The sequence below is a fragment of the Alteromonas sp. 4NH20-0104 genome (assembly GCF_057547795.1).
Genome location: NZ_BAAJLP010000001.1, coordinates 230,686 through 346,028 on the forward strand (window position 1 = coordinate 230,686; position 115,343 = coordinate 346,028).

Sequence of the window (115,343 nt, forward strand, 5' to 3'; positions counted from 1 at the left end):
ACAAAGCCGCTAGCAATGTAGGCGATGTATCATACGCGCTGTCCGAATCGTAGATGTATTTCGCAGCCGCTTCGCTTAATGTAAGTTCAGTATCCTTAATGAGATCTTTTACATGCGTTCTCATTGCTTCGATTCGAGCGGTCAACAAACATTCGTCGTCGTCAGACAAACCATATCTTAATTGAGGGAACACAGAGGCAGCCGACTTCGAATTATGTCCTGGGGTCCAAGTGTTACCCTGAAACCATGAACCTGGCGAGCGCCCGCCGTTTGGCATTTCGATCGTGCCACAGGCATCGCCCGTACCACCACCAGTTTGCGACAGGTTGCCGGACATCACTCCAGACACCGAACATGCACCCCATACAGACTTCATAGGAAGTGACGATACCGCCACACCAGCACCGGCTTTTTTCATAAACTGGCGACGTTTTGTCACTGACGATTGATTTTGTTCAATACCCATACTGATAACCTTTGTCTTCCTTTGAAAAGCTGTCTGCTTCAACGTGCAGACCAATTTTAATGCATCATGAATAAATCGTGCCAACTATCCAAGTCGTTGATATTCAATAAAATTTATTATTATAGGGTACTTATTACCGACATTTTGTAAAAATTACCGACAGTAACAATCAGAAGCCCTCTCACCTAGAGCGCTATATTAGACTTTGCCGCTAGCTTTCGCAAATGTATAACCGGTATTGCGTATGAAATACCAGACGGTTTACTCAGCACTGATTCCTTGGTCTCGGCCACAAACACCTTGTTAATCACACCAACCACTACCCCTGAGTCACTCAGATACATTGGGCTGCCGCTATTTCCCGGGTAGGCCGTGGCGTCAAGTTGATAGATAAGGAATACTTTTTGCAACCGATCCAGCATATTAATAGACAGTTGGTTCGAGCTGCGCGCCGGTATTGCATCGGGCGTTATCGCGGCAATCATTCCCCGGTGGGAAGCAGGGTAAAGCCCCAAAACCGCTCCAATGGGAAATCCGGTAAACGCAATGTGAGTACCTTCCGGCACGAATTCATCCGGTGCAATTTTTAATGGCGTCAGTTTGGGGTCAATTTTTAAAATAGCCAGGTCATGGGCGGGGTCAATATCAACCACTTCCGCCCGATAAGTTTTAGTGTTCTTCGCATTTCCGGCGAAGACAGCCCGGTATTGAACAACATCCGGATTTAAAGGTGTTGAGACCACGTGATAGTTGGTAGCAATATAGTGACCGTCACCAATGACAAAGCCAGTCCCCTGCAACTGGTTTGCAGGAGAATTCATCGGCGTAGTGATTCCGATCCCTACCACCGACGGTTTAATTTGTTTAATAACGTCTACCATCGACTGGCTTGCCTGTAGCGGTGCAGACAAAAAGATAAATAATAAAAACAGAGAGATATTCTTCATTGCAACTCGCTTTTAAATCATTGAGTATAAACCCCTATTAATCAGGGAACGATATTGTGGATGCAGAAACACTAAAATTTATTGTTAAGCAATTGATCTCGCCAGTCGTCCTGTTTTTCGTTTTGCTGGCTGCAGGCTTAGCATGCCACTATTTAAAAAAGCTTTGCAAATTCACTTATCCATTAATTGGTGCAGCATGCATTTGGATTTTTCTTGCCAGCCAATACACATTCAGCAACTGGTTACTCGCTCCTTTGGAGTATGCCTACCCTCCCTTACAAAAAGCTGACAAAATCTGGCACGATGCAGAGTACATATTCAGCCCGGGTTGCTACTACTTTGGTAAGGATTTGCCAGAAGCCAGTAACTGGCATCAGTGTTCGTTAACACGTTTAGTCCAGAGCGCCATCATGGCTGGTTATAAAGCTACCCCGGTGATCGTCACGGGCGGTAATTTTTTAAGGGATAAGGAGATTGTTTATGCAGATAAAGCCAAGCAATTTCTATCTACGCTAATTTCTTCGCCTGTGACCGCTTTGCCAGTTGGCCACAATACCGAACAGGAACTCAAGGCATTATTTAATTATACAGGAGATGTCCCTATTGCGGTGGTTACATCAGCAACCCATATGCGAAGGTTAGTATATCAGGCCAAACAAATTGGATTTACTCAACTTATTCCGGTCCCTGTTGAACACCTTAGCCCGCCCACTTATGAAGTAACATTGAATATTCCTTCTATTGCCAGTATTTATCATACAGAGAGAGCGCTTTATGAATATATTGCTTTGCTTTATGAAACCGGTGACTGGCCGATAAGGTAAAATAGTAATTAGTTGAAATAGCATTGAATGTGTATTTTTGATGCTATTATTAAGGAACATTAAATGCAGCGCATTTATATACTACATATAAAGTTGATATCAGGCCCCGACGGAAGAGGTGACGGTGTTTAAAAGTACTAGCGCAAAAATTTCCAAGCTATGGCAGTCTTACCAGCGCTTACGCGAGGCAACTGCAATATCAAAGCATTTCTCTACCTTTTTGACGCCCGTTGTTGCCAACGCCGAAGAATTAAGAAGTGAAGTCTATAAGATCAGGCACAATGTTTATTGCGAAGAGCTTGGCTTCGAACCGCTAAGACCCGACCAAATGGAAACTGACGAATTTGATGCATTTTCACAATACTGCCTTATTCGACACATTGGTTCTGATGCCTACGCTGGCACTGTCAGATTAGTGACTCCTCGTGAAGAAGGGCAGCTGTTGCCTCTGGAGAAATACTGTCTGCATTCAATATCTCACGACGAATTTACGCCAAACCATTTTGACCGCCATGAAATCTGCGAAATATCACGCCTGGCTGTCCCTGCGCACTTTCGTCGCCGGGCAATGGATAGATTTGCCGGCGCCGCTACCGGTGCGATTAACGAGTCCACCTACTCTGAGGCCGAGCTGCGATGTTTTCCGTTTATTGCCATCGGACTTTACCTTTCCGCGGCATCTTTAGCATTAACACAAGGCATACAGCACGCCTTCGTAATGATGGAACCCCGTTTGGCCAGAAGTATGCGTTTTCTTGGCATTAAATATATTAAGATCGGCCCCACTATTGAATATCATGGCCAGCGAGCGCCTTATTATATTAATGCAGAGATCCTGCTTCGTGACCTGGCTCCGAGCTTCAAATATATGCTTCGCGACATCCAGGTTCAGGTCAATAAACAGATGAAAGAGAATACCTAACTGCCTGCGTTCCGGGTTCGCTTTCATATCGGTTGAAAGTGAACCGCAAGTAAACGGCGTTCATTGTCAAAGAATTTTACACAAAGAATATCCCCCCCCTACGAAAACTGACTAAACCACTGAAAAAGAACAAAAATATATTTATGGCACACACCATGCATCATTTTGTTCGTGGTAACTTTCTTAGTACAGAGGACTGTAAAATGAACAAATTTTCTAAACTCACGAAAGCGTTGTCTTTAAGTGCAATTATTGGCTTAGGTTTCGCTGGTGCGTCCAACGCAGCAAACATCAACTTCAATAATGGAGTTGCGGCAACAGACGGCTCTGGTTTAACCAGCCAGTATATCGATCCAAATTCTGGTAGTGTACCAAATTACTTCATCGAGACTTTCGACCAAGCTACTGGTGCCCCGGGTTTCCCTGGCTCAACAGCGTATACTGATGCAGGTTTTGAGCAAGACTGTGCGGTTAACAGTGTTAACGCGAGTCCTATCGGAATCTCAGTATCAGGTAATGCCGGTGAAATCGGTGTTCGTCAAGGCAGTGTGCCAAATACTGCAGCAGCTCCGGCAAATGATTCAACATGTTACGGTTACCTGTCTAACAACGGTTCAGGTACTGCTACAGTTGAGTTTGATTACACTAATCTGCTTAACTACTACACAGCGCTGGCTGGTAATGGTGTTCAAATCGGGATTACTTACTTAGGTTTCTACTGGGGCTCAGTAGATACGTATAACGATTTTGAATTCTATTCAGGTGGTTCATTAGTAACTGAGATTTCTGGTGTTGGTCTGCTTAACCAATTTGGCGGTTCATCAGGTAACCAAACAGCTCCAAGTTCAAACACTTACGTTGAAATCGAGTTTTCAATTGCTGAGCAATTCGACACTCTGGTAATCAATACTTCCGGCGTTGCTGGTGAGTTTGACAACATCGTTATCGGTCTGAGCACTCGTGAAATTCCTGTTCCAGCTCCAACTGGACTTGCACTGTTCGCTTTCGGCCTGGTTGCTCTTGGTCTGAGATCTCGTTTAAAGAAATAAACGAAAAAGAAAGTTACCGCTATAAAAGTCGGCCTGAGTGCCGACTTTTTTTACACTTGTAACTTTAGTCTAAAGTACCATTTCATAAACTGATGAATTTTTACGCGTTTTTTTCTTGGTCTAAAAAATGCATTGCTCCGGTTGTTGGTGACATTAATCAAGGAGCGACTCTATGAAACGTTTTCCCCTGGTCACTAAATCCCTTTTATTCAGTGTCGTACTGGTTTTTAGTGTCTCTAAGCAATCTACCGCAGCATCTATAAGTTTTGGCGGGGCTAACGCCTCAGATGGTTCTGGCCTGACAAGCAGTTTTATGGATCCCATTAACGGCGGTCTGTCAGATTATTTTATAGAAACTTTTGACATCGCAACTGGCGATCCGCTTTATCCTGGCTCTACAAACTATACGGTTTCAGGGTTTGAAAATGAGTGTGCAGTAAACAGCGTCAACAATGGGCCGATTGGTGTAAACATCTCTGCGAACAGTTCAGAGATAGCTGTTCGTAAAGGTTCGGTAACAAATGTTGCTGCGGCACCGGCTAATGATACCACCTGTTATGGCTATGCAACTAACAATGGTCAAGGCACTGCGACCATATCATTTGACTATACTAACCTACTCGATTATTACAGTTCTCTTTACGGCTCTTCAACTCAGTTAGGCATTACTTATCTTGGCTTTTACTGGGGCTCAGTGGATGTTTATAATGACTTCTATTTTTATTCCGGAGGATCGCTGGTCTCGTCGATAACAGGGGCGGCATTACTCTCGCAGCTAGGCGGCAGTTCCGGAAATCAAACCAGCCCGGACTCCAATGCCTACGTTAATATCGCTTTTTCAATTGCAGAACAGTTTGACACACTCGTCATTAATACCAGTGACATTGCCGGGGAATTTGACAATATTGTCATAGGTCTGAGTACCCGGGAGATACCGGTAAGCGCTCCGGGGGCAACACTCATCCTGCTATTTGCCTCTGTTATGATTGCCAGCCGAAGGTTTCGTAAAAAATAAATAATCAAAATAAATTCAATAAGAAAGCCGGCAACATGTCGGCTTTTTTGTTATTTCACGCTATAGTTTACTTATACTATTACTCTTCAAAGCAACCCGTTCGTATATGGATATTCATCACCCACTTTCACTTATTTGCCAGCCAGATATTGCTACGCTGATAGCATCTGAGGACGCCGTAAACCAATACGGAATAAATACTTTCGGTAGACCACAGCAATTTGCCGGTGCAATTAAAGTTTATAAAGAATCGGTTATTCCCCAGCTCCTCAAGTTGGCAAATTCGGCAGGTTTTAAACTGCATCCGGTAAGCACTAACAATAACTGGGGCTATGGCTCGATTCTGGTCGATAAAGAGCCCGTTTATCTGCTTGACCTTTCACCACTCAATACCATCACCCCGACCGATAAAGAGCTGGGCCTTATTACCATAGGCCCTGGTGTCACCCAGCAACAGTTACACGACTACCTGATTGAGCATAACTGGCCTCATATGGTGCCGGTTACTGGCGCAGGACCGTCATGCAGCCTGCTCAGCAACGCTTTGGAAAGGGGCTACGGCATCACGCCTTATACAGATCATTTTTATGCCTGCAATGCATTAAAGGCCTATCTTCCTCATCCGGACTTGTGTGAACAAAAACTCTCTTCTGCAGTGTCAGCTCTGGATCAAAGCGGCCATGACTTTATAGATAAAACCTTTAAGTGGGGCCTCGGTCCATATGTAGACGGTTTATTTACCCAGAGTAACCTGGGAGTAGTTACCGAGATGACGCTTAGACTGGCCAAAAAGCCATCGTCTTTCTGCGCTTTTTATATTCAGATATTCGATGGCGATAATTTTGCTGAGGCTGTGTCTTTCATTCGTGACCTATTGGAGTCTCAAAGTGGCATGGTTGGCTCAATTAATTTAATGGACAAGAGACGCCTCGTATCCATGACATGTGAAAATCCAAATGTCGAACAGAGTCCAATTGAGCCGCTATCAGATGAACAGGTGAACAAGTTAGCTGCAGCCAAGCGACTACCGGAATGGATGATCGTTGGATCAATTTATGGGGAGCAACCGGTAGTCAACTTTGTTAAAAAATACATCAGAAAAAACGGCAAGCAACTGGGCCGGATTCTCTTTTCTGACTCTTTATTGCTGAAATTTGCTCATCAATTCGTCCGTCTACCGCTCAATTTTCTTCCTGCATTCAAAGATGTAAAAGGTCAATTGACCTCGCTCAGTGAAGGTATTGATATCATGCTGGGAGAGCCAAACCAGGTAGCCCTTCCTCTTCCTTATTGGCGAAACCAAGCGATTAAAAGCGATAAATCTCGTCCCCTGGATCCGGCTGCCGAAAACTGTGGTTTACTTTGGTACGCTCCGCTGCTGCCGATGAATCCCAAAGCATTAGAACAGTTTGTTTTATTTGTTCGTACAACCATGCTCAAATATGACCTGGATCCGTTAATCACTTTTACCAATCTAAAACACGACTGCATAGACTCAACGGTTCCTTTGGTGTTCAATAAACAGAGCAGTGACGAGGAAGCCAAAGCGCTAAATTGTCTGCATGAATTAATTACCAAAGGATGTGAACAGGGTTTTGTGCCGTACCGGTTACCCATTCATGAACAGCAGCAACTCGACAAGTCATCTGCTTTTTGGAAAACCATAAAGCTAGTAAAAAATGCTATGGACCCCAACAATATTTTATCGCCTGGTAAATACGATTCACAGTAATCAGCCATAAGGGGTATAGTCAGAGTCAAACCAAACTGGTATCTTTGCCTCCAGTATGAGGTAAATAGCCATAAGGAATGGATGCAAATGAAACGGGCCACGGCACTTCTTTGTGTATTAGTATTAACTGCTTGTTCTCAGAAAACCGCAGAACAACAAATCGCAGATGCAAAACGTCTTGTCCAAGAAGGTGAAGAAATTGCAGCCATTGTCGAGTTAAAAAATGCGGTAGTAACAGAACCTAACAATGCCGAAGCGCGTTTTCAGTTAGGGATACTTGAGTTCCGGCAAGGGTTGTGGGAAGAAGCAGAAAAGGAACTTAGACGCTCACTTGAGTTAGGTTACAACAAGTTACAAGCTTATCCTCTGCTGATTAAAGCAATCTTTTACCAAAATGACTTTTTACGGGTGCTTACTGAATTAGAAGATACTCCCGAGTTAAATGACACCCAAGTCATCAGCACCATGGCGCTTTTTGAGTATCTTGCCAAGTTAAAGGCCGGTCAACAGAACCCGGTTATTCCGACTAAGCGCCTGCAACGTGAATATTTATTAATTGCTCAGGCTTATCAAACACTTGAATCAGGTAAACCGCAGGTAGCTAAAAATATTACCGAACAGTTTATAAGCCCGGAAACAGAGCCGTTTGAAAAGCTACTTCTGCAGGGCATGATTGAGTCGCTCATGGGGAATCATGTAGAGGCTATCATTGCCAACACCAAGGCATTAGAAATTTTCCCTACCTATCATGTAGCGCGGTTTCTGCTCGCCGAACAACTCATTGAAGATAAACAACTCAATCGTGCCGATGAAGAAATCAATAAGCTACTGGCTTTAAATCCGAACAGCGGGCACGCCAATTATTTAAAATCACTTGTTTACTTTTACCAGAATGAATACGAGCAGGCCTATAACCTCGCTAACCTGGCCTTACAGCATAATGCAAAGCCCGCGTTGGCTAGTTTTATAGCCGGGACCAGTGCCTATTACACCGGCCGGCTGGAAAGCGCTTTACGATTGCTGTCCACAGCCGCTACAACCTTGCCTCCCGCCCACCCTGTGCACAGAATGCTTGCTCAGGTAAAGCTGGAATTAGGCTATGTAGATGAAGTTGCAGGTAGCCTCGACGACCTGAATATTGAACCCGGGCAAGGGGCTGAAATATACAGCCTTGCCGCACTTCAAAAGCTACAACAAGGCGAGGCAGCAGAATCAGAATCACTGCTCAACAAAGCAAAATCACTGGACCCAAACAATCCGGTAGGACTATTGAGAGAAGGTTATATCCTGCTTGACGAAGGTAAAGACGGCGCCGCCGACTCTCTGGCCAAAGCACTCGAACTTGCCCCGGATCTTAGCGAGGCCTGGATCCTATTGGCTCAGGCCAAGTACGAAGAAGAAGGGCTGGCGTCAGCCTTAACGGTTGCCGACAAATGGGCTGAACTGAATGAGTTAAATGGTGAGTTGTTAAGAGGGATCATTTACTTAAGAGACGGGGATGAGAAACAGGCCATTTCGCACTTTACTAATTTGGTAAAGCGGGACCCAAACAACGCGGGAGCCCTTCGCTACCTTATGATAGGCGAAGCACGCTGGGATAATTTTGATAAGGCGATTGAATATGGTGAAAAACTACTTGATTTAACGCCCAATAATCTGCAAAACCTTGTTGATGTAGTGAACATCAAACTAGCAATGGGTCAGGAAGGGGAGCTGGAGAGTTTTCTTAAACAACGTATAGCCAAGTTTCCTGAATCAGATGCAGCGAGCTCAGCCCTGGCACTATTATATTCGCGCTCACAGCAGCCCCAAAAGGCTATCAACTTACTAAAAGGCATCGTGGAACCGCAAAGCTTTGGCGTTTACCAGGCGTTAGGCGATGCTTACGTCTCTGTAAAAAATTTCGACAAAGCGATTGAAACCTACCGTGACTGGTCACAAAAATTTCCTACTGATAGCCGTAGTTGGTATCGACTCATTGCGGCTTACCAAATGGTGAATGACTTTGATAGCGCCTTAGATGCCACCCAGAGTGCACGCCGTTATCTGCCCAAAGACGACCGCCTTATTCTTGTAGAAGCACACCTTGCGGCATCAACAGGACGGTTTGCACAGTCCAAGCGAGCCATCGACTTACTGACAGAAGATAGCAGCGAGTTGGTAAATTTAACCCATACCAAAGGTTTGCTGGCACTAAACGAAAAGCGTTTTAGCGATGCCGTTTCATTACTATCTGCTTACTATGAAACCAATCCGGGTTTTGCGGTTGCCCGTTTGCTGGCACAGGCGCATGCTGGTTTAGGAGAGGCAGAAAAAGGCCTTGAATATCTTAAGACAGAAGCTAGCAAGGAACATGACACCCTGGTCTTCAAGCTGATAAGTGCAGACTATGCATCGTCATACGGAATGTTTGATGCCTCCATCGAACTATACACGCAGGTCTTGTCTCAAAAGCCAGACGACTTTGCTGCGCTTAATAATCTGGCGTCAGTTTATACTCAGTCAGGCGACTTAAACAAAGCCGAAGAATTCGCTAAACGAGTTATTGAAATCGCCCCGGACTCGCCTTATGCCCTCGATACTTACGGTTATGTTTTATTGAAACAAGGTAAAATACCAGAAGGCCAGGCGTTTGTTGAACGAGCTTTGGGTAAAGATCCGAATAATAAGGAGATACAACTACACAATGTAGAGGCTCTGCTCCTGAATGGTGAGTTGACCCAGGCAAAATCGATGCTGTCCCGAGTTCGTCCCGCCACGCCTTTACAACAAGCATTATATAAAGAACTAAAAAGACGTCTTGATGAGCAGAAATAGCATCGACTGATTGATACCGTGCTGACTATAGAGGTAAGGGATAACTATACTCTGGATGAGGTAGCGGCAACGCTTACCTCTCTTGAGAGTTCGATGCCCTCGGTTCCATTATTTTTGAGTTTATTCTGGATCAGGCCCTGGCTTGAACTCTGCGAGACCCCGCCTCTCTGGTTAACTTGCCAGCATGATGGCCGCGTGGTGAGCAGTATATTTCTGTCGACCACAGGTTACCGACTACCCAAAGAGCCATTCGCTTCCGGCTGGTTCAATAAAACGGGCGAGCCTAAACAAGACCAAATCTGGATAGAATACAACGACATACTGGCACTTCCGGAGTATCGCCAGGCAGCGATAAGCTGCTTGTTGGATTGGTGCGAAAAACAGCCCCAACAAAAGTGGATCCTGGAAATAACGGATAAAGCAGCAGACTGGCAGCATCATCCTGCTTTTAATATCGAGGTTATGGACATTCCCGCTTTTCGGGTAAAACTCAGTGACGCCTACGAAGACTACAATGCTTTTTTGTCGCAATGCTCCAGCAACAGCCGCAGCCGAATTCGCAGAGCCATGAAATACATGCAGCAGCACTATGGCGAACTTTCTGTAAAGTCCCTTGGAGCACAACCAGATCCAGAATCTCTTACGCGGTTGATGTCATTACATCGGCACCGATGGGGAAATACCAGCGAGGGAAGCGGTTTTGATAACCCTTTGTTTGTGCAGTTTCATCAGGCATTAATGGCTAATAAGCAACAGCACACTTATCATTGTGAGCTACTGGGGTTTTATGCTGGTGAACTTTGCCTCGGCTATACTTATAATCTCCTTAGTGATGACACCGTGTATTTCTATTTATCCGGAATTGAGTACGCTGAGCAGAGCAACCGTTTTCAGCCCGGTCTGATAATGCACACTCTGGCGATAGCCTATTTTGCCCGTAAAGGATTTAAAGCCTATGACTTTATGGGCGGTGACAGTCAGTACAAGCGCTCTTTGTCCAATGAGCAATACACCTTAACGGCGGTCCACTTACTCAAAAGAACCTGGCTTACGCAACTGTTAAGTCTGATAAAAACCGTGACGCGGCGCTTTCGTTAAAAATATTCCCGCAAGAGGTGTAATCCGTGATAAATGTTTGCTCTGTAGCGCTGTTTAACGGTACAGTTACACACAGGTTGATTCCCCATTAACGACAATAACTACAAATACCGACACATGCTGGAACCTAACTATTTTACCCTAGAAACGCCCTCACAAGATATTAGTGCAAGGGTATTGTTCTGTGTCGGAGTGCCTCTTCAGCAAGGCCAGTATTTTGCTCTGCAAAAGTTGGTATGTTGTCGTGACGATAAAGAAGTCGTCAAAGCTACCGTCACACCCACAGGCTTCTGGCCGGATAACTCCATAAAATGGGTGCAGGTGCGCGGGGAAACCACCACTCAGGGGTTGAAAAATGCAAGCTTTGCGATTGCTGAAGCACCAAAGCGCAACACAGGTTTTAAGCAAAAAGCTCCCGAAATCATTACTTCTGAGCACGACGTCTCGATTCTTTGTGCGGAGACCTGTCTGACCGTTGCTACTGACAAGCCATTTTCAGGCACGCTCACCGTTGCCGGAACCGCCTACCGGTTTGGTATTCGATGCCAGTTCAGGGCACCTTTTGAAGTGCTGCAATCACAGTTGACCGACTGGCATTATACACCCGCTTACGATAACAATTCCGCAGGAGAAGCTTCATTCATTGAACTGGTCCTGCATTATCAGTTATCCGGTCAAGCAGCGGCTACCCTGCCTCTGGAGCTTTCGGTAACGCTAAAATACTTTACCCATTTTGGCAGATGTGAATTACACACCACCCTGTTAAACCCCAATCCGGCTGAACATGCCGCCGGCACCTGGGACCTTGGCGAAGAAAAAAGCTTGCTGGTAGAAGACTTTGCCTGGTTTGTTAAATCCGATCAAAGTATCGCATACCTTAGTGATGACAGCTCAACACTCTCCGGTAAAGCGCCGGTTAATACTCATAGTACGTGTTGGCAACGCTCCAGTAATGGCGAGCACTGGGATAGTCCAGTGCATGTTAATCAGGACCGTAAACTCAGTATTTCCAATCCTTTGAGCGTCATCGACATCAATGGGATAAAAACCGAACAACCAGTGCGTCTTACCCCTGCGGGCTATTTAAAACAGGACGAAGCGTGCCTACACTTCAGTCCGCAAAAGTTCTGGCAGAATTTCCCCACCGCATTAACGGCCAGTCCGACAGAAATTTGCTGGCATTTTTTTAAAGCCGAGGCCGACCACCCGGTTGAGTTACAACCGGGTGAACAAAAGTCGCATTGTTGCGAACTCGCCTTTTCTGGCAGTGCTGTAAATTACCTTAAAGCAGACGCCCGTCTTAATCCGCAATGGGTAACAGAATGCGCCGTTATCCCCTGGTTTTCTTCGTCACTGGTTTCTGATCCACTTCAACAACTGATAGATCTTGGCCAGACAGGCGAGCAAAACTTCTTCGCTAAACGGGAAAACATCGACGAATTTGGCTGGCGTCATTTCGGTGATATTTACGCAGATCACGAAACAGCAGAACATCAGGGCGACGCTCTGTTTCCTTCTCACTACAACAACCAGTACGATCCGTTATATGGCTTTTTAAAGCAGTGGCTGCTAAGCGGCGATGAGAAGTGGAAAGAGCTTGCCGACGATTTGGCCAGGCATATTATCGATATTGATATTTATCATTGTGACTATGACAAGCCTGAGTATAACAACGGGTTATTTTGGCACACCGATCATTACCTCCCGGCCGAGACCGCTACGCACCGAACTTACTCGAAACATCATAAAAGTGATGCGTACCAGGATCATGCCGGCGGCGGTGGACCAGGAGGCCAGCACTGCTATACCAGCGGCCTGCAGCTGTATTACTTCCTTACCGGTTGCTTACAGGCGAAAAAAACAGTATTGGGATTAGCCAACTGGATCACCCAGGTTTACGAAAGTGACGGCACCCTATTTGGTTTGCTGCTGCAATTCAAAAACCGCCACCGAAAGGATTTAAAGCAGTTCAGCACAGGTAATTATCCGCTGGACAGAGGCACTGCCAATTACATGGTTGCCCTGCTTGATAGCTACGAGCTCACGGGCAATACCCACTTACTGGACAAAGTCGCTCATATCATCCGCCACACAGTCTCTCCTGATGATAATATCGAAGGAGAGAGAAAACTGACCAACGTTGAGGAGTGTTGGTTTTACACGGTATTCTTCCAAGCCCTGTGCCGGTACCTCACGGTGCAACAATGCGTCGCAGAAAACAGTGATTTTAATTACGCCAAAGCATGTCTGCTGCACTACGCGAAATGGATGGCAGAAAACGAATATCCCTATCTGCAAAAGCCGGACATTTTAGAGTACCCCAACCAAACCTGGAGTGCCCAGGATTTACGTAAGGTGCATGTGTTAGCCGTTGCCGCAGCTTATGCGGAACCGCAATGGGCAGACCGTTTTTTACAAAAGGCAAAGGAATTAAAAGCATACATCGTAGCAGCCCTGACTCACAGTGAAGAGCGGCAGTATACCCGTATCCTGGCGCTGGTGATGCAAAATTACGGCATCGATACCGTGTTAGAAAACACGCAGCCGCTAAAGCCCGCACAGACGAATCCAGTCCAGAGCCAGTCCCAGCGCGAAACAGGCTGGCAAAAGGAATTGTTGCAGGTAATAAAAAAGTTCTCACCACAATATGAGTGGCAGCAATTGCAAAAGCGTATTCCGAGATTACGCAAAAGCCGGTGGAGTTAGGCATGGAAAGCGTTTCGTTTATTATTCCCCATAAGGGGCGTGAAGGCATGTTAATTGAAACCATTCGCTCAATTGCCGCTCTGGATTATCCCCATGAGCAACTGGAGATCGTGCTGGTTTCACAAAATCCGTCTGTCTCAGCAGATATCAGGCGAGCGGCTGGCACCATTAACCTGCAGGTCATCGAAAGCTCCCCCAACAACACCATTTCCACCTCGCGAAATATTGGTGCTAAACGGGCGCAAGGCAGCTACTTTGCCTTTTTGGATGCCGACATAGCTTTATCGGCCAACTGGCTGAACACCTGTCTTAAGCTCCTGCAGAACCGCCCCGCCACAAAGCTGGTGAGTGCCATGCAATTACCCTCTGATATGCCTACGCCACTTGAGCATATCCGGGTGGCTCTGAGTAATGCGGACGTTGATTGCACGGTTAGCTTTTTACCCGGGCGAAACCTGTTGCTCAGCAAGGACACCTTTTATCAGGCAGGCCAATTCCCTGACGATTTGGTTACCTGTGAAGACTACTACTTTACCGATAAGGTTAATCAACTCGGTGAACTTTACTATACAAGCGAGGCACAGTACGTCCATATTGGTGAGGATAAACAACTCGGGGCAATGTTTAGTAAGGAGATCTGGCGAGGTCAGTCAAACCTGGCTTCCACCCGGGATCGCCACATTCCATTAAGAGAATGGCCAAGTTTTATTGTTCCGGTGGCGATTCCCGGCCTGCTTTTATGTGCGCTGTTACTGGCTTTAACCGGTTATTCAGGGCTGAGTCTGTTAGCGCTGGTGCTGTCTGTACTGCCGGTCTTAGCGTACAGTGTGCGCCTGTTCAGACTCGTCGCCGGTAAAACGTCCTTCTGGCAGGTCTTAAAATTCTACAGCGTTTATTTCCCGGCCCGTGCTATTGGCACTGTGGGCGGCATTATAAAAACCATCGGAACTTCCTCACATGGCAAATAAAAAAATAAAAATTCTGCAATTTATCTGTTCAACCGGTTTTTATGGTGCTGAACGGTGGGTGCTGGCGCTGGCCAGTCATTTGCCAGAAGATAAGACGACCTCTGTTCTGGCCACAACGCTGGAAGATAATTCACAGGGTCTGGAACTGGTTCGGCAATTCAAAGCGCGTTGTGGCAACACCTTCGAGCTACCTATGAAGCATAAGTTCGATTTTTCGGTGGTCGATAAGCTGGTCGAACTTATTAAAAGTGAAGATATCGATATCATCCACACCCATGGTTATAAATCAGATATTCTTGGCGTGTGGGCAGCCCGTAAAGCAGGTATACCGTGTGTGGTAACACCTCACGGATTCGAAAATGCCAAGGATATAAAACTACGCATGTTCATCTGGCTTGGCTGTCAGGCAATGAAATACGGCGATGCCATCGTGCCACTTTCGCGCCAACTTCTGACTGACATGCAACGCCTGGGCGTTAAAGCAGAGAAGACTCACTATATTCAAAATGGTGTTGATTTGTCCGAGGTTGAGTCCGTGCGCACCGATGAAACAATTCCTGCCAGTACCGAAAAACGACGGGTTGGGTTTATCGGACAAATGATTAGCCGTAAAAACATCGATGATATTCTGACCATTTTTGATGATTTACACCAGGAAGGAATGGACATTGAATTGCTATTCCTTGGCGATGGCGACGACCGTGCCAGACTGGAGGAAATCGCTGCGACTTTACCCAGTAAAAGCGACATTCATTTTCTCGGCTTCCGTGATGACCGACTGGCGCTGCTCAAAACTTTCGATCTGTTTGTCATGACCTCAACACTGGAGGGAGTGCCACGCTGCCTGATGGAAGCCTGTGCCATGGGGACCCCCGTAGCGGCCTATCAGATCCCGGGGATTGACCAACTCATCACTCACCAGCAAACCGGATTACTCGCCCCTCTTGGCGAGCGGGAAACACTCAAAAGCTATTGGCGTGAGATGTTATCTGATACTATCAAAGCCAATGAATATGGCTTACAGGCAAAAGCCTATGTAGAAGAGCACTTCTCGGCGCAGCGAATGGCCAACGAGTATATGGTGCTTTTTGAGGACTTACTGAGCTAAGGATACGGCATGGTAAAGCACCATTCTCCGGCAACAACACTTTTTGTTCTGACCATCGATACCGAAGAAGAATGGCATTGGGACGGCGCGTTTCCGCAACATAATTGCCAGGTTGAGAACATTCAGCGCATCCCTGAATTTCAGCAGTTCTGTGAATCGCTGGGGATCAGACCGACCTACTTCGTGGATTATGCTGTGGCGGATAATCAGCAGGCGGTGGATGCTATCCAACAAGCCAGGCAACATCATCAATGTGAAATAGGCGCTCACCTTCACCCCTGGTGTAATCCCCCTTATTTTGGCAAAACGGGGGAAGCAGAGTCTCATGTGGTGAATTTACCCCTTGAGCAAATCGAAGCCAAGCTGGACGCCCTGATTGATTTATTGGTTAAGCGCTTTAATACTCATCCACGTTCGTTCCGAACCGGTCGCTGGGGCATCGACAGTAAAGTATTAACGCTGTTAGCAAACCGCGGCTTCCGTGTCGATAGCAGTGTTTATCCTTATTATCGAAATGAATTTTTTACTTGCGAAGGTTCTCCTCTGACTCCGTACTGGCCAGATTTTGACAATCCACTGAACACCGGCAACCAGCGCCAGATTATGGAGCTCCCGGTAACCGCAGGTTTTAATCGACAGAATTATGAGACGGTGGATAAAATCCATCGTCTGGGAGAGACCACACCGCTAAAAGTGCTCCACACGATCGGTTTAATGTGGCACACGCGGTTATTACGTAAACTTTATCTGAGCCCCGAGCTCAACGACACTGAGAACCTGTGTTTACTGGTCGACTCCGCGCTTGGACGGGGCCATAACGTTATTCATATGTATTTACACAGCTCCAGTCTGATTGATGGTGTTACCGGATTATTCGACCAGGAAAACGCTTTGGAAGTGATTTGCCAGCGAATAAAAAGTACCGTGGAACACCTTCAACAGTCAGGTCCGGTGCAGTTTTGTACCATTACAGAAGCCTGTGAAATACTCAATGTGAGAAATCCGGAGGAAGCGGTTCTTATATGATCATCAGACGGGCAACACCCAACGATGCTGCAGCCTGGGACAGCTATGTTGCACAGCATGCCGAAGCAACCCCCTATCATAAATTTGCCTGGGGGATGGCTTGTGAACAGGCCTATCGACAGTCAATGCACTATCTGCTGGCTGAAGACACCGACGGCAAACTCATTGGCATACTACCCGCCATTAATTTTAAGCGCCCTCTTAAGGGGGAACAACTTGTTGCACTGCCTTTTTGCGATACCGGCTTCGCTCTGGCCGATAGCCAGGACATTAAAACGGCGCTGCTGTCACACCTTAGCGCACAAAGCGATTACCGGGATTTACGTCAGGAATCGGCTGATACTGAAGCCCTGAGTCCGGGGCAGAAAGTCATTTTGCGCTTACCACTGCCAGACAGTAGTGAAGCCTTGCTAAGCCAGTTCAAGTCAAAGTTACGCAGTCAGATCCGCAAAGCCGAAAAAAACGGTCTGACCATGAAAATGGCGGCGAATTTTGCTCAACACCAGCAATTACTGGGTGACTTCTATAACGTCTACAAACAAAATATGCGCCAGTTAGCCTCGCCGGTTCACTCAAGAGTCTGGTTCGAGTGCATACTGGCGAATTACGACGATGCCGCCAGGGTGTGTGTGGTTTACACCGGAGAGTTGGCAATAGGTGCGGGTATTGTCCTGATCAATGGCCAGATGGCTGCTATTCCCTGGGCCTCCACATTGAGCGAGCATAATCGCCTGGCACCCAATATGTTACTGTATTGGTCTTTGCTGGCTAACGTTACCGATAACGGTCAGCGTCTGTTTGATTTTGGACGGTCGTCTTTCGGTGAAGGCACTTACAAGTTTAAAACTCAGTGGGGTGCCCTTCCCTACGCCTTACATTGGCATGACGGTACTTCTGCGGATCTGGAAGCGGCTGTTGAAACGGGCCCACCGGGTACGGTAAGGCAACTGGCAGAAACCATCTGGCCCCGACTTCCACTGGGATTAACGGTTTCTATGGGGTCGGCTATACGACGCTATATTAGTTTATAAGGCAGGAAATATATGTGCGGGATTGCCGGCTTTAGCCGCTATCAGTTTGAACCAGGTGATGAGTCTCTTCTGGCAAGCATGGGTCAGGCCATTTATCATCGCGGACCGGATGCCGGCGGTACTTATCTGGATGACGGTGTCGGGCTCTGCCATCGCCGCCTGAGTATTCTGGATTTGTCGGCGGCGGGTAATCAACCTATGTTCAGCCCCGATCGCCGCTACGTCATTGTGTTTAATGGCGAAATATATAACTTCCTCGATATTCGCGCGTCACTGGAAGCTCAGGGTCATCAGTTTTCAACCCATACCGATACCGAAGTTATCCTGACACTCTATGCACTGGAAGGCCCTAAATGCCTCGATAAGCTAAATGGCATGTTTGCCCTTGCTATTTGGGATACTGCCGAACAGTCGATTTTCCTGGCCCGTGATCGCATTGGTAAGAAGCCTCTTTATTACAGTCTTCAGGAAGGTAAGTTTGCTTTTGCCTCCGAAATAAAGGCGTTATTGCCACTGCCCTTTATCAGCAAGTCCATACGTGACGACGCTGTATACGACTTTTTTGCTTACCAGTACGTGCCGGATCCCAAAACCATTTTCAGCGATATTCATAAGTGCCCCCCCGGTCATTATATGATCTTCAAAAGCGGCCAGATGACCATCGAAAGATACTGGGACATTGATTTCAGCCGAACCAGCAATAATTCTGAAGAAGCACTGACAAATCAGCTACGGGAACTTACCGCTCACTGCACTAAACAACGCATGATAGCGGACGTTCCGCTTGGTGCGTTTCTCAGCGGCGGTGTAGACTCTAGTGGCGTGGTTGCGATGATGGCGAATCAGTCTGAATCCGCGGTGAAAACCTGCTCTATCGGCTTCGACGAGAAACGCTTCAATGAAACAGAATTTGCACAGGCAGTGGCTGATCAGTATCACACCGAGCATCACGAGTTTATTGTGCAGGATAATGTCAGCGACAACCTTGAGCATATCGTCAGTTTTTTTGACGAACCTTTTGCCGATCCGTCTTTGGTGCCTACGTATTTTGTTTCCAAGCTGGCCCGCCAGGAAGTCACTGTAGCTATTGCCGGTGATGGTGGCGACGAAGTGTTTGCCGGCTATGAAAAGTACAGTGTCGACGCAGTAGAGAATAATCTGCGGAATAAAGTGCCGGGCTGGATACGCAAGAATGTGTTGCCCGGGCTGGCAAATCTGCTCAGTGCAGGCTCATCTATTACGGTGTTGCGCAAGGCTAAATCCCTGTGTGACAGCTTATCCTGCGATCCGGCGATGGGTTTTTACCTGTCCAATGCACAAATCGACCAACGCCACTGGCAACAACTGGTAACCCCTGACTTTGAAAACCGTCTGGGTAGTTACCACCCCAGTAAAATAACCCTCGACGCCTATGCTAAGGCCAATGGACCGGATCATCTGGCAAAAATTCTGTATACCGATCTGACTACGTTTTTACCTGGCGGTATTCTGGTTAAAGTCGATCGCATGAGCATGGCCAATTCGCTGGAAGTTCGCGCCCCCATTTTAGACCGTGAGGTAATTGAATTTGCCGCCACAGTGCCGTCAGCCTTCAAATTTAAAGGCGGTGAGAAAAAGCATATTCTCAAGGAAGCCTTTAAACCACTGCTACCAGACGATATTTTATACCGTAAGAAAATGGGCTTTTCGGTGCCACTGGACAGCTGGTTCAGAAATGAAATTAAAGCGATAGCAGAGCGCTACATCCTGGCCAGTGACAACGGCTTGTGCCGGTATTTTAAGCCAGAGGCTATCGGTCAGTTTTGGCAGCAGCATCAAAGTGGTAGTTACCAGCACGGCACTTTGCTTTGGAGTATGCTGATGTTTGAAATGTGGTACCAACGCTATATTGTTAGCGAGGCAACCGCTGCGTGAACGGGTTAACCAGGGTAATGCATATTACCTATGATATGCGTATTGGCGGTACTGAAATGGTCATTAAAAACCTTATTGAAGGGTTTAATAACCCGACGGTTGAAATGTCCATATTCTGTATCGAAAGTCCGTTAGGTCCCTGGGGTGAAATGCTTAAGGAGAGTGGTATTCAAATCACCACTCATCCTCGTCAGCCCGGCTTTGACAAAGGGCTGATAAAAGCTATTCGGGCGCATATCCGCCACCATAATATAGCGATTATTCACTGCCATCAGTACACCCCCTGGGTTTATGGGGTTATTGCCGCAGCCGGTCTGAAAACCAACGTTATATTTACTGAGCACGGCCGTTTTTACCCTGATTCTGGTACCTGGAAGCGTAAGCTCGTCAATCCGATATTACAGAGACTGACAGACAGCATGACGGCAATTTCAGCGGCAACCAAACAAGCATTGGTGACTCACGAAAACTTGAGTAATAACAAAATATCAGTAATTTACAATGGTATTCAGGCCCTGACACCGGCAGAAGAATCAACTCTGACGAGTCTTCGCGAACAATTAGCCATTAGTCCAGATTGCATTGTACTGGGCACCATAGCCCGGTTTGACCCCATCAAGAATCATCTGATGATGTTAAATGCGTTCAGAGATTGTCTGAATGCGGGTCTAAAGGCAGTACTGGTCATTGTGGGAGATGGCGAAATGCGGCCCGCTATTGAACAACGCATTGAAGAGCTGAATATCGCATCCTCAGTAAAGCTGACGGGCTATCAGCCACAGCCAGCCGAATACCTTTCTCTCATGGACATTTTTTTACTCTCTTCTTTCAGTGAAGGCACGTCCATGACATTGCTCGAGGCTATGTCTATTGGTAAACCCTGCGTAGTTACCGACGCGGGAGGGAATAAAGAGGTTATTGCAGATAATCAAAACGGCCTGGTTGTAGAGAATGACAATCAGGCAGCCTTTGCTCAGGCAATACAAAAAATTGCCACTGATCCAAAGTTGTACAATGAATTTGCTGATGAGTCGAAAAAACGATTTACGAGATGTTTCAGTGTAAAATCTATGTGTGATGCATTTAATAGCATCTACCAACGGCTAGTAGCGTAAGCAACGAATATAAAGCGGTTAAAATTATGCCAAATCAATCCGACACTTCTGTAACCAAGCCCGCCAGAAAACCCTTCTGGCGCAAGGGACGGATTATAAAATACAGTGTGATGGTTATTCTGTTGGCAGTTGTTTTTTCCTTTTCGCCGTTGGTAATTCCGACCAATAACTTAACTCCCAGCCAGGCTGCCCAGGCGCGTTCCGGGGCGGCAAAAATTTTAAAACCATTAATGTCATCACGGGAAGACGTCAGTATTTCAGTAACTGCCGAACACCTGGAAGCCATTTCAAATGCGGTAAGTTACACAGTTCCAGCGGTACAGTTACGTTTAAACAGCAGTAGCTATGGGATCCTTATCGCCTCTTCACTGACGACTATTCCAGGGGTTATATACGTTAATTTTAGTTGCTGGCTGATGCCTGACTTCAATGGCACCATGACTTTTTCCCAATGTAAGTTGGGTAGCCTCCCTGTGCCTGGTAAGCTTATCGAATATTTCGCCAAAGGCCTGGCCCGGCTGTTTTTTGGCGAAGAAGCACTGATCACTCTGAACAATATTTTATCCAATACGCGATTAGAAAATAATCAGGTAGTGGTTAACTTCAAAAAGCCAGGCAATCTGAAAGCTGCCGTTGAACAACGGCTCACCGACACCTTTAAAATGGTCCAGGATTTACGTCAGATCAATGGTGTAGAGACCGAGACCATTCAAACCTATCTCGACTACATTCAATCCCACTCAGATAAAACGACTACGACCGCCGAGATGGTTGGGAAAACATTCCTACTGGCAAAATCACGGTCAACGTCTGAAGATCCCGCTGATGAAAACTTTGCAGCACTTTGGGCCCTTGCGATGTCCTTTGGCTCCCCGGATTTTGCGCGGATTGTCGCCATGCCGGTTGATTACTCGACAATGTTACCTGACAAGTATGTTTTACGTGGGCGAATGGACTTACGTTTACACTTTTTCTACTCAGTCGCATTACGGCTAGCCAGTGAAAAACAGATGAGTATCAACATTGGTAAACTCAAGGAGGTAATGGACTCAGCCAAAGGCGGCTCAGGCTATAGCTTCCGCGATCTTACTGCCGATAAGGCCGGGGTTGAACTGGCTGATTTCGCTATCGCCAATGATACCAATGCTCGCCGTGTACAAGAGGTTTTAGCCGGCATCGACAGTGAAAATCAGTTTATCCCTCTCCTGCACGATCTTCCCGAAGGACTGAGTGAAGACACTTTCGCCAGTGTTTTTGGTAGTGAATCAGACCCGCGATATCAGGAAATGGAAGGCCGTATTGACGCACGAATTCAGGCCCTGCCTCTTTATTCTGACGCGGGCCTGATAACCAGACAATCACCATCAGCAGCCGTATTTGACAGACCGGTCAATACCGCGCGAATAAACCAAAATGGGAGCTGGTATCAGGTTGATACGCATACCCATACCAAATATTCCGATGGCCGTTTCAGCATTACTCAGGTGGCCGAAAACGCCAGTAAGTTCGGCTGTGATGCCGTTGCCATTACCGACCATGGCGATCACAACCTCAAAGGCGTGTTCTCCTCCGAATACTGGCAGGACTTTGGCAGTGCATCTGCCCGGTTTGCCGACCTCACACTGATAGCCGGCCTGGAATGGAATATACCGCCGTTTGCTGGTCGTGAGCACATGACACTGTTGTTTCCTGAGTCGGTTAATCACGATCGACTTATTGCTTTATTCAGGGACCGTTACGACCATTACGGTAAAACTAAATCCACCACGATTAACGAAACCCTGGCATTCGAATGGCTGAACAATCAGTTTAAAAGCGGCAACACACCACCTGTTGTAATGTATAACCACCCGAGTCGCAAAGATTTAGAGCCTGGTGAGAATGCCCATGATATGCAGAAATGGCGCTCACAGACCCCTTATGTCATTGGCTTTTCCGGCGCTCCAGGCCATCAGAAGAAGCGCGGTGATGACAATGGTTCCTACAATAATCGCTTTAAAACCCGTCATGGCTGGGATCCGGCCATCGCTGTCCCCGGCAGTGACTGGGATAGCCTGCTTCAGGCTGGCTTACAAACTTTTGCAGCCCGCGCGCCATCCGACTTCCACAATACCCGAATGGACTACTGGCCATGTGAATTCTCAACCACTCATGTTTACGCCAGCAGTCGTCGAACCAACGATCTGCTAAATGCGTTTGCCGCCGGTAACTACTGGGCACAACATGGTAAATTCGTAGCGACAGTCAATGCACAGGTAGAAAACGATAAGGGACAGTCCCTTGCTCAGGCAGGCAATGTCATTAACAGCCCGCGATTAGCTCTTACCGCCAGGCTGACTGTGACGCTGAATGACAAGGACTGGCAGGGTTTCAAAACCTCCCTGGATGAAGTCACCGTAGTGATTGTTACCGAGAATGGCACTCAAACAGAAGTATTTATCCCTGACTCACAGCGCAAGGAATACCACTTTGAAGTCCGCTTACCCACTAATGCAGACATTACGGCGGTGCGTTGGTTTGGGCGTAGCATCCAGCCAGAACAACATCATTATCAGTTCTTTACCAATCCAATAATGATCCACTGGCAGTAGCCGGGCTAACCCGGCTCAGTGGCGTGAGGCCTTACGCCATAGAATAGCAGCAATAAAAAACAGGCTGAGGGGTAAAGCCCATTTAACGACATAAGCTATTTTCTCAAAATAATACTTCTTGGTAATAAAGTGTGAAGTGCCATTCCAATATTTAAAGCCATTATTTTTCAGGTTGCCGGCAATCATTAGTTCACCGTCATTCACTCTTCCCAATTGCTGTTGGTAGGCCGAAATTAATGCCTGAGGGTTCTGCTCATAGAACATAATGCCCTGCTCCAACACCACGCCGAAATCAGCATCCAGTAACAAAGGCTCGCCATCAAAGTAAGCTTCAACCATGACGTGACCAGGCACAGTAATAATTTTATTCGCAATCCCCTGCTCATCAAGCAACCCTGAAAGGGTCATCGAAGCATCGCCGCAAATACCAATACCACGCTCAATGCTACGGTACGGGTTGGCATAGTGATAGCGCTGATACTCAGGAATACTGGTTACTACGCCCATCAAGTGGAGAATATAGTTTTCCCAAACCGGTACGCGCTGATGAAACAAATCGGGATCGAAGGCCTCCCACTCCACGTGCGCAATACCGCCGGCTAAGTCAAGTGTCAGACGTTTTGCATACTGTTTATCGGTTTCTCCGGGCAGCCGGAATACTGCCTGCTCTAGCTCCGGCGGTGTAAGGCTGAGATCCTGTTCACCAAACCGAAGGACTTCAGGAGTTAACCCTGGTGGTCTTAGATTCTGTGTAAAACCGTAAAGGTTCAGGACTAACAACGCCACACCTGATAACCCAAGTACAACGCCAAGCCATTTAATTAATTTGTTCTTCGTCGTCATTCTTCTGCTGAGACCTGTGATGAAACCTGACTTCTCAAAATATCAATCATTTTCAGTTATACATTACCCACAATACGCCGGCATTTGTTCCAGGCTGGCAGCATTAATTTCACCGTATAAGCAAAACAATGTACCCTATTTTGCAGGGACAATACCAACATCAGTTGCATAACCGCGAATAAACCAGCCGTTATAAGAGAGTGTCCTGCTAACGTCCAGAAAGAATCCACAGAAGGAATTATCAGAAAAGCCAGGTGCCCGCTTACCACTATGGTCAGGATTGAGGGCACAATAGGCCCTACCAGGGCAATAAACGCATGTTTGCCAACAAAAGCCCAGATAACAACAATGAAAAACAGCCCTACAGAGAGGACATCAAGCGCTACCTTATACTCTGCCAATTGACTCACATTAGCAAAATCAACAGTTGCAAACATTATTGCCTGGGCGATAGTGGAGTAAATAGAATAACCAAACAATAACCTTGTGCGATCCTTTAACATCACAATCTGGCTCAAAATATTATTCAGTGTCATGACAATCGTGAAGAAAGCAAAGATTGCCAGCAAGTCCGAATATTCGACCCACTTCTGCCCCAAAATCAACTCAACAACATAAGCCGCATGGGCGTTCATCAGATAGATGATGGGCGCTGTTATCATCGACATAAAGAATAAGACCACCTGGAGCTGCTTTTCAAAATAGTTGGAATTATTCTTGAATTGAGAAAATTGTGTCAGCAACGGACCACTGGCCGGATTGATAAACATAGTGGTTGGAATATTGGCGTAATAGCGCATGGAGTTATACCCACCGACAATGGCTTTTTCAAACGTGACAGTGACAAACATTGCATCAAGCTGACTTCTAAAAAAGTTAAGTATCGACTGCGGCAAAACCCATTTGGAAAATTCCCACTGCGGGCGAATATTTTTCAGTGAAAACCGCGGCATCTTAGGTGCAATTACATAGCCGGATAATAGTTGACTGACCGTCACCATAAACTGGCCAAGCACTAATGCCCAATAAGTTTCGTAAATGACGGCAATTCCAATTGTAATCCCTGTCGTCACGAATCGAGACATTATTTGCCACTTGGTAATCGCTCCCAACTCTTGCTTTTTAATTTTATAAATCAGTCCAGGGCTGCCCAGTTGCGCTATAAAGGATTGCAGACTGAGCACCAGAATTATAGGCATTAGTCGGGGATCATCATAATATTGAGCGATAGGATAACTTGAGAGCGCCAGCAATACTGCCAGACTGCCTTTTAAAATAAAATTAAGCGTCCAGTTGGTATAAACCAACTCATCGGTCAGTTCTTCCCTGCTTAACAGGTAACTGTTACCGCCGGTACTCGAAATAACGTCTATAAAATTCAGAAACAACAAAGCTATGGCGACCAGGCCATAATCCTCAGGTGTCAGGATCCGCGCCAGGATAATGAGGCTGACAACCCCCACTAAACGCCGGGTTACCTGAGTCAGTACAGATAATGCGCTGGCGATAATTCCAGAACGGGCAGTTAACATAAGGTAATAACTCGATAAGACAATAAAAAACTAACAAGCCATGGATTATTCAGCAGCGTCCGGTTAAGCTGATTTTCTGGCTTTATCTAATAAACGGGTCAAGCGTTTACGCACCATCCGCTTTTTAATCGGTCCCAGATGTTTTGTCAGCTCATCAAAATCGTCGTCTATTTGCTCATTAATTGGAGTCATTTCTCTTGGCCATTCCTCGCAGGGCAGCCGGTCTAGAAATATTTCCTGAATCTTGCCTAAATCATATCGGGCAATTCTGTTTATATACAATCTGATGTCGCTTATTTTGAACACTGACAATTTTTCAAAATCATAGCCCACGCCTTCTAACCAGGTCGTTCTGTCAGGCAGGTTTTTCTTACCAAAAGCTAAATCTGTATTGGCGGCTTTGGTTAAAAACGAATCAATCCAATTTAAACCTACTGGCAGGTAAAAAGGCTTTTCACGAATACGCTGTATGAATGACCATTTCATTCCGTAAAGATTTCCGAAGAAACAAGAGCGCTCAATGACGAGACTACGATAGAAATCCAAGTTCCTGCCGCTAAGAGGCATTCCAGCAATAATCACCGTTTGTTCTGGTGTTTCGTGCAGACTTTCAGCCATTTTCGGGAAACAATTTAATGAAAAACGCACATCAGCATCCACGAAAAAATGCACAGCAACTTCATCAGCCAGGTCGTGGACATAAGTATTCCAGGCATTACATTTATCGCCCAACTCAATTTCATGCACGGTTAATTGATCAAAATGAAGCTTTTGTTTTACTTCGTTTGCTACGCGTACAGTATTGTCAGAGCAGCCATTGGCGATAACGTAGAAGCGATGGAGGTATTCATCAGTGCTATTAAATACACTGGTTATAGAGCTTTCAATATTGTCCTGTTCGTTATAAGCGAACATGACAATATTGTATCTTAATTCATTCATGCCGTGACCTTCTGTGTGTTACTGGCATCATCTTCACTAAGATCCGCCGCCCTTATTCCTTCAATACCGGTATTATTTTCTACCGCATTCTTCACCATATAATAATTGGCAGTGATAAGGATCAATAAGAAGTAAAACGGTTCAAAGATAATTAAATCGAGGAAAAATGCCCCCACGAAGAAACCCACCAAGCCTCCCATACAAGATAGATTTATATAGTCGAAGGTGGAATTATCTACGGCGAACCGTCTGACATACTTGTACTGTTTAAAGGAAACCCAAAAAAATGACAGATAAATAAAGCCGGCAATTAGTCCTGTATTGGCAGAAAAATTGATTAATGTGTTGTGCGCTACATGGGGAGACTTTCCAGGGTATAGCTGCTGAGACGCATACTGAAATCTCTGTGGTCCAGCGCCGAGCAGCGGATATTCAAAGGCTATCCCAACGCCGACAGACCAGGAAACCAGGCGAGGATTTAACGGCTCATCACCACTACTTGACGACTGAGCCTGACTAACAGTACTGGACGTACGCTGAACAAGCATCCCCCCCTGATAGACCAGCATGCCGACAAATCCAATGGCCATAACGAGATTAAGTGATTTAGATTTCACTACCAGAGCAAAAAACAGTGTGACAGATGCTGCACTCAACAATGCCCCACGAGAAGCAAAGAGGATCAAGGCATGCCAGATAAAAGGCAATGTCATAATCAGCGCATACCTAAGCCATTTTTGTTTGAAGTAACGGATGCCGAACATTACAAAGGCCAGGCCACTGGTTAACACGATAGACGTTACGTTGCCATCCTTATAAGGGCTGCGTCGGGGTCCCAACAAACGTCCACCTTCAAATTGCGACCAATTGCCACTCAAATAGTGATCGTTGGCCCAATAGGCGTAATAAACCGTAATGAAGATAAACATGAAGCCGAAAAATTTTATCGTATTTTCCTGATTGATAAGTGGCAATACAAAAAAGTACATGATGGCTATGGTTGTGAATATATCCACCACAAGATCGCCACTTACTAACGAAAAGTAGCTTTCATAAGGCGTTAAAAAATTGGAGAGGTGGAAAATAATGGTAAGTGCAATAACCCCTTTAAATTGTCCTGATTTGTAAACTTCCCAACGAATATTCCCATTAAGAACATGCCATGCCCAGGCAATAATGGTAATACCCGCTGACACTTTAAAAGCAGAGAAGTCTTCAAAAGCCCAGAACCAAATGTATTGAGGTTGCATTACAGAAACGATCGAATAGACCAGCGCCGCAACCCAAGGCGCATTGAATATCATAAAGAAACTGACAATCAATGCTAAATAAAGCGCAATTTTTACCATACCACAACCTGAAAAACGGTGAGGGCTCTGTGTTCACTCAGCTGTGAGGCTTAGTAAATTCCAGTAGTCCATTAAATGCAATGCCAAACAGGATAAGGCAAGTCCTGTTTAAATCCCGGTTACATATTCAACCTCAGACCGAGTCAAGTAGCAACGAATTATTAGGATAGTAAGCTAATTTTAAGTATCAGCTACTAACTGAACGTATTGTGCTGGATATTTATAGATGAAAATCATGGTCTTTACGTTTAATAATAGAGTGTTACACTAGCCGCTTATAATTTGAGTTTTTATAAAATGATCACATCTCCCCCTCACTTTATTGGTATCGGTGCCCAGCGTTCAGGCACCAGTTGGATGTTTGAGTGCTTCCTGGAGCACCCCGAAATATTTATGCCTCAAAAAGAAATGCAGTTTTTTAATAAACAGCCTTTGAGTGAGCTTGACAGCTATCTGGCAAAATTTACCGAACAATCTAAAGTGTGTGGCGAGATAACCCCGGATTACTTATCGTCCAGGCAAGCCATCGACGGCATATCCCAGGCTTGCCCGGATGCTAAATTAATCATCATTTTGCGTAACCCGGTTGAGCGTACGAGAAGCTCGTACTCTTTATATAAAGAACGAGATGTCACGGATAACACTTCTCTTGATGACGTGTTCAACAGTAAATCCGTTATTTTTACCAAGAGTTTGTATGGTGAACAGGTTGAGTACTTATACAGCCAGTTTAATGCAGACAACATCAAAGTCGTGTTTTTCGATCGAATCAAAACAGAACCGTTAAAACTCATTCAGGAGGTTTTCGCCTTTATTGGCGTTGATGCTTCATTTGTACCGCAAAGTGCTACACGAAACTTTAACGCATCTTCTGTTGGGTTTGGCAGTAAAAAAGTAGCCAAAACCCTGACTTTAATTCAGAACTACCTACATAAACGCGCATGGGGAAGAACTATTCTGAATGTAAAGAAAACCTCATGGTTTAAAGCATACAAGCACCGAATGGTCACTAAGAACCAACCCTCTGCCAACGAAAATGCCAAATATTATCCTTACTTTGCGGAGGATATTGCCAAACTCGAGAAGCAAATTGGCAGCAAAGTGCCGAACAGCTGGAAATACGGCAATCTATAACAGTGGAAATGTTGTTACACGGAATGGACGTCATTCATCGTGCACTAGCCTCTAAATCATAGTTTGCTTTTTATCAGTCATTTGCCAGCCAAGGTAAGACTGTAAGCTCTCTAGTAAGGCTTTAATTCTCTGGTTGAGACTAATTGGCTTATCGCTGGCCTGCAGTGAGCTAACCCCAAATTGCTTCAGGAACTCCTGAGATAATGGCAGTCCGTGCTTACCCGGATTCTGCGCAGAATGATTTTCGCCAGTATTCAGAATCCAGGCAACAACAGGAATAGACAGCTCTTGTATGCGTAAGCCTTCAGAACGGAAGGTGTGAAGTTGATGGCGATGATTGCCAAGAATCTGCTTCAGAAAAACAGGGGCGACGACCTGATAAAGAACTTCCTTACTCACGTCCTGACTATATTCCAGCTGAGATAGCCCTGAAAGCGTCATTAAGGTTGAAAACCGGTAAATATAAACCGAACCACAGTAGCGACAAAGACCAAATTTCTTTAAAACAGTCTTCTCAGCCAGATTTACCACGTATCCTGAATTAGCGTAAAACAAGTCACCGGGTTCAGATTTGTAAACATGTTCAATGGTATCAATATTAAACCAGTCATCGCCGTCTATAACAAAGACATAATCGGGTGCAAAGCGTTTTGCATAAAGTAACCCGATTGATATCTTGCACCCTTTATCATCTTTCACCAGATCTAAAGGGACCTGGGTACCTTTGTTCATATCAGGTGGCGGGAAATCGACTTCTACAAATTCAGTATTCTTAAATGATTCCGGCGCAGGCGGCATTTCATTACAAACAACAATGATCTTATAAGGTCGGTCGGTATATTGAGAATTTAAAGACTGAATGGTGTTTTTTAAAAACGTCAACACACTGGCATAATCATTTGAGGAAGCCGGGTGACGAATAGGACACACAAATACAAACATACTTAAACCTTAATTAAAACAAAGCATAGAGACTTTTGGGCGCTTCCGACAAGCCTGTTTTTTTTAAAAGTGTCATTTTAACCATTTGATATTACCCTTTGAGTTTTCTTAGCATTCTTAATGAAAACAGAGGGTGGCTCACCAGTTGAGTTTTAATTAAACGTAATTGCTCAGATAATTTAAAGTTGCGCTGCAAGTTCGAATCAGCTGCCTGTCCGCCATGTTGAATACAGTTAGCAGAGGCTAAGTGCTCACACGCTATGGCAATCACTTTCAGTTGCAGTATCCGTTGCTCAAATTCCTCGAAAGGCCTGGAGCCATACCAACCGCCTGAAAAAAGCCATCGACCTACATGATACACCCCCGATTCATTAAAGAAATGTTTGAGTAAATCAAAGCTATTCCTGGCATTAAAAGCGATATCAGCTTGTTTAAAAACCTCGTGACTGCCCGTAACAAATAAATTACTGGCAGACACATTCAGATAAAACAGCGCCGATCTGACAAAATGTTTATGCGGCACTCCCAAAACAGCTGACTGATAAGGAAGTTTAACCGTTTCGCCTAATTGAACCGGTTTTTCAAGCTGTGAATAATGCTCTATCTGGCCCAAAAAGTTGATGATTTTCCAAAAGAACAATTTAAAGTGGCTAAACACGGTATCATTAAACAATATGAACGACTTCTCGCCGTGCTCTGCTTTAACAGATTCCATGCCTTCTACCCATGCAGAGAATTCAGCATAAGTATTCGAGCCTTTTAGTTGCTGTACTCTCGGAGACAAACCAGCAAAATGTTCGATTTCTGTTTTCAGCGCTCCGTCAGAATTATCGACTAAAAGTACGCCTTCCACGCCACCTCTGAGGAGTATTTCCAGCAGTGCTTCCAGCTTCTTTTGATTTTTCGTCACTCTTTCCTTTGAGTACAAACAAAAAACTACCCAAGTATTACGTAAATTTGAGGGGTTCAAATCAATTTCCTGCAGAATGGGGATATGAAAGTTAAATACCTTTTATATCACTAACCTATTACAGAGCCAATAAATTCACCTTAAATGCAGGTAAATTAACTCGGCAGTTTCTGTATTCAAATAAACTGTTACTTTATTGCAACAAAACTCACAGAGTCGCGCTAAAAAACCGATGCTTATTTTAATATTGTCTGTAACAATAGAGCGCTGTTGGTGGCATGGCTGAAAAACAAATTAGAAGGATATTCTCAATGCGGGTCGGCATATTCGTTGAAGTAGTCAAAGCACAGTTTCATACCGGAATATCCAGATATGTAAAAAGATTAGTCGAAACGCTTGTCAGTCAGCATCACCCTGATGTTACCTTCTATCTGTATTACCAGCGTCAGCCCGGTGAGAAGAAGCTTGACTGGTTAACTGATAATAAACAGGTCAAACACCGCGCTCTTTGGGTCCCGGCAAACCTGCTTAGCGAGCATCCTAGTGTTTGGTGGAAATACTATCTTCCACTAATGATGAAACTCGACAGTATAGACATTTTTCACGGCCCTAATCACTCAGTACCGGTTACCGCTAAAATACCAACCGTGCTGACCATTCATGACATCGCCTATTTTTACATGAAAGTCCATGGCGAAGGCCTGGACAGAATGCTTAAACGGACAACTCTTGAGAATATGGCCAGTGCCACGAAAATTGTCGCTGTGTCTCAATCCACAGCAAACGACGTAATCAGGGAAGGCGCTGCGCCAGATAAAACGACTGTGATTTATCAGGGGTATGAACCAAATCCAGGCGAGTCTACTGAATCCAGCAGTATTATGAACCGCCCCATCACTTCCCTGACACCCTATTTATTGTTTATAGGTACTGTGCAACCGCGCAAAAACGTTGAATATCTGGTTGATGAATTTGCCAAAATCAGTGCCAGTATTCCCCATACGCTAATGATCGCCGGTGCTCCGGGCGACTCCCAACAAGCCGTTGAGAAGAAAATAGCAGAGTACGGTTTGGGCAACAGAGTTTTGTTAACCGGTTTTATTTCAGATGAAGAGCGCCACACCCTGTATAAGTATGCCGATGTTTTTCTTTACCCGAGCCTTTATGAAGGCTTCGGTCTGGTCATCCTCGAAGCAATGTCCTATGGCGTGCCAGTAATTACGGGCAACAACAGCTCCCTGCCGGAGGCTGCAGGCGACGCTGGCATTAAGGTCGATATTGAAACTGCAGGCGCTTTGGGGGAGGCCATTATTACCTTGGTAAATGACCAACAGCTAAAACAAGATCTTATCGAAAAAGGACTCTCCCATAGCCACTCTTTTGGCTGGGAGGAATCCGCAACACAGATGATGGCATTATACCGCCAACTAGCTAAGTGTTAGTTTCGAACAAAGACCGAGCGGGCGTTTATTGCCGCATTTTCCCAGTCAAAAGCCTGCACTGAATGTTTACGACCTGCACTTCCGTATGCTTCACAACGGACAGGATCTTTAATAAATTTAATAATAACGTCTGCCAGAGCGACCGTATCGGTTGCATCTACGATTTCGCCAGTCTCTCCAGGGATAAGGGTCTCTTTGGTTCCCCCTGAATCACCTGCGATGACAGGCTTAGCGCAAGCCTGAGCTTCTACAAGCACCATGCCAAACCCTTCGATGTCCTGACCTTCCGTTCGGTTTGGCAGAATAAACACATCACAGTGCTGATAACACTTTATCATGGTTTCATCGTCACAATCGGTTAGCATTTGTACATGTTCATGGAGCGCCATTGACGCTATCAACTGTTCTAAATGAGCACGACTTTCACCATGACCAATGATCACATAATGCGCCTGCGGACAACGTTTTACTATCTCGGGCATGGCTTGAATCATTTTGTCCTGCCCCTTACGTGCCTGCAACCGTCCGACAGTTAAAATAACCCTTTTTCCCTGCCATCCCATGGAATTGAGAAAGTCTTCATCCTTCTTGTCTATTGGCGAAAACCGGCTCGTATCAGCGCCCGGATGCATGACCGTCACTTTATGATTTACACTATCGTCTACCCGGTTAACGATGTTGGCGCTGTTGTGGCTGTTACAGATAATTTTATCGGCACTGCGCATCACCAGTTTGGTCAGGCTATTTAATTCCCGTGATAGCGCACTGGCTTCCAGGTCTTCACCATGAACATAGCACAAGTATGGAATGCCCAGCGTTTTCTTCAGCATCCACGCCATTAGCCCTTCAGGCAGCACGCGACCACAATGTATGTAATCAACGTTCTGCTCTTTCACCAGTTGCTTTAATGCCTTGAATGACAGCCAGTAATATTTTAATCCGTGCAGATTAGCGATACCCCATTGCGAACTGTAAAGCGGTAAACGGTGGATAGTGATAGGGGCGCTAGCGTCAAACGAATCAGCCTTAGCCATCTCATCAGCAGCAATAATGTAGTCATTACCCAGTCGCGAATATAGCTCCCAGAACCAACGACCACTGCCTCCGGATGCCGGTGGAAAGTTCTGAGTTAGTACCAGAGTCTTCAATTGTTACTCCGAAAATGATTGAAATACCAACACCATGCAGAATAACGTTGGCACGGGAAAGAGTAAATAAGCATTTGCTTTACAAGGCCATTTACCCCCTCTCTAAGGTTAATCGCGCGCTGCCGTAAAAAGCCATACTGAGATAGCCCAAAGAGAAATCATATTGACTTGCGGTTATGGCTTTTTATTCACCAGAAAGCATAATACACTAATCAAAACATATGCCTATAATCACTAAACGAGATCACTCTTGCACTGTTTGTACCTTGCCCAGCGGATACCTTACCCGCCAAATAAAGGAGAGAAATTACGCTCTTTCCATCAGATAAATTTTTTACGCAAAAATGGCATTGAGGTGACCGTTGCCGCCCCCTTTGAACAGACTGAAGAGTTAGGTTATTTTACCAGTTTAGCGCAGGATTATGGTTGCCACACAATCAGCCAACCCCTCGCTCACAAAATGCTGCGTTATCTGTCGGGATTAGCGCAAAACACCTCCCTTAGCGAGGCACATTTTTATAGCGCAGGGCTGCAACAACAAATAGACACTCTATTGCAGCAACAAGACATAGACGCCATTGTCTGCACCGCTTCGAGTATGGCGAACTATGTTTTTCGCTCTCAAGTACTTAAACAAAAGTCAGGACGCCCCAGACTAATAATGGATTTCATGGACATGGACTCTCATAAGTGGCATCAGTATTCGCTCAATGCAAAACTACCGATGCGATGGGTATATCAGCGGGAAGCCAGCCTGGTTAAAAAACTAGAAAATCGCGTTGGAGACCAGTTTGATGCGTGTTTTTTCGTTGCCGAACCAGAAACGACACTATACAAACAACAAGCCGGTCAGCCGGCAGCCAGGGTATTATCGATTGGTAATGGTATCGACCCTGCTGAGTTTTATCCTCTGGCGCACCCCAGTGAGGTACAAACGCCACATTTGTTGTTTGCAGGTGTGATGGATTATACGCCTAACGTGGATGCTATGCTGTGGTTTTACCAACAAGTCTGGCCGAGGATATTAACTATTTGGCCCGACGCAACCCTTACTATTGCAGGTATGAATCCCACCCCTTCAATTGCCAGATTGGATGGCACAGATAATGTCAGGGTTACCGGTTTTGTAGAAGACATTCTTCCTTATTTTCACCAAAGTAATGTTTTCGTGGCGCCCTTTCGCATAGCCAGAGGCATTCAGAATAAAATCCTGCAGGCTTTTGCTTGTGGGTTACCAGTAGTCAGCACCTCAATGGGCGCAGAAGGAATACGCTGTACGCCAGGTGACAATATCGAAGTGGGCGATGAGCCCGATGAGATGTTCGACGCAATCAAAAGACTAATGGATGCGCCCTCTCACTATCAGTCTGTTCGCAACAATGCCCTGGCCACAATCGATGAACATTATTCCTGGGAGGGTATCCTGGCTCCCCTACTGGAACTGCTCACCAAAGAAAAAGTGAAGCCGCTATGAAAGCCCTGATAAAAAGCGCTCTGAGACTGCTGTTTATAGTACTGATTCTGCCATTCTTTTTATGCTACAAACTACAAAGCGTTCTGATGGGCAAAGACCAGGCAACCACCAGTTGGTCACAGTTGATGAGCCTATGGCCAGGCATGCTGGGCGTTTATTTACGCGCGGCTTTCTATTCACTCATTTTTAAACGCACCAGCCAGGAAGTAGTGATTGGTTTTGGTACTTTGTTCTCGCAAAATGACACCCACATTGGCACCGGCACCTATATCGGCCCGCAATGCAACATAGGGAAATGCGCTATCGGTGAGAATTGTTTACTGGGCAGTGGTGTCCATATTATGAGTGGTAAAGGTCAGCATAACTTTACTGACCCGGATACGCCTTTGCGGGAACAAGGCGGAGTGTTTACTCAGGTTACCATTGGCGAAGACAGCTGGCTTGGAAACGGCGCTATGGTCATGGCCGATATTGGCAAGAAATGTGTGATAGGCGCTGGCAGTGTAGTCATTAGCCCGGTTCCCGATTATGCCATAGTGGGAGGAAACCCGGCCAAAGTCCTTGGCAGCAGAAAGCCTGCAGGGGATTAACGTATGCAGCGCATAGGCTTTTTGGTCATTCTGACACTCTATACTTTGGTCATCCAAGCCAGGGAGTTGCCTACACCCTCCCGTTACACACATACCATTGCGGTTGACTCTGCGCAGGCGCTCTATCAAGCAGTCAGGCAAGCTAATCAGCGCGGTGGAGATACCCAAATTATTATCGCTGAAGGCGTTTACCAGCTGAATAATACGCTCAATGTCACCGGTAACCACATAGCATTAACATCCGCCTCTGGCGATCCGTCAACCACCACGTTGAGGGGAGCGGGAATGCGCCCGTCTAAACAGGTAAAAAACCTAATCAGGGTCACCGGTAAATACTTCACATTTTCCGGCTTAACCGGTGAAGCAGCCCCCCACCACATTATACAGATTGTAGGTGAGGCCAATGCCGACTATGCCGTTATCGAACACTGTGTTTTACAGGATGCCTATGAGCAGCTGCTAAAAGTCAGCCACCGGGCCAATAGCCAGGTCGCTGCGGACAATGGCATAATCCGCCACTGTACCTTTGGGTATACTCAGGGCATAGGCCCACAATATTACATCGGCGGCATAGATTTACACCTTGGTAAGGACTGGTTAATCGAGTCAAACCAATTTGTTGGCATAGCCAGCCCGGAAAATCGGATAGCCGAACATGCAATTCATTTATGGAATAACAGTCAAAACAATAGAGTGGTCAATAACGTTATTATAAACAGTGATCGTGGTATTGGTTTCGGCATGGCCGCCAGAGGTAATCAGGGCGGGCTCATTGCCAGTAATATTATTTATCATGCCAACAACAACCACCCTAACGCCGATGCTGGCATTATTCTGGAAACATCCCCAGGCACTGTTGTTAAAGGTAACCGGATTATCCAAAAACACGCTTATCCCAATGCCATTGAATACCGCTACGAGGCTACACGTAATGTATTGATCACCGATAACGGAACTAACCAACTTATTAGAAAACGCAATGGCGGCAACGCTGAAGTAAAAAATAATCACCGGATAAGTGATTTACCGGCTGGCGTCAAAAAGAGAGTTGTAGAGCGCTTTCCGGCCCATTATCAGCAGTTGGTTTTTGATACGCTTTACCCGATAAATCAGCAATGAAGTAAGTGTTGCAGGGTCGGTGTCAATGCGATGACATCGTACTGTTTCACCGGGAACTGGTTGAAAAAGGGCTGCTGCCTGTCGACTATTTGCTGAGAATACATCGGCACAAACCAGGTGACGTCCAGCATCGATTCGATTTGTGCAAACATATCTTCCGGGGTTAGCTTTTGAGACGCCAGTACCTCAGGATGTATTTCCAACAACAACACCGCGCCATAAGCGTGTTGGACTGTTTGCAGTGCTCCTTTTACAGCCTGAATTTCCTGGCCTTCCACATCGATTTTTAACACTAACTTATCTGCCAGCTGAATACTTTGGCCGGCCAGATACTTATCGATTGAAGTGACCCGGGTATTACCAGTTGAGTCCGGTAAAATATGCCCCTCGTGGTCACCGGTTTGCGTATTGCCAGTTGTAAAACTCACCATGCCTTCAAAGTCTGAAACCGCCTGATTGACGGCCACAGCCGGCACATCGAGGCGAGCCAGGTTATACCCAAGCATGGCATAAGAGCCGGGGTTAGGTTCAAAGGCAATCACGTTTTGCAGCCGAGCGCAGTTTCGCGATACCAGTGCACTCACAGTGCCTATATCGGCACCTAAATCAAAAAAAGAAAAATGGCCAAGTTTATTGAGCAGGTCGCAAAAAGGCCCGAATTCATCCAGATAGTAATTAGCAGGCCCGCCCTCAAGCCAAAAACACCATTCATCAACGGGGAGAACAAACGTAGCTTCGTCGAAATGATAACGTACATAGCGGTCGGCAAAGTGCTTACACATAAACCGATAGAAAGCATACTTCCCTTTTGCATCGTGCATCTGAAACCAAACCACTAACCGGTTTAACCAGCCTGGCAGGTTACGTAAACTGCCAACTTGCTCTGACAACGCTATTTCCCCACCAATCGCGATTGCTGCGAAAGTGTTGGATACTCCTGGGCGACCTTTTCAATAAACCATTGTTGCTGCGACGCCAGGAACCTTCTCTCCACTTCCATCGACATGATAACCACTGCGCCATGGGCAGGTTCCCCGCCTAACGTAGTGACTATTTGTTGTAGTTTGGTTTGTTGTTTGCCTGCGAAGGTCTGCTCACCTAAGACATACCAGCTGGCTATAAGCCGCAATTGGCCGGCTGGTGAGGAAAGTAATTCCAAAGCGAAGGGCGTTTCAATGGCAGACGGCAGCGCAATGACCTCTACCCGGGTCCAACTATCCTGGTCGTAGAGCCGGTTTAGAGAACTCACCAATTCACCGTCGCCCGCAGCATAAAAAGCCTGGTAAACCGTGATGGGGGCCGCATAAGGCGTTGTGAATTGTTGATATTGTGCCACAGTTGGAGAACGGAACCCGGCACGCCAGGTCAGCCAGTGAATCTCGTCTTCGCTGAGCGGTTTGGCGTTATGCTTGTTGGCAAACTCAAACTTTTGTACTTGCTTATCCGGGATGGCGGCGGCGATAAACTGATACCAGCCTGCAGCTACCAGCAATAAAATACCAACCGCAATCAGACCGCCCCTGGCCGCTCTGAAAGATGTCTGAGGCTGAATAGCCTGCGCAACCTCCTGACTTTGCTGCGGTGCTTTATCACGCAGCAATTCGCCGATACCAATCAAACATACAATGACAAACGCGAAGAAAAACCAACCATAAATAAGATGATCGGCCCCCACTGCATACTGCATATCGGATAAGTGGGCGATTAAAATAATGCCGTAAACTCTGACGATATTGGCTGCTATAGGAAAGATAACTGACAGTAAAACAAAAACCGTCCGCCGTTGTGGACTATACATATTGAGATAAGCATACAGGCAACCAATCACCAGCGAGGCAATAAAAAAGCTGATACCTGAGCAGGCTTCGGCCACCAGAAAGCGTCCCTTGGGGATCTCGATATAAAGTCCGCTGCGAAACACCGGGATGCCGGAAAGCTCGAGCAGGTCTACAGAGAAAGTGGCCGCTATTTGTTGTAAGTAAGGCACCAACTCCTCCCCCACCGGAATACAGAAGAGGATAAACAACAGCGGAAATAAAATTTGCCAGGTCGCTTTATTACCAAGCACCATCCATATTAGTACCGGTAACAAGCCAAACATTGCTGCATGCATAAACAACTGCACGTCACCGGCCAGGCCTATGGCGTAGAGCGCAATAGCGGGGAGAATGAATAATATCACCCAATAGTTAGGCTTAACGGGCTGAGCCAGTAAAGCTTTGCGCTTCAGGTAAATAAGAAAAAATGAGCCAGGGATAACGAATAAGCAATGATTGAAAATATCTGAGTTGTACCAGATATCCATGGCGGTAAACAATCCCTGATGAAATACCACTGCCCAGGCGACTAATACCAACACCACGGGCACCATCCGGACAGAAAAAGCCTTGTTTACGTCCTTATCGCTATTACCTGCGACTGCTTGCTCCTGCATGATTTACCACCGCGATTCTATTTAAGTTCGTAAGCGTCTTGCATTGTACCCCAGCGATAATCTGCCAGAAGTAGTTTTAACTTACCTTCCATCTTACTCAGGTTGATGTAATGTCGAACCTTGGATTTCAGCGGTGCCTGATTAATTCGAGGCTGCTGAGGATCTATTTCCCAGGGGTGAAAATAAAAACTGTAAGGGGCAGACTCCGTTTGCATAAACCGCTCAATACGCTTTTTGGAGAGCCAGTAAGGATACAGGCGAAAATAACCACCACCGCCAATGCCAACGTTATTACCTTTTTTGACAATGGTCGGAACCGGAATTTCGGTTATCCCCTCAGGCCGCTCATGCTTAAATCGCGGCCAGTCCGGAACACCATACAAATCATGTACAACCGGATAGGTACTGGAAGAATAAGTAAAGCCAAGCTCTACCAGTACTTCATAAATCCACTGATTAGTGTCATTTACAGAAAAGCTTGGCGCCCGGTACCCTTTTATAGCGACACCACCAGCATCTTCCAGAATCGCTTTGCTGGTCTGTACGTCATCAATAAATGCCTGACGATCCATGGTTGTCGCGCGCCTGTGGTTTAGCCCATGACTGGCTAGCTCATGGCCTTCATCCACAATGCGTTTAATTAACCCGGGGCAACGTTTGCCAACCCAGCCCAGTGTAAAAAAGGTCGATTTAACGTTAAATTCAGCAAAGATGTCTAACAAACGGTGGGTATTATCTTCCACCCTCAGCGGAATTTCCGGCCAGTCATCAGGCGTAAAAACCGACTCAAACGCAGAGACCTGGAAATAATCTTCCACATCTACTGTCATGGCATTTAAACGGGAATCCAAAGCACCCACGGTTATCGCCCTTTACCAAATAAGACTATCTCAACGGTTCGGATGAGAATGAGAATATCCAATAACAGGCTTTGATGCTTAACGTAGTATAAATCGAATTTCAGTTTTTCCATCGAATCTTCAACGCTTGCACCATAAGGATAATTTAACTGTGCCCACCCTGCTAATCCCGGTTTAACGTTGTGGCGCTGATTATAATAGGGCACCTCTTTAACGAGTTGTTCCACAAACTCCGGGCGCTCGGGGCGTGGCCCGATAAAAGACATCTCACCTTTAAATACGTTTATTAACTGAGGCAGTTCGTCGATGCGATACTTGCGGATAAACGCGCCGATGCGGGTCACCCGGTTATCGTTTTTGGTTGCCCATTTTGCACCGTCTTTTTCGGCATCAGGACGCATGCTGCGGAATTTTATTATTTTAAACAGCCGACCGTTTTGCCCGACTCGCTCTTGCTTATAGAACACTGAACTTTTGGTTCTGCGTCCATCATCAAGATAAATGATCATGGCGGTTATCAGCATAAACGGCCAGGCAAAGAACAATACAAATGAAGCCAGCACCGCATTCATCGAATAATCAAGTGCATCGCGCAGATAGTTTTGCGAGTGGAAGCCATTGGAATATATGACCCAGCTAGGGTACATCAGGTTAACCGCTATCTGACCGGTCTCACGTTCCATAAAGTCGAGTAGATCGGTGACTTCAATTCCGCGCAAGCGGCAATCAAACAGTATTTCGATGGGCAAGGTGCCCCGTCGCTGGTCACACGCTATGACAATCTCTTCAATATCATTTTCAACCACGAAGTTACGCAGGCTTTCATCGACCTTTACGTGGATGATTTTTTCATTTTTAATGCCATCTTCCCGGTTATCGCCGGGTACTGGTACAAACCCCAGCAATTCGAAGCCAAGACGGTCAACGTCACGGCGCATGCGCTTTTCAATAATTGATGCTCGCTCGCCAGCGCCCAATACCACTAACCGAACCCGGCCTAAACCCAACAAACCCAGGCGGTTGGTAAAATAGCGGAAAAACACCAGCGCGATAATATTCAGGCAAATAGCCGTTGGCAGATAATAAGAATGCATGTCCAGCGACGCGAATAAAGTGCCGGTCAGTATTTCTACAATAAAATAACTCAGGCCCAAACTAACAAATATGCGCCGGATAATTCCCCTGAACGTCTCGCGTAATTTCGCTTCGTAAAGCCCTACTGACAGAGAGCACAGCAGCACTGATAACGTGATCAGAAAAATATTGATGGTGAGATTTTCTATATCAGGTTCAGCTATCAGATTTAATTGAACCAGAATAAAGCTGGTGATGTAACCCACGTACGAAACAAGCAAAGCTTCTGTGATAACTAACGCGTTAGAACGCTTATTTTGTCTGTTTTTTGCAACTGCCATATTGTCTTTTACCAGCCTGTTATTGACGTAATTTCCGCTGTCGGGATTTATGATATGACATTTTTTTTGAATGAGATAGACTAATTGCACACTATCGCATTATATTAGTGGCTAAATTTTAACAACGGACTTAAAAAGTCTGCTAAGTTGAGACGTCACACGTCGATTAATTTGTTAAGTACAGGATAGAAAAGCATGGAAAAGGTAAATACCAGGTTATTACTCGTTGCGGCTGCACTGGGAACTTTACTGACCGGATGTAGTGGAACCAGCAGTCTGCCCCAGGCTACCACCCGTCCCTCACTAACCACGGATGTTAATGACTACAAATATCTGATTGGCCCAGGTGATAACGTTTCAATTTTTGTTTGGCGAAACCCTGAAATTTCAGGCAGCTTTGTAGTTCGTCCGGATGGGAAAGTCACCACAGCGCTGGTTGAAGACCTGGATGTATCAGGCCGTACCCCAACGATGTTAGCGCGTGAAATCGAAGAAAAACTGTCAACTTACATCAATAACCCACGTGTTACCGTTAGCGTAAATGGTTTTTCAGGACCACTTAGCGAACAGGTCCGGGTAATTGGTGAAGCTACTAATCCCCGAGCAATTAACTTCACTGAACATATGACTCTGCTCGACCTGATGATTTCAGTAGGGGGATTAACCGAGTTTGCCGATGGTAATGACGCAAAGTTAATTCGTGTTGTTGATGGCCGTCAGAATACTTACAAAATTGCTATCGATGATTTAATTCGTGATGGTGATATTTCAAAAAATGTGGATATGTTACCTGGTGATATCGTTATTATTCCAGAAGCATGGTTCTAGAAATCAGAATCGTAATCACTGTGTCTAATTTGCGGTAAACGGACGAAATCATGCAGGAATTGCAACAAACTATAGAAATGGTCCTCGATTATATTCGTGGGATCTGGTTGAAAAAGCGCTACATTATGCTGTGCTCATGGCTAATCTGTCCTATTGGGTTTGGCTATGTGGCAATGATGCCCGACGTGTATAAATCAGAGGCAGTTGTATTTGTAGACACGCGCTCCATGCTCCAACCCCTCCTGAGCGGGTTAGCCATACAAACTAATCCTCAGCAAGAAATTGCGATGATGGCTCAGACTCTTTTAAGTCGATCCAACATCGAAATTATCGCTCGGGAGTCTGACCTCGATATTACGGTCAATACCGCAGATGGTTACACCAATCTGATTAACGCACTCAGCAAGAATATCAGGCTGGACAGGACCGGCAGAAATAACATTTACAATATTTCCTACTCTAACCGTAACCCTGAACTTGCCAAACGAGTAGTTCAGGAAACACTGGACTTATTTGTTGAGGGCAGTCTGGGGAATAACCGCCGGGATACCGATACGGCGAGTCGCTTTTTGGATGAGCAAATTTCAGAATATGAAACCCGCCTGATCGAAGCTGAGCAACGACTGGCTGATTTCCAACGCCGCTATAATGATATAATGCCTGTATCCGGCTCGTTCTATTCGACGCTCCAGGGGGCAACCACCAACCTCGAAAATACCCAATTGCAAATCAGAGAGTTACAGCAGCAGGTATCGTCCCTCAAGAGCCAAATGACTGCAGGCCGTGCTACCGATGGATTCGATGTTCGCCAGGGCGATAATACACCAGTGATTACGACCCGCTACGATGATCGAATAAAATCGCTGGAAGAGAAAATTGACCAGTTAAAACTACGATTTACCGATAAGCATCCCGATGTAATTGAGGCCAAGAACTTGCTGGCATCCCTCGAACAATCGCGACAGGATGAACTGAAGGCCTACTTCAGTGAAACCGCCGAAGATGGAGACGACACCAACTTAAGTCCGCTTGCCACTGAGCTGAAACTGGAAATTAGCCGCCTTGAAGGGCAAATTGCCTCACTGCGAGTCAGAGAGGGGGATTTTGAGGCTAAGATTCAGGAGTTAAGGAACAAAATTGACCTGATTCCGCAAATCGAAGCAGAATCGACGGCGCTAAACCGTGACTATGGTATTACCAAACAGAAGTACGAAGAATTATTACGTCGAAAGGAAGCCGCCGAACTTTCTCGTCGAGCGGATGTATCTTCAGAGGAGCTTCAATTCAGAATTATCGAGCCCCCCTTGGTACCAGATACACCTACCGGGCCGAAACGACTCGTTTACTACACAGGTATTCTTGTTCTTGGTTTTGGTATGGGCGTCGCATTAGCATTTGCAATCAGCCAAATCAGACCTGTGCTGGTCCGGGGCAGACAATTAACCGCTCTCACATCGTTCCCGGTATTAGGTGCGGTAACGCATTTGAATCTGAAACAAATCCAGCGTAGAAACCGTATGCGAGTGTTCGTGTTTATCTTGTCATCCGGGGCAATTGTAACCATGTATGCTATTCTACTGGCAGCAGAAGTAGCGCATGTTAACCTGGTAGAGAGGTTCCTATAATGGCTAATAACACAATAGAAAAAGCCTTGCAGCGGCAAAAAGAAGCCGCTGCCAAACAGGCCGCGCAACAAGCCGAAAGCCGCCAGGAAGAACAAAAATCGTCAACTATCGAGCGAACTCTGGAAAAGCAACAGGCTGCAACAACAGAGCAAAGTGCAAAAGCAACGGCTGGCAAGGCGCCGGCTAAACCGCAACCTGGAGCATCAGTTAACGCAGACAACGAAGCATTAAGACTGACTATCAATCTCGAAGAATTAGATGAAAGGGGTTTCGTTTCGGTAAGTAATGCGCGTAAGTTGATCAATGAAGAATACCGGGAAATTAAACGTAAACTGCTACGGAATGCTTTCGGTGCTCTTTCCAAGACGTTAAAAAATAGCAACATTATCATGGTGAGTAGTGCTCGACCTTCAGAAGGCAAGACCTTTACCGCTATCAATTTAGCATTAAGTTTTGCCGCAGAGCAGGATAAAACCGTTCTGCTAGTGGATGCAGACGTACTCAAACCCAACGTTACCAGAACACTTCGAGTCAACCCTGGCGAAGGCCTGATGGAATATCTGTTAGATGAAAACAAGGATATTTCTGATGTGCTCTATCGTACAAACGTCGATAAATTGCGAATTATACCGGCAGGCCAGACTCACCACTTGTCCACTGAACTATTAGCCAGTGAGCGAATGAACGAGACTATTGATGAGTTTTCCAATCGCTATCCTGATCGTATTGTTATTATCGATACCCCCCCATTAATTGGTATTAACGAATCAGCGGTACTGGCGAGTTTTGCCGGTCAGGCTGTTATTGTTACTGAGGAAGGCCGTACCAAGCTCAACGATATTAATAATATCGTCGACCGGCTTAATCCTGATATGGCGGTAGGTTTCGTTGTTAACAAAGCAGTTAACGAGAGTGCCGACAATGGTAATTATTATGGCTACTACTACGGTAGTGGCCCCTCTGAATAAACAGCGATAAAGGACAGCTTGTGGAAAGGATTAATACATTTCGCCCGGCATTTATCGCGACAATTGTGGCTGCAGCATGTAGCGCCAATGTGTATGCAGACGTACAGTTTCGAGGTTCAGTAGAAGCTTCTCTGGTGAATCAATCATTTGATACTCAGAGCAACAATAGTCGTTATGAAGATCGTAACGCATTACAGATTTCGCCCACTCTTACCGGTATTTATACCAGTAAGAAGGCTAATGCCTCGGTGTCTGCAACCCATCTTTATCAACGTTTTGAAGTTGACCAGGGTAGCCGTTCAACCAACTTTACGGAATTCAACTATGCTGGCAATCTCAGTGTAATCGATAACGTTCTAATGGTTTTCGGAAGCGGCTCTCAGGGATATCAGTCCTACCGCCCGGAAACCTACATTTCATCGGATTACCTGCTTAATTCTGACGATTTAACCAAGATAACCACGCACAATGGAGGTGCGAGGCTGACCATTCCCCGCGGTAATATCTGGGGATTAAATGTTACCGGTCAGTATATGGAAACGAAGTCTGATAACTCATTAGAGGAAGTGGAAGGCGATGATACTTCGCCTTTCAATCAGTTTATAGACTCAAAAGGTGTTGCAGCGAATGCATCATTGGTAAATGGTGATTGGTTTAGAAATGCTTACTGGCGCGCAGATGCCACTTATCGTCGGACCGACCGCCAGGATCGGGGGGAGTTTGAGTCACTTTTCGTTAACGGTGAAATAGGTTATAACCTTTACGGTGACTTTGGCTTGATGCTGACAGGCACCCACGAAGAAAATGATATTAACGGCGAATTACAAAACTTTTTTGCCCGCTTTAATAATCAATTCTCAAAGTTTAGTACTTATGGTGTAGGCATAAACTACCGCCCCGCTGAAGGACGCTTTTTCAACGTAACGCTCAACAAAATCGACACCGATGGCGAAGACGATGGAAAAACCTTCGTCGGAGTCTCCACTAGCTGGCAGTTTTCGCCACGAACCAGTGTTCAGGCTCAGTATAATCGTCGTTACTATGGCGAAGCCGCTACCTTTAACCTCAGCCATGGTACCAAGCGTATCCGCACTTCAATCTCTTATCAGGAGAGAACGACAACGTTTTCGACTTTGTTGTTTGATGTAGCTGATGCAGGTACTTTTGTTTGTCCCGCCGGTTCGATTGATATTCTTGACTGTTTCCAGCCTGATTCACTGGATTACGAATTGCAACCCGGTGAACAGGTTGTTCAGTTCAGTCAGTTAATTACAGAATTGACCGATCAGGTAATATTACGTCGTCAGCTTGGCAGTAGCATTGGCTATCAACGCCGAAACTTAAAGCTATCATTGGATGGCAGGTATATTGATACTGAATACAGTATTGAGAATCGTCAACAAATCCAAAAATCCATCGGTCTGACTGCAAATCTTGAGGTGGGAGCCAGAACCTCGCTGTATAGTCGAATTCAGTTTTCACAGATAAACAACACCATCGATGAGGGTGAGCGGGATACTGACTCAAGCATGTATTCTATCGGCATGCGAAACAGTTTATCGAGGAGCTTATCGGTTGGTGCTGATATCCGTTATTTGGATAATGAAAACACCAACGGTATCGGCAGGGATGTGTTTGATTTTAACGAAACCCGCATTTCTCTCAACATGACCTATAACTTCCAAACCAACAGACAATAAAAAAGCCCTTACGGGCTTTTTTATTACTTAATCGTCCGACTTAAGCCGAACATAAGTCCGGTACTTTTTCTTCAGCAGTTTGTCGATATATTGCGTTAGCTTAATTTTATGACTAATCGCATCATCCAGGGCATCTACCAACTCACCTAACATGGCCTTGTAGTATTCAGCGTCCTTAACTTCGTTTCCATTCGGCGTAATAAGCCGTTGACGCGGCACGGTATCCGTATCGGCCTGGCTAGCTTCGGGAGTACTTTCCTGCCCGGCTTCGGCGACAGGCTCTTCTTCCTTTATCTCAGGTGAATCAGGCACAAACATTTCTTCACGTACTTCATCGATAACCGAATCAACAGCGGCTTCGTCGAGTACTTCAAGTTCTTCAAGAAAACCGAACAGTAAAATACGATCCATCAGTGTATTGATTTTACGCGGTACACCACGGGTAAACTTATAGATGTGCTCATAAGCATCACTGGAGAACAACTGAGCGCCATTCCAGCCGGCATGGTGCAATCGATACTCAATATAAGACTGAACCTCTTCAAGCGTGAGCGGCGCCAAATGACAGGATGCCACAATACGCTGGCGAAACTGCTCCATATTAGGCGCCCGTAAGATCGGCTGAAGTTCTTCCTGCCCCAGCAAAAAGCTTTGTAACAACGGTTTACCCGCCTGCTGGAAGTTCGACAACATGCGCAATTCTTCAATCGTTTCGAGGGGGAGATTTTGCGCTTCGTCCACCAGCAACAATGCCCGGCGTCCCTGGGCACTCAGGGCAAACAGGTAGCCTTCTAAATCTTTGAGAATGTCAGCTTTGGTCTTACCCGCCACATCGATTTCAAATTTAGCGGCGACCATTTTTACCAGCTCATCCGGCGAGAGTTTGGGCGTGACAATTTGGGCCGCTACAATGTCGTCTTCGATATCTGCCAGCAAGCTGTTTGCGATGGTGGTTTTACCGGTGCCAATATCACCCGTGATTACAATAAAGCCTTCAGCCTGAGATAATCCATACTGTAAATAAGACATCGCACGCTTGTGCCATTTACTGGCAAAGAAAAACGCGGGGTCCGGGGTCAACTGAAAAGGCTTGGAGTTAAGTCCGTAATAACTTTCGTACATGTAGTGCTTCTACCGCTGTTATTGCGTCCCGCGCCTTATGCGCTCAACGCGATTTCCTTTAGCTTATCCTAAAGCGCCAAAGTGTGCATTAAATCAACACTCAAAAACGTTAGGATTTACCATAACTTTGCTGCTTCACAATTGTCTCAATAATTCCGGTGGTCGATACGCCTTCCTCGAAGTGCAGTACCTTGACCACACCGCCATTTTCCAGCACTTCCTGACCACCCGCGATGTCTTCAACCTTATAATCGCCGCCTTTGACCAATACATCCGGCAAAATTCCAGCGATCAGCCGTTGCGGCGTATCCTCACCAAAGGGAACAACCCAGTCAACGGCACTGAGGCCAGCGAGCACTGCCATTCTGCGTTGTACCGGGTTAACCGGTCGACCCGGCCCCTTTAGCGCCTGAACAGAAGCATCGGTATTCACTGCCACAATTAATCGATCGCCCAGCCTCGCGGCCGCGTCAAGATAAGACACATGACCAGCGTGCAAAATATCAAAGCAACCGTTGGTCATCACCACCTTTTCACCGCGTTGCTTGGCCGCCGATACTGCCAGCGCCAGTTGCTCTTCAGTCATTACGCCACCGTCGGGATGACTATGCTGACCGGCCGCTACCGCCAGCTCAGTCGTTGTAACGGTTGAGGTGCCAAGCTTGCCAACCACGATGCTGGCGGCCAGATTGGCCATAACACAGGCGTGCTGAACACTTTCGCCGGCGGCGATACAGGCGGCAAGCGTCGAAATGACCGTGTCACCTGCGCCGGTTACATCATAAACTTCCTTGGCTTTTGCCGGCAGATGAAACTCCGTTTCGCCCGGCGTGAAGAGTGTCATCCCCTGTTCTGACCGTGTTACCAGTAACGCCTGTAAAGCCAAATCTGCACACAGTTGATTCGCCTGCCCCACCAGGTGCTCCTCGCTCTTCACTTCGCCCATAACGGCAGTAAATTCAGCCATATTAGGTGTAATAAGCGTTGCACCGCGGTATTTGTGGAAGTCTGTCCCTTTCGGATCAACAATCACCGGTTTATTGAGGTTTTTCGCTAGTTCAATCAGTCGCCCGGGATTACTCAACGCCCCTTTGGCATAATCCGACAGGATCACCAAATCATGTTCTGCCAGCGCCTCAGCAAATTGCGCTTCTAACGGAGTTTTATCCACTTCAGCAAAAGAACGCTCAAAGTCCATTCTCAGCAGTTGCTGGTTGCGGCTCATAACTCTGAGCTTGGTAATGGTATCGAATCCCTCACAGCGACTGAACTGGCAGTCTATCCCATACCCAAGCAAACGTTTTTCCAGCGCATCGGCATTGGCATCCTTGCCTGTCATACCCAGCAGGGTGACACGGGCGCCTAACGTCGACAAATTGATTGCCACATTAGCTGCGCCGCCAGGGCGGTCCTCAGAATCACTGATATTCACTACCGGGACTGGCGCTTCGGGTGATACTCTTGCTGTTGCTCCGCTCCAATAGCGATCCAACATTACATCACCAACAACTAATACTTTGATTTGACTAAAATTCGGGAGTGCCATTTTTATCTTTTTCGATACACTAATAGCGGGATTATAACAGTGATCAGAGGCGAAGAGCCAACTCATGACTCGGTGGTACGTATATTTACTCAAAACGGCCGGTAATACGCTGTATACCGGTATTACAGTTGATCCGAAAAGGCGCATGAGACAACACAGCGGTCTCATAAAAGGTGGAGCCAAGGCGCTCAGAGGAAAAGCGCCACTGGTTTATTACTGTATCTTTGAAGTAGCCGATAAGAGTCTCGCGCTCAAGCTGGAAGCCTGGATTAAACAACGCAACCGACGTGCCAAAGAGGCTCTGATCCAGGATGCAAGCGAATTACCGTATCCGGCAACCCGCCTCACCGACGAGGTTATCCGGCAGATGAACTCAACACACTGCTGATGATCATGGCCAACCCAACACTCAGCGTAAGCTCTACAGCAGCAACGCCCACATTGTGTTGCTCATCCACCTCTTTTTGGTAATTAATGCCATTCAATATAGTGCGTTTGCTGATGGCCACCAACACCCACAATAGTAACGACAATAAGACGCTGGTGATTAACCAGCCAGTCACGTTGCTAACGTAGCCTTCAGGAGAATAGCTTAACAGCGCGCCGGCCGAAGACACCACCAGTGCGGTGCCTAGTAAATTGCCGGCATGCTGCACGGCCAGCGCTAACTGACCGGTATCCAGCGCACTCTGAAAAGAGTGATTCTGGTTCTGCATTGCATAGCGCATTTCATAAATGCGGGTCATGATGAGCAAAATGGTCAGCACTACCAGGAAGCCGGTTATAATGGCGATCATGGCATTCACGTCGCTGCCATCCACCCACACCATGATACTGCGTAAAATAATAGCGCTGGATACCAGACTCGATGCATCCACCAGCGCAATGCTGACATTACGGTCACTGATTTTATGCTGGGTATCCACCGCATCCAGTACAATTTTATCGTGCGCAAAGCGCCCTACTTTGACCAGCAGAATGCCAATGACGCCAAAAATCAGCATCCCTATAGCGGCTTGTTCATAGCCTTGCCCTACATGACGCCCGACGACCGAGCTAAGCACCAGACATAAAGACAGCATGCCACCTGCTACACTGATCCCAAACGCAAAATTATCTTTCACTCCCAACTCGTCGCTCACTGATACTCTCGCCCGCGAACGGGATAGCCATTTCATAACGAGCAATAACAGCAACGCCAGGCCCACATCGATAGCAACATATACCCACAGATCCCGGGCCAGCGGCACCAGTTTCACTAATGTCTCCATTTACACCTCTACTTTGCGTTGGCCATTGGTGCGGTCGGCCGCGGCCATTCCACCAGTTGTTTCAACTCATAAAACTGGAGGCAGAGCCACCTTTGTGCCAGACTCACACTCACAACCCACCATCCTAAGTTATTATGCCTACGGAAAAAACAATAAACGGGATTATTCAGCAACATGCTGACGAAAACTGGCAAAAATTGCAGGACAAAGACTATCCGGCAGATCTGCTTCTGTCGCATCAGGACACCATTGTCGAAATTCTGGGGCTGAGCCCGTTTGTTACCGATATCGCCCTGACTAACGCCGATGTTTTTAACCGTATTCTCCAACACCAATGGCATAAAAAAGCAGATATAAAAGCGATTTGTCACGCCTTCAAAACGCGTCTTAGCGAAATAGACAGTGAAGAAAAACTGCTGGTGACCCTACGTTTATTCAGAGCAGAGCAAATGGCCGCTCTGGCCTGGCGAGACCTGACCAATCAACAAAGTATTCAAACCTCCCTGGCACAAACCAGTGAGCTGGCCGATACCTTGATTATGGCTGCTTACGACTGGCTTTATCAGGCTCATACAGCCCGCTATGGGGTGCCACAAGGGCCTCATGGGCCGCAACCCATGCTCATTCTGGGCATGGGAAAACTGGGTGGCAGGGAACTGAATTTCTCCAGTGATATCGACCTTATTTTTTCCTATCCCTATAAAGGCGAAACCGATCATCCCCGAAAACCTATAGAGAATCAGCAGTTCTTTACCAAGCTGGCACAACGACTGATTGCCGCGCTGAATAAAACCACGCCCCTGGGGCAGGTATTCAGAGTGGATATGCGCTTGCGCCCCTTTGGAGACAGTGGCCCGCTGGTAGCTCATTTTGGCGCGCTGGAAGATTACTATCAGGATCAAGGGCGGCAGTGGGAGCGCTATGCCATGATCAAAGCGCGCATACTCAATCCTGAATCACACTATGCCAGCCAGTTAGAAACTATCCTGGCACCGTTTATCTACCGCCGTTATCTCGACTTCACTACAATAGACGCCATTCGCGATATGAAGCGTTTGATTAGCAAAGAGTTACGCCGACGTCGCTTAACCGGCAACATCAAATTAGGTGCCGGAGGTATTCGTGAGGTAGAGTTTTTTGCCCAGAGTTTTCAGCTTATTCATGGCGGCCGTGAAACAACCCTGCAGTCACGGGAACTCCTGAGCGTACTTAATCGCCTCTCTGACTTACAAATTATCGAAACCGATGCCATCAGTCAGCTGCTGGAAGACTATTATTTTCTGCGCAAAGCTGAACATACCTTACAGCAGTTTAATGATGAACAAACACAACTGCTACCCGACAATATCTGGACGCAGGCCGTGATTGCCAGGGTAATGGCGTTTAACGATTACCCGGCCTTCTTAGCCACTCTGAGCAAAGTGATGGAGCGGGTACACGAGCAGTTTAACCAGTTAGTCTCCGAACCTGGTGATGAGCAGCAGGAGCAGGATTCCCTGTTTAGCCGGTGTAAAGATGCCTGGTTGCTGCAAGTTTCCGAGCCCGAGTTTGGCGAACTGCTAAGCGATACCCTTGACGAGGATTCGGCTCTGGCACTTTATGCACAACTGGGCGATTTCAAAGGGCAGCTGAGCAGGCACCGCATTGGGCAGCGCGGTGAAGACACACTGGCGAAGCTCATGCCGGAAGTCATCTATTACATGCTAAAGCAATGCCCTACCAATATCACCCAACTGTTGCCACGGTTAATCAGTGTTATCAGCGCTATTCTCGGCCGCACCACCTATCTTGATTTGTTACATGAGAATCCGGATGTCCTCAAACAGCTCATTAAACTGTGCGCCAGAAGTGCATGGATCACCGAACAAATCCGCAGTTTCCCGCTGCTGTTAGACGAATTGCTTACGCCGCTTTATCTGCAACAACAGCAAACAGACTTACCAGTGGTTTACGAAGAGTACAGCGACGAATTGCGTCAGAGTTTGTTGCGAATAGAGCCGGATGATACTGAATTGCTCATGGAACAATGGCGACAGTTCAAGCTTTGCCAGCAACTTCGTATAGCGGCCAGTGATATCTCCGGCTCGCTACCCATTGCTAAGGTGAGCGACAAGCTTACGGTACTGGCGGAAGTGTTACTCCAGGCTGTCTTTAAATCTGCCTGGCAACAACTAACCGAAAAGTTCGGAGCCCCCTCTCATCTGCAACAGGATGACACCGGCTTTTTAATTGTAGGTTATGGTAAGTTGGGCGGCTATGAGCTGGGTTATGGCTCAGATCTCGATTTAGTGTTTATCCATAACGCGCCGCAGGACAGCGAAACCACAGGCCCCAAAAAGGTCTCTGCTCAACAATTTTATATCAAGCTGGCTCAGCGCATTATGCACCTGCTTAATACCCGGACCCTGTCCGGTCAGCTTTATGAGGCTGATTTGCGCTTACGCCCTTCGGGTAATTCAGGGCTACTGTGCTGTCACCTCAACGGTTTTGAACATTACCAGGAAAAAGAAGCCTGGACCTGGGAGCACCAGGCCCTGGTCAGAGCGCGCAGTATTTTAGGTGACAGTCAGTTACAGCAGGCTTTTAAAGAGGTCAGGAGCCGCATCCTGCAACGTCAGCGCGAACTGCCTTTGCTGGCTGAGGAAGTGGTTAAAATGCGCCTTAAGATGCGCGACCACCTGCTCGACAGTCAGGCCAGCGGGCTCGATCTGAAGCAGTGTGAAGGCGGTATTACAGATATTGAGTTTATGGTGCAGTACTGGGTACTTGGCTATTCTAATCAGTTCCCGCCCCTCACTCACTGGCCGGATAATCTGCGGATCATCGAAAATGTCCAGCAAGCCGGTTTGATAGCTCAAACAGACGCCGAAAGTTTACAAAATGCTTATTTAACCTTGCGTGACCATTACCACCAGTTGACCCTGGCCGGTGAGAAGTTTGCCCACAACAATGAAGAACTGGAGTCGGTCAGACGTCTTGTTACCGCTCAATGGCAGCACACATTCCCTGGTCCGTGAGGGCCGCGCTAGCTGCCCACCCGGCTGCATTGGGTACTGAGATATTCAGTGACTTTTTCAGTCACTACCAGAGAGCGTTGTTTTGGGCAAACGAAGGTGGCTACCTTGCCTTCAAAATTGCTGTCGATGGCGCTGGCAATTTTTGCCAGTGAGCCGGCTACGGTATTATCCATCTGAAACTGATGCTTAATCACAAAATCCTGATTGAGATCCCAGATCACCTGCATGCCTTCCTGTTCGGCATAAGATGAAATCGCTTCGCGCAGGGTATTACCGGCCCTGAAAGTACGGTACTTGTATTCACCTTCCCATCGACCGTCCACCGGTTTTAACGCGCTCGACATCGACTGCAGCCGGTCGTCAAGACTTTGTTCTGATGGCGTAAGATCGAGCACCATGTCGGCGCCTTCAGACCGCTCAGGTTCACTGGCCGTCATTCTGAATTCTCTGTAGAAGTCAGATAACCCCTTGGCAACAGAGCGCTCTTCTGGCGCATCCACCGGTTTGGGCGCCGATGTCATATTCATTTGCAGATGGATAACGATGCCAGCCACAATGATCACCGCCAGTGCCAGTCCAAGATGTTTGGCCCAAAAAAGGGTGGAGGTCGGCTTTTTGTTCATTCAGGCTCTCTGCTTCTCGTCGATAAAACCAGCTCTTGGCTGATTACAGCTATCACTATCTGTGTATCATTTCTGTTAATGATCACTTTTCATTTCGAAACCATCGCTATTTATATAAAGACGGCGCTTGGGGATCCGGCCGGGTCTTAAACCGCTTATGCATCCACAAGTAACTTTCCGGTTGCTCATCTATAATATCGGCAATGTTTTGATTAAGTAAAGTCAGGGCCGGCACATCCTCAAGTTCTCTTAATTCAGGCATCGGCGGGTAAAACTTCACTTTATAACCCTTGTCGGCATATTGGGACGTTACAATCAGCGGCTCACTGTGGGTACGCCGGATAAACATCATCGTTGCGGTGGTCGTTGCCGTTTCCTGCACGCTGGCGAAAGGGACAAAAATACTTTGATTGCGGCCATAATCCTGATCCGGTAGGTAAAGGCACAGCTCACCCTGGTCCAACGCGGCAATCAGCGCCCGGGCGTTACGCTTGTGGATCATATATTTATTCGAGCGGGCCCGGCCGTGATACTGCAAATAGTCCATCAACGGGTTATTGTGTTTGCGGTAAAAGGCGATGCTCGGATATTTCAATCCTAAAATCCGGCAGGCAAATTCAAGATTCATGTTGTGCAACGCCATGCCAAACACCCCTTTTTTGGCCGCCAGAATAGCTTCAACATGTTCAAAGCCTTCCACTGTTCCATGTTTTCTGACCCGCCAGTCCGGCCACCACCAGCCCATAGCGGTTTCGTAAACCGCCATGCCAGCGCGTTCAAGGTTATGCCTGACCAGTTGTTCTCTTTCTTTAAGAGGCATCTGCGGGTAGCAGAGTTCGAGGTTCCGCCTGGCTATTTTTACCCGGGATTTAGCGATTTTACCGAGTAACCACCCGGTGCCCCGGCCTAACAGCCTGATCGCAGGAAACGGTAACCAGGTCACAATATACAGCAGGATAACGCCAAGCCAGACCAGCCAGAAACGGGGTCCGAGAAATGCCAATGAAAATTTGGGCGGCTTAATTGCTACAGCCAAGATAAATGTCCTCAGTCACTTAGATGCGAACAGAGTCTCGCCTCTGCCGCCAGAAATTGACGGCATTGTAGCGTAAGTCGGTCTTTTTGAATACTTACAGAGTGCAGCTGCTGCTTATTCAGGAGTGATCAGCAGGCTTTAATAGGCTTTGTCAATCTGGCGCAGTTTCTTTTCGAAGGCATCAAAATCATCAGACTTCTGATAATCAAAATGATACTGGTTGTGAAAGCCAAACTGCATGGCAACTTTGGCGTCGTTGATATACAGGGTGTAACCATCGAAGTCGGTGTAAGCAATAACGCCGTCGAGCCGGTATTTTCCCTCTTGTTCTTCGCCTTCCTGACGAATTTTGTCGAATACCCGCAGGACAAACTTTGAATCTAATTCGTTTTTCATAACTAACACCTCCTGGGGTTTATACCTTCGAAGGTGCGATTTAGATTACTAGCCTGACGGGTTTACCTTACTAGTTAAAGTTATACCGCACACCGAGCGAAATAAAGCTGGTATCAAAGCCGTCTTTTCCCCGCAAGTACTCAGCTTCCAGGCGAATAAACGTTTTGGTTGCCACGTAATAGTCAAACCCTAATCCGATAAGCCCGGCGGCAACACTTTCATCATAACCGCACACCGTCTGATTGCCGGCAGTCGCTACCGCAGTGCCCACTGCACAATCCCCCCCCGTACTCAACTCTGCGCTCTGCACACTCACACTGGCAACGCCTAAGCGATAAAACAATTCACCAACAGGATGCGACGCCTTGCCCAACACACCAAGATAGAGCGCATCCGACTGCAGTGAGAAACCCGAGCCATCAGACTCGGCATCAATATCAGCAAACTGATAATAACCCGCTTCTACATACCACTGACGATGAAATTGATGTCCTAACACCAATTTATAACTGAAGGATTCGTCCTGTGCCTGGCGGTACTCCAGATCAGAGTACCCCGCACCAATCACGCCATACATACGTTCGATAGCCTGGGCAGATTGCGAACTTATCAATAGTAGCGATGCCCCTAACAGCGATTTCAACTTCATAAACCTTCTCCCTGCTATCCTTTAAAAGAAAAACTCGACATTAATTTCTATGTGGTCATCGCGACGTACGAAAAAGTACGGATCGGTAGGCGATTCAGCAGAGAAAAAATACCCGTTAATGGTGAATTTCCAGTTATCCGTCATGCGACTGGATGCCTCAACGAAACCACTGTAAGTCTGTGTATCATCAAGATCCTGCACATAACCGAACAATACCTGGGTACCATCCATATCGTTCCAAACCCAGCGCAACCCCACCATCAAATCGTTTTGCGCCGGCGCAAAGAAGCTATTGTCACGCTCGTCATACTGGTATTCCATCAACCAACCAATATCATAAATGGAATCGAATATACCTACTGAGGTATATTCAAACCCGCCTACCGCCGCATAAAACGACTGCAAATCGGTTTTACGATGGATAGCCTCGAGCTTGTACAGCATAGCACCATTAACCCAAAGCAAGTCGGCACCGACCTGCTGCATTTGCTGGTAATAGGGTCGCAGCAGTAAATCATTGGTTTCTATTGCACCTTCTACCAGCAACAATGGTTCACGATTGGTCCCGTCAAAATAGGAAAGCCCGACTTCCCAGTCGCCCAGAGTCTGCTGCCAACGAATGGCATAGTCGAGATTCTGTTGTTCATCTTCTGATTCATACACCGCATTGTCGTTGCTGATGGGCACTAAAGGACGCAAGCGTCCTTCTTCACCGGCAAAGGTACGCTCACGAAAATAGGGCATGACAAAAACGCTAATCGCACCGGTTTCCATCAGATAGGAAGCGCTAAGCATCGGCTGTCCGAGTTTTTCTTCACCATCCACTCTTTCAATAGCGTCGGTTTGGTTAATCACGTCAACCAGATGCAAAGACTCCGTCTGACCCCAGAATACTTTGCCCACTCCGGCTTTAAATTCATAAGCTTCACCGGCGTGCAGCCACATAAGTTCGCGAATATCGGCATGTGTTCTTTCTTCGTCATACTGATCAACGCGTAAAAATGGCTTAAACGTAATTCGGTCATAGCCATCGTTCCAGTCGAAAAAAACCTCTGGCGTGACGGTAAGCGAAGTTTGCGCCCGGGCCTGCTCAGGAAAAGCCGCATCCTGTAAAAAGAAACGCTGCTCAACGGTAAACACGCCGGAATACTCAGCTTCAGCAGCCACCGAAAAGCTTTGCGACACGAAGCCTGTGGCCAACAGAAGCCCAAATGCATTGGTTAGTTTCATATTATCTTGCTCGTTTGAGACTGTCTTTATCCAGGTCGCTGTCTTTCAGACCGGTTTTGAACTCAATGTCATTGATGTACATAGCGGTACTTTTACCGGTTTGCTCATTAAACATTTCAGACGTATGGGGACGCCAGTAAGCATCAAGATACAGTTCATAATCGTCAAGAATGAGGGTTTTAAGCAGGTCCCCTTTCTTGTCGAAAAAATCCATTTTAAGCAGGCGATAATGTTCGGTATCAATATACGCGACCTGCTTTGAGTAACCGGAATATTTATCTACCGGCGTTTGTTCAACAATAAAGACTTCCTGACCTTCTACTTCCGTATCACCAATGTAGTCGAACTTAAATTTTTCCAGTTCAAAAGACGTCATATCTTCGTAAGCAAACTCACTGCTCATGAAAGGGCCGGACTTATTCTGCGTGGCAATTCGCTTGACCCGTTTGACCTTGGGTAAATACATCCACTGATCATCCGGCGTCAGTGTATTCGAAAAACTCAGGAAAGCGGCACCTTTTACATCTGCCGGCGATTCGAATACGGTCAGCGACTTGTCTCCCTCATCGACTCTTTCGAGGGTATAAACCCGCAATTCACGCTCACTTTCTTTTCCCCGGGCATCACGCAGTACCATAGTGGTTGATGCCACAGTGTCTTGCCATCCTGAATTGCGCGACTTTCTCTCAGTGGCAATGCGCAATCCCTCTGCTTCATCGGCATTTACCGCCGCAGGCCACAGCAGTGACAAAGATAAGCCGACAAGTAACGAGCCCAATACAAGCTTACGTTCCAACATATTGAAATCCTTTATGCTTCTTCAGAGTTATTGGCGATACTATACTGGTATCGACAACAAATTACAGTAAGCCTGCACGTTTAAAGCCTTGGCAAGCCAGTACTCGCCGCTCTGCTCTGTGCGATTACGGGTTCTGTTACCTAACTATAGCCGCCTTAACCGTAAGCTCCAGGCCATTAGCTGAACATAAAACCACCCACACTTACTGCCACTAATATACATTCTCTTCGCCTCAATTGGTTTATCTCGCATCAAAAACACAGGAATAATTCATAAAATACATACAGTTAACAATATATTTGCAATTGAATTTTTTTTCTGTATCATTTGCAAAACCAACTGGTCAGATGAGCGGATGAGTTATGAGTATCAGAACAAGTTTGAAGAAAGTTTTACCTCCAATTTCAATTACAGAACAAGAAGCCCTGGATGCGGGTGATATTTGGTTAGAGTCTTCCATTTACCGTGGAGCTCCTGACATGGAGGCATTGCGAGCAGTTCCTCAAGCCAAGCTGAGTGCCGATGAGCAAGCGTTTATGGACGGACCGGTAAAAGAACTGTTAGGCATGGTGGATGATTTTGAATTAGGTAATTCAAAACATATCCCACAACATATTATTGATTTTTTGGGCGAGAATCGCTTTTTCTCGATGATCATTCCCAAGAAATTTGGTGGTCTTGAGTTTAGCCCTTATGCCAACTCAACCATCGTAGCAACCATTGCCGCGAAAAGCGGCGCGCTGGCAGTTACTGTCATGGTGCCTAATTCATTAGGCCCGGGCGAACTGCTGATGCACTACGGCACCAAAGCGCAGCAGGATTACTGGCTGCCGCGTCTGGCTGTCGGCCAGGACATTCCTTGTTTCGCCTTAACCAGTCCGGAAGCCGGTTCCGATGCAGGCGGCATCCCTGATGCTGCGATTGTGACCAAAGGGCAGTTTAACGGCGAAGAAGTCATTGGCCTGAAGGTCAGCTGGGATAAGCGCTATATTACTTTGGCACCGATTGCCACGGTTCTGGGTCTTGCGTTTAAAGTATTCGATCCGGATCAGTTGCTGGGTGACAAGCTGGAACTGGGTATTACCTGCGCGCTGTTACCAAAATCGCACCCTGGTGTGGAATTGGGTAACCGTCACGATCCAATGGGCGTCAGATTCTACAACGGTACTACCCGGGGTCAGGACGTATTTATCCCAATGGACTTTATCATTGGTGGTCAGAAGAACATTGGCCGTGGCTGGCAAATGCTGGTGAGCTGCTTAGGTGCAGGTCGTGGTATTTCACTGCCGGCCATGGGCACCGCCACTGCTCAAAGCGCATTAAAATCAACCGCTGAGTACGCTTTTGTTCGTGAACAATTCGGTTTACCCATTGGACGCTTTGAAGGTATCCAGGAAAAACTGGCAGAAATTGCTGGTAAAACGTTCCTTTGTGAATCCATGCGTGTACTGACCACTGAAGGGTTAGGCGAAGGCCTTAAGCCATCGGTAGTCACCGCTATTGCGAAATACCATATGACCGAGATTGGTCGTCAGGTAATGAATGCAGCCATGGACGTGCAAGCCGGTAAAGCTATCCAGCGCGGTCCGCAAAACACGCTGGCAGCAGGTTATTCAGCTTTGCCTATCGCCATTACGGTGGAAGGCGCGAATATTCTTACCCGCAACCTGATGATCTTTGGCCAGGGGGCAATGCGTTGTCATCCGCATTTAAAAGAAATGGTCGACCTGATCTACAGTGAAGATAAGGCCGCCGATGCACAGTTCAATAAGGTACTGCGCAAAACCGTAGGCTTTAGCGTGAAAAATGCTTTCCGCAGTCTGTTCAGCAGCTATCTGCCATTTGTACGTGGCGCGCAGTCGAGCCTGCCGGAAGTACGCGGTTACGAAAAACGCTTAAATGCGTTATCAGCCAAGCTTGCGCCAATGGCCGATTTATCACTGGCGGTACTGGGCGGCGACCTGAAGAAAGCGGAATTACTGTCTGCCCGCCTGGGTGACATTATGAGCTATCTGTATGGTGCCATGGCCGCGATTCGGTATTACGAGCAACGCATTGAAGATCGTCAGCAGGCCAAGCCTTACTTCGATTATGCAATGCAATGGTCACTGCAGCAGGCAGAACAGGCACTGGTGAACTTTGTGCGTAACTTCCCGAATACACCAACTCGTGGCCTGATGCGACTGCTAACAAATACCTACAGTGGCAGCGTAAGCACCATCAGCGACGACCTGATCCGCGAACTGTCGATGGCAGCCCTGCAGGATAACAGCGTTAAAGCGCAGTTAACCCATCTGGTTCAGCCGATTGCGGGCGATGGCAACGACATTAATGAACAGGCCTTTAAAGCTAAGCACAAAGTGCTGCCGCTGCTGAGCAAAGTGCAAAAAGCGCTGCGCAAAGAACCGGTTATTCCATTCCTGTCGTTTGAAAACGCGTTAAATAAATTGCAGGAACGTGGTGTGGTAACGGCTGAAGAAGCCAAAGACCTGCATGACTACAACGAAAAGCGGAAACTGGCCGTTCGCGTTGATGAGTTTACCTTTGACTTGGAGCTGATTTCAGCCGAAGCGCCCAGTCAGGAGACCAAAGACGCTGCCTGAGTAACGTCGTTCATCTAATCCAAAGCCGGGCGTTGTGCCCGGCTTTGTTGTTTTTATCACCACAATTTGCCGTTTATCAGTCAAATAAGCTTGCATTACTTTTGCTTAAACTCAACACTATAAAACAAACAGCATTTGTAATTTGCGCGGAGCGCGTCTGAACATTCCGGGAAACCGCCCGGAGTAGCCCGCACACTGAGTATTAAACGCAACATGATCAAGTCACCGCCTTCATCAGCGAGTATCACGACTACCAGAGAAGTTGTCGAATTATTGTACGCCAACCTTTTTACCGGGCTGGTGATGACCATCCTGAGTATCAGCGCCATTACTTTTGGTTTTGCCAATCCCGAAATAGCCTCATATAAGTTTTCGCTGTGGGCAGGCATGATTTTCCTGACATTGCTGCGCACCTTCGATGGCGCCTACTGGTATCTGCGCCTGCGCAACAGTAACTACCCGCCGCGCTGGCCATTAATGCGATTTGTACTGGGGTCTACCCTTTCAGGACTGGTATGGGCATTTTTCTGCGTCAGCCTGTACGAAAGTATGTCATTAATCGAACTGTCTACCACAATGGTCATTGTTGCCGCCATGGCTGGCGGCGCAGCAACCACTCTGGCCTCCCATTTACCGTTGGTGTTGCTGTATACAACCTTAGTGCTACTACCGTTATCGGTTCGCGCCCTGTTCGACAGTGACGAGCAATTTATCCTGCTTGGTGGTTTAGGCACTATGTTTTGGGTAGCCATGTGCAGTGCCGCGGTGAAAGCAAATGACTTCACTAAGCAAGCCATAGCCATCAAGCACGAAAACGAAGAGTTAGTTACCCTGATGCGTCAGGAACGGAATGAGGTCAGAAGAGTTAACCAGGCGTTACTCGACTCTAATCAGAAACTCGACCATGCCAACAGCAATCTCGAGTCAGAAGTGAATCGTCGTACAAAAGAGCTACAGGATATTTCTAATCGCGATCCGCTGACAAACTTAATGAACCGCATTGGGTTTATGCAAAACTTCAATGCCATTCTGGAGCGGGCCACTAACGGCAAGACTTCCATGGCAGTGTTGTTCATCGACCTTGATGGTTTCAAACAAATCAACGACAGCCTGGGGCACCAGGCCGGTGATGTAGTGTTATCCAAGGTGGCCGGCAAGCTTAGCGAGTACTGTGAAGCCAATTGTATTGGCCGTTGGGGCGGCGATGAATTTATTATTATTCTGCCCCACGCCGATGGTGATACTGCCGTGGCAATCGCGTTAGCCATCAAAAGCAGCCTGACCACGCTGAATCCCATAGCCAACAGCCCGCTGTCTCTTGACGCCACCATAGGCATTGCCTTGTACCCGGTACATGGTGATTCTGCTTCTACGTTGGTGCAGTTAGCCGACCTGACCATGTATCACTACAAGCGCACTTCTCCGGGTCTGGTAGGTATTTACACAGAAGCCTTGTACGACAAGATGCACCATGAGCAGCAGTTGCGCGAAGGTTTGCGCCAGGCAATAGAGAAAAAACAGCTTCAGGTGGTCTATCAACCGATAATCGATGCCACATCAAATCGCCTGTGGGCCATTGAAGCCTTATTGCGCTGGCAATTTAACGGTGTCTGGAACAGCCCCGACGAGTTTATCCCGCTGGCCGAGAAAAGCGGGGCTATCCATGATATTGGCACCTGGGTTTTACACCGGGCTTGCATTGATGCCGCTCAATGGGACGATCAAACCTTTGGTGTGTCAGTTAACGTTTCTGTATTACAACTGGTCAGTGAAGACTTCATTGCCTGCGTCGACCGGGCACTGGCGAGTTCCGGGCTGGCTCCTCAGCGTTTACATCTGGAAGTCACCGAATCTATTTTCGCTGACGACATGGCAGTCCTTACAACCAATATCAGTGCCTTGAAAGCCCGGCGAGTAAAGGTTGCTATCGATGACTTTGGCACCGGCTTTTCTTCGTTAAACCTGCTCCAGTCACTGGACTTTGACTTGCTAAAAATCGACCGCGCCTTTGTGCAGCAAATGACGCTTAGCAGTGATGCTATTGTTAAAGCAACGGTATTAATGGCCAAGGCGCTTGGCTGTAAAACGGTGGCTGAGGGCGTTGAAACAGAAGAACAGGCCAGCTTACTTCGCCTGCTGGGTGTCGACTGCCTGCAGGGGTATTTATTTGCCCGCCCGTTAGAGAAAAAAGCCCTGCAGGAATGGTATACTAGCTGGCAGGATAATAAGTAGAAAAGACTATGGCGCAACTATATTTTTATTATTCGGCAATGAATGCCGGTAAATCAACTTCACTTCTTCAATCGGCTTACAACTATCGCGAACGGGGTATGAACCCACTCATTTTCACTTTCGCGCTGGATAATCGTTTCGGCAGCGGTAAAGTGGCTTCACGCATTGGTCTGGAAGCCGACGCCAGGCTCTATAATGAAGATGATGATTTGCTCACTCTTATTGCGAAATTGCACAGTGAGCACTACGTCGATTGTGTCTTTATTGATGAGGCGCAGTTCTTAACCAAAGCACAGGTATCGCAGCTTATTGAAGTGGTTGATGAGTTGGATATTCCCGTACTGGCCTATGGCCTGCGTACCGACTTCTTAGGGGAGACCTTCACCGGCAGCCATTACCTGCTGGCCTGGGCCGATAAACTATTTGAACTCAAAACCGTGTGTCATTGTGGTCGCAAAGCCAATTTTGTGGTGCGTATCGATGAAAACGGGGTAGCGGTGACCAGTGGCGCCCAGGTCGAAATTGGCGGCAACGATCGCTACGAATCCATGTGCCGTAAGCATTTCAAAGCGCTGGTGTGGGACCCGTCCAAATCCAGCGAAGCATAAGATAACATTGACAATCGCAGCGCGACCCTGCAAATTGAATAAATTATTCCAAATATTCATTTTTCAGGGAATCAGTATGTTTGCCACTCGCGCTACCCATCTCTTTGCCAGCCTGGTGTTATTATCAACGACCGCCTGCTCCGCTTCTACGGCCTTACCGACTGCACCACCTGAAAATACCACCCGCGTTATCGAGCAAGCCTTGACTGAGTTTTACACGCCGGGCATGGGTGTTGGTGTCATCCATCAGGGTCAGGTAGTTTATCTGAATGGTGTAGGACAGCGTAACCTAACTGACGACTCAGCAGTTACCCCGGAAACGTATTTTCGCCTGGCCTCGACGTCCAAAGCCTTCACGGCTGCAGCCCTGGCCATGGCCATCGATGAATTTTCACTGAGCTGGCAAACCAAGGTCACTGACATTCTGCCTGAGTTTCAGATGCAGGATCCCTGGGTTACCCGGGAGTTTACTTTACTGGACCTGCTTACCCACCGTTCAGGCCTTGCCAGCGGTGCAGGAGACAGTATGTTGTGGCCGGAACCGAGCGGCTTCAGCCGCCAGGAAATCATCCACAACCTGCGCTATTTAACACCGGTCAGCAGTTTTCGCAGCGAATATGCCTACAGTAACTTAATGTTCATTACCGCCGGAGAGGCGGTGGCCCGGCTCTACGAAAAACCCTATGCCAAGGTGATAAAAGAAAAGATATTTACGCCACTGGACATGCAGTGCTTTGCCGGCGATCTGAACGATAGCGCGTTGCAAAATGTTGCAATGAGTTACGGTCACAATGATGAGCGCGGTCTGTATGCCATACCACGTAATGCCATTCACGGCAGTGAACTGGTGTCTGCGGCAGCGGGAGGTATCGTGTGTAACGCGGCTGAAATGCTCAAGTGGGTCAGCATGTGGCTGAATGACGGCCAAACAGCTGATGGCCAGACTTTGCTGAGTCCTGCACAGATCGCGTTTATGCAAAAAGCCCATCAGGTTTTACCGGTCTCCGGCACGGATGAAGAATGGGACAATATCAGCCTCAAGTCCTATGGACTGGGCTGGCGGTTAGCGGATGTGTATGGTCATAAAGTGGTCTCTCATACCGGCACGCTCTCTGGTTATCAGGCTTACGTAACCCTGGTGCCGGATCTTGAGTTAGGCATTGTGCTGTTAAATAACGGCTCAAACTACGGTGCCCGCAGCGCTGTAATGCAGCATATTTTAAAGGCCTACCTGGCCCCCCAGGAAAAAACAGACTGGGTTCAAACCCTGAAAGAGTATCAGGCCGAACGTGAAGCGGTTTATCTGGCCAATCATTCTGTGCCTGAGGGAACAGGAGAAGTTATTCTGGATCCGCTTGCCTATGCCGGGCAATTCTCGGATCAGTGGTTTGGGCAACTGACCATTGCCATGGTAAACGGCGAGTTGCGGATCCAATCCGAAAAAATGACCACCTTAACCGGCACCCTGACACCGTTTGCCGATCATACTTTTGTGATCCGCTGGGATAACCAGAACGCCGCCGGCGATGCCTTTATTCACTTTGATGTGAATACACAGCGGCAGATCACCGGGTTTAGCTTGTATCCGTTTACTGATAAGCAAAAAGACGCTCACGAATACAGCGATATGTATTTCACCAGGAGTGATTCACAAAACCTATCAGAGTAATCATTTTTAATTAATATAAAGAAATATAAAACACTTCTATAGTGTCTGTAACCAATAAGGAGACAGACACATGAGTAAATTAATAGCCCAAATCAAACAGCGGATCGCGGCTGAAAATCGTCAGGCTGAAATGGCCTGTAACTATGCCAATAATTACTACGGCGACCAACTGTGTAAAACTGCGCCAACTAATGACTAGCCGGCACAGGCTTACCGATTACACCGAGATTGAGCGCCCACTCAGGGCGCTCAATTATTCCGGGAAAGTTAATTTAACCACTTTCGGCTTGCGGGATGAGCGGTCCTGCCCTACCAGATAAAAGTTGCCCGAGGCATCTTTCACCTCAGTCCCGAAAAACAAAAAGTCGTTCAGTTCGGGCATTGTGTAATTCACCGTGGCACCGGATATTTTTTCATATATCAGCCATTCCGCATCGGCGTCTGATCGACGACTGACCCCCATCACAAACTGTTCACCATCAATGGTAAACAAACTGGGAATATTTGCCTCACCAGCCGGATTAAACAGGCCGTGATTTATCAGCTTTTCAGCCCCCGATTCATTCGCCTGAATTTGCAATAAATAGCCCTGTCCCAGCGTGAAATAGACATCACCATTACGCATATTGGTATAGGCTATAATGCCCCGGTAACGGCCCATATTCTTGCTCTTGTAATCTGGTAGAGGATACTCGGTGACCGGATTCAGGTTCTGGTCAAACTCAACCAGCATAGCCGTAGGTTCGGTGTTGATGCCGCTCTGCGATATTTTAGGTACATACACATGCCCCTTGCCATCAACTAAAAAGTGGCGCGACACATGACCAGGCACCGAACCCACTTCGTTTTTCCGTACCTCACCCGTTTGCGTGTTGTACTGATATAAAACATGACCCCAATAGCCAAGTGCATAAACATAATGACCATCGGTATTCACGGCAATAAGTGCCTCCGGTGTGGCCAGCAAGTGCTCCCATTGCCCGGAAGCTGAATTCACCCGCCATAGGTGACCGCCGTAGTCAGGTAAACGTACCTCCGTCTCGCCGGCTTCATCAAAACTGGAAAAGTAAATGTAACCGTCTCGGGCGGGCACAATCTGGCTGTGAATTTTGCCCTGGCTCTGTGTAGCCGAACCAATGCCTTCGCGTTTAAGCTCGGTTAATACATCTCCCAGCACTGCAGACTGCCCCATGGCATTAATCTTAACCAGATACGCACTCCTGGGATCGCCGTAAGACTCTGCCAGGCCAACATAGATATTGCCTGCCGTATCATTACCCACCGCCCCCCAGGACACATCAGTACGACCAATATTTGCTAGACTAACGGGTTCAACAAGAGGCTTTTTAAAATGACGCTCAGCAACCGGTTCGTAATGCTGCTTCACCGGTTTAACGATTTCGGTAACAGAAGGTGTATAAGGTGTTTCGCCGCCAGCAGTATTGGAACCGGTCCCGCTGCTCAGCCAGCCAAATACAACAATCGCGATAACGATAAAGAAAAATAACCCACCGAATAATTTCACTGTTCATACTCCATGGCAATCGGTGCCTGATAGGTTGTAGCTCATTACGTTTTCTTAAGCTAACAAACCCCGCTCAGAATGCCCAGTACATTCACCGCGCCAGCGCCTATTTTGCTGCGGTTTGCTGCCTGGTTAAGTCACTTTACAGGCTTAACAAAATAATCAGCGCTTAAATTTATACTTTTGTGAAGTTTGTTCTACCTTTACTAAGTAAATTGTTAGGCATCATCTTTATTTATGCATAATTATAAATGTAAAAAATATTCGTTATTTACTTATTTTTAATAATCATACTTAATCGAAAAAAACCAACCGGATAAACGACCTACACATACCACCACTAAGCCACAGTAAATAAAGTTAAAAAAATTTACTTAATTGATTAAGAAAATGACTTGACGCCCGCTAAAACTTTAACTATTGTTAACATCGATGTAACAAGATTGCACCGTTCACACTTTAGTTAGGGCACTAAACATGAAGACTAAACACATTTTTAAACCAGCACTGTTGTCACTGGCTGTGACCTCAGCAATGTATTCAGGCCACGCGTTATCACAAGAAAACAATAGCGCCAAAGAACCTGATGTAGAAGTAATTGCAGTAAAAGGTATTCGCGGCTCCTTGATGCGTGCTCAGGCCATCAAGATGGACAACACGTCGATTGTTGAAGCCATTTCTGCCGAAGACATCGGTAAATTACCAGACTCTTCGATTGCTGAATCACTGGCACGTCTGCCAGGTCTTGCCGGCGAGCGCGTTGGCGGCCGGACTTCGGGTATCTCTGTTCGTGGTTTTAAAGAAGATTTCACCGGTACATCCTTAAATGGCCGTGAGCTGATTGGTATTGGCGATAACCGTGGCGTTGAATACGACCTGTACCCTTCTGAAATCATGACCGGTGCAACCATTTATAAAACCACTGAAGCCAACCTGATGGTTCAGGGCATTGGTGGTACGGTTGATTTACAAACTGTACGTCCGCTTGCAGCACAGGAAACACTGACACTGACCGGTGTTTATGAGATGGGCGGTAACGACTCTGACAACCCGGAATTTGATAACACCGGCAAACGCCTGGCGTTATCTTTTGTTGAAAAATTTGCTGATGACACAGTGGGTATCGCTGTGGCACTGGCGACCACTGAATCACCACGTAACGAACGTAAATATGGTGTTTGGGGATACAGTGCCAATGACGCAGGTCAAATCACGCCATCGGGTCTGGATACTCAGGCCATCAGCCGTGAACTCGACCGTGACACCATTTCAGCCGTACTCCAATGGCGTCCTACCGATAATCTCGATATCGTAGTAGATGCGCTGAGTATCGATTACTCAGATTCAGGCGTTATTCGTGGTTTTATCGAACCCTTCAATGCCGATCCGGCTTCACTAAGCGGTAGCGGCACCAATGTTTCTGGTACTCAGGTGGGCGTTAACCCGGTGCTGCGTACTGACCCGGCGCAAAAAGACGGTGAGCTGCAAACTTTTGGTCTGAACGTTAAATACAACATTGATGACAACTGGTCGGTAATGGTTGATGCAGCCAACAGTCAGTCAGAAAAACGCGACCTGCGTGGTGAGTCTTACGCTGGTTTAGCACGTAACGGTGCCATCGATTCTTTCGGCACCCGCCAATTCCAAATGAGTCCTGACGGGGTATTCTTCACTGGCAGCACTGGTCTGGAAGCATTCTCCGATCCATCTCTGTTACAACTTACCGGCCCGCAGCAATGGGGTGGCGGTATGGCTAACATTGCCGACCAGTTTGCTACAGGCGTAAACACTGTATTTACTGACGCTGATGGCAACCCAATCCCATTCAGCTACTTAAATGCACAGGATGGTTTCTTAAACTACGCAGACTTCGAAGAAGAACTGACTACAGTTCGGGTTGAAGCAGAAGGCTATGTAGAGTGGGGAATTATCAACAAGATTCAGTATGGTGTTAACTACAGCGATCGTTACAAGATGAAGGACAACAAAGGTTTCTTTGCCACTGCTTCCTCTTACCCTTACTCAGAAGCCATTCCTTCAGAGTACCTGTATAACGGACTGGCCGATCTGAGCTGGGCAGGCTTTGGTCAGGTAGTTGCTTACGACGGTTTTGCCCCGTACAACGATGGCGAATATACCCTGAATGACGCAGGCCTGCTTGAGCCGGACCGTTTAGGTGACAGCTACACCGTTGACGAAGAAGTTGTGACCATTTATGCCAAGTTTGATTTCGAAACTGAAATCAATGGCTTCCCGGTTATTGGTAACTTTGGTGCGCAGTATGTGGATACCACTCAGTCGTCTACTGGTTATCTGGGTATTGTCGGCTCAAACTTCGCCGTATGTGACGACAACAACGACGGCCAGGTAGATTCAGACTGTATCTTAAGTGACGGCGATGAGTACAGCCACTTCCTGCCAAGCCTGAACGTAAGCATTGAAGTTGACGACAACCAGTACATTCGTGTCGCGGCCAACAAAACCATCAGCCGTGCCCGTATCGATCAGATGAAGGCATCAGGTTTTGTTAAGTTCGACCAGAACGTTGACTTAATTACGATTCCAAACAGCCAGGCAGATGTAGAGCAATTAGGTTCTCCATGGAGCAAGTTCCAGGGTAACCCGTCGTTACGTCCGCTTGAAGCCAATAACTTCGACCTGTCTTTCGAGAAGTACTTCGACAACGAAGGTTATGTTGCCTTAACGTTCTTCTACAAAGACCTGGTTAACTGGACAGATGACGCTCGTGAGTTAATCGACTTTACCAACGATTCAACCAACAATGGCGCCAACTACTTTATCCCTGGCTTCCACGACCGTATTATCCAGACCACCGGTCTGTATGGTCCGGCCAACGTGGCATACAACGCAGGTGATTTAGCTACGCCGCCGGACTTTGGTTATTTCGAGTACTTCCAGGATGGTCTGAAAGGTGAAGTAAAAGGTACTGAGCTGACCGCCAATATCCCACTGGGTAACTTTATTGGTGCACTGGAAGGCTTTGGTTTTGCAGGCTCTGCCACTATCATCGATGCAGAACTGGAAAATGGAAACCCAATTCCAGGTCAGTCTGACCAGGTATTGTCACTGACTGCTTACTACGAGATGAATGGTTTTGAAGTTCGTGTGGCCGCTACCGACCGCTCTGAATTTGCAACCTACCAGCGTGGTGGCTCTAACAAAATTGAAACCGCAACCCGTGACAAGATCACTCAGGTTGATGCGCAAATCAGCTACGACTTTGAAGGCAGTGGTATTGAGTACCTTGAAGGTCTGCGTATTTCACTGCAGGGTACTAACCTGACAGATGAAAAAGAAGAAACCATCGGCGGCGACGGCATCGTGACCCTGCGACGTGAGTTTGGTCCTTCTTACATGCTGAACTTCAACTACTCGTTCTACTAAGAGTAACCTGTTAAAAAGCCCCGCATTTGTGGGGCTTTTTTGTTCTGGGAGGTTTGCTTTTCATTTTAATTTCACTAGAGTCAAAAGCAAACCGATGAAAACATGCTCAAAGGATGATTCATGCCTGATGCAATTAAAAAAGTGGTCATTGCCGGTGGCGGCACAGCCGGTTGGATGGCCGCCGCACTGCTTAACAAAGTGCTGGGTAACAGCGTTACTATCGAACTCGTCGAGTCCGAGCAAATTGGTATTGTAGGCGTTGGCGAAGCGACAATCCCGCCAATCCAGACTTTTAACCGCTTTTTAGGGATCGACGAAAAAGCCTTTCTGAGGGAAACCCAGGGCACCATTAAACTGGCCATTAAATTTGAAAACTGGCGTAAACCTGGCGAGAGCTACTTTCACACCTTTGGTGCGCCTGGCACCACTATGGGCTTTTGTAGTTTCCATCATTACTGGCTGAAAGCCAGAGAGGCCGGCTTAGATAAATCATTCTGGGACTTTGATCTTAATTATCTCGCCTGCCAACAAGGCAAGTTTAATAAAATTAATACTCAGAATCCGCTCTATGACATGCCCTATGCCTATCATTTCGACTCAGCACTGTACGGACAGTTCTTGCGCCGCTTTGCAGAACAAGGCGGGGTAAAACGCACTGAGGGCATTATTGAGCATGTTCAGCAAAACGCGAAGAGCGGTTTTGTTACCGGTTTACAACTTACCGATGGTCGGCAGATTGAAGGCGACTTATTTATTGACTGCACCGGTTTACGCGGCCTGCTGATTCGTCAAACCCTGGGCGTTAATTACGAGGACTGGAGTCACTGGCTACCCGCAGACTCAGCCCAGGCCGTGCCCAGTGAACGATTTGATAAAACACTGCCCTATACTCGCAGCATTGCCCATGATTGCGGCTGGCAATGGCGTATTCCGCTAACCCACCGAAACGGCAATGGTATGGTTTACAGCTCGCGTTTTACCACCGACGAGCAGGCTACCGACACATTGATGAGTAATCTGGACAGCAAAGCGCTGGATGAGCCCAGGACCATTCGGTTTCATACCGGACGAACTGAGCAGCAATGGTGTAAAAATGTGGTCGCTATCGGCTTAGCCAGCGGCTTCCTCGAGCCCCTGGAGTCCACCAGTATCCACCTGATTCAATCCGGTATTATTCGCCTGATGAAGATGTTTCCTAATCAGGGGATTTCTGCGGCGATGATCGACATGTATAACGCCGAGTCCCAGGATGAATATGAAACTATCCGCGACTTTATTATTCTCCATTACCACGTTAATGAACGTGACGACAGCGAGTTCTGGCGAGCGATGCGCGAAATGACTATTCCGGACAGACTAGCCCAGAAAATTGCGGCCTTTAAGGAAACGGCCGCTATATTCAACGAACAAAATGACATGTTCCGGGATGCATCCTGGGTACAGGTAATGATGGGACAAGGCCTGTCTCCGGTAGATTATCATGGCGCAGTCAATGCGATGGATAAGCAAACCCTGCTCAGCGCTATGCAGCAGATTCACCAGGCAAAACAGCAGCCCGTAAGCAAGCTGTTAGGCCACGATGAATTTATACAACGGTATATCAACGCATGATCGCAAAGCCACAACGGATCGTCATTGCCGGTGGCGGCACTGCGGGCTGGATGACCGCTAACCTGCTGGCCCGGCGCTGGCAGGATAAGCCCGTGCAAATTGTGTTGGTAGAATCACCGGACATCGGCATTATCGGCGTTGGCGAAGGCTCGACACCCACGCTAAAGCGGTTTTTCGCCGATATGGGCATCGCTGAAAAGGACTGGATGTCAGCGTGCAATGCCACCTATAAAGTCAGTATTCGATTCTCGGGATGGAGCCCGGGCGCCAATATCGCCAGTTATTCACACCCGTTTATCAGTCAGCTCGATACATTCAGTGAGCGGGCGTTTCATGTAAACTGTTTTCACCGTCGCTTAGGTCAGGATGTCACCACCAGCCCCGACAAATTTTTGTTTAACGGCTGGCTGGCAAACCATCAACGTAGCCCGGTGACGCCGGCAAACTTTCCCTTTCGTATTGAATACGGCTACCATTTCGACTCAGGCCTCGTCGGCGAATTTTTAAAACGCCATGCTCAGGGATTGGGCGTGGTACATAAAGCGCTGAATATCACCGACGTAGAATGCCATCCCAACGGCGATATTGCCGCGCTGCACAGCAAAGAAGGCGAGCGTGTTGAAGGTGATTTTTTTATCGATTGCACCGGCTTTCAGTCACTGCTGCTGCAAAAGACCTTAGGGGTTAACTTTAAGTCGTTTAAAGACAACCTGTTTAACGACTCAGCAGTGGTCTGCCCTACTCCTGCTCAAACGGTGTTACCAGTAGAAACTCAGGCCACGGCACTGTCCGCCGGCTGGGCGTGGCAGATCCCGCTGACGAACCGCACTGGTAATGGCTATGTATACAGCAGCGACTTTATTAGTGATGATCAGGCCGCCAGTGAATTATGCAGGCATCTGGGAGTGGATGAAGCCACCGCCACACTTCGTAAACTGACCATGAACGTGGGACAGGTAGCGCAGCACTGGGCGAAAAACTGCCTGGCGGTTGGCCTGTCGCAGGGCTTTATTGAACCACTTGAAGCCACTGCACTGCATCTGGTGCAAACCAGTGTGGAGATTTTCCTCGATCACATTGAACAGGGCGGCTTTGCCAATACTCAGCGCGATGCTTACAATCAACTTATCAGTGAGCGCTTCGAACGGGTACGCGATTATATCGTCGCCCATTACCGGCTAAATACGCGCTCTGACAGCGACTATTGGCTGGCCAATCAACATAATGAAAACCTGTCTGATTCATTATTGCACCTTCTTAATGTGTGGTATCGCAGAGGCGACCTGGGTCAGGAAATACAGCGCCAGCAGCTGGACTCGCATTTTGGCAATACCTCGTGGCATTGCTTACTGGCTGGTTACGGTGCCTTCCCGCCTCTTGAAACCGGATTAACCGCTGCTGATCTCTACCAGCAAAACCAACTGGAAACGTTTTTTACCGGCTGTTTGCTTAACTTTAGTCCGCCGTAAACACGGTTTGCTACACAATCATGCTCTGCGCTTTCTGACTTAACCTTTGACTTTATTGGCAAACCAATCGAATTACCTGCGGAACACGTACTAAATTGATAATTCGATTCTTTTTGTATGTTTAGTAAGGACAAACCATGTCAGGAGACCAGCCACAAGCCAATGATCCAGCCGATTCGCCGTTAACCCGCGAAGAAGAGCAGGATATCCGTGAGCACCAGAGTTTAAATTCAGTCTCGCTGTATGCGGTGATCCATCGCGAGGGACTGGAAGAATTAAAACGGCCCTTTATGTCGCTTTGGTGGTCGGGTGTGGCGGCAGGAATAGGTATTTCTACTTCTGTGCTGGCAGAAGGTATTTTGCACACCCTTTTTAACGGGTCTGAAAACCAGTTTGCCCTCGAAAACCTGGGTTACTCCGTAGGATTTGTATTGGTTATTATGGGCCGTTTACAGCTTTTCACCGAAAACACCCTGACCGTAATATTGCCACTGCTGACTCGTCGCTCCTGGGGTATGCTGGGATGTCTGGGTCGCTTATGGGGCATTGTGTTTGTCGCGAATATGGCTGGCACCCTGCTGGCAGCTTACCTGATGTATGGGTTACACACCGTACCAGCAGAGTACATTGAAGGCATGAATGCGGTATCACGGCACTATGCTGAATTAGGGTTCTCCGAGGCCTTTTCTTATGGGATCACCTCTGGCTTTCTGATTGCGGGCATTGTCTGGATGAAGCCCTCAGTTCAGGACGCCGCCTTTTTTGTGGTGGTAATGTTTACTTACCTGATTGCTATTGGCAACTTCACCCATGTCATTGCCGGCTCCACAGAGTTGTTCCTGTTGACTATGCAGGGAGAGGTCACGCTACAGCACACCGCTACGCTGATCCTGGCTACATTACTCGGTAATATCGCCGGCGGCACCGGCCTGTTTGCCTTGCTGGCTCACGGCCAGGTTGCCCAGGAATTAGCGTCAGATTAGATTAACCACTGCTCAACCAGCCGGTCAGTCAGATGGTTTCACCGAGCTTGATTTCATAAGGCAGTGACATGGAGGTATTCTCGCCAGACAACAACAGTTTGGCAGCCTCCATCCCTTTCTCAACACTCGACTGGCAAACGGTAGCCATATACGGTCGGGTGCGGGCCGCTTCTTCAATCCCGTCAAAGCCGGTAATTCGCAGTTCACCGGGAATATCGATTCCCATGGTTAACGCACATTGCAGTAACTCCAGCGCAATAATATCACTCATGCACAGAATAACATCGGGACGCGGTGAACTTTGTAGCACTTCTCTGGCGGCCTGAACCGCATACATACCGGCATTTTCCGGTAAATTCCAGATCCAGTCAGTTTCAACCTTGATGCCAGTTTCCTCTAACGCGCGCCGGTACCCGTCCAGACGACGATGAGTGATGGAAGACTCCGCATCCAACAGCGGACTGTCGTAAATGCGACAGGTACTGGGTGAATCAATCAGACGCAAACCGAGTATCGCGACCTTATCCCCCGGCCTGAGCGCCGCTTTGGCAATCTCATAACTGGCTTTTTCATTATCAATATTAATCGCCGGTCTGTCTTCCAGGTTAAAGTCTACCGTTACCACCGGCTTACTCTGCTGGTTTAACTGGGTGGATAATGAACCATTGCGTGGCGCACCGTAACAGATGAATCCATCCACAAAGTCCACCACATCGGTAATTGAATCTGAGTCGCCAGCATATAAAAGCAGGTGTTTCTGGTTTTCGCGCAGGACTCGTGACACGCCCTGAATAAACGTATTGGCAACCGGGTCGGTGACCATATAATCCAGGCTGTCAGCCAGCACCAGGGCAACAATGTTAGAATGCCCCTTGCGCAGGATCTGCGCCGCGCGGTTTGGACCGGTATAACCAATTTCTTTACAGGCTTCCAGAATCTCAGTGCGCTTGTTGGCAGATAGCTGATCCGGACGGTTAAACGCATTAGAAATAGTCGCGGTAGACACACCAAGCTGCTTAGCAACATCTTTTAAAGTAAGCTTTTTCATAGAGTTATCAACTATTCCTAACCGTCTGCATGACTGCGATCTTCTTAATGTATCTTAAGATGTTCTTAATTTCATTAAGTTTAAAAAATTGTTAAAAATAATTCTAGCATAAAACAAAAGGTTAAACGTTCTAAATCGTTTAACCTTTTGTTTAAGAGAAGACACGCTGGCGATGGCGAGGAATAAACTTAGCGGGTACCGAATATTTTGTCACCGGCATCACCTAACCCCGGCAGGATATAGCCTTTTTCATTCAGTCTGTCGTCTACCGACGCGGTGTAAATGTCAACATCAGGATGAGCGGCTTCCACGGCCGCAATCCCTTCCGGTGCAGCCACTAAGAACAGGCCCATAATTTTTTTACAGCCTTTCTGTTTGAGTAAATCAATGGTGGCAATCAGCGTTCCACCAGTGGCTAACATGGGGTCAACAATTAACGCCGTACGCTTATCAATGTTTTTAACTACCTTATCAAAATAGGCAACCGGTTGCAGCGTCTCTTCGTCCCGGTATAACCCCACCACACTGATTTTGGCATTGGGGATAAGGTTTAAAACCCCATCGAGCATGCCCAGGCCTGCCCTAAGAATGGGAACAACAGTAATTTTTTTACCTTTAATGCTCTTCACCTTTAGACTCTCACCGGTCCAGCCTTTTATGTCTACCAGTTCCACCGGCAAGTGGCGGGTCGCTTCGTAAGTTAACAGATTACCCACTTCACCAGCCAGCTCCCGAAAATCCTTGCTACTGATAGAAGCTTCTCGCATCAGGCCGATTTTATGTTGAACCAGTGGATGAGTGATTTCGTGAATAGCCATAATGGGACATCCCTGTGTAGTGAATAATAGGCAGCTATGGTACGACAAAAGACTCACAAAATGTGAGTCTTTTGATAGCGAAAATGCGATACGACTAGCAGTGTTATTGAATCGACTCCACTACCTGGCTGCTATGACGGCCAAATAGTTCGCGGACTTTAGTAACCGACTGACCATTTTTTAAATTCACCACTACGGCATAATGCTTGGCCTTAATCGCTTTTCTGACCACCTCAATAATTTGGGTGCGGTCTGGTCGCAGACTCAGTAATCCGGCAACAAACAGGCTAATGAAAATACCCGGTGAGATAAATGCGATGTAAGTAGCCAGCGGGTTTTGTTGGGTCAGCGCAGGGCCAATATTTACCAACAGGTACGCGGTGATTAAGCCTACCACCAATCCGGCAGCACCGAGCAACAGGTGGGAATACCACATCATCTTACCCAATGCCTCACTGTCACCTTCCAGCTTGCGGTTAAACTCGCTATCGTCCGGCTCAATCAGCGTTACCTGCTGAGACTCCACGTCCGTGCCGCGGACGACTTGTTCAATAGCTTTCTTCGCACTCAGTTTCGAATCGAACACCGATGCCACCTGCACCTGCTCCGCATTAACCAGTTTTGTGCGATAATTCTCATTAGACTCAGACATACTGTACCCCGTCTTTATTCTTACATTGATTAAAACGATACAATCTTCACGCCAAGTTATAAGTCACTGTTTAATATAAAATAAAACTGAAAACTAACATATTTTTGTATAATGAGCGTGCAATTATGGCAGGCACCCTGAAAATATTTCGCAAAAAAAACAGGGCGCAAGCGCCCTGTAAAAAAGTGTTGATAATGTCCAAATTATCCGCACCTCGTGCTCTTTTCTTCACCAGTAGTTATTCACCGCTCTCGCTGGTCGCCAGTAAAAACGTTTCAGCTTTAACACATTTTCGTTCAAACTGGCGCTGGCATTTACCAATCACCCGCAACGTTATGTCGGAAGTTGGAAACGCTTTACAAGCCAGTACGATGCCGGCCGCCTGTTCTTCTTCGCTAACATGACAGCGGCTCATTTTTTTGGTGGTGTACTGACCGGTTTCAATCTTAATTTTGCAGATCCCACAGCCGCCACCGCGACAGCCTACCGGGATCCCTTTACGTCCGAGGCGCGCCATGCCATCGAGTAACGACTCATTTGCACGGCAGGAATAGCTTTCCTGAGTGTTTATAATGTCGATGTTAAAGGTCATAGTGCTCTCCCCTGCCTCGCAACGCCCGGCTTATTGTTAAGCGCCGGATTGCGCTCTGGCCGCAATTTCGGCTTGCCGGATTTGTGATGCCAGACTGCCCGCAATGCTCCAGTTTTCGGGCTCTACGGTATAGCAGTTACCGCGAATGTCGGCCTTATCGACCTTGAGCGTGGCGGCCAGCATGTCAGTAAACTGCTCAGCGATGGCCTGGCGCTGCGCCAGGGTGCGGTCCTTCATCACAATAAATTCAAAAAACGGCGCATTTTTCCCGCCTTTACTCACCAGCTTGCCGCCTACCCCAATTAACTTAGGGGCAAACAGATCCACAAACACACGAATGCGTTCAACCGGACTATCCAGCACCCCGGCATAAATTTGCGTGGCCTGTTCAATCACTGACTCAATCTGACCATCGCTGATATCTTTATCAGCAAGGTGAAATTTAACAATTGGCATAACACTACTCCCGATAAACAGGTTTTATGAACCTGATACAATCAACCCTACACACTTACTGACAAACGTCGCCAGCGCAGCAGTTTGTCAGCGCTTAAGGCAACCCTTTACGACGACCAGAATCGAGCATAATTGTCGAGCCGGTCATGCCGATAGCGCGATCATCGAGCAGGTTACACACTGCCCAGCCAACCTGCCCGGCGGTGGTAAACTGATGCACCGAGGATTCATCCAGTAACTCGTCCAGCACATCATCCACGCTGATGCCTCGTTGCTCAGCACGCGCTGCAGCAACATTGCGTAACCGTTCGCTGTCGGCAGGGCCCGGCGCAATAGTGTGGGCACTGATGCCGCGTCGACCATAAGCTAAGGACAACTGACGCATTACGTTAACCAGCGCAGCATTCGCCACGCCGGCAGACGCGGCATATTCAGTAGGCTCAAGACCATAATGACCACCAATGGCGACAATGCGGGCATTGTCGCTAAAGTGTTCATCGGCAGCGCGATTCAGACGTAAGATACCGCCCACTTTAATGTTGACCGCATCCACCATAGCTGCCGTGGGCGCTTTTAAAATGCCGCCGGCCACGGCCACGCCCGGCCCATGCACCACCATTTTTACCGGTCCGGTAATGGCAGACTTAATCGCTTCTATAGCGCTGTCCTGGCTGATATCAGCCTGCACCACGCTCACGTCACTAAAGCGCTCAGTTAAACTGGCCAGCGAATCGGCGCTGCGGCCAACGGCCAGCACATGCAGGCCGCTTTCAATTAACTGGCGCACAATTTCCACACCAAAGGTGCCGGTTGCACCAACCACAATGGCGAGTTGTTTATCAGGCATAATGCACCTTTTTATACAGCTTCTTTTAACAGGCCTTTTTCTTTGGCCAGCGTCATGGCGGTATCCTGGATCATATCTTCCTGACCACCGATCATTTTCTTGCGGCCGAGCTCTACCAGAATATCGCGGGCAGAGATGCCGTATTTCTCTCCGGCTTTTTTAGCATGCAGCAGGAAGGTTGAGTAAACGCCGGCATAACCCAGAGTGAGCGAGTCACGGTCAATGCGAACCATATGATCCATCATGGGGGTAATGACGTCTTCGGCGATATCCATCAGTTTAAACAGGTCCAGGCCAGTAGGAATGCCCATCCGCTCAAGCACTGCCGCCAGTACTTCCAGCGGCGTATTGCCCGCACCGGCCCCCAGCCCCGCAACAGAGGCATCAATGCGAGTGGCGCCGGCTTTTATTGCCGCCACTGAGTTCGATACGCCCAGTGCCATATTGTGATGGCCGTGGAAACCAATTTCCGTTTCCGGCTTCAGTTCACCGCGCAGACGGGTAATCACTTCGGTCACATCTTCCGGCAACATAAAGCCCGCGGAGTCAGTGATGTAAACGGTATTCGCTCCATACGACTCCATCAGCAATGCCTGCTCGGTAAGGCCCTGTGGAGTATTGAGGTGAGACATCATTAAAAAGCCCGACGTATCCATACCAAGTTCACGCGCAAAAGCGATGTGCTGGGGTGAGGTGTCAGCTTCAGTACAGTGGGTAGCAACGTGCACGCTGCGCGCGCCACTTTCGTAGGCTGACTTCAGTTCTTTCATGGTGCCAAGTCCAGGGATAAGCAGCACAGAGATGATAGTTTGTTTTACTGCCTCTGCGACTGCACTGATGTACTCTTCGTTGCTGGCAAGGGCAAAGCCGTGCTGCAAGGAATTTCCGCCTAAACCGGCACCATGGGTTACCTGAATGTAGGGTACACCAGCGTCGTCCATCGCTTTTGCGACTTTAACCATTTGTTCTACGCTGATTTGCTCTTTCTTAGCATGCATACCATCGCGCAGACACATGTCGTGTAAAATAATGTTTTTATCGCTCATTACGCCGCCTCCACCGGGGTTAACGTGATAGTGCCGTTGGCAATTTCTTCGGCAAACATTTCTGCGGTACGGGTAGCCGCCGCCGTCATAATGTCGAGGTTACCGGCATATTTCGGCAGGTAGTCACCAAGACCAGCCACTTCCATAAACACCGCCACTTTATTGCCGTCGAAGGTCGGGCCATTCACCAGTTTGTATCCTGGTACGTATTTCTGGACTTCCTCAATCATCTTGAGCACGGAGTCGCGAATGGCGACTTCATCCGGCACACCTTCGGTCAGGCAGTAGATGGTGTTGCGCATAATGATCGGTGGATCAGCGGGGTTGATAATAGCCAGCGCTTTGCCTTTTTTGGCACCACCGACTTTTTCAATGGCGTTAGAAGTGGTAAAGGTAAATTCATCCAGGTTTGCGCGGGTACCCGCACCAATGGATTTACTCGACAGACTGGCAATAATTTCGGCGTATTCCACGCCCTGTACCTGTGCGACCGCATTAACAATAGGGATAGTCGCCTGACCGGCACAGGAAATCATATTCACATTCATTTCCTGCTTGTCGGCATGTTCTTTCAAGTTAACCGGCGGTACACAAAGCGGGCCGATTGCCGCCGGGGTGAGGTCAATCATCATCACGCCTTTGGCATTTAACTTACGGCTGTTTTCCGCGTGTACATAAGCACTGGTGGCATCAAAAGCAATTTGAATACCGTCTTCTTTCACATGAGGAAGCAAACCATCTACGCCTTCGGCGGTGGTTTTCAGGCCCATTTTTTTAGCGCGTGCCAGGCCTTCGGATTCAGGGTCAATACCCACCATCCATACTGGCTCCAGCCACTCGCTGCGCATCACTTTATACATCAGGTCGGTACCGATATTGCCCGAACCAATTAACGCACACTTAATCTTTTTCATTGCTATTTCCCCTCTGCATTCAGTGGTTGTTGGGCTGCCTGCTGAGCCTGACTACGTTCTTTCATGGTCATTCCGGAAACAAAAAAATCATGTTCCCCGTGCTCGGTAATTAAAATCCGTACTGACTCACGCTTAACGCCCAGCGACGATACCAGCGCGTCGGTAACGGCTTTGGCAGCGTTACACTTTTGTTCTTCCGTTCGCCCTGTCATCAGGTGCATTTCGAGTATTGGCATGGTTGTTCTCCACTCAGGTGTCGGATTATTCGAAGCGAAGACTAACGCTGCCCAAATCCTGATAGCGTGCAATAACGTTGTCACCCGGCTTCACCGCAACCGCAGCGGTAATTCCGCCGCTCATCACAAAACTGCCAGCTGGCAGGGTTTCCCCCATGTCGTGCAGAATATTAACCACCATGGCTACCGCATCGGCCGGATGACCCATTACCGCGGCAGACGAGCCCATCTCGACGATTTCGCCGTTAAGCTCCATAGCAACGCCGATACCATCGACTTCGATATCTTCTACATAACGAGGACGACCGCCCGCCACAAAACGCGCTGATGAGCTGTTATCTGCAATCACGCTGGGTAAATCGAACTTAAAGTTTTCGTAGCGTGAATCGATGATTTCGATGGCCGGGATCACAAAGTCGGTCGCGGCGAGCACATCGGCGCGGGTACAGGCCGGGCCGCTCAGATCGGTTTTGGTCACAAAGGCCACTTCACATTCCACTCTGGGGTGCACCAGATCGTGCGTGCTGATCGCGGTATTTTCTGGCCGCGACATGGCGTCGGTAAGAAAGCCAATCGACGGCTTATCCACGCCCATTTGCACCATTTTCGCTTTCGAGGTTAAACCGGCTTTCCAGCCAATAAGCTTTTCGCCCTGTTCGATAAACCGGGCACGCAAGGCATTTTGCACCGCGTAACCGTCTTCAACGGTCATTTCAGGGTATTCATTTGTCAGTTTGGGAATATCGTAGGCACGTCGTTGCGCACCTTCCACCCGCTCACTGAAACGGATGATTTGTTCCTGGGTTAAGCTGGTTTTCATACTTTTGTGCTCCCGGCAAAATTCACTTTACAACCCCCGACACCCGCGATGTAGCACTCGAGTTCATCGCCATCGGTCACCGTTACTAAGGCAGACTGCGAGCCGGATAAGATCACCTCACCCGCTTTAAACGGAATGCCCAGTTCACCCAGGGTATTGGCCAGCCAGGCCACCGCGTTAAACGGCGAACCTTGTACTGCTGCGCCCACGCCGGTAGAGAAAAGCTCACCGTTTTTGTACAGAGTCATCCCTGCCATGGTGATATCCACTTTGCGAGGATCGGCTTTGAGGTTACTCACCACATACACACCGCAGGAAGCATTATCGGCCACGGTGTCCTGAATTTTGATTTTCCAGTCGGTGATACGCGAGTCGACAATCTCAAAACACGGGCTGACATAATCGGTGGCGCGAATAACGTCTACGCCGGTAATGCCCGGGCCAATCAGGTCTTCTTTAAGCACAATGGCCAGCTCCGCTTCCGCTTTAGGCTGAATCAGCTCATTAAGGTCGATAGTTTCGCCTTCCTGATACACCATTTTGTCGGTGAGCTGACCGAAGTCAGGTTGAAACACGCCGAGAAAGTCCTGCACCGCTTTACTGGTAACGCCAATCTTTTTGCCAACGATTTTCTCGCCGGCGTCGAGACGACGCTGGATATACTGCAGCTGAATTTTATAGGCCTGCTCAAGGGTGATATCCGGGTATTGCTCGGTAAACGGCACCAGGGTGTTGCGTGACACCATGGCCTCGTATAAGTCATTACCCAGTTTTTTAATCTGTGAATTATCCATGTCTGACCGCTCCTATAGCTTCACGCAAACGTTACGCAGCTCGGTGTAGAACTCCAGCGAGTGAACGCCGCCTTCGCGGCCAATACCCGACTGTTTGGTGCCACCAAAGGCAGTGCGTAAGTCGCGCAGGAACCAACTGTTTACCCAGCAAATACCCACATCGATTTTGGCCGCCATGCGGTGTGCCCGCGGCAGGTCTTTGGTCCAGATAGTGGTTGCCAGGCCGTAGTCGGTGCTGTTGGCCAGACCAATCACTTCTTCTTCACTGTCGAAGGGGCGAATGTGACAGCACGGGCCAAAGATTTCTTCTTTCACCACGGCCGCGTCATCACTCAGGCCGGTCCAGATAGTGGGCTGAATCCAGTTACCATTTTTGAGCGCTTCAGGGACTTCAGGCACGCCTCCACCGGTCACCACGGTAGCGCCTTCATCCACCGCCTTTTTATAGTAAGACAGCACTTTGTCCTGATGCTCTTTACTGATCAGCGGGCCGTAGTTAACGCCTTCGTCAGTAGGCTTACCGTAATTAACCGCTTCGGCCTTTTCTTTGAGTGCGGCTACGAATTTATCGAAAATAGGGCGTTCAACGTAAACCCGCTCGGTACCTAAACACACCTGACCCGAATTTAAGAATGACGAACGGGAAATCCCTTCAATGGCTTTATCAAAGTCGCAGTCAGCAAACACAATGCCGGCGTTTTTGCCGCCCATTTCGAAAGACACATCACGGGTACCTTCGGCCGCCGCTTTCATGATGGCGGTACCGGTACGCGTTTCACCGGTGAAGGTAATGGCATCAACATCTTTGTGCTCGGTCAGGAATGCACCGGCAGAGTCAGGACCAAATCCATTAACCACGTTATAAACGCCTTTCGGGACGCCCACTTTATTCATGACTTCGCCAAGCAATACCGAGGTAAGTGGCGTTTCTTCTGATGGTTTCACCACCACAGTGTTACCACAGGCCAGGGCCGGACCCACTTTCCAGGTCATCAGCATGAACGGCGCGTTCCACGGACTGATAACACCAATCACGCCTTTCGGTGTGCGCACACCGTAGTTCAATGCACCAGCGCCATCCGGCGTGTCGAGCATAAAGCTCTCGGTAGGGACATTTTTGATAGTGTCAGCGAAAATTTTGAAGTTGGCCGCGCCACGAGGAATAAATACATGGCGCATGACATGAGAAGGCTGACCGGTATCGGCCATTTCGGCTTCCACAAAATCTTCAAAGCGGCGGGTGATTTCATCTGCCACTTCATACAGCATTTCCACCCGCTGTTTGGTGGTAAAGGTAGACCACTCGCCCTGCAGCGCAGCTTTAGCCGCTAATACGGCTTCATTAACGTCACTGCGACCTGCTTCGGCAATGCTGGCGATAACCTCGCCGGTAACCGGAGATACTTTGTTGAAACGCTTGCCATCTCTGGCTGCAACAAACTCTCCGCGGATAAAATTTTCTACTTGGCGCATATCGGACTCTCACTTTAGGCTACGCAAGCCCTTAAATTAATATTTACAACTCAATAACACTTAAAGTCAGTGTAAATTCACAACCCCATACCGTCTAATACCATTTGAAAATCAAACCAATACTTAAAAGGTATAATTAAAAATCACTCGGTTAGTGCCGTCACCCGCCTTGCGGACAGGCAAACAAAAAAGCCGCAAGGTCCGCCGCCTGAGGGCTCGGAACACATTGCGGCAGTTGTTGTACAACCGTTATCGTCTGGATAACTCAGGCTGATGGGGATCACGTCCCTGTGCCACCCATCAGATATTTTTGAATAACGGGCTGCGTACCTGCTGGGCATCCGCCGCTGAGATAAATTTCTCAGTATAGATATCCCGTTCAAACAAGCGGCCTTGCATGAGCGTATTGATACAGGCATCGATCATGAGTGGCGGGCCACATAAATAGGCCTTATTACCACTGAAATCGCCATCAAAAGCACGTTGCGCGGCTTCGTGAACAAAGCCCACCTCTCCCTGCCAGTCGCCATCGCCACCGGCATCCGACAGCGCCGGGATATAGGTGAAGTTAGGGTACTTCTCAGCCAGGGCTAAAAACTCATCGTGATAATAAAGTTCCTCGCGGCTGCGCTGACCATAAACCAGCGTGATTGGATGCTCGCAACCTTCTTCCAGTAATTCCACTATCATTGAGCGCGGACTGGACAACCCTGAACCACCGGCCATAAAAATCATCGGCATGTCGGCTGATTTTTTCACAAAGAAGCGTCCATAAGGCCCGCTAAAGGAAATTTCATCACCTTCTTTCAGTTCGTCATGAATATAGGCCGTACCCACGCCGCCTGGGACTTTGCGGATATTGAGCTCAATTTCGCCCGCCTCCCCCGGCGTACTGGCAATCGAGAATGCCCGGCTGCCTATCTCGTCCGGTAGATTTAAATTGATGTACTGCCCGGCCTGGAAATCAATCCCTTCACCGCCTTCTATTTTCAGCCAGATCCCTTTAATGGTCGGCGTTAAATCTTCAATCCGACTCACCGTGCAGGCATAGTCCTGTACCGGCAGGTTACGCGAGTCGGGATCTTCCTCAATCTCCGCTTCGATCACCAAATCGCTTTCCGGGATCGCACAACACGCCAGGCATTTATTTTCATCGCGCTCAAAATCCATTAACGCGAAACTGGAGGCCTCGCCATGGTCGACTTCGCCGTCCAATACGTCAATTTTACAGGTAGCGCATAAACCGTGGCAGCAGGCGTGGGGCAGGTAAATACCCGCCCTCAACGCTGCATCCAGAATGGTCTGCTCTTCCTCTACCTCAATGGTTTGTCCCAATGGCTCAATGGTGACTTCAAAGCTCATGGTTATTCTCCCTGAGGCGGAACCAGTGTTGACAGACCAGGCGTTTTAAAGCGGAATTGCTCTTTATGTACCAGGCCGTTTTCTTTTACCGTTTTATTAAAGTCAGGCGTCCAAGGCTCACCGCTCTTGGTCCACTCAATAGCGTCCCAGTCAATGCTGTTGAAATCAGGATCCGGCTGCATCAGCGGCTTTAATTGTTGCTCGATAATGTCACCCAGTTTTTGATCCGGCGCACCAAACAACATAAACGGTGCCGCCATCAGCAAATGATGATCCCAGCATGCAAATAACAACTGATGGCCATAATAGTTCTCAACTCTGTCTCGCGACGGGAACTTGTATTCGCCCTTTGCTACAACTGCCATAATAATTCTCCTGTAGTCACCTGCGCTGGCAGGCTCACGCTACCCGGTCAGGCCGGGCAGCTGTTTATTACTTACTGTTATTAGTCGGTAGAAACCTGCTTGCGCCATTTTTCGAAGTTGGCTTTGTCTTCTGAGTTGGCATATTCGCCTGCTGCCGTCGGCGCCAGACTTACCCACTCCATCCAGGCAGCCAGATCGCCTTTTAACGGCTCCTGCATCAACGCAGGCATCGGCAGCCAGGCTTGCACGTATTTTTCAGGCTCTTGCTCGAACACATGCTGACAACCATCAGAACAGAAGTGATACTTCTCGCCTTCGTACTCGGTTTCGCGGTGCGCCAGTTGCGTTGGATCATCCGGCTCAGTAAATAAGCACGGCAGCTGACAGGTTTGACACAGTTTCGGCAAACCAAAGTTATTGTATTCACCGCCCGCTTCTTTTTGCGCAATGGCATACTCCCAGCGCGGCAGGTAGTATTTTTCAAAAGTGGTTGGATACTTCTCTTTCAGCCATTCAATATCGCTGTCGGTAGGTGTCCAGGAATGGAACGCCGTACCAAACTTCCACTGATACAGACCCAGCATGATTTGATGCGAAGTATGGTCGATGCTCTTCTCCACATCGTCCCAGTGCATTGGTGGTTTAATGCCGTAGCGGGCCAGATCGCGGAACAACGCATTACCGTTTTCCACACCGTAGATGTTCCACGCCTCACGCCATGACATCACGCGCTTAGGCAGCATGTAATCCATCATCGCCGCCACCAGCGTCAGCAAACGGCAACCCCGCCAGAACCACTTGTCGATCCACTTTTGTACAATCGGAATATTGTCCGGATCCTGCTCGAGCATAAACTTGATACACTCAAGGCCCAGGGTCATATGACGGGCTTCATCTGACTGCGCCGAGAAACCAAAGGTACAGGTGGCCATATCGCCGTTGTAGGCAGCGCCCGACATAAACGGCACAAACAGCAGGTTGGTCAGGACATATTCAAAGGAGAAACCAATCGCAATCAGAAACTCAAAAGGCCCTGCCGACATGGCATCATCAAAGAATGAACGGGGTACCGAGGTATACCAGATGCGATCCCGCTGACTGGCAAAGTCTTTAAAGCCATTGTAGAACTTGTTGTAGTTCGACATGGCGTGAACCTGGGTCTGGGCATGACGGATTTCATCGATGGACTGCATCTGACACGCCACCTGCGGGCCAACGCCGGCAAACTCACGACCGACCCGGGCAAAGCCTCGGTGCGCGGCATATTCGCCCGGACTAATGCCCTGCAGGAACAGCTTTATAGCGGTTAAGTAACGGGCATCGGTCACATTCAGATGGCCGTTGTTTTGTGCATGTGCATCAATGATGGCGTAGTACTTACGCTCTTTTTCCGCCTGGTATTTCCAGTAGGCATCCATAGTTAAGCGAAACGGATCTTCCCACTTCGACCAGTCATGAACCTTTATCCCTTCATAATCAACATAAGGGTAGATTTCTTTCTCATCGCGATAGCTCGGCTCCCAGGCCAGATCGCGGGTCATTAAACGGTACTTCTCTTTAACGTTGAGTTTCTTTGGGGTCTTTTTAATATCCACGATGGTCTCCTAGCTGTTCCAGGTGAGTGTCAGAGCGTCTTCGTCTTCATCGACGTTGCCGCTGAGCGTGATCAGGTTAATATTGAGTTCCTGCATATCGAACTCACGGCCAATTTCTTCTTCAATGGTCTCGCGGCGCACCACCAGGTGGCCCTCAGCCTGCACTTTTACCATGGCCGGTTCGTGTACAACTTCGGCGTCCGGATTGTCCTGTTCTATGGCTTCCACGATAGAACGGGTCTCTTCATTGGCCTGTAAAATGATAAATACTTTCGACATGATGCTTCCTACTTAAACAAACCGGCTTTTTTGGCACGCTTGAGCAATTCATCGTGCACCTCACTGACCAGCTCGTCGGCCTGATTGCCCTCAACCGCCAGGCCCGCTACCGGCAGTAATACCGAGGTAAAATGATTCGCCGCGCTATCAATCCATTCTTCCAGAACGGCTTTGTTCTCTGCCGATTCTGCGGCCATGGTTTTCACCACTGAATCCACCCAGCGCACGGATTCCAAATACCAGTTAGTCATAAACTGAGTCAGAATTGAGATACCCGAGCCGCCCTGCTCAACCAGGTTGTGATCGATAATGCGTTGATATACCAGCGGATAAAGCAGGCCATCTAACACAAAGTTTTGCTTGATAAACACTTCTACCGGGTCGCGTACACACATCAAATCTTCCAGTGAACGGCGCAGTGGCTGCCAGGCATCGCTGTCCATCCAGTCCTGTTTAGCCGCTTCCAACGACTCCACATCACCAATCATCAGGCCAAGCCGTGAGAGATACTGGGCAATGCCCAGATTATCCATAGCGTGGTAGACACAAGGTTGGGTGAACACCGAACCGTAGCCATAACCACATACCAGGGTATTGTTCATATTGGCGGCGTAGTTGGCATGGCGCAGTGGGATCAGTAAATCCTGGGCAATGGCCAGCACCGGATCCGGCATGCCTTCAATCAGATTCAGCGACTCAACCGTTTTGAAGTTAGACTCCATGGTTTCCTGCTGTTTGGCCCGATTAAGCGTGTAGGTACTGTAGTAGAACTGGCGGGGATCCTTTAAGTCATACCAGTCGTTCATGCGAATTTTGCTTAAATTCGGATCGTAGAGCTCTTGTTCCGGCGCCCAGGTGGGACGGTAATGAAGATTCTCTACCGCCTGCAGATCGTAGCTGGCTTCCTGATAGCGCGAAGGGATTTTCTTAGTGCCAAAACGCTTTTCCAAGTGTGTAAAGGTCTTATTTTTCTGTTCAATATTGACCGTTTGTACATCGATTTGCATAACTCTTTCCTCTTAACTTTGCCTGTCTACTTGTCACGAAAGTGATGGGTAGCGTCGTGCAGACTCCACTGGAAGGCATTCTTTTCTTCGTCGTCTGAAACCACGGCTTCGTCATCCAGAAAAATGACCTTCTGCTCTTCACAAAACTTTTCAAAGTCCTGCTGCTTAAGCACCATCTCCAGCGCCACTTCGGGCTGGCCTACACTGAAATCGAACTCAACAAATCCGTCGTCTCGTTTGCCTGTCACCCGCACATAATGTAACGAGGTGTCGAACTGCTCTTTCGGCGCTGCAATACTGTCGTTCATGATTTGTCCTTTTAGGTTTGCCGTTAGCTCACTACCGTCAGGAAGCTCTCATGCAACTTACGCTGCGGGTAATCGAGCCCCTGGGCGAAGTTATCCCAGGTCCAGGTAATGGTTTCGTAATCGGGGTAAGGGTGATAACCGCCCATGAAGGTTTCAAAGCGGTTGCCGGAAGGATCCCAGGCGTAAATGGTACAACCGCGGGTAATGCCGTGACGCGTTGGGCCGATGTCCACGGCTACCTCGTTCATCGACATAATGTCGCCTGCACGCAGCACACGTTCCCAGCTTTCCATCAGAAACGACGTATGGTGGAGTTTGCCCGGCTCGGGATATTCAACAAATGCGATGTCGTGCACTTTATGCGAGCAGGACAGCCAGATGCCAGCTTCGGTCTCATTGTCTTCACCCAGCACGCGCTCAACCAGATAAAAGCCCAGTACATCTTCAAAAATCGCTTTCACCTTGGCGATGTCTGGTCCGTACAGCAGCATGTGGTCCAGACGCACCGGCGCAATACCGTGTTCACTCTGGGTATACCAGGGCGCCGGGTTAGTCAGGCCCATGCCATTACCTACTTTGGTTTTCTCAGCATAGAGTTCAAACTCATGGCCCGATGGCAGGGTAAAGCGCACGCGCTCGCCAGTTTCAAGTAAGTCACCGGCTTCAAGACGGCGGGTTTCTACACCGTAAGCGTTCAGATCTTTTTCGAGCTTATCGAGGGTAGCACTATCGAGGACTTTGAAACCCACAAAGTCGACACCTGCCTGCTCGGCTTCACGAATAATGTAACTGCTGTGATCCTGTTCATCCCAGCATTTAAAATATACCCGTCCCATGTCGTCACGACCGGTCTCGACCAGCCCCATGACATCACCGTAAAACTTAACGGCTTCATCTAAGTCCAATACCCGTACCGCTACATGTCCTGGACGTAATACACCTGTCATCGCCATAATTTGTTCTCCACTTTGAGCTTCTAAGCGCCCTGAGGCGCAACAATTTATTAACTTATTACAGGTATCATGCCAACATTTAAAATCATTGATTTTATTGTAATTTTTATATTTTACGTAAATTTAAGGCGATTTTATTTAACGTTTACATAACGCATTTGTTAGTTTGATGTTTAAGCATGACAATTTTGTAAGGCTGTACAACCCAGTAAAGAATCTTCCTTCTAAAGAAGGTGGCTTTGCGTTCCCCCCCTAAAAGGAGGCTCTATTTAAATCGAAGAAAGGACAATAATTGTGCCCTTCTTCAGTGTTGTCATTGTCACTGGCAGACATAACAAACTGGAAGAATCATCATGGATGAGGATTCAGTCGATGCGGCACAGGGATGTGCCGACATTGGCGGTCTAGTTTGTTCTGCCAGGGACGATGACGCTTTTCACTGATAAGGGCTGCGGGGAGTCCAGAGGGTGTCGCACAACACCCTCTGGTCGCGGTCGGCGACTCCGACAAAGATATATATACACCTTCATTTGCTGACTTATAGATATACGGGCCAAGCCCTACCACGAATGATAACCACCTACTGGAGTAGGGGTGGTTTAGGGCTGAAAACAAAATGCCAGGTCGGTTTGTCAGATCAAGAACAGGTATAAAACCGGAGAGTAAATTGTGCTGCAAACTCAAGGTTTGCTCATTTGATCAAATCAGAAAGGGATCACCGAAACGAGCTAATCAAATGATCAAACCCGTTCGGTGGGGTTGGGACTGTTGTTACGTTAAACCTCAGGCAAGGCTCAGCGCGGTTTTTCGTTAACCCGGTATGCCAGTTGCCGGCGGGTCACGCCAAGATATTGTGCCGCATGGGTAAGATTCCCTTTGGCTTTGCGCACGGCCGCCTCAAACAATTGCTGTTCATGGCTGGCTAAATCAAACTCACCCTGCTCAAGCAGTTTATCGTAAAACTGGGTATCCATTTCTGGCATCGCACTGAGCGGCTTAACCTGGCCCAGTTCATTGACTTCGCTGATGCGTTCCTGGGTATCTGCCAGTTCCGGCGGGTTAACAAACAAATGATCAAGTTCGATTAACCCTCCATCGGTAGCCAGTAGCACACCACGCTCAATAACATTTTCCAGTTCACGCACATTACCGGGCCAATCGTAGCGATTCAGCACCTGCATTGCCTGACCTGACAATCCTGTCAGGCGCTTCTGATAACTTGCTGAGAAGCGTTCAATCATGGCATTACAGAGAATAAGAATGTCTGAACGACGCTCTCTTAAAGGCGGAATGTTGACCGGATAGGTAGCAATACGATAATAGAGATCAGCGCGGAACTGACTGTCTTTAATAGCTTGCTGCAGGTCGACATTGGTGGCGGCTACCAGGCGTACGTTTACCTTGCGCACTTCATCGTCACCCAGTCGCTCTACTTCACCGGTTTGCAGTACGCGTAATAATTTAACCTGGGCTGATAAGGGTAAATCCCCCAGCTCATCTAAAAACAAGGTGCCACCATCGGCGCGTTCAAAGCGGCCCGGGCGGGATTCCTGAGCTCCGGTAAAGGCGCCTTTCTTAACACCGAAGAGCTCTGCTTCAATCAGTTCATGGGGGATTGCGCCGCAGTTAACCGCAATAAACGGCTTTTCACTGCGACTGCTGTGTTCATGCAGCCAGCGGGCAAAGACTTCTTTCCCCACGCCGGTCTCACCCAGCAACAGCACATTAATCGGCGAATCCGCCGCGCGCTTCAGCAGGTTTAAGGCGCTGGTAAACTCGGGGGAGGCGCCCACCAGACCATCGGTATCGTACTTGACCTGGCGTTTGCCACGCAACTGGCTGAGCTCTTTCTCGATTTCACGTAATGATGGGCTAAGCGGATCGTCACGAAATAATTCTATGTAGTTTTCATCATCCCAGCAGTCTGCAGGCTTGCCCACAATCTTACAGTGATGGTCGCCCTTACACATGCATTCAATTTCTTTGAACACAATAAAGCGGCGAAAAAAACGACTGGTATAACCCGAGGCATAGCCCACAATGGTCCAGCAGGCGGCTTCTTCAGATAACCCCAGCGACTGCAAATGGGCTTCAGCTTCCCAGGAATTCTCAACAATCACTTCGCCGAAAAAGCGGCCGGTTTCCCAGTCTATCTCTGCCTCGGTGATATGAGAGCGGACGTGCCCTTCAAACGCATGAAGTTCCGGTCCAATTCTGAATACGTCATAGCTGTTTTTATTATCGGCGAGCTTATGCGCCAGGTCTGCATCCTGCTCACCCGCTACAAAACCAATACGAATAAGCATGCGCTTGGCGGATTCGGCGTCCAGGTAATCAAATAACTTGGTGCGCATTTCCATCAGCGCTTTGGCATGTAATAACAACAAACGGCTTTCGCCTAGCCAGATCTTCCCTGTTTCCTGGTTAAAACGGAGTTTTGAGCGAAGGTCGAAACGATCGACTACCTCTTTTTCTTCCTGCGCTATTTGTTGATCTGCAATCATACTACTGTCCAACAACAGGGGGGTATGGGGGCTATCAATCACCCATCATACCCCTTTAATCCCAAAAGTGTTAACACTTTACTTACAACACCATTTCATTTAAGCAATATACTTACCATAACGGCAATCTATACCTTTGCTTTGTTTTGAGGTGCTGCGACTGGCATTAAGAATCTTGCCAGCGCCGGTAACAGGATCAGGGCGCCCAACATGTTCCAGATAAACATAAAGGCCAGCAGGATCCCCATATCGGCCTGGAACTTAATTGGTGAAAACACCCAGGTCGCTACAGCAATACCCAGCGTAATCCCGGTTAACACCACCACTTTGCCGGTAAACAGTAAGGCATCATAGTAAGCTTCAGACAACGATACCCCATCCTGTAACCGCGATTTCATCACAGTGAGAATATACAGTGCGTAATCCACACCAATCCCCACCCCTAGCGCAATCACCGGCAACGTTGCCACTTTCACGCCAATATTGAGCCACACCATTAACGCCTGACATAAAATCGAGGTCAGCATCAGCGGCAGAATGGCGCACACCACTGCCCGCCACGAGCGGAAAGTAATGAAAGCCAGGATGATAACGGCGCTGTAAACAAAGAACAGCATTTGCGTATTGGCTTTTTCCACCACGATATTGGTGGCCGCTTCAATCCCCGAGTTACCCGCCGCATTGAGGAACTGGAACTTCTCCGTGTTGTTTTCCTTAGCAAAGGTTTCTACTGTCTGAACAACCTCGTTGAGGGTGTCTGATTTGTGATCTTCAAGGTAAGCAAAAATAGTCAGCAAATCACAGTTCTGGTTAAACATTTCCCGCGGTGCACGGGTAATGATGGCATTGAGCATGCCCTGCGAACGCGGAATGCCGTACCATTTCAAGTTACCTTCATTCATTCCGGCATTGGCCACTTTGGCCAGACCGGCCAGCGAGGAAGTGGTTACCACACCGCTTAACTGACGTAATTCCTGCTCTAATGCATCAACCGCCATCAGGGTATCGTAGTGAGCACAGGCATACTGCTCTGTCTTAACCATAACCACATACACGTCTGAACTGGTAGCATAGTTTGCAGTCATAAAGGCGTTGTCGAGGTTATAACGGGAGTCCGGTCGAAGCTCCGGCGCGCCCTGATCGGTATCACCAATTTTCACATTGGCACTGATCACACTGCCGCCTACACCTAAAATAATGGCCACTATGACGGTCACGGTGGCGTACTTTTTACGGGTAAATAAATCCAGAAATGCCCACAGTGGATGTTTACTGTGAGAGACATCCGCCTCGTCCTGCAATTCAGCTTTGATACTGCGTTTCGCGGCAGAATCCGCCACACCGGTATAAGAGAGCAGCACCGGCAGTAAAATGAGGTTACTGAAAATCAACACTGCCACACCAATACTGGCGGTCACCGCGAGATCCTGGATCACCGGAATATCAATGACCATCAGCACGGCAAAGCCTACCGCATCAGAAATTAACGCCGTGATACCGGCCAGGAATAAACGGCGAAAGGTGTAGCGCGCAGCCAGCAGTTTATGTATGCCACGACCGATGTCCTGCATGATGCCATTCATTTTCTGCGCGCCATGACTCATACCAATGGCAAACACCAGAAACGGCACCAGAATCGAGTACGGATCCAGCTCGTAGCCCAGCGTTGGCAACAACCCAAGCAACCACACTACGGCCACCAGTGAACAACTCACCACCAACAGCGTACTGCGGATACAGCGGGTGTAGATAAACAGCACCACGGTAGCAATACCAATGGTAATCGCAAAAAACACCAGTACCTGCTTAAGACCGTCGATTAGGTCACCCACCACCTTGGCAAAGCCGGTGATATGAATCTCAATGCCGTCTTTTTGATACTTCGTTCTGAGCTCCTCAAGCTTGGCCGAAAAAGCGTGGTAATCCAGCTGATTACCGTCCGGATCCACTTCACGCAGCGGCACCTGTATGACACTGGAAGCATAGTTACCCGACACCAGTTGCCCTACTTCCCCGGAGCGCTCAACATTGAGGCGCACCTGGTCCAGCGAGGCCTGGGAACCGTCATAATCATCCGGGATCACCGGCCCGCCATCGAGGCCTTCTTCAGTTACCCCGGTCCATCTTACCGACGGTGTCCAAAGCGATTTCATAAATGGTCGCTCTACGCCCGGCATCAAAAACAGTTCGTCATTTAGCTGACGCAGCGTGTCGAGATAATCAGCGTCGAAGATTGAGCCTTTGGTGTTATGCACCGCAATGCGCAGCGCATTACTGGTATCCGACAATTGTTTGCGATTATCCAGAAAGTTAAGAATGTAAGGATGGTTACTGGGGATCATTTTTTGAAACGCCGCGCTTAAAGTAAGCTGCGTAGACTGATAACCCAGAATTCCGGTGACGACCAGGCACAGTAAAATAATGATTGGCCGGAAATTAAAAATAGCCCGCTCCAGAATACGCCCGGAACTGGTATCGAAATCTTCTAAATGGCGAATTAAGGTTTCGCCCTGAGTATGTTTAGTCATTAGCGTGCCCCTGTGCTCACCAGATTATTGTCACTGACCAGATGCGAACCGCGCGCGGTCGCAACTGCATAGCCGCTTTGCGACTCAATAATGTCGGTGATACCACCAAAGGGCGCCTGGCCCAGCAGGCTGAAATTTTTCGCCGAATCATCACTGACAAACAGCTGTCCGCTCTGATCTGCCAGCATGATCTTACCGCCGGTAGTCAGCACGCCACTGGTGAGCGTCACCTCAGAGCCTAACTTCACCCGTTTCCAGCGCCCTTTACCTTTGTTCTGGCGCCACACGTTACCGCGTAATCCATACAGTAGGCGGGTACCATCATCCAGTAACAGACCGTCGAAAAAGCTGCCGTAATAAGGTGTATCGAGTTTTACGAACCCGTTGCCATTATCCGCCGAGCTGAACACCGCTGCCTGCTCACCTAAAATAATCAGTTCGTTTGGGGAACGGACGACCTTATACAAATGTTTCCCGGCCGGATTAGGCAGTCTGGCGATAATGGAATACCAGTTTTCGCCGCCATCATTGGTGGCAAAAGCCAGGCCGTAGGCACCGATTGCCCAGCCATCAAACTGATTGGCAAAATAGACGTCAAGAATGGGCTTGTCGGCGCCCTCTTTCACCAGGTATCCGGCGTTGCGTTTAGCCCGTTCACCGCGCTCGTCACCCGCGGCAATCAGCGATTCAGCTTCCGCCATCGCAAGCTCGGCAGCCTGATAACCATCCAATTGTACTTGCCAGGTGTTACCGCCATCGGTGGTGGCCAGGATCACACCGCTATGGCCAGCAGCCCACCCGTTCATTGGATCACTAAAAGAGACCGCTGTGAGGGTTACTGATACCGGTACCGATTTGGCCTGCGTCCAGGTATTTCCTTCATCTTCGGAGAGCAGAATAACGCCGCGTTCGCCTACTGAAACCAATTTACTGCCCGCTTTGGCAAGGCCAAGTTGCAGCGCATGACTGCTGGTTTTATTTTGTTTAGCTGGCGCCACCAGCACATCCTGAAGGGTAGATTCGGCTTCGTTCTGAGGTGTGGCGTGTAGCGCTGTGCACACCATCAAAAGGGTCAGGAAAAACGAAGGCAATGCAAAGCCGAACAAGCCATCTACGTTCATTCGTTTCATGATAACTATCTCTGTTACATCACGGGAAAAAGGCCCGCGGTGGCAGGCCTGGAAGATAAACCCTGGTTTAACGTACAGCGTCTGCTGCTACCGCATCACCGGTAAAGAACGTCTCGGGCTTGGTATCCACTACGTGGAAGCTTTCACCATTAAGTGACTGAATGACGCTCATGGTTTTTGCCTGCAGGTTGAATACCGTGGCGGTTTTAATCAGCGTCGCTGGCACTGAAGGCAGTACAAACGGCGTGACCTGAGTGGTTCTCCACAGGTTGCCTTCCGCATCAAAGCCGTCCATCAGCAGGATCACCCAGGAGTCCTCATCGATATAATAAGTTCGGGTGGGTACCGCATGACGTTTGCCCTCTGCAACCTGTGCTTCCACTGCCCATACGCGATGCTTTTCCCAGCGCACATGTTCAGGGTTTAAGTGAAACTCAGCAATAGCTTCTTCGGCATCCGGCGCGATAAAGCCATTGTTGTTATAAGGCACCAGCATTTCTTTTTTGCCCTTTAACGTCCAGCTGTAGCGGTCGATGTGACCCAGCAGGCCCTGCACTTCGTCGAAGTAGTTAGCGCCTGAGGCAACAAAGTCGGGCGTATCATAAGCCACGGTAGGCGCACGGCGCACGCGACGCTGACCTAACAGGTACTGCCAGGCTTTACGCGGGCTGTCGGCATCGATACTGTCGCGGATAACCAGAGACTCACCGGCTTTAAACGGCGGCTCCATGGTATTGAAACGGAACATGGAGTATTCCCCGTTCCAGTCGTCCGCATCAGCGTCTTCATAGTATGGCGGATACTGGAACGAAATTTCGTTACGGGTAGCCAGCGTGTGCGAGCCATCGGCATTACCAACGATATTCTTAAAGGTGTACTCAATAGACGGGGCTTCCACACGTAACAGGAAGTTCCACATTACCTCATTGCCATTTTCCGGCATTGGGAACGGGATCCCGCCGATACACCCTTCAAGGCTGTAGCCCTGTTCTGCCAGCGTACAATTTTTCACATTGGCCTTAACAGCTTCGTAAACCTGCTCAGGTGCCGCCGCCGTACGATGGCTCGGATACACGTCGAGGTAAAAGGTGTCCGGATACTTTTTCAGCAGCTCAATGGTGCCGTCTGTCAGTTGTTCTGCGTATTGCTGATAATTACTGGCATCAACACGATACAGCGGTTTTTCATCTTTGAATAACTCCAGCGGAATGTCGCCGGCGTACTCGCCAGGCACTTTCTCGGTCAGCCCACCGGTCCAGGCCGGAATGGAACCATCAGCATTACCTGCCATGGTGCCCCCCAGCGGATTAAGTTCAGTACCAAGCTTGCTGGCATCAGTGCCGGCAGCAAAGGTGGCGGGAACAACGGCCAGGGTTAAAGCCAGTGTCATTGCGTTACGAATTTGATTAAACATAATAAGTCTCCTGTCCTCGATCGTTAGAAGGTGCGTTGTACTGACAACGAAATGAAGTCACGATCGCCGTGGAAGTTTTCATAAGAAAGCGTAGGTACTGGCGCGTCATACTGGATCACAGAGCCGGCATCGCCGAGATACTTGTTGTAAGTCATGGAGAAGCGCCACATGCGGTTGTAGTCGCCTTTTAACCCCACACTCACGTTACCGCCGTGCTCTGATGGGAATAACACCCCATTGACCGATGAACGCCCCTCAATACCAAAACCAAAGCCAATAGGTACCTGCATATCAAGGCCCGGCATCACCTGGAAATAATCCGGTGTAAAGATAAACTGAATAGCACTGGCGTCTTTGGTGGCCAGCGGATCGAGTTGATCGGCATTTTCTGAAATATTTAACCGGCGGTTAAAGGCAAACTCACCAATAAAGGTGGCTGCATCCCACAGGCTGTTTTCATTTAAAATGGTGATCATCGAGGCGTTAAAGTGGAATGTATCTCCCCGCGGGAACGCCGAATTGTCGTCACCATCAGCCGTGGTATTACCCGGCAGGATCACCGTGTTACCTGTGGCTACCAGTGACATATCCTGACGAACCGACATTTCAGCTGCCACGTTAGTTTCACCCACCAGGGTGCTCACACTAAGACCATACACCTTGATATCTTCAGCAAAGACCTGAGCGTAATCACCGATGCCGCCATCCTGCACATTGATGCCCGGACGCACATAAAATTGCGGCATTTTGTCGTGGAATTGCGCAGCGTAAAAACCTACTTCGTAGTCATCAATTTTGTAACGGGCCTGGAAACCAAACTGGCCGGAATCATCCGCAACGATGTCTTCACTGCGGTGCACGATAGCGCCGGGGCCAAGAATAACGGTTTCACCGCCTTTATCGACAAAGTCGGCAAAAGCAAAGTAACTGCCCGCTGCAGGCAAACGTGACTTACGCCACTCGAACTGATAGTAGGCAGCCAGGGTCAACTTGGAATTTACCTGCAACTGGGCAGCGAACTGACCGGTGGGACGTGCCACTTCCTTAAACTCAGACTGAGGAACCGATAACGCACGGGCTAAATCCAGCCCGGTCATTGCACCGGCCACCGCGTTTGAACCAAAGAACAGGCTCTCACCGTAAAGCTGGGCAAAACGACCGGCTTTGAGGTTAATTGACTTCTTACCGACGTTAAAGCCGCCGTACACGAAGGCATCCAGAATTTCGCCATACTGGCCGTGTAAATCCTGGGTCTCGTCGGCAAACTCACCGGCTGGCACCGACTGGGTATTCACCAGCGCCCCATCGTAATAACCGGGGTTATCATTGCTTTCGTGATAAACCGAGTCATACCAGGTGGCGGCACTGATGCGCATACCATAGCGACGCTTGTAGCGAAGATCGAACTCTGAAAACAGATCCAGACGACTGGAGACCAAGCCTTTATCAAAGTTTAAATCGCCATCATTGGTATTTGCTTGCGGACCAATTGATGCGTCTGCCACGTCTCTCTCGGCCGGTGCCACGCGGAACATAGCACTGTACTTAACAGTGTTATCCCAGCGAACACGCAGGTCGCGATTGCCCGTATCGATGGTTGCAGCCTGGGATTGCGCTGAGGCTAAAAGGCCCAGGGCAACGGCTGCGGCGAGTGCGTTGCGAGGCAACTTTTTGTTGTTTTGTTTCACCCACACTTCATTCATAGCGTTCCTCCTCGAATGTTTCACTATGCTGAGTTGCGCGACCCGGATACCTCACCTCACAGCCTGACGTTACAGCGAACCTCTGCAACACCAAATAGGTTGGATATAGATAAATCACGCGTTGTGAACGAAATGTATATTTGCTGTTAATTACCTTCCAATACTATTGACGGCCCTGATTGATACCTTTAAGGTATTACCAATTTAAACCAACCGGAAAGTCTGCCATGGATATTCGTCAGATCCGTTACTTTGTTGCCGTTGCCGAAGAAAGCAATATTGGCCGCGCAGCAAAGCGATTATTTATCTCTCAGCCCCCTCTGACGAGGCAGATCCAGCAGCTCGAGGACGAACTCCAGGTAAAGCTGTTTGAGCGCACCGCTAAAGGCGTAGAGCTAACTTCGGCAGGTCAGTTATTCTTAAATGAATCGCGCAATATTCTGAGTCTTATTGAACAGGCGCAAGAGCGCACACAACGGGCGGGAAAAGGGCAGTTAGGCCGTCTCGACGTGGCCATTTTTGGCTCTGGTATCCTCAACACAATTCCGGACATACTCAAGCGATTTAAGACCGCCTACCCAGGCGTAAATATTGTTCTACATCAAATGAGTAAAGCGGAACAGATTGAAGCGCTGCGGCAAAAAAGGATTTCCGTGGGGTTTAACCGCCTGCTTGCGCCACTACCGGATATCGATTCCACCATGATCCTGCAGGACAAACTCATGGTAGCGGTGCGGGACGACCACCCGCTGGCTATGAAACCCTTAATCAACCTTAAAGAACTGGATAACGAACCCATTGTCGTGTTCCCGAAGGGCGCACGCCCCAACTTCGTGGATTTGGTTTCACGGGTGTTTCAGGAAGCTGGTGTCACCATGAACATCACTCAAACAGTGATCGACGCGGTTACCGGTATTGCGCTGGTTTCCGGTGGCTTTGGCTTTTGCCTGATCCCCAGCTCAGCCAGTGTGCTGCAACTTCCCGGCGTTAAATACATTCCTCTTGGGGGGATTCCGGATAACGCCACCGTGGATCTCAGTTGTATTTATTTAAAAGACGATCATTCTCCCCTGCTTAGTGCGTTTTTAGCCGTAGTTCACGAATATAAGAGCCAGTTGACCAATCAGGCGTAACTGCCAATCTGTTAATTTTGTCTCGCAGCAGCTCATCCGACGAGCTGCCTGGTCCGCAGGGCAGTGCCCGCGAAAACACGCCCATTTTCATCATTTTATATTACGAATTAGTAAGTTGAATACCCATCACTTTGCTCCAGTGCAATGAAGTTTTTGCACGCGTCGACAAATTTGTTGATTGACGATAATTAAAACAAGTGTTTAAATTCGCAAAATTCAAACACCCATTTAATTCATATGTTTAAATCGGGATTTGCCTCACCAATGACACTCAGGGGATTGATTATGCTCTTTTGGATTATTCTCGCGGCACTGATTTTCGTCCTGTTTCAGGTTAAATCACTGCGCCAACAATGGGTCACCGGCCCCGCCTTTAAACTCTTCAAAAAAGTACTGCCACCACTAAGCCAGACCGAGCGGGAGGCTATGGAAGCCGGCTCGGTATGGGTAGAAGGCGACTTGTTTTCCGGCAAGCCTGACTGGGAGCGCCTGTATTCCATGGCACTGCCTCAATTAACCGACGAAGAGCAGTCGTTTCTGGATAACGAAGTCAATGAACTGATGAGCATGATCGACGACTTTGACGTGATCCACAAAGACAAAGACTTCACTGAAGACGCCTGGCGCTATATGCGGGAAAAAGGCTTTTTTGCTATGATCATACCTAAAGAGTATGGCGGTAAGGCGTTCTCTGCGCTGGCCAATTCGACCATTGTGTCTAAAATCGCCAGCCGTTCGGTAAGTGCCGGGGTTACCGTGATGGTGCCTAATTCACTCGGTCCGGGCGAACTGCTGAGTCACTACGGCACGCAACAACAAAAAGACTACTGGCTGCCACGCCTCGCCGACGGCACCGATATTCCCTGTTTTGCCTTAACCGGCCCTGAAGCAGGGTCTGACGCAGGCAGCATCCCGGATACCGGTGTGATCACCATGGGTGAATATGACGGCAAAGAAACCCTCGGCATCCGTCTTAACTGGGACAAACGCTACATTACCCTGGCTCCGGTTGCCACTGTACTGGGCCTGGCATTTAAACTGTACGATCCTGACCAACTGCTGGGCGATAAAGAAAGTATCGGTATCACCTGTGCGCTGATCCCTACCAGCCACCCGGGTGTTGAAGTTGGCCAGCGCCATCTGCCACTTGAACAAGCCTTTATGAACGGCACCACCCGCGGCAAAGACGTCTTTATCCCGATTGACTGGATCATCGGCGGGCCGGACTATGCAGGGAAAGGCTGGCGTATGCTGATGGAGTGTTTATCTGCCGGTCGCGGTATTTCATTGCCTGCCCTGTCTACCGGTAATGCTCAGTTAAGCGCTCAGACCACTGCCATTTATGCCAGTATTCGTCAGCAATTCGGCTGCTCGTTATACGAATTTGAAGGTGTTCAGGAAGGACTCGCCCAGTTAAGCGCTAATGCTTATCAGGCCGAAGCAGTACGCCATCTTACAGCCGGCGCGATTGACTTAGGTCAGAAACCGGCGGTGGTCACCGCTATAGCTAAATTCCACATGACCGAAGTGGCCCGTCAAAGCATCAATATCGCCATGGATATTCATGGTGGTAAAGGCATTCAGATGGGGCCGAATAATTACCTGGCATCACTGTATATGGCGATGCCGGTATCCATCACCGTTGAAGGGGCAAATATCCTTACCCGCAGCCTGATGATCTTTGGTCAGGGGGCTACCCGCTGTCACCCCTACGTGTTTGACGAAATGGTAGCAGCCGCTGAACCAGACTTTAAAACCGGTCTGGCACAGTTCGAGCCACTGTTGTACAAACATATCAAATTTGCGCTGGGTAACGCTTTCACCGCTTTCGGTTACGGGTTAACCGGTGCTCGTTTCGCATCAGCGCCGAAAAACGATGCCAATAAACGCCACACCCAGCAAATCCGCCGCATGAGTAAAGCGCTGGCCATTTGTTCTGACATTGCCATGCTGATGCTCGGTGGTGAACTCAAGCGCCGTGAAATGCTATCTGCCCGTTTAGGGGATGTATTAAGCGAACTGTATTTGTCTTCAGCGGTACTGAAGCACTTCTACAGCCGTGGGGCTCAGGCGAAGGAACAACCGATTGTCGATTATCTCATCCAGCAATCGCTGTATAACTGTGAGGTAGCGCTTAAAGGTTACTGCCGTCATATTTCTAACCCTGTAGTGGGCACGTTAATTCAACGGCTGATTTTCCCCTGGGGCAGCAGTTACACACCACCAAAAGACAAGCTCAAAACTCAGTTAGCGCTGAATCTGTGTCAGGATAAATCGCTTCGTGATGCTATTACACCCATGTGTTATGTGGGAACAAATGAAGACGATCCCGTTGCCGTGCTTAACCAGGCTATGGATGCCATCGACGCACTCGCGCCGTTAGCAGCCAAAGTCAAAGCAGCTCAACAGGCTAAAACCCTGCCGCGTAAAGGCAGTATCTTCCAGTTACGCGACAAAGCGCTGGCAGAAAACGTAATTACCGAAGCTGAAGCCGCTCAAATTGCCGACGCCGATGCATTGCGCAGAAAGGTGGTTAATGTCGATGAGTTTGACTTTGACCTGGGCATAACCCCGGCACAGGGCAACGCTGCAAAAGTGAGTGACGCAGCCTGAGATACCGGGATATTTCGCAACTATCCTCAAACGGCGCCATAAGGCGCCGTTTGTTTAGTTAAACAAATTCACGGCTTCACTGGCCGGTACCGGTCTGGCAAATAAATAGCCCTGCAGGTAGTCACAGCCGTACTGATGGAGCAATTGCCGCTGCACATCGGTTTCCACCCCTTCAGCAATCACTTTTAAGCCCAGGTTATGGGCCAGCTGACAAATGGTTAATACAATCGCTTGCTGTTTTGGAGCATCCACCATTTGACTCACAAAAGAACGGTCAATTTTCACCTTATCCACCGGGAAAGCGCTTAAATAAGCCAGCGACGAATAGCCCGTACCAAAGTCATCAATCGATAAACTTACGCCCAGTGCACGCAATTCAACCAGTACCGCACTGGCTACCTGATGGTTATCCATAATGGAGGTTTCGGTTAGTTCCAGCTCAATCAGTGAGGCCGGAATATCAAAATCACGCAGACGATTCGCAATAGACTCTGCAAACCCCGGTTGTAGAAACTGACGCGCAGAAATGTTGATAGCAATTTGCACCTGCCGACCTTCTTCATACCATTGCCGGGCTTGCCTGAACGCACTGTCGAGTACCCATTCACCGAGCACCAGAATAAGACCACTGCGCTCAGCGACGGGAATGAATTCCCCGGGAGAAATAAATTCACCGTTATCGAACCAGCGCAGCAAACATTCACAGCTTTGCACTTTTCCATCACTAAGCTGTTGCTTGGGTTGATAGTAAAGGGTTAATTCATCATTTTTTAAGGCCTGCTCCAGACGCCGGGTAATGGTTAACCGGCGCTGATGGTAGGCCCCGTCATCGGCATTGAAATAATGTACAGCCTGATTATTTTTCAGCGCTATTTCCACGGCAATATTGGTGTGCAACAACAGCGTGTTGTAATCTACACTGTGCACCGGGTAATCGCTGACACCAAACGTCACATGAAAGCGCATGGCACCCATAGGGGTATCAATGGTATCGGCCAGTTTAGTGCGCAGCATATTCAGTAATGAAGCCAGTCGGTGAGCTGGCCCCTGGGCTTTCACCAACACCATGAAACAGGCATCAGCTACGTGAAATAAACACACATCATCAGCCTCGCTGTTAACGCTGTTATATTGCTCGATACTGGTTTGTAAAAAGTAGCCCACCGAATAAATACAGGCCAACGCATCGGCCAGGCCAAAATTTTCACTGAGTAATTTAAAATCGGTTACATCAATCATCACCGCATTGAATGTTTGTTGCCTGGCAATCCACTGATTGGCCGTTCTCTCCAGATAGCTGCGATTACCAATGCCTGTCACGGGATGATGGAACGCCTGATGTTCCAGCGCCTGCTCCGCGCGATGACGCTGGGTGATATCCCGTACATGCAGATCGTAGGTTTGATGCTCACTAATCCAGTGACTCTGAATGGCGTAAAAACGCTGGCCCATTTCAAGAATAGTCTGTGCGCATAGCTCGCCACCACTGCTGGCCAGGGTTAACGCTTCGGTTAATGGCGCCGGAAAGCTGGCCATTGAGTGCTGGTCTGTGGGGTACAGCTGTTCTATCAGCTCGTCCGCTGCCGGGTTTGCATATAACAGCCGGCCCCTGGCATCAATTCTGATCACCGGGTTGGGGTTGCGCTTGGGAAACAATGCCAGTGTTTCATTTTCGGTACTTAGCCGGATATAGCGGGCAGCATAACGCCCCAGATAAAAGCTAATAGCAGCTATCCCCAGGGAAAATAATGCGACCACCCAAACGGTGATCTCCAGCAATTCAATAATAGACAGGTAGCCATCATTAACCGACCTGTTAGTCGCCGTTTCTATTTTTTTGAGCAACGGTAATACTGCCCGGCGATACTGACTGATTTGCTCTAACTGGGCGCGCGACAAATTCCACTGAGTTTGTGGTGACATCAGGTTTTTATGCAGCGCTTCTGCCACCTCTGATGACGCGACCAGGTAAGCAGAAATATCGGTTACAGTTGCGTTAAACTGATTAGCACCCGCCATATCATTGAGAGTGGAGCGCAGTTGATTGAAGTTTTGTAAATACCCCACATCATATAAAGACGACTCTTCAGTAGCGTAATATTCATACAACAAGCGTTCCTGCTCGCTAAGCAACATGCCTATTTGCTGTACCTGACTGAAAATAGCCAGGTCAGTTTCCATATATTTACTCGCTTTGCTCTGCACACTGGCGGCCAGGCCATACACGCCTACCGCCAGTAACACGCCCAGAAAAACGATAATCAGATAAACCTGCCGAGTTCGCGATACGAGTTTTTCATTTTGCATAAGAGCCATTCCCTTTCGTTCCTTTGCTTTATAGACCATGCATTGTTGCTTAAACTTTCATCCCGGTTGGAGTAATCTATCTTTAGCTGGTAAACGTAATAACTAATTGATTTAGCAAGGCAGGAGCATGTGTGGAAAAGATAAATGAAATTACCGAAGTAGTGGAAAATTTTCTAAAGCGCGAGTCTTCAGCCGGCATTCTGCTGATGATAGCCACCGCCCTCGCGTTAGTGGTGGCAAATACGCCTATCGATTTCTACTACGATAAACTGGTGTCTATGCCGGTTATTATTGCCGCCGGTGATTTCAGGATTGATAAACCGTTGCTGCTGTGGATTAACGATGGCCTGATGGCGATCTTCTTCTTCCACGTCGGGTTGGAGCTAAAACGGGAAGTGTGTGAAGGCGAGCTGGCCAACCCTAAAAACATTGTGCTCCCCGCCAGTGGTGCAATAGGCGGCATGATTATTCCTGCACTGATTTATGTTGGTATCAACTGGGGTAACCCCGCCGCTCTGTCTGGCTGGGCGATACCGGCCGCCACTGATATTGCTTTTGCCCTCGGGGTCATGGCTTTGCTGGGTAAGCGCGTGCCCGCCAGTCTTAAGGTGTTTCTGGTTACCCTGGCCATTATTGATGACATTGGCGCAATCGTCATCATTGCCTTGTTTTACACCGACAACATCACCGAAGTCGCCCTTATGATTGCAGCGGGGTGTTTCCTGGTTTTATGGCTCATGAACAAGCGTAATGTGGTCGACTTACCCGGGTATATTATTGTTGGCGTGGTGTTGTGGGTAGCACTGTTAAAATCGGGGGTACATGCTACGCTGGCAGGCGTATTACTGGCTGCCTTCATTCCCATGCGAGAAAAGCGCAATCCGGATAATTCGCCGGTAGTACGGCTCGAACATGAACTGAATTCAGCGGTAAGTTTTGCCATTATTCCTATCTTTGCCTTCGCTAATGCCGGAATTAATTTCAGCAATATTGCCCCGGAAGGGATTTTCCACCCGGTGACCTGGGGCATATTCTTAGGTCTGGTCGTCGGTAAACAGGTTGGTGTATTTGCGTTTTGCTGGTTGATAGTCAAACTCAGACTGGCCTCATTACCCTCTGATCTCAATTTCAAACATATCTACGGCTGCTCGTTGCTGTGCGGCGTTGGCTTTACCATGAGCCTGTTTATTGGTGGTCTGGCGTTTCAGGAGACCGGGATCAACCAGATTTTTGATGAGCGGGTAGGTATTCTTGCCGGTTCGGCGGTGTCTGCCGTGCTGGGCTTTATCGTACTCTACCTCGTCGGTAAGCCAGTGCATCCCACTGAGGAAGACCTCCCGACCGTAGAACAAAGCCCGGACCAGGCAAACTAATTAAAAATGCTGCTGAACATACTGGTAAATGTAATCGCGTAAACATTTCGCCCGTTGACTCAGCAGCTTGCCCCCCGGCCAGAGTACAAAGATATCCCTGACCTCGCCGCCCCACTCAGGTAGCACGCGGATAAGCTCGCCACGCGCCAGTTCTTCTTTGACTTCGGTTAACGGCGCCAGTGCAATGCCCTGGGAATCTCGAACAAAATACTTCACCATTAGCGGATCGTTAACCTGAGCCCGGCAACGCGGATAAAGCGTAAAAGACTGACCGTTGGTTTCGTTATGCAGTTGCCACTTAGGCCGCATACTTAAGCCAATCAGCTCATGCTCCGATAACTCAGCAGGATTCTCCGGCATTCCGTAACGCGCAATGTAGCTATCGGTGGCCACCAGCACGTTTTCAATCAAACCAAGACGACGCTGATACAGGGAAGAATCATCCTGTCTGCCAATGCGTATCGCCAGATCCGCCTGCATCTCTATCATGTCCATGGGGTGGTTACTTAAATGCAGTTCCAGCTCAATCCGGGGATACTCCCTGGTAAAGCTGGTCCACATTGGGCCCAGTACGCCATGGGATATATTCACCGGCGCAAGCACCTTTACTTTACCTTCGAGCTTTTGTGACTCATCGCTTAACTGCTGCTGCGCAGCCTCAAAGCGCCCAACCAGTTCAGCATAAGCTTCAAAATACGCTTCACCATCCTGAGTCAGCACACATTTTCGGGCAGATCGGTGCAGCAGTTTTACCCCTAATGCATGTTCTAATTTTTGCAATCTGCGCGTAACCGTTGCCGGTGGCAACCCGGCATATCTGGCCGCTCCGGCCAGGTTGCCATGTTTGACCACCTGTACAAAGAGCGCAATATCGTCAAGAGATGATTTCATTTTAGTAATTTAAGATTAATAAATTAGACATTTATACCATAAATGTAACGTAATAAACTGACAAGGTCAGAATTGTTGCTACACCCGACCACTACAGGAACCTGTTTACTATGATCCATCCACGCTTTGCACCGGTTGTCTTCGCCCTGTTTATGGCTTTTTTTATGTCGGGGATCATGTCGCTGGTCGTCACCACTATCAATATTGGTTTGGTCGATGACTTATTATTACGCTGGCTGGTCTCATGGCCAATGACATTCGCCATTGCCTTTCCCACCATTATGGTCGTCGCTCCAATGGTTAAACGGATAGTTGGCCGTTTGATCATGCAGGAAGTGCCGGCAGAAAAATAAACTTTCATATTAACCTAATAAACAATCTTTCTCAGGGGAAGATTGGCTTACACACCTGCCTTGGGTTAGTTCTATTTAAGTCGAAGAAAGAACAAAATTTGTGCCCTGTTACAGTGTTGTCATCGTCACTGGCAGACATAACAAACTAGAAGAATCATCATGGATGAGGATTCAGTCGATGGGGCACAAGGATGTGCCGTCATTGACGGTCTAGTTTGTTCTGTCAGGGACGATGACGCTTTTCACTGTTTAGGGCTGCGGGGAGTCCAGAGTGGTTCACGGTCACCGGGTCGCACAACACCCTCTGGTCGAGGTCGGCGACTCCGACAACCATGCTAAAACATCTGGCTTAATAATCCGCTAGTAATAAAGTTAATATATTTTATCCTGAATAATAACCAGCTAATTAAGCTGGTTGGGCAAAAAAAAGCCTCCGGATGGAGGCTTTTTGCTAACTGATTGTCTGATTACAGTCCGTTCAGGAATGCATCAAACTTACTCTGGTAAGTCTCTTTCAGGCGCAGGCACTGATTCGACTCATCCATCATAATGTCGTAGCTACGGGCCATGCCTTCGTGCTGGTCTTTAATCGGACCGTAGAACTCAATGGCCATTGCGAGGTTATCGGCATCACAGGTAGTTGCGATAAATTCAGGCATCCGCGATACGTGATAATCCGGCATTTTTTCCAGTACTGCCTCGGCATTATCGTTTAACCAGGCGTAAAATGGCGTGTGGTCATCCAGATTACGTCTCACGCTACCCAGCATACTGATGGTATTGGCCGGCGTGACATTATCGGTAAGTGCCAGATCGAGCAGCTTGTTGATCATGGCCGGATCTTCATACCCCATGGAGTAAAGCAAGGTATTTTTCACGTTTGGTAATTTGCTGTCGGCAAACACCTTCATGATGCGGTCAAACCAGGCCGGATCGGCATCCGTTCCCATGGTTGTTACGCTCAAAGCGGTTCTGGCGATACCATTTGGCATACTGCCGGTATCGGCCAGATACTGTTCAGCCAGCGCTTTGCTTTTCTTAACCAGCGCTTCATTGTCGCTGTGACGGCCCAGTAAGCTATACAGCTGAGTACGCAGCCTGATAACACTTTCATCATCATCTTCCGACTGAGTCAGCGTGAGCTTCTCCAGTAGTGGCATGTATTTTTCGTTGAGCAGTTCGGCAAACTGCGCTTCGTTGTCATCATTGACCAGATACAGGAAGCCAGCCAACGTGCCCACTGACGCACGAATAACCACCGGATCTTCATCCTGAGCCATAGCATTCAGTACTTTCATCACGCTGTCGATGCCTGCTTCACCACCGTTTAACAGTGCCTGCATGTTATACAGCACATTTTTCTTTTCACGGTTGTTCAGCACATCCAAATCAGCCAGCAGGTTATCCATCTGCGCAGCCGGGATATTCCAGCGGAAATAGCCGGTGGCATTATCGTTAGGGAAAACCCAATCGGCCTCAGCCAGCTGCGGTAAACGGGTAGACGTCTTATCGACAAACACAATCTCACGGTGGATCTTGCCGTCTTTTTTGTAACTGATGTTCAGCGGTACGGCCCAGGTTTGCTCTTTCACGTCGGCACCGGCCAGGTGGAAACGTTTTTGTGCAATAGTGCCGTCACTGTCGATGTCCAGCAGCGGGTAGCCCGGCTGTTCAAGATAGGCTTTCATCATTTTGCTCAGGTTGAAGTCTGATACCTCATCCAGTGCTGCCCATAAGTCATCGGCCTGAGTATTGCCCCAGGCATGCTTTTTCATATAAGCCTGAACGCCTTGCTGGAAGTTTTCCGTACCAATCAGCGACTCAATCATTTGCAGGATAGATTCACCCTTAGAGTAGTTAAGGCCCAGTCCGTCCATTACATCAGGCTGGCTGCGAACTATCTTCTTAACCGGCTTAACCGTAGGGCTGGCATCGGCACCAAACGCGCCTTCCTGAATGATTCGATCCTTAAAGTTCAGTTCCGGATAGAGTTCCATCATCACATAGCTGGCCATCCACGAGGCAAAAGCTTCGTTCAGCCATAAGTCATCCCACCAGGCCATGGTCACCAGATTACCGTACCATTGGTGTGCGAGTTCATGAGCTACCACATTTAACGGTGCTGAACGCTCGGCCAGACCCGGCTCGTCTTCGAGCAATAAAAGACTGTCGCGATAAGTGATCAGACCGGCATTTTCCATGGCGCCGTGGGTAAAGTTAGGTACCGCCACAAAATCCAGCTTGCGGTACGGGTAATCAATCCCGAAGAAGTTCTCCAGTGATTCGAGAATTTCTGGTGTGTGCTTTACAATAAATTTGGTTTTATCGGCATAACCCTTAGGCACATATAGCTTGCCAGGCACCGACAACCCTTCCATTTCCACACTGTCGAACGGACCTACCGTATAAGCGATAAGGTAGGTTGGCATAGGCTTGGTTTTCATAAAGGTAACGGTTTGCATACCGTCTTCTACCGTGCGCTTTTCCACCGGCGTATTTGACGCCACAACCTGTTTTTCCGGTGTGGTGATGGTCATTTGGTAAGGAATTTTAAACGCCGGCTCATCAAAGCTCGGGAATGCCTTACGCGCATGCATGTCTTCAAACTGCGTGAAGATATAATTGCGTCCCTCAAAGCTGGACAGGTACATACCGTCTGAAGAGGTATTTACCTTGCCTTCAAAACTGATGGCCAGCTCATAAGTACCTACCGGAACGGTTGCAGAGCTGTGACCCCAGTTAATGTTGTAATCGCCTTCGCTGATCCGCAGCGGATAAATCCGGTTCCCCTGGCGAAGCTCAGCATTGGTCACCTGAATATCCATTTGATAAAAGCCGACTTTGGTTACCGCTTCGGTAATATTCAGCTCAATAATGGTTTCCCCGGAATAGGCAGGCTGATCGGGGTCGATATTTAGGTGGATCTGTTGAAATGTTGGCTTAATGGCGCCAGGTAGCCGATAGTCTACATCTTTTGCTGAGGCAACATTTGCCACCAGCATAACCATGCAGGAGACCCAGGATAAGAGTCTTTTCATGAACGCGTCCTCACTGTCGTTTGGGATTGGAGATTTTTATTGTTTGGTGATGAAATAACTGACAAATAATACCATTTATTGTTACTAAGATTTAGTCGCTAAAGTGTAACCAACTGTTGTGCACTGTAAACTGAACCTTATAACTGGTCAGTTCACCGCTTTGATGATTTTTTAACCTTCGAACCCCGAGGCTTTTTTGCTGTCACATTGTGGTGCTACTCATCGCAATGGCATTGTTTAACGCTGCCTCAAGGCCTGATTACCGGGATATCTGAAACCCCTCTCGGGCCAACCACGCCCCAAACATTAACAAAGCATTATTCTTCGTCATCAAAAATTTATACTTTTCTATGATCCCCAAATGTACTCGAGACGTTAAAGGTTTGTAATTTATATGTAACACTGGAGAATAAGATGAAGTTCAGAGGACTCGCTATCATTGCATGTACCGCACTGCTCACCGCGTGCTTAGACGATGACGATAAAACAGAAGAAACACCCCCTCCCCCGCCCACATTCAGCGCCAGTACTACCATTGAAATAGACTTAACCGGTAAACAACAGGTTCCGGCGAACATGTCTGCGCAAATGGCTTCAGCCACCGTTGAGCTTGACGAAACGCTGGGCTTGATGCGTGCGTCGGTGGACGTGAGTAATGTGGAAGGCGTGCAGGCAATCCATATTCACGATGGCGATATTGGCCGTAACGGAGAAGTGGCCTTCGAATTCACTGAAGGGTCAACAGCGGGGACTTATACGCTGGACGAAACCGATGTCAGCAGCGAATTAATGACCGACCTGCTGGAAGGTGAATGGTACATCAACGTGCATACCAGCCAGTTTGAAGACGGTGAGCTGCGTGGCCAGATCGTAACTGACGATATGGCGGTTGTGACCTTCATGCTTGATGGTAATCAGGAAGTCCCTGCGGTGTCGACCCTTGCTGATGGCTATGGCTATGCACTGGTCTCTACGGCGACCTACGATCTGGATTTAGTGATCTACACCGACGATGTTGAGGCTACGGCTGCGCACATCCACACTGGCCGGGTAGGCAATAATGGGGATGTACTGGTGGCACTTGAGCAATCAATGGATGATGCCAGCATGTGGATGACACCGGAAGACACCATGATTAACGAGGAAATTTTTGGTGTGCTGGCATCAGGAGGTCACTACGTTAATGTTCATTCCGATGCGTTCCCGAATGGTGAAATCCGCGGCCAGATCCTGACCGATAACTTCGCCCTCGCCACTTTTGCACTAAGTGGTGAACAGGAAATCCCCGTGGTTGATACCGACGCTTACGGCAGTGGCTACGCATTGGTTGATACTTCCTCTTACGCCATAGAGCTAACTGTTGTTACCGAAGGTGTCGACGATGCTACCGCTGCGCACATTCACACTGGCCGGGTAGGCATGAACGGAGACGTACTGGTTGCGCTTGAGCAATCGGCAGACGACATGGGTAAATGGGTCACACCAGATGAGCTTGCTATTGATGCCGCCACGTTTGATATACTGGCGTCTGGTGGCCACTACGTTAACGTTCATACGCCTGCAAATGGCAGTGGCGAATTACGAGGCCAGATATTAACTAACAACTTTGCTCTGGCGACGTTTCGCCTAAACGGTGATCAACAGGTACCTGTAGCATCCACCTCAGCCATGGGTAATGGTTACGCACTGGTCAACACTGCGACTTACGATTTGGAACTGGTGATTGATACTACTGGCGTAGACGATGCAACAGCCGCCCACATTCATACCGGTGGTATTGGTACCAATGGGGATGTACTGGTAGCACTGGAACAGTCGATGACTGAACCCGGCATGTGGATGACACCGGCCGACACTGCTATTAATGCCGATATCCTGGCCGTCCTGGCCGCCGGTGGCCACTACGTTAATGTGCACACGCCGGCCTTTCCTGATGGTGAAATTCGCGGCCAGATTGTTACGCCTCAATACGTCATTGCGACCTTTGGATTGAGCGGTGCCCAGGAAGTGCCTGCCGTTAGCACCATGGCTTCGGGCAACGGCTATGCGTTAGTGAATTCGTTAACCTTTGACGCAGATGTGGTGGTTCACACTGATGGCGTCGATGATGCTACTGCCGCTCATATTCACACCGGTCGGATCGGCATGAACGGTGATGTGCTGGTGGCTCTGGAACAGTCAGGCGATGATGCCGGCATGTGGATGACCGCCGCAGATACCATGCTAACCCCAGAAATATTTGAGGTACTCGCCTCTGGTGGCCATTACGTTAATGTTCACACACCAGCCAACCCGAGTGGCGAGCTGCGCGGGCAAATTCTTACCGACAATTTTGTAATGGTGGCTTTCGGATTAAGTGGCGAGCAGGAAACCCACGCGGTTACCACCACGGCCACAGGCAGCGGTTATGCGCTGGTAAACACTGATGATTACAGCCTTGAACTGCAGGTGGTTACCAGCGGCGTAGCCGATGCAACCGCCGCGCACATTCATACTGGCGCAGCAGGAATTGATGGTCCAGTGCTGTTAGGCCTTGAGCAGGACGGTGATGATGCAAACCGCTGGATGGCACCCGCTAACGCGATGCTTGATGCGACAATCTTTGGCGTCCTGGCTGCAGGTGGCCATTATGTAAATGTGCACACGCCAGCGTACCCTAACGGTGAGTTGCGGGGACAGATTCAGTAGTCTGACCTGCCAGCAAACATAACTTCGAAGGGGTGCTATAAGCGCCCCTTTTTTATAAACGGTTTATTGTGCTTTTACCCAATCAAGCACACCGGCAAACCAGTCCACCTGATGGCGCATCCCAAAGCCATGACCGCCTTTCTCCAGTAATACCATCCGCACCGGCACCTCCTGCGCTCTTAAGGCGGCGTAATACTCAAGAGCATTATCAACCACCACCACGCTGTCGTCGTTAGCGTGCACGATGTAGGCCGGCGGGGTTTGCTCAGTAGCCTGTAATTCATTGGAATAAGCGGTTACCAAAGCAGCGTCGGGTTGTTCGCCCAATAGCAGATTACGTGAGCCCTCATGGGTAATGTTTGCCTGCATACTGATCACCGGATAGATCAGGATTTGGAAAGCGGGTCTGAGCACTTCAGGGTCATAACTGTCGATCACAGGCTGCGCAAAATGCGTGGCCCCGGTTGCCGCCAGATGGCCTCCGGCAGAAAAGCCCATCACACCAAACTGACTTTGTTCCAGTTGCCACAGCTCACCGCCTTGACGAAGCCGGTAAAAGGCCTGTTGAAGATCCTGCAGCGGCCCTTCATGAGGGATTTCCATGGTCGCGGGGTTGGGCATCCGATACCATAAAACCGCGGCAGCCACCCCATTTTCCGCGAACCTTTCGGCCACCTCCTGGCCTTCCTTAATAGATGACACGCCAAAATAGCCGCCCCCCGGACAGATGATAACCGTTTTCTCAACTGACTTATTTTCAGGAAGGTAAAGCGTAAGTGAAGGCTTACTTATAGCAGTAATAAAGCGGTCATTGTAACGTTCGTCGAACAACTCTCCCTGGTTACTGGTGTCTATGGCTCCGGGAATTCCCTGCGGGTAAAGTTCAAGGTCGACTTTGCGAATGGCTGCCTGAGCAGAAAAGCTCAACATCACCACTAAGGTGAGTAGTAATCCGGATTTTTTCACCGTTTATTCTCCTGTTATTTTGTATGACAAATTAACATAAAATAAACAATAAAACAGCGGGAAGGCTCGCCGGCAATGAAAATGGCGCGCAGCAGTGTAAGCTGCGCGCTAACGGCACGATAATTTAGTTAACGAAGCCTTCATTGGCTTTGATGGTAAGCGGGTGATAACCCGGTTTCGCTTCATCGAATGCCTTCTTCGCAAACGCTTTACCCTGTGGCGTTTTCGACAATTCACGATACAAGGGTTTAACCAGCTTGTTACGGCCAATGGTCACCAGGTACTCGTATAATCGGTCGTAAGCGGGCTGATACTCATTGTTAACGGCAATCATCAGCCAGCTATGAGCAATCTCGTTATTGCTACTGGCTGTCAGTCCAAAGGCCTTATCCAGCTCGGCGAGTTGTTCATCTGCCAACTGTTCTGGCATGTTGTTTAAAAAATACAGCCATTGATGAACAGTCCACTGCGCCGTATCAATACTGACTGCGGATTTTTCACCTGACAACCAGTCCTGCCGGGCCTGATCGACAATAGTAAAAGCATCGGAGGTTGGCATTGGCGCATCCGCCGGAATGCCCGGTTTGAAGATCCACTGATCAATACGCTCGCTGTCGAGTTTTTCAGGGTACTCGGCTAACAGGGTATCGTTCAGATAAGCGATAAACTCATCGGTAGTGATACTCTTAAAAGCAAAATGCTGAAAATAATTCAGCAAAAAATGATCAAAGTTTTCGCGGCCGACCTTTTGCTCCAGTT

The 115,343-nt window shown here is 48.2% G+C and carries 92 protein-coding genes (2 of these 92 only partly in view); 40 read left to right on the top strand and 52 right to left on the bottom strand.

Annotated features, from left to right (window positions below; all coding sequences use genetic code 11):
* Both AC27IB_RS01095 and AC27IB_RS01100 read right to left on the bottom strand, forming a co-directional pair.
* Positions 1-466: the 5' portion of a hypothetical protein gene (locus AC27IB_RS01095; RefSeq protein ID WP_487118298.1), read on the bottom strand. It extends 338 nt beyond the left edge of the window; only the first 466 of its 804 coding nucleotides appear in the window; the start codon lies at positions 464-466; the stop codon falls past the left edge of the window.
* Between the two features lie 185 nt (positions 467-651).
* Positions 652-1,413 (bottom strand): S1 family peptidase, encoded by a 762-nt coding sequence (locus tag AC27IB_RS01100; protein ID WP_487118300.1) that lies wholly within the window; start codon positions 1,411-1,413, stop codon positions 652-654.
* Between the two features lie 56 nt (positions 1,414-1,469).
* Here AC27IB_RS01100 and AC27IB_RS01105 point away from each other — a divergent pair, with 56 nt between their 5' ends.
* From AC27IB_RS01105 to AC27IB_RS01175, 15 genes are all read left to right on the top strand, one after another.
* A complete protein-coding gene (locus tag AC27IB_RS01105; protein ID WP_487118302.1) occupies positions 1,470-2,237 on the top strand; it encodes a YdcF family protein in 768 nt (255 codons plus the stop codon).
* A gap of 124 nt (positions 2,238-2,361) precedes the next feature.
* Complete coding sequence (locus tag AC27IB_RS01110) at positions 2,362-3,159, top strand: PEP-CTERM/exosortase system-associated acyltransferase (protein ID WP_296049872.1); 798 nt, start codon at positions 2,362-2,364, stop codon at positions 3,157-3,159.
* 203 nt (positions 3,160-3,362) lie between these two features.
* Positions 3,363-4,208 (top strand): Npun_F0296 family exosortase-dependent surface protein, encoded by an 846-nt coding sequence (locus tag AC27IB_RS01115; protein WP_487118304.1) that lies wholly within the window; start codon positions 3,363-3,365, stop codon positions 4,206-4,208.
* Between the two features lie 172 nt (positions 4,209-4,380).
* Positions 4,381-5,223 (top strand): Npun_F0296 family exosortase-dependent surface protein, encoded by an 843-nt coding sequence (locus tag AC27IB_RS01120; protein WP_487118306.1) that lies wholly within the window; start codon positions 4,381-4,383, stop codon positions 5,221-5,223.
* Positions 5,224-5,329: 106 nt separating this feature from the next.
* Positions 5,330-6,955 (top strand): FAD-binding protein, encoded by a 1,626-nt coding sequence (locus AC27IB_RS01125; protein WP_487118308.1) that lies wholly within the window; start codon positions 5,330-5,332, stop codon positions 6,953-6,955.
* A gap of 87 nt (positions 6,956-7,042) precedes the next feature.
* Complete coding sequence (gene prsT, locus AC27IB_RS01130; protein WP_487118310.1) at positions 7,043-9,772, top strand: XrtA/PEP-CTERM system TPR-repeat protein PrsT; 2,730 nt, start codon at positions 7,043-7,045, stop codon at positions 9,770-9,772.
* A gap of 18 nt (positions 9,773-9,790) precedes the next feature.
* Positions 9,791-10,870: a GNAT family N-acetyltransferase gene (locus AC27IB_RS01135; RefSeq protein ID WP_487118312.1), complete on the top strand. Its 1,080-nt coding sequence runs from the start codon at positions 9,791-9,793 to the stop codon at positions 10,868-10,870.
* Between the two features lie 117 nt (positions 10,871-10,987).
* Positions 10,988-13,576 (top strand): RIFT barrel domain-containing protein, encoded by a 2,589-nt coding sequence (locus AC27IB_RS01140; RefSeq protein ID WP_487118314.1) that lies wholly within the window; start codon positions 10,988-10,990, stop codon positions 13,574-13,576.
* A 2-nt stretch (positions 13,577-13,578) separates the two neighbouring features.
* Positions 13,579-14,544 (top strand): glycosyltransferase family 2 protein, encoded by a 966-nt coding sequence (locus tag AC27IB_RS01145; RefSeq protein ID WP_296049854.1) that lies wholly within the window; start codon positions 13,579-13,581, stop codon positions 14,542-14,544.
* Positions 14,534-15,652, top strand: coding sequence for a glycosyltransferase (locus AC27IB_RS01150; protein ID WP_487118316.1), 1,119 nt, complete (start codon positions 14,534-14,536; stop codon positions 15,650-15,652). Before AC27IB_RS01145 ends, AC27IB_RS01150 begins: the two co-directional genes overlap by 11 nt.
* 9 nt (positions 15,653-15,661) lie before the next feature.
* Positions 15,662-16,678 (top strand): polysaccharide deacetylase family protein, encoded by a 1,017-nt coding sequence (locus AC27IB_RS01155; RefSeq protein ID WP_487118318.1) that lies wholly within the window; start codon positions 15,662-15,664, stop codon positions 16,676-16,678.
* Positions 16,675-17,709, top strand: coding sequence for a GNAT family N-acetyltransferase (locus AC27IB_RS01160; protein WP_487118320.1), 1,035 nt, complete (start codon positions 16,675-16,677; stop codon positions 17,707-17,709). The genes AC27IB_RS01155 and AC27IB_RS01160 overlap by 4 nt, the downstream gene beginning before the upstream one ends.
* 12 nt (positions 17,710-17,721) lie before the next feature.
* Positions 17,722-19,623, top strand: coding sequence for an asparagine synthase (glutamine-hydrolyzing) (asnB, locus tag AC27IB_RS01165; RefSeq protein WP_487118322.1), 1,902 nt, complete (start codon positions 17,722-17,724; stop codon positions 19,621-19,623).
* A gap of 17 nt (positions 19,624-19,640) precedes the next feature.
* Positions 19,641-20,738 carry a glycosyltransferase family 4 protein gene (locus tag AC27IB_RS01170; protein WP_487118324.1) on the top strand — a complete coding sequence of 366 codons (1,098 nt, stop codon included), beginning with the start codon at positions 19,641-19,643 and terminating at the stop codon, positions 20,736-20,738.
* A 26-nt stretch (positions 20,739-20,764) separates the two neighbouring features.
* Positions 20,765-23,329 (top strand): PHP domain-containing protein, encoded by a 2,565-nt coding sequence (locus AC27IB_RS01175; protein WP_487118326.1) that lies wholly within the window; start codon positions 20,765-20,767, stop codon positions 23,327-23,329.
* 15 nt (positions 23,330-23,344) lie between these two features.
* Here AC27IB_RS01175 and AC27IB_RS01180 read toward each other — a convergent pair whose 3' ends face one another.
* From AC27IB_RS01180 to AC27IB_RS01195, 4 genes are all read right to left on the bottom strand, one after another.
* Positions 23,345-24,172 (bottom strand): hypothetical protein, encoded by an 828-nt coding sequence (locus AC27IB_RS01180; RefSeq protein WP_487118328.1) that lies wholly within the window; start codon positions 24,170-24,172, stop codon positions 23,345-23,347.
* Between the two features lie 56 nt (positions 24,173-24,228).
* Positions 24,229-25,704 (bottom strand): oligosaccharide flippase family protein, encoded by a 1,476-nt coding sequence (locus AC27IB_RS01185; RefSeq protein WP_487118330.1) that lies wholly within the window; start codon positions 25,702-25,704, stop codon positions 24,229-24,231.
* A gap of 63 nt (positions 25,705-25,767) precedes the next feature.
* Positions 25,768-26,646: a glycosyltransferase family A protein gene (locus AC27IB_RS01190; RefSeq protein ID WP_487118332.1), complete on the bottom strand. Its 879-nt coding sequence runs from the start codon at positions 26,644-26,646 to the stop codon at positions 25,768-25,770.
* Entirely contained in the window at positions 26,643-27,995 is a 1,353-nt protein-coding gene (locus tag AC27IB_RS01195) for an O-antigen ligase family protein (protein ID WP_487118334.1), read from the bottom strand. The genes AC27IB_RS01190 and AC27IB_RS01195 overlap by 4 nt, the downstream gene beginning before the upstream one ends.
* Before the next feature lie 297 nt (positions 27,996-28,292).
* On the opposite strand from AC27IB_RS01195, the gene AC27IB_RS01200 reads away from it, so the two are divergent.
* Positions 28,293-29,129, top strand: a complete 837-nt coding sequence (locus tag AC27IB_RS01200) for a sulfotransferase family protein (RefSeq protein WP_487118336.1) — start codon at positions 28,293-28,295, stop codon at positions 29,127-29,129.
* A gap of 51 nt (positions 29,130-29,180) precedes the next feature.
* Here the strand turns inward: AC27IB_RS01200 and AC27IB_RS01205 are convergent, their stop codons facing one another.
* Complete coding sequence (locus AC27IB_RS01205; RefSeq protein ID WP_487118338.1) at positions 29,181-30,071, bottom strand: hypothetical protein; 891 nt, start codon at positions 30,069-30,071, stop codon at positions 29,181-29,183.
* A gap of 91 nt (positions 30,072-30,162) precedes the next feature.
* Positions 30,163-30,981 (bottom strand): hypothetical protein, encoded by an 819-nt coding sequence (locus tag AC27IB_RS01210; RefSeq protein WP_296046304.1) that lies wholly within the window; start codon positions 30,979-30,981, stop codon positions 30,163-30,165.
* A 278-nt stretch (positions 30,982-31,259) separates the two neighbouring features.
* Here AC27IB_RS01210 and AC27IB_RS01215 point away from each other — a divergent pair, with 278 nt between their 5' ends.
* Positions 31,260-32,423, top strand: a complete 1,164-nt coding sequence (locus AC27IB_RS01215; protein ID WP_487118340.1) for a glycosyltransferase family 4 protein — start codon at positions 31,260-31,262, stop codon at positions 32,421-32,423.
* Here the strand turns inward: AC27IB_RS01215 and AC27IB_RS01220 are convergent.
* Positions 32,420-33,571, bottom strand: coding sequence for a glycosyltransferase family 4 protein (locus AC27IB_RS01220; RefSeq protein WP_487118342.1), 1,152 nt, complete (start codon positions 33,569-33,571; stop codon positions 32,420-32,422). The genes AC27IB_RS01215 and AC27IB_RS01220 overlap by 4 nt on opposite strands.
* Positions 33,572-33,830: 259 nt before the next feature.
* On the opposite strand from AC27IB_RS01220, the gene AC27IB_RS01225 reads away from it, so the two are divergent.
* Genes AC27IB_RS01225 through AC27IB_RS01235 form a run of 3 tightly spaced genes read left to right on the top strand, consistent with a single transcriptional unit; the run spans position 33,831 to position 36,754 of the window.
* Positions 33,831-35,045, top strand: a complete 1,215-nt coding sequence (locus AC27IB_RS01225; protein WP_487118471.1) for a TIGR03087 family PEP-CTERM/XrtA system glycosyltransferase — start codon at positions 33,831-33,833, stop codon at positions 35,043-35,045.
* The gene (locus AC27IB_RS01230; RefSeq protein WP_296046297.1) at positions 35,042-35,635 is read left to right on the top strand and encodes an acyltransferase; all 594 of its coding nucleotides are present in this window, start codon (positions 35,042-35,044) and stop codon (positions 35,633-35,635) included. The genes AC27IB_RS01225 and AC27IB_RS01230 overlap by 4 nt, the downstream gene beginning before the upstream one ends.
* A 3-nt stretch (positions 35,636-35,638) precedes the next feature.
* Positions 35,639-36,754, top strand: a complete 1,116-nt coding sequence (locus tag AC27IB_RS01235) for a right-handed parallel beta-helix repeat-containing protein (protein ID WP_487118345.1) — start codon at positions 35,639-35,641, stop codon at positions 36,752-36,754.
* On the opposite strand, the gene AC27IB_RS01240 is transcribed toward AC27IB_RS01235, so the two are convergent.
* The 4 genes from AC27IB_RS01240 to AC27IB_RS01255 are packed head-to-tail and all read right to left on the bottom strand — an operon-like array spanning position 36,745 to position 41,463.
* A complete protein-coding gene (locus AC27IB_RS01240; protein ID WP_296046294.1) occupies positions 36,745-37,644 on the bottom strand; it encodes an FkbM family methyltransferase in 900 nt (299 codons plus the stop codon). The two genes, AC27IB_RS01235 and AC27IB_RS01240, sit on opposite strands and share 10 nt — an antisense overlap.
* A gap of 2 nt (positions 37,645-37,646) precedes the next feature.
* Positions 37,647-39,188, bottom strand: coding sequence for an exosortase A (gene xrtA, locus AC27IB_RS01245; protein ID WP_296046292.1), 1,542 nt, complete (start codon positions 39,186-39,188; stop codon positions 37,647-37,649).
* Between the two features lie 17 nt (positions 39,189-39,205).
* Entirely contained in the window at positions 39,206-40,018 is an 813-nt protein-coding gene (locus AC27IB_RS01250; protein WP_296046324.1) for an XrtA system polysaccharide deacetylase, read from the bottom strand.
* Positions 40,019-40,050: 32 nt separating this feature from the next.
* On the bottom strand, positions 40,051-41,463 hold the full coding sequence (locus tag AC27IB_RS01255; protein ID WP_296046290.1) for a TIGR03013 family XrtA/PEP-CTERM system glycosyltransferase: 1,413 nt from the start codon (positions 41,461-41,463) through the stop codon (positions 40,051-40,053).
* A 195-nt stretch (positions 41,464-41,658) separates the two neighbouring features.
* On the opposite strand from AC27IB_RS01255, the gene AC27IB_RS01260 reads away from it, so the two are divergent.
* Genes AC27IB_RS01260 through AC27IB_RS01275 form a run of 4 tightly spaced genes read left to right on the top strand, consistent with a single transcriptional unit; the run spans position 41,659 to position 46,584 of the window.
* On the top strand, positions 41,659-42,291 hold the full coding sequence (locus tag AC27IB_RS01260; protein ID WP_487118348.1) for an XrtA/PEP-CTERM system exopolysaccharide export protein: 633 nt from the start codon (positions 41,659-41,661) through the stop codon (positions 42,289-42,291).
* A gap of 50 nt (positions 42,292-42,341) precedes the next feature.
* Entirely contained in the window at positions 42,342-43,916 is a 1,575-nt protein-coding gene (locus AC27IB_RS01265) for an XrtA system polysaccharide chain length determinant (RefSeq protein WP_296046285.1), read from the top strand.
* Complete coding sequence (locus tag AC27IB_RS01270) at positions 43,916-44,884, top strand: XrtA-associated tyrosine autokinase (RefSeq protein WP_296046282.1); 969 nt, start codon at positions 43,916-43,918, stop codon at positions 44,882-44,884. The genes AC27IB_RS01265 and AC27IB_RS01270 overlap by 1 nt, the downstream gene beginning before the upstream one ends.
* A gap of 20 nt (positions 44,885-44,904) precedes the next feature.
* Entirely contained in the window at positions 44,905-46,584 is a 1,680-nt protein-coding gene (locus tag AC27IB_RS01275) for a porin family protein (RefSeq protein ID WP_296046280.1), read from the top strand.
* Positions 46,585-46,611: 27 nt separating this feature from the next.
* On the opposite strand, the gene AC27IB_RS01280 is transcribed toward AC27IB_RS01275, so the two are convergent.
* Together AC27IB_RS01280 and hldE are read right to left on the bottom strand one after the other, a co-directional pair.
* Complete coding sequence (locus AC27IB_RS01280) at positions 46,612-47,706, bottom strand: XrtA/PEP-CTERM system-associated ATPase (protein ID WP_296046278.1); 1,095 nt, start codon at positions 47,704-47,706, stop codon at positions 46,612-46,614.
* Between the two features lie 109 nt (positions 47,707-47,815).
* The gene (gene hldE, locus AC27IB_RS01285; protein WP_487118351.1) at positions 47,816-49,252 is read right to left on the bottom strand and encodes a bifunctional D-glycero-beta-D-manno-heptose-7-phosphate kinase/D-glycero-beta-D-manno-heptose 1-phosphate adenylyltransferase HldE; all 1,437 of its coding nucleotides are present in this window, start codon (positions 49,250-49,252) and stop codon (positions 47,816-47,818) included.
* A 64-nt stretch (positions 49,253-49,316) separates the two neighbouring features.
* Here hldE and AC27IB_RS01290 point away from each other — a divergent pair, with 64 nt between their 5' ends.
* Positions 49,317-49,640, top strand: coding sequence for a GIY-YIG nuclease family protein (locus tag AC27IB_RS01290; protein WP_296046275.1), 324 nt, complete (start codon positions 49,317-49,319; stop codon positions 49,638-49,640).
* Here AC27IB_RS01290 and AC27IB_RS01295 read toward each other — a convergent pair.
* Complete coding sequence (locus AC27IB_RS01295; protein WP_296046272.1) at positions 49,609-50,523, bottom strand: DUF350 domain-containing protein; 915 nt, start codon at positions 50,521-50,523, stop codon at positions 49,609-49,611. The two genes, AC27IB_RS01290 and AC27IB_RS01295, sit on opposite strands and share 32 nt — an antisense overlap.
* A 134-nt stretch (positions 50,524-50,657) precedes the next feature.
* Between AC27IB_RS01295 and glnE the strand changes: the two genes are divergently transcribed.
* Positions 50,658-53,540: a bifunctional [glutamate--ammonia ligase]-adenylyl-L-tyrosine phosphorylase/[glutamate--ammonia-ligase] adenylyltransferase gene (gene glnE, locus AC27IB_RS01300; RefSeq protein ID WP_487118354.1), complete on the top strand. Its 2,883-nt coding sequence runs from the start codon at positions 50,658-50,660 to the stop codon at positions 53,538-53,540.
* A gap of 8 nt (positions 53,541-53,548) precedes the next feature.
* Here the strand turns inward: glnE and AC27IB_RS01305 are convergent, their stop codons facing one another.
* From AC27IB_RS01305 to AC27IB_RS01330, 6 genes are all read right to left on the bottom strand, one after another.
* On the bottom strand, positions 53,549-54,163 hold the full coding sequence (locus AC27IB_RS01305; protein ID WP_296046268.1) for a TcpQ domain-containing protein: 615 nt from the start codon (positions 54,161-54,163) through the stop codon (positions 53,549-53,551).
* 106 nt (positions 54,164-54,269) lie between these two features.
* Positions 54,270-55,199, bottom strand: a complete 930-nt coding sequence (gene lpxL, locus AC27IB_RS01310) for an LpxL/LpxP family Kdo(2)-lipid IV(A) lauroyl/palmitoleoyl acyltransferase (protein WP_296046267.1) — start codon at positions 55,197-55,199, stop codon at positions 54,270-54,272.
* Between the two features lie 138 nt (positions 55,200-55,337).
* Entirely contained in the window at positions 55,338-55,595 is a 258-nt protein-coding gene (locus AC27IB_RS01315) for a DUF3081 family protein (protein WP_296046265.1), read from the bottom strand.
* Between the two features lie 70 nt (positions 55,596-55,665).
* Positions 55,666-56,244, bottom strand: coding sequence for an outer membrane beta-barrel protein (locus AC27IB_RS01320; RefSeq protein WP_296046263.1), 579 nt, complete (start codon positions 56,242-56,244; stop codon positions 55,666-55,668).
* A gap of 21 nt (positions 56,245-56,265) precedes the next feature.
* Positions 56,266-57,474 (bottom strand): hypothetical protein, encoded by a 1,209-nt coding sequence (locus AC27IB_RS01325; RefSeq protein WP_487118357.1) that lies wholly within the window; start codon positions 57,472-57,474, stop codon positions 56,266-56,268.
* A 1-nt stretch (position 57,475) separates the two neighbouring features.
* Entirely contained in the window at positions 57,476-58,273 is a 798-nt protein-coding gene (locus tag AC27IB_RS01330; protein ID WP_487118359.1) for an outer membrane lipoprotein-sorting protein, read from the bottom strand.
* Positions 58,274-58,635: 362 nt separating this feature from the next.
* Between AC27IB_RS01330 and AC27IB_RS01335 the strand changes: the two genes are divergently transcribed.
* The 5 genes from AC27IB_RS01335 (at position 58,636) to AC27IB_RS01355 (ending at position 65,584) form a co-directional block, all read left to right on the top strand.
* Positions 58,636-60,876 (top strand): acyl-CoA dehydrogenase, encoded by a 2,241-nt coding sequence (locus AC27IB_RS01335; protein ID WP_487118361.1) that lies wholly within the window; start codon positions 58,636-58,638, stop codon positions 60,874-60,876.
* Between the two features lie 213 nt (positions 60,877-61,089).
* Positions 61,090-63,108, top strand: coding sequence for a putative bifunctional diguanylate cyclase/phosphodiesterase (locus AC27IB_RS01340; RefSeq protein ID WP_487118363.1), 2,019 nt, complete (start codon positions 61,090-61,092; stop codon positions 63,106-63,108).
* Between the two features lie 8 nt (positions 63,109-63,116).
* Positions 63,117-63,716, top strand: a complete 600-nt coding sequence (locus AC27IB_RS01345) for a thymidine kinase (RefSeq protein ID WP_296046254.1) — start codon at positions 63,117-63,119, stop codon at positions 63,714-63,716.
* Positions 63,717-63,792: 76 nt separating this feature from the next.
* Positions 63,793-65,385, top strand: coding sequence for a serine hydrolase (locus tag AC27IB_RS01350; protein ID WP_296046251.1), 1,593 nt, complete (start codon positions 63,793-63,795; stop codon positions 65,383-65,385).
* A gap of 70 nt (positions 65,386-65,455) precedes the next feature.
* Positions 65,456-65,584 carry a hypothetical protein gene (locus AC27IB_RS01355; protein WP_296046250.1) on the top strand — a complete coding sequence of 43 codons (129 nt, stop codon included), beginning with the start codon at positions 65,456-65,458 and terminating at the stop codon, positions 65,582-65,584.
* Positions 65,585-65,638: 54 nt separating this feature from the next.
* Here AC27IB_RS01355 and AC27IB_RS01360 read toward each other — a convergent pair whose 3' ends face one another.
* Complete coding sequence (locus tag AC27IB_RS01360) at positions 65,639-66,910, bottom strand: NHL repeat-containing protein (protein ID WP_487118367.1); 1,272 nt, start codon at positions 66,908-66,910, stop codon at positions 65,639-65,641.
* 477 nt (positions 66,911-67,387) lie between these two features.
* On the opposite strand from AC27IB_RS01360, the gene AC27IB_RS01365 reads away from it, so the two are divergent.
* From AC27IB_RS01365 to AC27IB_RS01380, 4 genes are all read left to right on the top strand, one after another.
* Positions 67,388-70,315, top strand: a complete 2,928-nt coding sequence (locus AC27IB_RS01365) for a TonB-dependent receptor (protein ID WP_487118369.1) — start codon at positions 67,388-67,390, stop codon at positions 70,313-70,315.
* Positions 70,316-70,435: 120 nt separating this feature from the next.
* Positions 70,436-71,926 (top strand): tryptophan halogenase family protein, encoded by a 1,491-nt coding sequence (locus AC27IB_RS01370; RefSeq protein ID WP_487118371.1) that lies wholly within the window; start codon positions 70,436-70,438, stop codon positions 71,924-71,926.
* Positions 71,923-73,395 carry a tryptophan halogenase family protein gene (locus AC27IB_RS01375; protein WP_487118373.1) on the top strand — a complete coding sequence of 491 codons (1,473 nt, stop codon included), beginning with the start codon at positions 71,923-71,925 and terminating at the stop codon, positions 73,393-73,395. The genes AC27IB_RS01370 and AC27IB_RS01375 overlap by 4 nt, the downstream gene beginning before the upstream one ends.
* Positions 73,396-73,532: 137 nt before the next feature.
* The gene (locus AC27IB_RS01380; RefSeq protein WP_487118375.1) at positions 73,533-74,378 is read left to right on the top strand and encodes a formate/nitrite transporter family protein; all 846 of its coding nucleotides are present in this window, start codon (positions 73,533-73,535) and stop codon (positions 74,376-74,378) included.
* A 28-nt stretch (positions 74,379-74,406) separates the two neighbouring features.
* Here AC27IB_RS01380 and AC27IB_RS01385 read toward each other — a convergent pair whose 3' ends face one another.
* The 24 genes from AC27IB_RS01385 to AC27IB_RS01500 all read right to left on the bottom strand — a co-directional run bounded on the left by AC27IB_RS01385 (position 74,407) and on the right by AC27IB_RS01500 (position 99,222).
* On the bottom strand, positions 74,407-75,426 hold the full coding sequence (locus AC27IB_RS01385) for a LacI family DNA-binding transcriptional regulator (protein ID WP_487118377.1): 1,020 nt from the start codon (positions 75,424-75,426) through the stop codon (positions 74,407-74,409).
* 188 nt (positions 75,427-75,614) lie between these two features.
* On the bottom strand, positions 75,615-76,244 hold the full coding sequence (upp, locus tag AC27IB_RS01390; RefSeq protein ID WP_487118380.1) for a uracil phosphoribosyltransferase: 630 nt from the start codon (positions 76,242-76,244) through the stop codon (positions 75,615-75,617).
* A gap of 103 nt (positions 76,245-76,347) precedes the next feature.
* A complete protein-coding gene (locus tag AC27IB_RS01395) occupies positions 76,348-76,896 on the bottom strand; it encodes a hypothetical protein (protein ID WP_487118382.1) in 549 nt (182 codons plus the stop codon).
* 238 nt (positions 76,897-77,134) lie between these two features.
* The gene (locus AC27IB_RS01400; protein ID WP_487118384.1) at positions 77,135-77,488 is read right to left on the bottom strand and encodes a 2Fe-2S iron-sulfur cluster-binding protein; all 354 of its coding nucleotides are present in this window, start codon (positions 77,486-77,488) and stop codon (positions 77,135-77,137) included.
* A 36-nt stretch (positions 77,489-77,524) separates the two neighbouring features.
* Positions 77,525-77,944 carry a tautomerase family protein gene (locus AC27IB_RS01405; RefSeq protein WP_487118386.1) on the bottom strand — a complete coding sequence of 140 codons (420 nt, stop codon included), beginning with the start codon at positions 77,942-77,944 and terminating at the stop codon, positions 77,525-77,527.
* A 94-nt stretch (positions 77,945-78,038) separates the two neighbouring features.
* Positions 78,039-78,791 carry an SDR family NAD(P)-dependent oxidoreductase gene (locus tag AC27IB_RS01410; RefSeq protein ID WP_487118388.1) on the bottom strand — a complete coding sequence of 251 codons (753 nt, stop codon included), beginning with the start codon at positions 78,789-78,791 and terminating at the stop codon, positions 78,039-78,041.
* An 11-nt stretch (positions 78,792-78,802) separates the two neighbouring features.
* Positions 78,803-79,837 (bottom strand): 4-hydroxy-2-oxovalerate aldolase, encoded by a 1,035-nt coding sequence (gene dmpG / locus AC27IB_RS01415; protein ID WP_487118390.1) that lies wholly within the window; start codon positions 79,835-79,837, stop codon positions 78,803-78,805.
* Positions 79,837-80,751, bottom strand: coding sequence for an acetaldehyde dehydrogenase (acetylating) (locus AC27IB_RS01420; RefSeq protein ID WP_487118392.1), 915 nt, complete (start codon positions 80,749-80,751; stop codon positions 79,837-79,839). The genes dmpG and AC27IB_RS01420 overlap by 1 nt, the downstream gene beginning before the upstream one ends.
* 2 nt (positions 80,752-80,753) lie before the next feature.
* The gene (locus AC27IB_RS01425; protein ID WP_487118394.1) at positions 80,754-80,987 is read right to left on the bottom strand and encodes a tautomerase family protein; all 234 of its coding nucleotides are present in this window, start codon (positions 80,985-80,987) and stop codon (positions 80,754-80,756) included.
* A gap of 25 nt (positions 80,988-81,012) precedes the next feature.
* A complete protein-coding gene (gene dmpH / locus AC27IB_RS01430) occupies positions 81,013-81,807 on the bottom strand; it encodes a 2-oxo-3-hexenedioate decarboxylase (RefSeq protein WP_487118396.1) in 795 nt (264 codons plus the stop codon).
* Positions 81,804-82,601 carry a 2-oxopent-4-enoate hydratase gene (gene dmpE / locus AC27IB_RS01435; protein ID WP_487118398.1) on the bottom strand — a complete coding sequence of 266 codons (798 nt, stop codon included), beginning with the start codon at positions 82,599-82,601 and terminating at the stop codon, positions 81,804-81,806. Before dmpE ends, dmpH begins: the two co-directional genes overlap by 4 nt.
* 12 nt (positions 82,602-82,613) lie before the next feature.
* Positions 82,614-84,074 (bottom strand): 2-hydroxymuconic semialdehyde dehydrogenase, encoded by a 1,461-nt coding sequence (locus AC27IB_RS01440; RefSeq protein ID WP_487118400.1) that lies wholly within the window; start codon positions 84,072-84,074, stop codon positions 82,614-82,616.
* Positions 84,075-84,374: 300 nt separating this feature from the next.
* Positions 84,375-85,436 (bottom strand): 2Fe-2S iron-sulfur cluster-binding protein, encoded by a 1,062-nt coding sequence (locus AC27IB_RS01445; RefSeq protein ID WP_487118402.1) that lies wholly within the window; start codon positions 85,434-85,436, stop codon positions 84,375-84,377.
* Between the two features lie 2 nt (positions 85,437-85,438).
* Positions 85,439-85,801 carry a phenol hydroxylase subunit P4 gene (locus AC27IB_RS01450; RefSeq protein ID WP_487118404.1) on the bottom strand — a complete coding sequence of 121 codons (363 nt, stop codon included), beginning with the start codon at positions 85,799-85,801 and terminating at the stop codon, positions 85,439-85,441.
* Positions 85,802-85,881: 80 nt separating this feature from the next.
* On the bottom strand, positions 85,882-87,396 hold the full coding sequence (locus tag AC27IB_RS01455) for a YHS domain-containing protein (RefSeq protein ID WP_487118406.1): 1,515 nt from the start codon (positions 87,394-87,396) through the stop codon (positions 85,882-85,884).
* 9 nt (positions 87,397-87,405) lie between these two features.
* On the bottom strand, positions 87,406-87,675 hold the full coding sequence (locus tag AC27IB_RS01460) for an MmoB/DmpM family protein (protein ID WP_105935989.1): 270 nt from the start codon (positions 87,673-87,675) through the stop codon (positions 87,406-87,408).
* Positions 87,676-87,683: 8 nt separating this feature from the next.
* Positions 87,684-88,682, bottom strand: coding sequence for a ferritin family protein (locus AC27IB_RS01465; RefSeq protein WP_487118408.1), 999 nt, complete (start codon positions 88,680-88,682; stop codon positions 87,684-87,686).
* A 26-nt stretch (positions 88,683-88,708) separates the two neighbouring features.
* Positions 88,709-88,990: a phenol hydroxylase subunit gene (locus AC27IB_RS01470; RefSeq protein ID WP_487118410.1), complete on the bottom strand. Its 282-nt coding sequence runs from the start codon at positions 88,988-88,990 to the stop codon at positions 88,709-88,711.
* A 23-nt stretch (positions 88,991-89,013) separates the two neighbouring features.
* Positions 89,014-89,943 carry a catechol 2,3-dioxygenase gene (locus tag AC27IB_RS01475; protein ID WP_487118412.1) on the bottom strand — a complete coding sequence of 310 codons (930 nt, stop codon included), beginning with the start codon at positions 89,941-89,943 and terminating at the stop codon, positions 89,014-89,016.
* Positions 89,944-90,737: 794 nt separating this feature from the next.
* Complete coding sequence (locus AC27IB_RS01480) at positions 90,738-92,447, bottom strand: sigma 54-interacting transcriptional regulator (RefSeq protein WP_487118414.1); 1,710 nt, start codon at positions 92,445-92,447, stop codon at positions 90,738-90,740.
* A gap of 128 nt (positions 92,448-92,575) precedes the next feature.
* A complete protein-coding gene (locus AC27IB_RS01485) occupies positions 92,576-94,975 on the bottom strand; it encodes an efflux RND transporter permease subunit (RefSeq protein WP_487118416.1) in 2,400 nt (799 codons plus the stop codon).
* Complete coding sequence (locus AC27IB_RS01490) at positions 94,975-96,105, bottom strand: YCF48-related protein (protein ID WP_487118418.1); 1,131 nt, start codon at positions 96,103-96,105, stop codon at positions 94,975-94,977. Before AC27IB_RS01490 ends, AC27IB_RS01485 begins: the two co-directional genes overlap by 1 nt.
* A 67-nt stretch (positions 96,106-96,172) precedes the next feature.
* The gene (locus AC27IB_RS01495; protein ID WP_487118420.1) at positions 96,173-97,519 is read right to left on the bottom strand and encodes a DUF1329 domain-containing protein; all 1,347 of its coding nucleotides are present in this window, start codon (positions 97,517-97,519) and stop codon (positions 96,173-96,175) included.
* A 23-nt stretch (positions 97,520-97,542) separates the two neighbouring features.
* Entirely contained in the window at positions 97,543-99,222 is a 1,680-nt protein-coding gene (locus tag AC27IB_RS01500; RefSeq protein ID WP_487118422.1) for a DUF1302 domain-containing protein, read from the bottom strand.
* A 227-nt stretch (positions 99,223-99,449) separates the two neighbouring features.
* Between AC27IB_RS01500 and AC27IB_RS01505 the strand changes: the two genes are divergently transcribed.
* Positions 99,450-100,355: a LysR family transcriptional regulator gene (locus tag AC27IB_RS01505; protein ID WP_487118424.1), complete on the top strand. Its 906-nt coding sequence runs from the start codon at positions 99,450-99,452 to the stop codon at positions 100,353-100,355.
* Between the two features lie 285 nt (positions 100,356-100,640).
* Positions 100,641-102,968, top strand: a complete 2,328-nt coding sequence (locus AC27IB_RS01510) for an acyl-CoA dehydrogenase (protein WP_487118426.1) — start codon at positions 100,641-100,643, stop codon at positions 102,966-102,968.
* A 54-nt stretch (positions 102,969-103,022) separates the two neighbouring features.
* Here the strand turns inward: AC27IB_RS01510 and AC27IB_RS01515 are convergent, their stop codons facing one another.
* The gene (locus AC27IB_RS01515; protein ID WP_487118428.1) at positions 103,023-105,275 is read right to left on the bottom strand and encodes a putative bifunctional diguanylate cyclase/phosphodiesterase; all 2,253 of its coding nucleotides are present in this window, start codon (positions 105,273-105,275) and stop codon (positions 103,023-103,025) included.
* Positions 105,276-105,406: 131 nt separating this feature from the next.
* Here AC27IB_RS01515 and nhaA point away from each other — a divergent pair, with 131 nt between their 5' ends.
* The gene (gene nhaA, locus AC27IB_RS01520) at positions 105,407-106,648 is read left to right on the top strand and encodes a Na+/H+ antiporter NhaA (RefSeq protein ID WP_487118430.1); all 1,242 of its coding nucleotides are present in this window, start codon (positions 105,407-105,409) and stop codon (positions 106,646-106,648) included.
* Here nhaA and AC27IB_RS01525 read toward each other — a convergent pair whose 3' ends face one another.
* On the bottom strand, positions 106,649-107,539 hold the full coding sequence (locus AC27IB_RS01525; protein WP_487118432.1) for a LysR family transcriptional regulator: 891 nt from the start codon (positions 107,537-107,539) through the stop codon (positions 106,649-106,651). It abuts the gene before it with no gap.
* A 110-nt stretch (positions 107,540-107,649) separates the two neighbouring features.
* Here AC27IB_RS01525 and AC27IB_RS01530 point away from each other — a divergent pair, with 110 nt between their 5' ends.
* Positions 107,650-107,892, top strand: a complete 243-nt coding sequence (locus AC27IB_RS01530; protein WP_487118434.1) for a DUF2798 domain-containing protein — start codon at positions 107,650-107,652, stop codon at positions 107,890-107,892.
* Positions 107,893-108,359: 467 nt separating this feature from the next.
* Here AC27IB_RS01530 and AC27IB_RS01535 read toward each other — a convergent pair whose 3' ends face one another.
* Positions 108,360-110,900: a M1 family metallopeptidase gene (locus AC27IB_RS01535; protein WP_487118473.1), complete on the bottom strand. Its 2,541-nt coding sequence runs from the start codon at positions 110,898-110,900 to the stop codon at positions 108,360-108,362.
* Positions 110,901-111,344: 444 nt separating this feature from the next.
* On the opposite strand from AC27IB_RS01535, the gene AC27IB_RS01540 reads away from it, so the two are divergent.
* A complete protein-coding gene (locus tag AC27IB_RS01540) occupies positions 111,345-113,618 on the top strand; it encodes a CHRD domain-containing protein (protein WP_487118436.1) in 2,274 nt (757 codons plus the stop codon).
* A gap of 63 nt (positions 113,619-113,681) precedes the next feature.
* Here the strand turns inward: AC27IB_RS01540 and AC27IB_RS01545 are convergent, their stop codons facing one another.
* Together AC27IB_RS01545 and AC27IB_RS01550 are read right to left on the bottom strand one after the other, a co-directional pair.
* The gene (locus tag AC27IB_RS01545; RefSeq protein WP_487118438.1) at positions 113,682-114,584 is read right to left on the bottom strand and encodes an alpha/beta hydrolase; all 903 of its coding nucleotides are present in this window, start codon (positions 114,582-114,584) and stop codon (positions 113,682-113,684) included.
* Between the two features lie 124 nt (positions 114,585-114,708).
* On the bottom strand, positions 114,709-115,343 hold the 3' portion of the coding sequence (locus tag AC27IB_RS01550; protein ID WP_487118440.1) for a M1 family metallopeptidase. It continues 1,255 nt past the right edge of the window; 635 of the gene's 1,890 nt are visible here — the last part of the coding sequence; the start codon falls outside the window, past its right edge; its stop codon occupies positions 114,709-114,711.

Excerpts from the sequence above, each read along its gene's own strand:
- AC27IB_RS01100 (WP_487118300.1), bottom strand. The coding sequence starts at position 1,413 with ATGAAGAATATCTCTCTGTTTTTATTATTTATCTTTTTGTCTGCACCG.
- AC27IB_RS01115 (WP_487118304.1), top strand. The coding sequence starts at position 3,363 with ATGAACAAATTTTCTAAACTCACGAAAGCGTTGTCTTTAAGTGCAATT.
- AC27IB_RS01120 (WP_487118306.1), top strand. The coding sequence starts at position 4,381 with ATGAAACGTTTTCCCCTGGTCACTAAATCCCTTTTATTCAGTGTCGTA.
- AC27IB_RS01125 (WP_487118308.1), top strand. The coding sequence starts at position 5,330 with ATGGATATTCATCACCCACTTTCACTTATTTGCCAGCCAGATATTGCT.
- prsT (WP_487118310.1), top strand. The coding sequence starts at position 7,043 with ATGAAACGGGCCACGGCACTTCTTTGTGTATTAGTATTAACTGCTTGT.
- AC27IB_RS01140 (WP_487118314.1), top strand. The coding sequence starts at position 10,988 with ATGCTGGAACCTAACTATTTTACCCTAGAAACGCCCTCACAAGATATT.
- AC27IB_RS01145 (WP_296049854.1), top strand. The coding sequence starts at position 13,579 with ATGGAAAGCGTTTCGTTTATTATTCCCCATAAGGGGCGTGAAGGCATG.
- AC27IB_RS01150 (WP_487118316.1), top strand. The coding sequence starts at position 14,534 with ATGGCAAATAAAAAAATAAAAATTCTGCAATTTATCTGTTCAACCGGT.
- AC27IB_RS01155 (WP_487118318.1), top strand. The coding sequence starts at position 15,662 with ATGGTAAAGCACCATTCTCCGGCAACAACACTTTTTGTTCTGACCATC.
- AC27IB_RS01160 (WP_487118320.1), top strand. The coding sequence starts at position 16,675 with ATGATCATCAGACGGGCAACACCCAACGATGCTGCAGCCTGGGACAGC.
- asnB (WP_487118322.1), top strand. The coding sequence starts at position 17,722 with ATGTGCGGGATTGCCGGCTTTAGCCGCTATCAGTTTGAACCAGGTGAT.
- AC27IB_RS01170 (WP_487118324.1), top strand. The coding sequence starts at position 19,641 with ATGCATATTACCTATGATATGCGTATTGGCGGTACTGAAATGGTCATT.
- AC27IB_RS01175 (WP_487118326.1), top strand. The coding sequence starts at position 20,765 with ATGCCAAATCAATCCGACACTTCTGTAACCAAGCCCGCCAGAAAACCC.
- AC27IB_RS01180 (WP_487118328.1), bottom strand. The coding sequence starts at position 24,172 with ATGACGACGAAGAACAAATTAATTAAATGGCTTGGCGTTGTACTTGGG.
- AC27IB_RS01185 (WP_487118330.1), bottom strand. The coding sequence starts at position 25,704 with ATGTTAACTGCCCGTTCTGGAATTATCGCCAGCGCATTATCTGTACTG.
- AC27IB_RS01190 (WP_487118332.1), bottom strand. The coding sequence starts at position 26,646 with ATGAATGAATTAAGATACAATATTGTCATGTTCGCTTATAACGAACAG.
- AC27IB_RS01195 (WP_487118334.1), bottom strand. The coding sequence starts at position 27,995 with ATGGTAAAAATTGCGCTTTATTTAGCATTGATTGTCAGTTTCTTTATG.
- AC27IB_RS01200 (WP_487118336.1), top strand. The coding sequence starts at position 28,293 with ATGATCACATCTCCCCCTCACTTTATTGGTATCGGTGCCCAGCGTTCA.
- AC27IB_RS01205 (WP_487118338.1), bottom strand. The coding sequence starts at position 30,071 with ATGTTTGTATTTGTGTGTCCTATTCGTCACCCGGCTTCCTCAAATGAT.
- AC27IB_RS01215 (WP_487118340.1), top strand. The coding sequence starts at position 31,260 with ATGGCTGAAAAACAAATTAGAAGGATATTCTCAATGCGGGTCGGCATA.
- AC27IB_RS01230 (WP_296046297.1), top strand. The coding sequence starts at position 35,042 with ATGAAAGCCCTGATAAAAAGCGCTCTGAGACTGCTGTTTATAGTACTG.
- AC27IB_RS01235 (WP_487118345.1), top strand. The coding sequence starts at position 35,639 with ATGCAGCGCATAGGCTTTTTGGTCATTCTGACACTCTATACTTTGGTC.
- xrtA (WP_296046292.1), bottom strand. The coding sequence starts at position 39,188 with ATGCAGGAGCAAGCAGTCGCAGGTAATAGCGATAAGGACGTAAACAAG.
- AC27IB_RS01250 (WP_296046324.1), bottom strand. The coding sequence starts at position 40,018 with ATGACAGTAGATGTGGAAGATTATTTCCAGGTCTCTGCGTTTGAGTCG.
- AC27IB_RS01255 (WP_296046290.1), bottom strand. The coding sequence starts at position 41,463 with ATGGCAGTTGCAAAAAACAGACAAAATAAGCGTTCTAACGCGTTAGTT.
- AC27IB_RS01260 (WP_487118348.1), top strand. The coding sequence starts at position 41,659 with ATGGAAAAGGTAAATACCAGGTTATTACTCGTTGCGGCTGCACTGGGA.
- AC27IB_RS01265 (WP_296046285.1), top strand. The coding sequence starts at position 42,342 with ATGCAGGAATTGCAACAAACTATAGAAATGGTCCTCGATTATATTCGT.
- AC27IB_RS01270 (WP_296046282.1), top strand. The coding sequence starts at position 43,916 with ATGGCTAATAACACAATAGAAAAAGCCTTGCAGCGGCAAAAAGAAGCC.
- AC27IB_RS01280 (WP_296046278.1), bottom strand. The coding sequence starts at position 47,706 with ATGTACGAAAGTTATTACGGACTTAACTCCAAGCCTTTTCAGTTGACC.
- hldE (WP_487118351.1), bottom strand. The coding sequence starts at position 49,252 with ATGGCACTCCCGAATTTTAGTCAAATCAAAGTATTAGTTGTTGGTGAT.
- AC27IB_RS01290 (WP_296046275.1), top strand. The coding sequence starts at position 49,317 with ATGACTCGGTGGTACGTATATTTACTCAAAACGGCCGGTAATACGCTG.
- AC27IB_RS01295 (WP_296046272.1), bottom strand. The coding sequence starts at position 50,523 with ATGGAGACATTAGTGAAACTGGTGCCGCTGGCCCGGGATCTGTGGGTA.
- glnE (WP_487118354.1), top strand. The coding sequence starts at position 50,658 with ATGCCTACGGAAAAAACAATAAACGGGATTATTCAGCAACATGCTGAC.
- AC27IB_RS01305 (WP_296046268.1), bottom strand. The coding sequence starts at position 54,163 with ATGAACAAAAAGCCGACCTCCACCCTTTTTTGGGCCAAACATCTTGGA.
- AC27IB_RS01315 (WP_296046265.1), bottom strand. The coding sequence starts at position 55,595 with ATGAAAAACGAATTAGATTCAAAGTTTGTCCTGCGGGTATTCGACAAA.
- AC27IB_RS01320 (WP_296046263.1), bottom strand. The coding sequence starts at position 56,244 with ATGAAGTTGAAATCGCTGTTAGGGGCATCGCTACTATTGATAAGTTCG.
- AC27IB_RS01325 (WP_487118357.1), bottom strand. The coding sequence starts at position 57,474 with ATGAAACTAACCAATGCATTTGGGCTTCTGTTGGCCACAGGCTTCGTG.
- AC27IB_RS01330 (WP_487118359.1), bottom strand. The coding sequence starts at position 58,273 with ATGTTGGAACGTAAGCTTGTATTGGGCTCGTTACTTGTCGGCTTATCT.
- AC27IB_RS01335 (WP_487118361.1), top strand. The coding sequence starts at position 58,636 with ATGAGTATCAGAACAAGTTTGAAGAAAGTTTTACCTCCAATTTCAATT.
- AC27IB_RS01340 (WP_487118363.1), top strand. The coding sequence starts at position 61,090 with ATGATCAAGTCACCGCCTTCATCAGCGAGTATCACGACTACCAGAGAA.
- AC27IB_RS01345 (WP_296046254.1), top strand. The coding sequence starts at position 63,117 with ATGGCGCAACTATATTTTTATTATTCGGCAATGAATGCCGGTAAATCA.
- AC27IB_RS01350 (WP_296046251.1), top strand. The coding sequence starts at position 63,793 with ATGTTTGCCACTCGCGCTACCCATCTCTTTGCCAGCCTGGTGTTATTA.
- AC27IB_RS01355 (WP_296046250.1), top strand. The coding sequence starts at position 65,456 with ATGAGTAAATTAATAGCCCAAATCAAACAGCGGATCGCGGCTGAAAAT.
- AC27IB_RS01365 (WP_487118369.1), top strand. The coding sequence starts at position 67,388 with ATGAAGACTAAACACATTTTTAAACCAGCACTGTTGTCACTGGCTGTG.
- AC27IB_RS01370 (WP_487118371.1), top strand. The coding sequence starts at position 70,436 with ATGCCTGATGCAATTAAAAAAGTGGTCATTGCCGGTGGCGGCACAGCC.
- AC27IB_RS01375 (WP_487118373.1), top strand. The coding sequence starts at position 71,923 with ATGATCGCAAAGCCACAACGGATCGTCATTGCCGGTGGCGGCACTGCG.
- AC27IB_RS01380 (WP_487118375.1), top strand. The coding sequence starts at position 73,533 with ATGTCAGGAGACCAGCCACAAGCCAATGATCCAGCCGATTCGCCGTTA.
- AC27IB_RS01385 (WP_487118377.1), bottom strand. The coding sequence starts at position 75,426 with ATGAAAAAGCTTACTTTAAAAGATGTTGCTAAGCAGCTTGGTGTGTCT.
- upp (WP_487118380.1), bottom strand. The coding sequence starts at position 76,244 with ATGGCTATTCACGAAATCACTCATCCACTGGTTCAACATAAAATCGGC.
- AC27IB_RS01395 (WP_487118382.1), bottom strand. The coding sequence starts at position 76,896 with ATGTCTGAGTCTAATGAGAATTATCGCACAAAACTGGTTAATGCGGAG.
- AC27IB_RS01400 (WP_487118384.1), bottom strand. The coding sequence starts at position 77,488 with ATGACCTTTAACATCGACATTATAAACACTCAGGAAAGCTATTCCTGC.
- AC27IB_RS01405 (WP_487118386.1), bottom strand. The coding sequence starts at position 77,944 with ATGCCAATTGTTAAATTTCACCTTGCTGATAAAGATATCAGCGATGGT.
- AC27IB_RS01410 (WP_487118388.1), bottom strand. The coding sequence starts at position 78,791 with ATGCCTGATAAACAACTCGCCATTGTGGTTGGTGCAACCGGCACCTTT.
- dmpG (WP_487118390.1), bottom strand. The coding sequence starts at position 79,837 with ATGAGCGATAAAAACATTATTTTACACGACATGTGTCTGCGCGATGGT.
- AC27IB_RS01420 (WP_487118392.1), bottom strand. The coding sequence starts at position 80,751 with ATGAAAAAGATTAAGTGTGCGTTAATTGGTTCGGGCAATATCGGTACC.
- AC27IB_RS01425 (WP_487118394.1), bottom strand. The coding sequence starts at position 80,987 with ATGCCAATACTCGAAATGCACCTGATGACAGGGCGAACGGAAGAACAA.
- dmpH (WP_487118396.1), bottom strand. The coding sequence starts at position 81,807 with ATGAAAACCAGCTTAACCCAGGAACAAATCATCCGTTTCAGTGAGCGG.
- dmpE (WP_487118398.1), bottom strand. The coding sequence starts at position 82,601 with ATGGATAATTCACAGATTAAAAAACTGGGTAATGACTTATACGAGGCC.
- AC27IB_RS01440 (WP_487118400.1), bottom strand. The coding sequence starts at position 84,074 with ATGCGCCAAGTAGAAAATTTTATCCGCGGAGAGTTTGTTGCAGCCAGA.
- AC27IB_RS01445 (WP_487118402.1), bottom strand. The coding sequence starts at position 85,436 with ATGAGCTTTGAAGTCACCATTGAGCCATTGGGACAAACCATTGAGGTA.
- AC27IB_RS01450 (WP_487118404.1), bottom strand. The coding sequence starts at position 85,801 with ATGGCAGTTGTAGCAAAGGGCGAATACAAGTTCCCGTCGCGAGACAGA.
- AC27IB_RS01460 (WP_105935989.1), bottom strand. The coding sequence starts at position 87,675 with ATGTCGAAAGTATTTATCATTTTACAGGCCAATGAAGAGACCCGTTCT.
- AC27IB_RS01465 (WP_487118408.1), bottom strand. The coding sequence starts at position 88,682 with ATGCAAATCGATGTACAAACGGTCAATATTGAACAGAAAAATAAGACC.
- AC27IB_RS01470 (WP_487118410.1), bottom strand. The coding sequence starts at position 88,990 with ATGAACGACAGTATTGCAGCGCCGAAAGAGCAGTTCGACACCTCGTTA.
- AC27IB_RS01475 (WP_487118412.1), bottom strand. The coding sequence starts at position 89,943 with ATGGCGATGACAGGTGTATTACGTCCAGGACATGTAGCGGTACGGGTA.
- AC27IB_RS01480 (WP_487118414.1), bottom strand. The coding sequence starts at position 92,447 with ATGATTGCAGATCAACAAATAGCGCAGGAAGAAAAAGAGGTAGTCGAT.
- AC27IB_RS01485 (WP_487118416.1), bottom strand. The coding sequence starts at position 94,975 with ATGACTAAACATACTCAGGGCGAAACCTTAATTCGCCATTTAGAAGAT.
- AC27IB_RS01490 (WP_487118418.1), bottom strand. The coding sequence starts at position 96,105 with ATGAAACGAATGAACGTAGATGGCTTGTTCGGCTTTGCATTGCCTTCG.
- AC27IB_RS01495 (WP_487118420.1), bottom strand. The coding sequence starts at position 97,519 with ATGTTTAATCAAATTCGTAACGCAATGACACTGGCTTTAACCCTGGCC.
- AC27IB_RS01500 (WP_487118422.1), bottom strand. The coding sequence starts at position 99,222 with ATGAATGAAGTGTGGGTGAAACAAAACAACAAAAAGTTGCCTCGCAAC.
- AC27IB_RS01505 (WP_487118424.1), top strand. The coding sequence starts at position 99,450 with ATGGATATTCGTCAGATCCGTTACTTTGTTGCCGTTGCCGAAGAAAGC.
- AC27IB_RS01510 (WP_487118426.1), top strand. The coding sequence starts at position 100,641 with ATGCTCTTTTGGATTATTCTCGCGGCACTGATTTTCGTCCTGTTTCAG.
- AC27IB_RS01515 (WP_487118428.1), bottom strand. The coding sequence starts at position 105,275 with ATGCAAAATGAAAAACTCGTATCGCGAACTCGGCAGGTTTATCTGATT.
- AC27IB_RS01525 (WP_487118432.1), bottom strand. The coding sequence starts at position 107,539 with ATGAAATCATCTCTTGACGATATTGCGCTCTTTGTACAGGTGGTCAAA.
- AC27IB_RS01530 (WP_487118434.1), top strand. The coding sequence starts at position 107,650 with ATGATCCATCCACGCTTTGCACCGGTTGTCTTCGCCCTGTTTATGGCT.
- AC27IB_RS01535 (WP_487118473.1), bottom strand. The coding sequence starts at position 110,900 with ATGGTTATGCTGGTGGCAAATGTTGCCTCAGCAAAAGATGTAGACTAT.
- AC27IB_RS01540 (WP_487118436.1), top strand. The coding sequence starts at position 111,345 with ATGAAGTTCAGAGGACTCGCTATCATTGCATGTACCGCACTGCTCACC.